The sequence below is a fragment of the Bacillus sp. HU-1818 genome (assembly GCF_022695965.1).
Taxonomy (GTDB): domain Bacteria; phylum Bacillota; class Bacilli; order Bacillales; family Bacillaceae; genus Bacillus; species Bacillus atrophaeus.
Genome location: NZ_JAAPBE010000004.1, coordinates 1 through 115,343 on the forward strand (window position 1 = coordinate 1; position 115,343 = coordinate 115,343).

Below are 115,343 nucleotides of genomic sequence, written 5' to 3' on the forward strand. Positions count from 1 at the left end.
TTGTAATGGAGCGGGTGATGAGAATCGAACTCACGACATCAGCTTGGAAGGCTGAGGTTTTACCACTAAACTACACCCGCATATAATATGAATTAAAATGGCGCGCCCGAGAGGAGTCGAACCCCTAACCTTTTGATCCGTAGTCAAACGCTCTATCCAATTGAGCTACGGGCGCTTATCAGGCGACTTAACTATCATACTATCATTTGATGTTAAAGTCAATAACTTTTTTGAAGTTTTTTTCGTAACGCAGTCGATGAAACTGAAGTCTCGCGGATTGTCCATCCGTCAATCCTCTTCGCATTTCGACTTCCTTATTATACACGTTTCTAAACATTTGTACACCCCTTGGAGAAAATTCTTTTCCGTTTCCCCAACGCTGACGAACATTTCGTTTTTTGTTGTTACGCTGTGTATCAGCGACGTTTAATAATATACCATGCTTATTTTATTTGGTCAATACTTTCTTCTGATTTTTTTAAGAAAGAATGCTGTAAGATTTTCATTACTTACTTTCTACTTATTTAATAGTTACTATGTCTCCTGTTTATGATTGACTCGATAAGCCTGTATAGAACCTTCGCTAAAGCTTGCTCCCCCTATCTTGCATTTTAGATAAGCAGGAGAAATGTTCAAGACGATTCATTAAGGAAAGAATGCAATATTGTTTTCCCTTCAATTCGTTGGAGTCTTTGCGCCTCCCGGAGGAAACGAAGCACGAGCTTGTTCTACTGTTAAATATATAGGGAACCAAGGGACCAAACAATTGAGTCAGTTAGCTTTGACCAATCGTTAAACTTGTTTAACGCCTCTAATGAAAGATTTATTACATCTAAACCTGAATACAAATCTTTAGGACGCCTGCCGGAACGTACAGGTATCTAGTTTTAAGCGCCAAAATGCGTTTCATAAAAATGCACCGCTAGTATGCCTGAACGGTATATTTAATTTCCATTCAAAAAATAACTTTATTTGGTATTGGACTGTTGACAAATATTCTGCCCTTCTACTATAGTGGTTGCATACCTAACCACTAAAGGAGAATACCATGGATGACGTTTATAAAGAACTTCAGAAGCTGGGGTTTTCCCAATATGAATGTAAAGCATACATAGGGCTTTTAAAAACCTCACCGATAACCGGCTATGAGATTAGCAAAAGGTCAGGTGTACCGCGGTCAATGATTTATGAGGTAGTGGGAAAGCTAGTCGATAAAGGCGCCGTTCACACCGTACCTTCTGATCCTGTAACATACGCACCGTTACCGGCTAAGGAGTTAATTGACCGTCTGCGGCATAACTTCGAAAACTCCTTTGATTATTTAGAAAAAAAATTAGTTGCTTTAGAAAGCGAGCAGGACGTCGATGTCATTCGAAGAATCAACAGCAATGAACATGTGATTGCTGAAATGATTGATATGATAGACAAGGCGGAAGATGAGCTGTGGCTGTCTCTTTGGGAGCCGCAAGTCGCTGCTGTTAAGAAGGACATTGACAGACGTTTAAATGAAAACCTGCCTGTCTTCTCGATTCTTTTTGGATCTCATGAAATCGAAATAGGCTCAACCACCCATCATAATTATATGTCGCCAGAAGTGGCTGAAGAGCGAATCGGCGGCCGATTAACGATTGTTGCCAGAGACAATCAAGAGGTATTAATCGCTAATTTTTCACCTAATACAAATGCATGGGCCATAAAAACGCAAGATCCTGCGCTTGTTATTGTTGCCATGGAATATATGAGACACGACCTTATGTTTTCAGAGCTTGTCAAAGAAGTTGGTTCTGAAAGAGCGGCAGCACTGTGGCAGCATAATTCCAACCTGTTTCATGTGGTTACAGGAAAACGGTTCAATTGATTTGAGCCGTCTTTTCTTTCATCTTTTTATAGTGGTTAGATTTATAACCTCTAAAAATTTATGTAAAAAGGAGAGTAAGGATCGTGGAGGCTCAATTGAAAAAAGTCGAATCTGTACAAAGGGAAGACACCTTTTTGCAGGGAGTGAAAGACTGTATCCCTACATTGTTAGGATACATGAGTATTGGATTTGCTTTTGGCATCGTTGGTATTTCCTCAAATTTGAGCATACTGGAGATCACGCTTTTATCTTTGCTGGTTTATGCCGGAGCCGCTCAATTTATTTTCTGTGCTTTACTGGCTTCGAACAGTCCTGCTTCAGCTATCATCCTGACAACGTTTATCGTAAACTTGCGCCACTTATTATTGTGCCTGACTTTAGCTCCGCATTTCACGAGATATTCGTTAATGAAAAATATCGGAATTGGATCACTTGTCACAGACGAGTCATTTGGCGTGGCCATAAACAAACTTGCAACACACGGAAAGCTCAGCGACAGGTGGATGAATGGGTTAAATATTACAGCGTATGTATGCTGGATTATTTCATGTACTCTCGGCGGTTTTTTGGGTCAATGGGTTTCTGACCCTGAAGGGCTCGGTTTAGATTTTGCTTTAACTGCTATGTTCGTGGCATTGCTGGTCTTACAATTGCAAAGTACCGCATCTGAAAAACTGAAGCACAGCCTATCACTGGTCGTGTATATGATCATCGCTATGGTTTCATTATCCTTTTTTGTTCCTTCACATGTGGCTGTCATTGCGGCGACGGTTATTGTAGCAACGATTGGGGTGGTGACGGATAAATGAGTATGAGTTTACCAATGTTTTGGCTTATTCTTGGCTGTGCGATTGTAACCGTTATCCCCCGTATCGTCCCATTTATTTTCGTGCGAAGTGTTCAGCTGCCTGAAGTTGTATTAAAATGGCTTTCCTATATCCCAATTTGTATTCTTACGGCTTTGGTGGCAGAAAACATGCTGATTGAAACTGAAAACGCCGTTGCATTAGATTGGACTGTGCTTCTCGCTATGCTTCCCACTTTGCTTATAGCGCTTTGGACGAAAAGCTTATCTGCCACAGTCATTATAGGGGTTATATCCATGGCTTTCATCAGGATGTTCTTGTAGTATATCGGCTCGCTTCTAATATTCAATATGCTCAGTATAAAAGGGATAAGCGCTAAGCTTATCCCTTTTATCTACGAATACCGTATCCGCGTTTTCTCCGCCAGACACTTATTTTGTTTTTATATGCTCAGCTTTTGCTGCCCCCATGCCGAATAGAAAAATAAGCAAAGATACGATAATCAGCATGAATAAGGGAATGGTCCAACTATGTGTGACATCATGTAACAGTCCGAACACTAAAGGGCCGATTGCTGCTAGAAGATATCCAAATGACTGAGCCATCCCCGAAAGGGCAGCGGCTTGATGTGCGTTTTGTGTGCGCAGACTAAAGAACATCATTGCTAAACTGAATGCACATCCCCCTGCTATACCAATCATCATAACCCATAATGGGATGAGTACAGCACTTCCATAGAGAACGCCAGCTATTCCGGTAACAAATAAAAAACCGGTTATAGTGACTAATATGCGCTGATTTTTCATACGACCTGCTAAAATAGGAACAATAAAAGTAATAGGCAGAATAGAAAACTGCATTAATGAAAGCATCCATCCAGCCGAACTTGAGCTGAGTCCTTTTTGTTGAAGAATCTCAGGAAGCCACGCGATGACAGTATAAAAAATAAGAGATTGCAGCCCCATAAACAAAGTGACATTCCAAGCTATCTGAGAACGCCACAAGTTAGATTTATGATGCGGTTCTGCTCCTGCTGCTTTCATTGGTTTTTCACGGCCTTTTAATAGCGGAATCCAAATTAAAACGGCAATGAGGGACAGAACGGACCAACAGCCCAGTGCCCCCTTCCACCCTAATCCTGATAAAGAGGCGACCGGAATACTGATACCGGAAGCGATTGCTCCGCATAAATTCATAGACACAGAATAAACTCCTGTCATCATTCCTAAATTCTTGGAAAACCTATGCTTAATAAAGCTTGGCAATAATACATTGCATACCGCAATGGCTAACCCCAGCAAAATTGTCCCGGCAAATAAAGAGCCAATCCCGGCAAGTGACCGCAACAAGATTCCTACAGTTAATAAGAATAATGATGACATTAATACAAGTTCGGTCCCAAACCGTCGTGACAGCATAGGAACAAAAGGCGAAAGAAATGCAAAAGCAAGCAAGGGTACCGTTGTTAATGTTCCGGCAAGTGCATTTGACATCCCTAAGTTATCGCGAATCGATGCTATCAAAGGCCCTACTGATGTTAAAGGCGCTCTGAGATTCGCTCCTATCAAGATGATGCCTATAGTAAGCAATAATATTTTTTTTCTTTGATTTGTTTTTATTTTATGTTTACCTTGTTTAAGTTCTACCTGACCTAAACTCATTTTTATTCCTCCATGTGCAATGTTTCTTTAAATTCGCTAATGTAGTGATTTACAGCATCCATTGCCTGATCTGCTCTTTTGTCAATGATTGATGTTACAAGCTGACTGTGAATATCTTCATGAAAACCTGCATCTGTTGTGAGATCAACCAAGTTTTGAACCGATATCTGCAAAGCTTCTGTCATGTGCTCGTACAGATCGCTCAGAATACTGTTATGTGCAGCTTGCACGATTGCTTTATGCAGCTGAATATCTGCTTTGGCATATTGTTGACGATCTTTATTCTCAACAGCAGCCTGGCAGGAACCTAAACAATTTCGCAGCTTTTCTACATCTTCTTCACTGCGTCTTATTGCTGCTAGCTGTGCAGCTTCCCGTTCAAGAGCATGCCGGACTTCTAATGTCTCAAGCAGATCTGCCTTTTTGATACGCCTGTAAAATGCTGCCCCGAGGATGCTGGATGAACAGACAAAAGTTCCGCTTCCTTGTTTTGTTTGCAGAAGGCCTGCATGAACCAAGGCTCGTATCGCCTCCCTCAATGTATTGCGGCTCACATCAAATTGTTTCATTAAGTCCAATTCAGGAGGGATGCGAGTACCCACCGGCCAAGTATCGGACTGAATTAATGATTCAATTTGCGATACGACTTGTTCGACAAGTGATAAACGGCTTGTTTTTGATATATCCATAAACGCCACCTCTAATTTGTAGGATGATTTGGTCATTGGTTAATTTAACACAAAAAAATGATAATGTAAATCCTTTAACAAAAAAGCAGAGTTGTGAATAATCAACCCTGCTTCAAATTCATTATTTTATTCATCTGTAAAACCATTTTTCTCGTTATCGATCTACTTTCTCTTTTCATGAACTTCAAACCGATTTTTACCTTTCACCTAATAATTATCATTTCATATGGAAAATGCCTTCAAAATATGTTATTATCTTTTGCAGAACGCGAAGAAATAATTATATTGCTATTGTATAACCTCAATAATATGGATTGAGGGTGTCTACCAGGAACCGTAAAATCCTGATTACAAAAATTGTTCATCACTTTTTTTGTAATCAGGATTTTTTTATTTGTTAAAAATTTGATATAAAGGAGTTTCGGTTATGAATTTTAAAGTTTTTCTTCTTGCAGCTTCTACTATTGCTGTAGGGTTAGTTGAATTAATTGTTGGAGGGATACTCCCGCAAATCGCAACAGATTTACACATTTCCATCGTCAGCGCCGGTCAGTTGATCAGCGTGTTTGCTCTTGGTTATGCCGTCTCCGGACCGTTGCTTTTAGCCGTCACAGCGAAGATTGAACGAAAGCGCTTGTATTTAATTGCACTATTTGTTTTCTTTCTTAGTAATTTGGTAGCTTATTTCAGCCCGAATTTCTCCGTGCTTATGGTTTCAAGGGTTTTGGCTTCCATGAGTACCGCGTTAATTGTGGTTCTTTCCCTAACAATTGCGCCTAAAATCGTCGCCCCTGAATATAGGGCCCGGGCGATTGGTATCATTTTTATGGGCTTCAGCTCCGCCATTGCGCTTGGTGTGCCGCTGGGAATATTGATTAGTGATTCTTTCGGCTGGCGTGTTCTGTTTCTTGGGATTGGGGTACTATCTCTTGTTTCCATGCTGATTATTTCTATCTTTTTTGAAAAAATACCGGCAGAGCAAATGATTCCCTTCCGTGAACAGATCAAGACGATCGCCAATGTAAAGATTGCAAGCGCGCATCTTGTTACGATGTTTACGTTAGCAGGGCACTATACCCTTTATGCGTATTTCGCGCCGTTTTTAGAAGCCACTCTGCACCTTGACTCTTTTTGGGTCAGCATTTGTTATTTCCTATTCGGAATATCAGCGGTATGCGGCGGTCCTTTTGGCGGCGCACTAGCGGATAAATTGGGGTCCTTCAAAAGTATTTTGCTTGTGACCGTTTCTTTTGCGGTTATCCTATTTTTGATTCCTTTATCCACATTTTCAATGGTTCTATTTTTGCCTGTTATGATTATTTGGGGATTGCTGAGCTGGAGCCTGGCGCCCGCCCAGCAAAGTTATTTGATTCGCATTGCCCCAGATTCTTCTGATATTCAGCAGAGCTTCAATACTTCAGCTTTGCAAGTTGGAATTGCCCTAGGGTCTGCCATCGGCGGTGTTGTCTTAGGACATACAGGTTCCGTTGTATCCACTGCTTGGTTCGGAGGATTTATAGTGGTTATCGCTGTACTATTTGCACTCATTTCTTTAACAAGACCTGCCACATTAAAAGAACAGTAAAAAAGAAATCATCCTGAATTTTTTATGTCAGGATGATTTTTTTGATATACCGCTTTCTTTATTCAAGAATTCATTTTATTAATTCTAGCTATATCTTTAAACAGATCATTATGATGTAATGGACAGCTTAATTCGTTACAACGTACAATTTTAAAATCATTTAATTCAAAGATCGCAATGACCTCTATTTCTCCGACGGCTCCGTCTTTCTTCGTCACAGTTACCGTATACCTTAGTACAGCGGTTTGTTTATCTTGATCAAAAAGAAAATCATAAAAAGGTGATAATTCAATAGATCTCACTATCTCTTTTAAGGTGATGATGTGATCTCTGAATTCATTAATATCCGTCTTCTTCCCGTCTGTAACTTGGATATATTGATCACTAAAGTAATCAGGAATTTTTTCAACATGTAAGTTAACAATGATTTCTTGGTAAACCTCTGTTAAAAAATCACGGACCTGATCTTTATTCATAGGAAACACCTCATCTGTTTTATATTCGTTTTGCCCATTCGTTCATAAATCTGATAATGACGTCAAGTTCATTTTCGGTGAACTGATGTAACAATTCGTTATACTGGCCTTTCACCTTCTCATGCAGTTCATCATGGACCTTTGCTAATCTTTCGCCATCATTTGTCAATGTGTAATAAATCGTTTTTAGATTGTCCTCTTTCTTTTCTGCTTTCACTGCTCCCCTGTCAATTAATTTTTTAATCGACTTCGTAATAGCGGGTTTAGATAGACCCAGTTGTTCTGACAGAAAACTATTATTAGAATCCGACGGGAATTCGTTTATCAATGAGACGATGTGCAGTTGTGTGATATTCCACCCTTCCTCACGATTTATCAAATTTGATATAACATCACGAGCCTTCGCTTTTTTCTCTCTTTGCAGCATAAAATGTTCAATCGCTTTAAAGGCCTCTTGTCTTTTTTGAGACTCCATTTCATCATTCCTTTCACCTTTTTGTTAACCGGTTAATTATTTTTTAGTTTACCAGTTAACAAAAATAAATGTCAAGTACATCTTTTGCATACATTTCACTAACCAAGCAGGTTCAGGTAACAAGAATGAAGAAATGTTTTTATGGAGAGAGAAAAAGGAGGAGACATCATGTTCTTGTATAAAATTGATGATGACATTTCGCTAAAATTACCTGAGTTGAAAGATGCAGAAAGAGTCTTTGAACTGACTGATCATTCAAGAGAATATCTGCGGCAATGGCTTCCTTGGCTGGATGAGACAACAAGTGTGGAAGATACAAAAGGTTTTATTCAATCTTGCCTGAAGAGTTATGCAGAAAATAAGGGTCTTACAACGTTTATCCTTTATAAAGGTTCCATTGTGGGAACGGCTGGGTATAACCAAATCAATTGGACTGATAAAACAGCTTACATTGGGTATTGGTTAGGGAAGGAATATCAAGGTTACGGAATCATGACAAAAGCGGCGAAAGCTTTGACCGATTATGCTTTTCAGGAATTGAGGCTTAATCGTGTCGATATTCGTGCTGCTGAGGGAAATAGCAAAAGCAGGGCTATTCCAGAAAGATTAGGTTTTGTATGTGAAGGGCGAATAAGACAAGCGGAATGGCTGTATGACCGTTACGCGGACCATATCGTTTATGGGATGCTGGCAGATGAATGGACACCAAAATAATAAATTATCCTTGTTAGGCTGACGGGCAGTCAGGCGCTAAACTCAGATAACTGATATTGGAAGGAATTTGTATTACTTTCTTTTGATTATCATTTCTAAAAATCAATATGGATTTAACAGGAATTTCAATGATTGATAAAGAATTTGAAGGATAAGCGCAAAAGGAGGGCAGGCAGCCTGCTTTGCCTTCAAACCAGCGCTTATATCAAAAGAAAGAGGTGTCTTTAGAATGGTTCATTATCAAAACTATCCTGATCCGTCTCTAAACGCCAAATTGCAGTCTCACCCTGAGCATTCATCTGAAATAAAACATCTCAAAGCAAGGATGCAAAATTTCATTAAGCATTCCGTTACTGAACAAAACATTGAGGTTACGGATGCAAGGGTGACGGCGGAAGGAGAGGTCACCTCACTCTTAAAAGAACGGCTCGACAAAGAATACCACAAACTTTTGTGTAAAATCACCCGGGAAGTAAATGTCGAAGATTTCGGCGCTGTCCCAGATGGAAGGGATAATACAGAAGCTTTTCGCAAAGCCATCGGGAATGGACGCGTCAAAGTGAACGTTCCTGCCGGAGAATTTCTGGTTCAGGGGATTAAGCTTCCATCCTGGACAACTATTGTCGGGCAAGGCAAAGGCATCACCGTGATTAAACTGCATGAAGACACCCCCGCACATGAATGGGTGATCACTAATGATGATTATCAAAATGGGAACCGCAATATTTTTGTCCAAGGAATGTCATTAGACTGGAATCCGGATAGACAATGCGGAGTGAGAAACCCTGGGGGACAGTTCTCCAGCTGTTTAACATTTGCCAAAGTTGAATATGGCTGGATCAAAGATGTTGAAGCCATTAATGCGGGTCTTCATGGCATTGATATTACATCGCCGACATACGATCATTCGCCTGATACCGACTGGACAAAAGACGGCTCAAAATATATTTGGATCGATAACTGTGTGGCTTATGGCGCAGGAGACGACGGCATTACCACACATTACAGCGAATACATCTTTATTTCAAACTGCCATTCCGGAAATCCGCGCGGTACAGAACACGCTGAAGGTATTTCAAACTCTAACGGAATAGAGATCGACGATGGCTCCAAGCATGTGTGGCTTTTGAATAACTTTACAAGCGGAAACATCCGCGGAGTAGAGGTCAAGGCCCATGCGATGTGGCCGGCCTCTCAAAATGTCCATATCATCGGCCATGTTTCTTATCGTGATGTCCGCGCTTTTGATCTTCGCCATATCGGCCATCACCAAGCAACAGATCCGGAAAGCACCACAGCTTACGATGTCACACTCATCGACTGCTCAGCAATTGAACCGGTTTTCAATTCGCTATATGAAGGAGTAACCCCAAGAGCACTGGTTGTTTCAGCATATAAAAACGTAAATGTAAGCGGGTTCACAGCTATTGGCGATCCCGACTATGACTATGGCGGAAATCCTGTTGTTGCCATGCAATACCGCAGTCAAAATATTGCAATTAACGGCATTAAAATTCGGGGATTTAAAAAAGCCGGCGTTGATATTAATTTATCAGGCGGAACGAATAAAACCGATTATATTAAAATTTCAAACTTTGATATTTATCATTCCGCTCCAAAAGGAATCTCTATCGGCGGCGGCCTCTATAATGTGAACATCATGAACGGAACGATGATTGCAGATAGCGGGACGGTCGGAATCCAGTCGCCCAATAATCAGGCGGTCATTCTCGGCGTGCAGGCAGAAGGATATAGTGCGGCGGTCTCCATCAAAGGCCAAACATACCAGCATGTACCGGTCAATTTAAAAGGAGGCGCACAGCTTGCAACGACCTCCGGCTTTGCGTTTAATCAAACAAGCGCCGTTATCGCGGGTACCGGTGAAATTACGGCAAAAGGAGAAAGAAATGCGGTCATCGGCGCTTCAGGAGGCTCCAGTACAGAAGGCTCCCGCGCATTAATCGCAGCTTCAAACAACGCCCATATTAAAGGAAACCATGTGTCAAGAACGATATTGTCTTCTGAAAGTATTACACTGGAAGAACCATACACCGTAGCGGGAGGCCATCAATCAATGAAATGGCTTCTTGACTCTGTAGGAGGAAACGGAACATTTGCGGGAGCGATCAGCTCTTCCCTAAGAGGATATGGAGAGTATTTTGAGAGTTCAACCGGGCAGTTAATCAATACAGGCACAATCGTGACTTTAAGAGGCGAAAAAATCGCGCCCGCCCATGTGGGAGATTATATGCTTGGAGTTATTTCGGAAACGGCAGGTCTCGTATCAGGAGCATCAAGCTTCATCTGGCAGGGCCGCTATTTGACAAACGAATTTGGCGGCTTGATTTATGAGGATGTGACTGATGAGGAAACCGGAGAACTGATTCGCATGCCGAAAAAAAATCCGGACTATGATGCGGCATTGGAAGCTGATTATCTTTCACGGTCAGCAAGAGATGAATGGCATGTTGTCGGACTTGTGGGCCAGCATTATGTGCGTATCGACGAAACGGTCAGTCAAGGAGATTATCTTACGGCCCATAATGGGATCGGGACAAGAGCATCTGAAGGAAATTGGAAGGTTATGAAAATAACCGCCTCTTACATTCCTGAAAAAGGATATGGCATCGCTCTCGCCGTGATCAGATAGCGGGCATGGGAAATGTCCTGAACCGTTTGATTCGGAAACACAATGGTTCCCGTCAATGGGATCTTCCGTTACCGGCGCTTTTTCTATTCGGCTAAAAATTCGAATGATACGGCGTCAACTTTTCTTGCTGGCTGCAAAATGAACTTATTTAGAAAAGACTTGTAAACATATTTTGAAACTGTTTTCAGGCTCATACTCCCTATAAATTCAGGGCTGATATGAGCCTGGAGATGGCTTGGTCTTTTATTGTTTCAATATACACCGGGAACACTGCCTACTTTTCCTTTGTTAGATGAATGACTTCTTGAAAGGGCTCCACTCTTTCTATTTCTTTTTTAAAAGTCGAATGTCGTCAAGTTCTATTAAGAAGTCCTTTTTCTTTTAAAAATTCTTTAGCCGCTTCTTCTGCACTTTTGCCTTCTACATTCACTTCATAATTCATTTCGCGCATCTTGTTATCCGTTATTTCACCTGAAAGTTTATTTAACGCAGCTTCTAATTCCGGATATTTTTCTAACGTTTCTTTTCTTAACAGCGGTGCACCTTGGTATGGCGGAAATACATGTTTGTCATCTTTAAGGACAGCCAATTTATATTGTTTTAATTCGCTGTCTGTTGAGTAAGCATCAACTAAAGCAATATCGCCGGTTTTGATTGCATTGTACCGCAGCTTTGGTTCCATCGTTACTACATTTGAAAATGTGATTCCATATGTTTTCTGGATGCCGCGATATCCATCTTCCCGGTCGGCAAACTCTAAAGTAAAACCGGCCTTTATGTTTTCGTGAAGACTTTTTAATTCTGATATTGTTTTCAAATTGTGTTTCTTTGCGAATTGCTGCGGTACTGCTAAGGCATATGTATTGTTATATTCCATTGGCTTAAGCAATTCCATATCGAATTTTTCATGCATCCCTTTTCTCGCTTGTTCATACACCTGTTTTTCATCCGTGCTTACAGGGGTTTCTTTTAAAAATTCAGAGATAGCCGTTCCGGTAAATTCCGGGTAAATATCTATATCACCAGATCTTAATGCATTAAACACAAATGAAGTTTTCCCCAAACCCGGTTTCAATTCGACATGTAAATCGGTCTCTTGTTCAATAAGGAGCTTATACATATTAATTAATATTTCAGGCTCTGAACCAAGTTTACCCGCGATGACAATATTTTTGTTTCCTTGTCCGGAAGAAAGCGAGAAAGCCATGATAAGCAAAGCTGCAGCTGCAGCTATTCCAATGCCGGTTATTATTTTCTTAAACGACATTTTTTCTAACCTCCGAAGCAGAACGTCAAAAAGGATAGCTAGAATTGCGGCGGGAATAGCTCCAAGCACAATGAGAGCAGTGTTGTTTCTATCAATTCCGAGCAGAATTAAGTCGCCTAAACCTCCCGCTCCGATAAGAGCAGCTAATGTTGCGGTGCCGACGATTAAAACCATGGCTGTTCGTATTCCTGCCATGATAACCGGCATCGCCAAAGGAAGCTCTACCTTTAAAAACCTTTTTCGATTGTTCATTCCCATAGCTCTGGCAGCCTCAATCAGCGAAGGATCAATCTCCTTAATACCTGTATAGGTGTTTCTTAAAATAGGAAGCAGAGCATATACAATAAGAGCTATAATCGCAGGTACTTTGCCTATACCGACGATAGGAATTAAAAGTCCGAGAAGAGCAAGCGAGGGAATGGTCTGTAAAACAGCCGTTACACCTATTATACCCTCCGATATGTTGGGCTTCCTTGTTAAGTAAATACCGAGGGGAATGGATATGATGACTGCAAAAAAGAGTGCAATAAGGGAAATTTGAATGTGTTCCAGCAAAGCGTTTACCAGCTGTCCTTTCCTTTCTATCACATCATTTAAAAAGTTATTCATTCTCCCGACCTCTCTTTTGAACATGATTAGCTAAATACTGTATAAATCCTTGTCTGGTTATCACACCTATAATCTCGCCATCACGCTCTGCGAAGATTTGGTCATGTTGTTTTAACTTATGTAGAATGTCATGTAATGAAGTTGATACAGGCATAGTTTCAGACGAATTCACCTGTACACATTCTGATTGTTGTACGATGTCTTCCAGATTGATTTTCTCATTCATGATACCTTCTTGTGCTCCGACGAACTCTTTTACAAAATCGTTAGCAGGACGATGCAAAATGTCATCAGGTGTTCCGATTTGAACAATTTCGCCATTATTCATAATGCATATCCGGTCTCCAAGCTTTAATGCCTCTTGTATATCATGGGTGACAAATACAATCGTTTTTTTAATTCTCCGCTGTAAATCCAGCATATCATCCTGCAATTTATCTTTCGTGATCGGATCGAGAGCGCTAAATGGTTCATCCATTAAGATCATTTCAGGATCTGCAGCTAAGGCCCGAATCACGCCGATTCTTTGCTGCTGGCCTCCTGAAAGTTCATGAGGCTTTCTTTCACGATATGTTTCAGGCTCTAATCCAACCATTTCTAATAGCTCATCAACACGCTGTTTAATTTTATCGCGGCTCCACTTTTTTAATTCCGGCACCACTGCTATATTTTCTTCAATATTCATATTCGGAAAAAGAGCGATTTGCTGAAGCACATACCCTATGTTCCACCGCAATTCATGAATATCATATTCACTTATTTTTTGATCGTTGATAGAAATCGTACCATCGGACAATTCTATTAAACGATTTATCATTTTAAGCATAGTGGTTTTCCCACTGCCGCTAGGTCCGATAATAACAAAAAATTCGCCTTTTTTTATAACTGCATCAAATGATTTCACAGCATAAGTACCATCTGGAAACTGTTTTGATACATTGTTGAATTGAATCATATCATCACTTCCTTATTTAATTAAAACTTGTGATTCGATACCTTACCTATTAATTCTCAGCAACATTGACTTTAATTGTATTATGTCAGATGAATTTGCTTTGACAAAGTTAAAATGTTTGTGACTTACATACAAACAAAAAAAGAGCAGGCGCTAGGACTGCTCGGGGAGTTTGCGGTGTAAGTCACAATTTTATTTTAAAACTTCCGCCTAACATCTTCTCTAATTTATTTTTTGTTATTTCCCACTCACTTTTAATGATGCTATAAAAAACTGAATTTCTATATGATCCATCTTTCCGAATCATATGATTCCTTAAAACGCCTTCTCTTATACCTCCGATTCTTTCAATTGCTTTTTGCGACCGCAAGTTTTGTTCATCCGTTTTAAATTGTACGCGAATGACATTCAATTCTTCAAAACAATATTTCAATAGTAAATACTTACATTCTGTGTTGATGATTGAGCCCCAAACAGAAGGAGTCAACCACGTCCACCCAATTTCCAAACTCCTGCTTTTATCTGAGATGTCAAGAAACCGTGTCGAGCCTATCACCTTACCAGTCTGACGAAGGAGAATAACAAAGGGACACTGCCTTCCATTTTCCTGTTCCATCAATGCTTCTTCCACAAAGGATTCCATCTCCTCTAATGTACGAATGGTTTTAGGCAAATGCGTCCACATGTTCTCATGCTTACTGATATCGTGCAATCCTTCTATATGTCTCTTCTCCATTGGTACAATTTGAACGTGGTCTCCTGTCAATTTTCCTGGTGGAATTTTCATTTTAGTTCTCCCCCTAATTGTTCCTGCGGCCTATCTCAATAGATGCTGCTCTTTCGAAATTGCTTATTTCATGCGAATGGCTTCTTCTTTTCCCCCATTTTGATAAACAACGAAACGATTAGCGTTTTGTTCTTTACCCAAAATAAATTCAACTTCCACAGGCAAAGATTGAATAAAATATCGCGTTTCCGAAAAAGGGAATAATTCAAACTGAGCTTGCCCCGTAATCTGCAAATAAAGACGATCCTGCTCAGTTGTAACTAACGCATTGGTTCCATCGTTGAATGAGTAGGTGCCAATATAGCAACTGTAGATTGCCGGATCGATATCTACCTTCTTTTTATCTGCAGGGCGCTCCGGAATAACATACGGCTGATCAAATAAGATATTCTCTGCCGCAGCAAGAATCGCTTGTTCATATTCATAGTCCTGTTCCATATTACTTAGGTAAATCAAAGTTCTATTATGATCGGTATACCGTATCATCGAAGTGAAGTAACCCGGCCAGCTCCCATCATGACTGACTATCCTCCCTTTATCAGGGCTGTCTTGAATAAGCCACCCAAATCCATAGCCCAACTTTTCCTCCTTATTCCATTGGACAGGAAAAAACGCTTGTTCTTTAGATGCTTGACTGATGATTTCTTCCGTATATAAAGCTTGATCGAAAAGATATAAATCTCTTATATTGGAGTTCACTGTTCCGTCACCTTGTATGCCATCCAGAAAGACCACATAATTTGTTTCGGCCAGCTCATCCGGCAGCACGTACTGGCCAGAGTGCACATCATACACATAGCCATAGGCATAGTTCGGAATTACTTCTTTATTCTGAAGCCGTCTGTTATAAACTCTCGTGTCCGCCATTCCAAGCGGATGGAATAAAGCTTCTCTCATAAAATCCTCAAAACGTAATCCTGACACTTTTTCGATAATAACTGCCAGTAAAACATACCCCGTATTGCTATACAGCCAGCCTTCATTTGGTGGAAAATAACTGGGCGGCTGATGCTTGATCAGCATGTTTACCACATCTTTATTGACAGCAATCTTATCTGTTTCCCAATAGTGTTGAAACAGGTCCATATAGTCTGGGATTCCTGATGTATGATTCAGCAAATGGCGAATCGTGATTCCCATATACGGAAGTGCAGGAAGCCAGCGTTCAATAAGGTCATCGTAGCTCAGCTTTCCTTGTTGTTCCAACAGAATGATGCCAAGAGCCGTAAATGGCTTCGATAATGACGCCAATTCAAACACTGACTTATTATGTAATGGACGCTTTGTTATAAAGTCCGCCAACCCAAATGAATTCTCATATAGAATTCCCCCCTTCTCCGCAACTAAAATGGCACCGTTCAATTGGTTATTCTCTCCTAAAGTCCGGAATAAATTTTCAAGATTCTGTTTTTTGCTCTTATACATTAACATACCTCCTAAACAGCAGGCAGAGCCCGCTTTCGGTTTTTAACTCCATTTGTTTATACGGTTTTTACACTATGTAGGTTACAGGAATTGTAAGAGATATTTTTTGTTTGTTTTAAAAGGTCATTTCACTAGTATTCGTTGATTTAGATGGAAGATTTAAAAATTAGCAATAAAAAAACCAAAGAGATATTAAACCCTTGGTATCATTGGCCTGCCAAGATGACTTGAATCTCGAATGATTATTCACCGACTAAAAATGCTTTTACGGTTTACTGTGATTTAATCCATTTTGGACTTCAATAATGAAGGCAGTGGTTGAGATAACATGTCTTAACTAAATAAGGCATGTACAGTTTTTCCCTGTACATGCCTCTCAGAACTATTCACCATCTTGAGGTTTATGATGATGAAGCGGCGGCGGAATGAGCCATCCTTTATTTTTCGTTAGTTTCAGTAATTTTCCGCCTAAGACTGCTTTACTCATATGAAATTGTCCAAACATCATCGCAATATCTTCGCGAATAGATTGCCCCATAATTTGACTGCATACAACAAGACCAGCGGCAATTTTTGCAGAAACTGAAGCTGCCACGTCGGCATCCTGAAAACGCGCTCCAGCCGGAATGTCATTAAGGTTAGCAGTCGGAGGCTCAGGAAGAGCGGGAGGAAGAGCCACCCCGTTTTCTTTAAGTATGGTTTCTACTTGTTTTACTTCTTCTTTGCTCTTATCAATAGACTCTTGAAGAAGTTTCTTTAAATCATCATCGCCTACGTGATTTAATAACATCTGATGATCCGCAACCATTTTATTGCCTGCCATCACAAAATTCCACAAACTAAATACTTCACCATAATGCATTGGTTCATCTTGCGGATTTCCGCTTAAAATACCCATCGTCATCCTCCTAATTATATTCATGATTGTGCCACCTTCCTTTTTGCACATTTCATAAAATGCCCAACATGTGGAATATATATGTAAATTTTTCAGCGGCAGAAAAAATCGCATTAAGAAATACCAAGGAACTTTCAACCATTGGTATCATTGTGTGATCAAGATGACTATAAGCTTAACGGGTGACCCTCTGGTTTTTAATATTTGCCCATGTAAATTCTATCTTTAAAAACGATTAATACTGGCTTAACACTTTATAAATATAATGAGGATGTCATTGAGATTCATTTATATTTTAGGAGGTTATGTAGTTGAAAATATTCCCGAAGAAGTTACTGCCTATCGCTGTTTTGTCATCTATCGCTTTTAGCAGCTTAGCCAGCGGCAGTTTACCTGAAGCAAATGCGCAGGAAAAGAAAAAGGGAAATAAAGAAGAAATTAAAAACGTCATTGTTTTGATTGGTGATGGAATGGGCGTATCTTATACTTCCGCTCATCGTTATTTGATGGATAATTCATCAACAAAGGTTGTGGAGCCTACAGCTTTTGATCAATACCTTGTCGGCCAGCAAACCACTTACCCGGAAGACCCTGAACATAATGTAACGGATTCGGCTTCTGCAGCAACGGCCATGTCTGCGGGCATTAAAACATACAACAATGCAATTGCAGTGGACAATGACGGATCAGAAGCAAAAACGGTTCTTGAAGCGGCTAAAGAGAAAGGGAAATCGACAGGACTTGTTGCAACATCAGAAATTACACACGCAACGCCCGCTTCATTTGGCTCACATGATCACAGCAGGAAAAACATGAACTCCATTGCGAATGACTATTTTGATGAAATGGTAAACGGCCAGCATAAAATCGATGTTCTGCTTGGCGGCGGTAAGAGCAATTTTGATCGTAAAGACCGCAATTTAGTAAAAGAATTCAAAAAAGCGGGATACAGCTATGTGGAGAACCGCGAAGACATGTTAAAAAACAAAAATGGCAAAGTTCTCGGCTTATTCGCTGAAGGCGGCCTTCCAAAGAAAATTGACCGTACGAAAGAAATTCCTTCATTAAAAGAAATGACCGACACGGCTCTTTCAAAATTAAGCAAAGACAAAGACGGGTTCTTCCTTATGGTGGAGGGAAGCCAGATTGACTGGGCAGGGCATGACAATGATATTGTCGGTGCGATGAGTGAAATGGATGACTTTGAACAAGCATATAAAGCAGCCATTGAATTTGCGAAAAAGGACAAGCACACATTAGTAGTCGCAACGGCTGACCACTCAACCGGCGGATATTCCATTGGTGCAGACGGCATTTACAATTGGTTCAGTGAACCGATCAAAGCAGCAAAGCGCACACCTGACTTTATGGCAGAAAAAATTGCCGACGGTGCGGATGTGAAAAAAACATTAAAGAAATATATTGATCAAAAAAAGTTAGCTTTAACTGAAGCAGAAATAAAGTCTGTTGAACAAGCAGCTAAATCAAAGAAAGTGCTTGATATCGACAATGCAATTGAGAACATTTTCAACAAACGCTCACACACCGGCTGGACAACGGGCGGCCACACAGGTGAAGATGTCCCTGTATATGCATACGGACCGTCAAGTGAGAAATTTGCCGGCCAAATCGATAATACTAAAATCGCAAAAAATGTTTTCGATGTCCTGCAATACAAAATTAAGATTAACGATAAGTAAGAGAATACAAGGTGTCCCGTTGCTTGTATGAAGTAGCGGGATCTCTATTTGAATGCAGACACCATATGGGGGAATCATTATGAAACAGACTCTTTCAATCTTACTTTTGATCATGATGCTTGCTGGCTGTTCATCGAATGCCGGTTCAGAAAACAACGAAAAAACGGTTGAAGCGAAACAACAAAAGGCTTCAGGGCAAACTGACAATAAAATGAATGAATACCAGCCTAATTCACAAGTAACGGATGACCGATCATTACAAAAGGTAAATCAAACGTTTTCAGATGACAAAGGTGAAGCTGTTTTAAAAGATATCAAAAACGTAAACAAGACCTATGATATTGGATCAATTGAATTAACAGTAAGAGAAATAAAGCTGATTCACTTACGGCCGGATTACAGCATGATTGATTATTTTCACGTGTTAACACATGATGAAGAGTTTGATTTTGTTAAAGTGTTCGTTGAAATCCATAACAAGTCTTCAGAGAAAGTAAACTTTGCCCCAATTGCATTACTGAAAACAAATACAGGCGAAACTTTTGATTGGAAAAAAGATATTTACCTTGAGGAGTTAAATGGTGAAATGGAAGGCGGTGCCACAAGATCTGGAAACCTTGGTTTTATTGTAAATGCAGCAGGCGGTCATGGGCATAATGAACAAACGAATCACAAAACCGAAAAAGACATCAAGTGGATTGAGATGACAACAAGTGACGTATTTGATAAAAACCATAAGAAAATCAGTAATTCACAAAAGATTAAAATTGAGTTTTAATGCTGACCTTCCAAGACGGAAGGTTTTTGTATATTGGAAACAGTCACCTTGTATGCCAATATGGTCATTTATTTTTTATTTGGCGCAAATGAGTCACCCTTTTAACATTCTTTTAGGCTTGACTGACCATTTTCTTATTTATCTTCAATCATTATGTTTCAGTAAATCGTTTGAATCCACACTTGTCCCTCAATCATTTCAAGTTACTATTGGTCGTATACACATCTTCTGTACACATTCCGCAGTATCTCTGCTGCCAAGAAAACTTGAACATTTGCAAGGTTAACCTGCTGACCCTTCTATAAAAGTAAAGATCAAAAAAAGCACTGTTCATTTTCGTTTTAACGAAAAAACAAGTGATATATTAAGTACTTGTAATAAAGATGAATTGAGTACTTTTGTTTGTCCATGATACAGTGCTGATTGTTAATCTAATTTTTTAATTACAATTGAAGCGTTGACGTTAGTTTGTGTCCCTCCTGCCAAAGTCTGAAGAGTCACTGCGGCAGCGGAAGTATGATTTCGAAGAGTTAGAACATCGCCGGTTGCTATGGCTATTATAGCCTGACCGTTGTTTTGCTGAGTACCGGCACCTGAACCGTAGACTGTGTTTGTAATCGGCGCACCATTTAAAAATAGTGTGAATTGGTTAGTTTCATAATATGAAAAATGATTTCGAGTGTGAATGAATGCGAAAGTATTCCTCCTGCTGCCGCTCCCAGAAAATGAGCCCTTACAAATATATAATCCTCTTGCTAGAATCTATGATACGCAAAATGACTCCGGTTATTTCCACAATATCTGTAAGACTCTATCAGTAAAAAAAGAGTGAGAACATTTTAATCTCACTCTTTTTCTTATTTCATGCGGAGGCATTTTTGCTGTTTATCTTCTCTGATCTATAAATTGATCAATCCGCTCCATTACCTCTTTCATATTCATGCAATCCTGAAAGCTTTGATTGATTTTTTGAATCCCTTCCTTATATCGGTCGTTATTCAACACTTCTTCCACTGCATGTTGTAAAGACTTCGCGGTTACATGGTCTTTAGATATTGTATAACCGGCTTGTAATTCAGTCAGCCGCTGGGCCACCATTGGCTGGTCCTTATCGTGCGGCATTACAACTAAAGGAACGTTAAAATGAATGGCTTCATTTACGCTGTTCATCCCCCCGTGAGTGATGAAAACATCTGATTGTTCCAACACTTCCAATTGAGGCACATACGAAGTAATGATAAAGTTCTCCGGCGCCTGCTTTAATCTTGTCAGATCAGCTTTTTCTCCCGAAGCTATCACGACCTTGCCCTTGAACTCAGAAAAAGCGTCTATACATAGGTTGAAAAACTCTTCAGTTTCGTCTAATACCGTCCCCATTGAAATATAGATGACTTTCTCATCTTTTAATTTCTCAATCGGGAAATCAGTTTTTTCCGCTCTCTTTGGAAAGCTTGGACCAATAAACAGAAATTCATTGCCGAAACGATGGCTTTCCGGCTGAAAATAACGGCTTGTGTACACTACATTTAATTCACCTTTATTATTCATGAATTGAACCATATTTTCAGGTGATACACCATAATTTTGTTTCATCTCTAATAATAGATCTTCACACTCTTTATCCAATTGTAAAGGCACTTCTGAATCCGGATGCAGAGGCAATATCTTTAAATGGTCTTCATCGAATAAGAAGGAAGCAGATGAGGAGATGCCCGGGATGTTGAGATAATCTCTTACTAACTCTCCCGCACCAAATTTATCATAATAAACAAAGTCAAACTGAATGCTTTTTGACAGTTCTTTCACGATATTTAATATGTCCAGAGATGTCTTTATATGAATCTTTAAAAAGGAGAGAATACCATCAGGAGAACCTGTACGAACGGGAACTGTCCTCAGCCAATCCTGGTGAAGATGAACAGTCGCGCCTACTCCTTCCAATCTGTCTTTATATTTTTCTGTAGAAATATAATGGACATGGTCCCCCCTGTCAGCAAAAGCTTTTGTCATACCTAAAGTAGGATTTACGTGGCCTTCTGCAGGAAAATTTATAAATAATACATTTTTCATTCCGCAAACTCCCGTTCATAGTGATGTAAGCTTTTTGAACAGCTTTACATACAATCTGGCCTGTTTCATCTGATGTTAGTTACCACAACAATCATAAAATAGGGCGATCAGGTCGTGCAAGAAACTAACTCTGAGCAAATTTGTTTGAAAATGAAATCGTGTGAGATACTTCTAATTACTGTTCAAGAAGGTGAAAGTAAACACTAAAACGTAATGCGGGATGGAGTAACAGGAACACTTAAAACCTCCATATTTCATAATATGGAGGTGAACGTTACACCTTTTTGATGGTGAAAAACTTTCTTAAAAGCCAGGGCCCCGGCTTAAATCCGAGTGTTAATTGCCAGGCACCTATTCCTTGTAACCCATACTCTCGAATGGTTATCATTTTTTCGCTCATACTTCTGACATCTTCAAACCACACTTCATGTGATCGCCCCTGTTGATCTCTATACCGAAAAAATGGTGATTGATATTCGGCTGAGTATTGAATCGGTGATTGGTACCTCATGGCTGTTTCAATTGAGTTTTGATTTGATATGGCTGAGGCGACTGTTCCCGGGCTGTAAGGTAATATCCAGTCATAGCCATATAAAGGGACTCCCAGTATCAATTTTCTCCGCGGCACCCTTCCGATGGCAAATTCAATTGTTCTTCTCACTTCAGTAATAGGCGCTACAGGTCCTGGCTCACTTCCTGCATGATGCCAATCATATGCCATGATAAACATAAAATCAACAACAGCTCCAATCCCGCCATAATCATACCCTCTCAACCAAGGGATTTGATCACTCGTTTTTGCCGGAACAGCTATTGTCAAAGCGTAACCTGCAGGCTTCAGCCGATCTCTTAATTGACGTAAAAAGCCGGTAAAAAGATCCCTATCTCCTGCACTTACTTGCTCAAAATCAATATTTACTCCGCCGTATCCCTTTCTAGATACTAAATAAAAAATATTATTGACGAGATTTGTTCTTGCTGTTGGATTGTTTACCACTTGATGAACAAGATCGGTACTGAAACCTCCCGGAGTCAGATTTGTAATGGTTGCGAGCGGTGTGACTCTTTTTCCCCAAGTGGCTTCAATAGCAGCTATATCATTTAATTCGTTGGCAATATCTCCATTTGGAGCAAAATGATATTCAAATATAGAAATGGAAGATGAATAAGGGGCAAAATCATAAATCAACGCACGATCGAGATCTGGATTTCGAATCACATAAAAACTCAAATTTCCCGCAAGATAGTTTTTTGATATTTGAGGAATTGTTATTTTCATGCCTGGTTGTAAAGTATTAGGGTTAACGGAGGGATTTGCTGCTCTTAGTTGTGTTAAGGGGACAAAAGCTCTTGCTGCAATGCTGGTAAGCGTGTCACCCGTCTGAACAGTATATACATATAGCGGAATAAGCAAAGCTTGGCCCGGCACAATATTCATTTCTTCTAAGCCATTAACACCGCGTATCTGATCAATCGGAGAACCATATCTTCTGCTTATTGAAAACAAAGAGTCCCCAGGCTGAACTGTATGAATAAACATTTTTAAGCCTCCATTTATTCGTTAGTTAATTCATTTAAGGCTGCATCATAAAATCATATTACATCGCTTGCCTCTATATGCCATTCTAAAATGTTTTCATTTCATGAAGGGATACCAGGCAGAAGCCATATTGATATCAAAACAAAAAAAAACACCAAGGGCTTTAAGTCCCTTGGTATTTTATGATGCTGCTGAGAAAATTCGATTTTACAATTGGTGTTTTTCTTTGTATGCTTTTGCATACTGATCAGCGGCAATGATCGCATCTGCCACGTCTTCAGCTGTCACATTAAAGCCGGCATGAATTGTTTCTTCTTCAATCGTTGCAGCCTTAGCAACTTTCATAATATCTTCTTTTGATGCATCTTTTAATTTAATGTCCTCTAATGTAACAGGCAGCCCCAGGCTGATGTAGAATTCAATATAACGTTCAATCTCTTCCAATGAGTGTTCTTCTAAAGCTAACTGAACCAGGGTTCCAAACGCCACTTTTTCCCCATGCGTTAAGTGATGAATCTCACCTTCAAGCGCGGTGAAACCGTTATGAATGGCATGTGCTGCAGCCAAGCCGCCGCTTTCAAATCCTAAACCGCTTAGTAGTGTATTGGCTTCGACAACGGCTTCCAATGCAGGAGTGACGACTTTTGCTTTTACGGATTCATAAGCAAGGTGGCCATATTGGAATAATACTTGTTCGCATTTTTCCGCAATCGCTTCACCGGCTATAGTTGTGATCCCGCCTGCCATCGTTTTACCGCCAAAGGCAATAACACTGCGCGCTTCTACCCATGTGGCCATTGCATCAGCAATTCCTGATGCCAAGAAACGCGGCGGCGCTTCTGCTACGATTTTTGTATCGACAAGAACCAAGTCCGGATTTTTGTTGTAGAACCGATAATTTTCAAAGGTTCCACTCTCGGAATAAACAACAGAAAGTCCGCTTGTCGGAGCATCCGTCGAAGCTGCCGTTGGAACGATAACAGTATAAGCGTTCACTTCATCTGACACCGCTTTTGCCGTATCAAGCGTTTTACCGCCTCCGACACCTATCACAATCGTTGCACCTGCGTTATTAGCAATTTCAGTAATTCTTTTGATCTCTTCCTTAGACGCTTCTCCGTTAAACACAACCTGTTCAGAAGAGATGTTCTCTTTCTTTAACTCATTTACAACTTTGTGCCCTGCGATATCCCACACAATTTTGTCTGCGATGACGACAGTTTGATCACCAATGCCTTTTAGGTGGTCACCAATTTTTTCGATCGCGTTTTTTCCTTGTACATACTTAGCTGGACTGATAAAGATTCTTTCCAACATAATCATCCCTTCTCTGTTGTTTCTCACTCTGTTGATAGAAAATGAATTTCTTTTCATATGATTCCTCAATTTCGCCTTAATAAAACATTCACTTGTTGCCATTAAATCAACTCACTGCTCATTTTCATAAGTTTTCATCGGACCTATGAGCAGTAATGTATTCCACTTTGGGGAACCCTTTCATCAAAAGCCACTAGGCGTCTCGGGCACTGATCTGTATATGAAAAGAAATCCATCATTCAAAACGATAAGAAATATAACATATTATTTAATGATTCCGCAAAGAACTTGCTTAAAAAAATTTAATAATAGCAAAAAAATAACATAGCTTACACCATAAGAAGCTGCCCGACGTAATAAAAAAGAACCTTGTTAAAAGGTCCGCCAATACTTGCCTGTTCACACCTCGGGAGCTTCCATAGTCTCAGACTATTCCTCTTTTGAAGGGTCATATTAGCCTCATTGTTGATGGAATTTGATGCTGAATGAAAAATAATAAAAGGTCTACAGCCTCTCGTGGCGATTTAGTTAAAACTCGCACATAAAAAAAGACCAGGGTGATAGAACCCTGGCATCAGTAAAGCAGATATGACAAACCTAATAAACAAGAGCACAATGGTGTTTATATCTTCCCTTTTTGTTGCTCTGCCTTTTGCTTTGTTAGTTTAAAAAAGGCCAGAGAACCAATAACAGAAGTTATAAACATGATGGCTCCCATCGGAATTGCTGTCGTTTCGTTAATTCCCACAAGAGGTGAGACAATGGAGCCCAGCAGTAACGGAAGCATCCCTAACATCGCACTTGCACTCCCTGCGCGGTGCCCTTGGTTTTCCATTGCGAGCGTAAAAGTGCTTGTCAGAACCATGCCTATCGTGATCATATAAATAAAAATCGATATGACCAGTGTTATCAGCGGGCCGTGAACTATTGTCATGGCCAGCAGAACGGCGGTTGCAATGAAGGCAGTAATAACTGCAATTCGAAGCAAGCTTTTTTCATGAATGATACCGCCAAAGCGCCCTATAATAAAACTCCCTGTAATAATGGCCAAGCCGTTAATGCCGAATAGAATACTAAACACTTGAGGCGATACCCCGTAAATATCCTGATATACAAAAGGCGTTCCAGATACATAAGCAAAACTTCCGCCGTGAATAAAACCGACGGTCAATGCGTAGCCAATAAAAGACCGATCCTTCATCAAACTGCCCATGGTTCTTACAGATGTTCCGATTGAGCTTGGAATCCGCTTCTCTGGCGGTAAAGTTTCTTTTAGTCTTAAAGCAATAATCAAAACGAGTATAAATCCGATTAATGTTAAAAAATGAAAAATAGTATGCCATGTTGCGAATGGTAAAAGTAAAATCGCGCCGCCTGTCATTGGCGCAACCATCGGCGCGACCGCAGTAATAACCATTAAAAGCGAGAAGAATTTCGAAAGCTCCCTTCCGGTAAAGACATCCCGCACGATGGCACGCGAGAGCACAAGCCCTGCTGAAGCAGTAAATCCCTGTAAGAATCGTGCAATCACTAATGTGGTAATGTTCGGCGAAAGCGCACAAAACAGAGATGATAACGCAAATAAAAAAATGCATATTAATAAAGGTTTCCGTCTTCCCTTCGCATCACTGACCGGCCCGACAATAATCTGGCCAATGGTAAGTCCGATCAGACAGGCTGTTAAGCTTAACTGGACAAGCGATGCACGGGCAGATAAGTCATCAGCAATTTCAGGAAAACTAGGCAAATACATATCTATATTAAGCGGTCCCAGTATGGCAAGCATACCGAGAAGAAAAGCTAATGCCAAACGCTCTTTTCCAGTTGGATTGTGCAGCATATCATATCAAAACCTTTCCTTTATGTTCTGACTTCATTTTGTGTTCTGCTATTGATAAAAGACGGCAAAACATTTGTATATTGTACCATATCTTTTTAACAGTTAAAGCTGATTAACTAACGAACATTTATTCCTGTATAATGAAGTTATATCTATCAAAGGGGGATATTGTATGAACTCAATTGATGTAATCATTTTGAACTTTCAAGAAGTCAGAAGAAGAAGCATAAAATTATGGACGTCTATTCCTGAAGAAAAGCTCCATTGGAAGCCAGATCATGAAGCAATGAGTTGTTCAGAAATGATTCGGCACGTATTGGAAAGTGAACATTATTACCATTTAGCAATTAAAAATAGAGGGAGTTTATCCGTCTTCAATTCCCCTTTCGAACACAGACCTTTCACCACTGTAACTGATGAATTGGCATTTGCGGAGCCATATCGCAATCAGTTCATCGATACGATCAAAACATTTTCCGAAAAAGACTTAGAAGATATAAAAATTGACCGAACTGATGCGGGGTACATAAGAGATTTAGGTGACATGCTGCTGCGGGTTGCCTATCATGAATCTGTTCATGCCGGTCAGTTATTGGATTATTTAAGAAGTGCAGACGTTCCAAGGGTCCGGATTTGGGACTAAGCTTATTGAGGCGTCACAATACCTTTCAAGCAATCTCCCGAAATACAAAAAAGAGTAGACACATAGTCTACTCTTTAGTCTTTTTTTCGACACCAAAACCGTCACAATAAAATTAATATAACTTATATTTCTTTAAAATATCCATTGTGATGTTTTTAGCTTCTGCACCTGTTCCATCAATATTCGTAACAAAACTATACGCTCGATTTTCTTTTTTCACAAAACCGACAAACCACCCTATGCCTGTCCCTGAACCTGTTTTTCCGTAAAGAGTAGAGTGATCTTCTTCCGCCTGAATCATCATCCGTTTTACTGTTTTCATGACATCCTTATCAAAAGGAAGCTTCTCCTTATACAATCTTTCCATAAAGTCCGTTTGTTCTATTGGAGAAATTTTGAGTGTGCTGCTTAACCAAAACTGGTCAATTCCACCGCTTATATCTTGGTTGCCATAGGAAATTTTTTCGATCCATTCCTTCATTCGGCTTTCTCCAATGTCACGGGCCATCGCTTGATAATACCAAACAACAGAATTCCTCATCCCAGACCCAAGCGTGTGATCTTGATTCCAGATGTCAATTTCCCGCTTCACGCCATCCCAATATTTAATGGAATATTCATCTTCTACAGCTCCTACTTGTAAGCCAATGAGTGCATTAGGAACTTTAAAAGTCGATTGCGGTGCAAACCTTTGATTGGCGCGTTCATGATTATAGATAAATGTTTTGTCTTTATTCATATCACGTAATATAAACGTTCCGTCATGATCGGCAAAAAATTCATCGACATCGAGCTTTTTGATATTCAGATTCTTTTCGGCAGCCCTAGCTTCGCTTATTGGCTGTGCACTTGTAGTAAATAATAGACCGGCTGCACCGATCAATGCTAAGAAAACTGCTGGCATCTTGCGTTTTTTCATATTTATTCACCTCAAATGTCTCCGCTCAGCACTAAGCAGAGAGACTTTATTTTTCAGAACTTAGAGTTTAGGTCAGAAATATAGAAGAAATACTTTTTCTGCAAACAGAGCAGATGCTTTAACCAACGATAATCATTCCGTTATTTGTATGAAAGGCAATCTGGATAACTTTCCGCGGCATACCTGAACCAACAATTTTTCCGCCTTTACTTTTGAGCGCCCACCTATTGTTCGCCACATAAAAGCCATTTTTAGACTTGAGAACTAATGAAAGGTTTTACAAGCAACAACTCCCTCCTTTTTCAATTTTCAGTATAAACAAACCCTATTGTTTTTTCCACATCTTACATTTTTCTTCACCTATAAATTTAGATGATTTCCTTTCGTCGATTGGGAATGTGGAGACGATTAAGCGAACATAGTCCTACTCTCAACAAAATATGCTCCGCGGCCTCCCTTCAATAGCGGTTTGCCATTAAAGGCCCCTTCTTCTATGATGAAAAAAGCAAAGCAACACACTTAACAGCATCCATTGAAGGAGGAACATAAACTGAGTCAGAGAAGGTTTCAAGGTCCAAAAAGGACATACATGTATTCGACAATGCTGATTTTTATCGTAATCTATATTTCTTACACTCTGCTTGAGAATTTGGTTACAGACTCGCAATCTGAAGATTTTCTAAGCCATAAAACTGTACTGCGTGATTCGTTTAATCTTCCGTTTTGGTTAAATATCATGTATGTGCATGTGATTTTTGCATGTTTCGCCATGTTAACTGGAGCAATTAATTTCTCCGGAAAAATATTAATAAGAAACCGTAAGCTCCATCGATTGAATGGTTATTTCTATTTCATTTCTGTACTTATTGTGACACTGTCATCGGGCTATATGGCACCTCACTCGACCGGAGGAAGAATCGTAAGTATAGCTTTTAATATGGTGAATATCATCTGGCCGGCGATGACGATAATCGCTATATATCAGGTTAGACGAAAGCAGTTCGACAAACATCGGAAGTGGATGATTCGAAGCTATTTATTCTGCTTTACCAATTTGTTCATTCATATGATTACTTTTATGTGCACTAACGGATTGGGCTTCATTTATGAAATCAGTTACACGATAGGAGTTTATGGGGCCATTACGCTTAACTTTGTCACAGCTGAATATATCATTCGGTTTATTTTTAAAAAGAGACTAAACACCCTGTGATCTCCAAACATGGTGAGCGCCATAATAACACTTTTGATATATAGTCAAAATAACCATTGATGCATGTAGACACACTTATATCCTAACAACCAAAAGGAAATACCAGATAAATTGGATATCTACTCCTTTACTTTAAGGACACGCCACCAATACATATTCCAACTAAGCAAAGTTGAGCAATATCAAATTGTTGTTCTGAAAAACGAAAATTATGATAAGCTTCTATTAACAATATTTTTCCAAGTGTATATTAGGAGTGATTTTTTGTGAGGAAACTAGTTTTGGTGTCTATTTTTCTAATTATTCTAGTAAGTATTCTAGTGAGTTTTTCACTATATAATGGAAAACACAATAAAGAACTAGAAGAATCTATCAATTCGGCTTTCAAGAAAAACAGTGTGGAGAAAATTGACTTAAACTCCTTAACAGACTTTGATTGGGATAAAGCTTATATATTTCCGCCTTACACCCCGCAAGAAAGCATAAATGAGCAACTCGGTATAAATTTCAAGGATCCGAGCAGCATAGATTATAGAGATGATATTTATTTAATTGTATTTGTTAATCATGAGAAGGTCGTTCATTATGCAGAAATAAGTCGTGAAAATGGAGATGTTTCAACTCCCGATGACGCACTTACCCCATCAAATGCAACCTTAAAGATTAATAGAGATGTCTTGAAAAAAGCGGAGTGATGGGGTTCCGATTTACCAAACACGGAGTAGACAAATGTCTACTCCTTTATTTTAGGTTTCTTGTCCTTTTGCTTCCGACTAGCCCAACCAATCATTTTCACCATTTCTTGGCTAAGAACGTATTGTCCCCAGAGGCTCCAATATTAAATACCTGCTGACTTCTTATTTTATATCGAAGTGCCTTGCGGGAAATTTGAAATGAATTCCAATTTACTTTTGCTTTAACAAATGAGTTTATGCTATATTGATGTTAATAACATGAGAAGGGATGATGGGTGGACGATGATTAACTAATCTTATTTTTAACGTTTGAAATTGATATTTCAAATCATACAAAATAGGATTAGTCTGCCCATTTTCTATATACGTAAGCGCTATTTCTGAAGAATAGCTTATTTGATCATGGCAAAGGCACGGCTAATCCTTCCAAAACACTTGGGAGGATTTTTTTGTTCTCCCTTAAAGCGAGGGATATAGATGAAAGAACGATTAAAACTTACAAACGTCAGCTATGAAGTGAAGGATCTTACCGTTTTTAAAAACATAAATGCCAGCGTTCAACAAGGAGATATCATTGGGATTATCGGTAAAAATGGGGCTGGAAAATCGACGCTGCTTCACCTGATCAATAAGGACCTAACTCCGTCACAGGGACAAATCCAATGGATGCAGCACGGCTTAAAAACGGTGCTGGTTGAACAGGAGACTGAATCGTATTCCTTTGAGAATCAGACACCTGCCGAAGTGAAACTGCTGGAGAAATGGAACGTGCCAGCCCGTGATTTCAGCCAGTTAAGCGGCGGAGAAAAACTGAAAGCACGGCTGGCAAAAGGACTATCAGAGGATGCAGACCTTTTCCTGTTAGATGAACCGACAAATCATCTTGATGATATAAGCTTGCAATTTCTCATTCAACAGCTGAAAAATGTTACCGGCACTGTCATTCTCGTTTCGCACGATCGGTATTTCTTAGATGAAGCTGCCACGAAAATATGGTCAATCGAGGGCCACACGCTGACTGAATACAAAGGGAATTACTCTGGTTACATGAAGTTCCGGAAAGAGAAAAGACTGACCCAGCAGCGCGAATATGAAAAGCAGCAGAAAATGATTGAACGGATTGAAGCACAAATGACAGAACTCACTTCATGGTCGAAAAAAGCCCACGCACAATCGACGAAAAAAGAAGGGTTTAAAGAATACCATCGTGTAAAAGCAAAGCGCACAGATGCCCAGATCAAATCGAAACAAAAGCGGCTTGAAAAAGAACTCGAAAAAACAAAGGCTGAACCTGTCGATCCGGAATATACTGTTCGTTTTTCAATTGATACAACTCATAAAACAGGAAAACGGTTTTTGGAGGTTCAAAACCTGACGAAGTCATTTGGCGAAAAGACACTGTTTCAAAACGCCCGCTTTACGATTCAGCACGGAGAAAAGGTTGCCATTACAGGCCCAAACGGCAGCGGAAAAACAACCTTATTGAAAGTCATTCTTGGACAGGAAACGGCAGAGGGAAAGGTATGGATATCACCATCTGCAAAAATCGGTTATTTAACACAGGAAGTATTTGATTTGCCTTTAGAACAAACACCGGAGGAGTTATTTTATCAAGACACGTTCAAGGCGAGAGGAAACGTGCAGAATATCATGACGCAATTGGGATTTACAGCTTCTCAATGGACAGAACCAATTCAACATATGAGTATGGGTGAGCGTGTAAAGTGCAAGCTGATGGCATATATCTTAGAGGAAAAAGACGTGCTGATATTAGATGAACCGACCAATCACCTCGACCTGCCGTCACGCGAACAGCTGGAAGAAACACTGTCACAATACAGCGGCACACTGATTGTGGTATCACACGACCGTTATTTTCTCGAGAAAACAACGAACAGTAAACTCGTTATCTCCAACAATCATATCCAAAAGCAACTAAACAAAGCTCCTGCCAAAAGAAATGACCAGGAGGAGCTCCGCTTACAGCTTGAGACAGAAAGACAAGAAGTGCTGGGAAAGCTCAGTTTTATGACGCCAAATGATAAAGGGTACAAGGAGCTTGATCAGGCATTCAAGGAGCTTACGAAACGAATCAATGAACTGGATCAATAGCGCTTTAGGGATACCAAGGGCTGTTCGCCCTTGGTATTTTTCAAGCCCTCGCCAAAAATTACCGAAGGAAATGTCTAAAGACCGCTCAAATGATTGTTTATTCTCGTTAACCAGATGAATGTTCAGCCGTCCCATTCAAAGAACCCGAAATTTATTTGATGAAATCGATCATGAGAATGTAAATTTCAATTCAAGTCCTAAAAAGCTGCATTAAAAAAGATGCCTGTGAATGGACGTCTTTGTGTGCCTTTTTTCATCAATTGTTGGCCGTTCAGTTCAACAGCAGGTGCAGCAGCCCCCTGTTTTCAGAGAACTCCACAGATCCAGCTGATATTCGCAATTTGTTAATCACCGCTCTTTACCTTTGCAACAGTCACCCCGTCACCAATTGGAATAAGAATGGATTCCAATTGCGAATGATTCGCACAGTCTGATTAAACGTCTTCATCACTTCAGTATGTTCCGCCTTATAACAAAAACCAAGGCTGACACCCTTGGTTTTTTAGCATATATATTCTTACTTTATGCATTTTTATTGTTGCATATTATTAATAATAATAGACAATTTATAGTTTACATGCTTATTTAAGCCTACCAAAAATTCATCTAGCAATTCGTTTGAAGGAAATCTGCATTCCAGAAGATAACAGCCATCTCCGCTGATTTTATAATTATTGATAACGTATGTCTGTTGTGTTTTTATAAAGGAAAGATAAGGCTGATGATGCGTACTTTTTGTATAGATATTAATCAAAGCATGGATACAATATCCCAATTTGTCTTGATTCACTTTAATGGTATAACCCTCAATCAATCCGTTATCTTCTAATTTGGCAACTCTAGATGCAGCAGCTTGGCCCGTCAAATGAACTTTCTCTCCTAATTCTTTCATTGTAATACGACTGTTTTTAGATAACTCTTCTATTATTCGCATATCCGTGTGATCCAACATCATATCCTATCCTTTCAAAAGCATATGAAAACATCGTATGCGCAAGGTAAATTGGCCCCCTATGTCCGAGTTCCGAAAACACATTCACTTTTTAAAACCCTCGTACTATTTTAGTTTTCTCCTGCATTCTCTCCGAACAGGATACCCTTTAGCCCGTTCGATGTTCATGTAATAGGTTCTTTCAACATTCAAGTAAAACGGCAAAAAGACTTGATTTCATCCATGTATTTGGTGATTGGTCATAGTATAAGCTATACGTATATCAAAGAAAAGGAGTTTTAACATGAACATTCAACAAATTCGTAATGCCACACTTGTTGTCGAATATGCAGGCAAAACGTTTTTAATAGATCCTATGTTAGCAGAAAAGGGCACTTACCCTCCATTCCCAAATTCACCAAGACAAGACCAAAAAAATCCTTTAGTCAGCTTGCCGACATCAGTGGATCATATGACCAACAATCTTGATGCAGTCATTGTCACTCATTTGCATTTAGACCATTTTGATGATGCAGCCAAAGACATGTTGCCAAAAGACATTAAAATGTTTGTACAAAATGAAGAAGATGCGAAAGAAGTAAGAAACGCCGGTTTTCAAAATGTCGAGATTCTCACAACAAATACAGTCTTTGAAGGTATTCAATTAATCAAAACCAAAGGCGAGCACGGCAGAGGAGACATTTTAAAACTTGCCGGTCTTGTATGCGGCGTCATGTTCAAACACCAAAGCGAGAAAACGTTATATATAGCCGGAGATACGGTTTGGTATGATGCGATCCAAGAAGAGATCGATACACACCAGCCAGAAATCATTGTAGTGAACGGCGGAAACAATCAATTCTTTGAAGGCGGCTCTCTCATTATGGGGAAAGAAGATATCTATGAAACGTATAAAGCTGCCCCTCATGCAAAAATAATTGTGAGCCATATGGAAGCTGTCAACCATTGGGCGTTATCCAGAGAAGAATTAAAAAGCTTTATTCATGAAAAAGGCATGCCATCTCATGTACTAGTGCCGGATGATGGCGAATCATATTCATTTTAAATGGAGAAAAGAGTTCGTGTGGATAAGCATAATATTCTCCGTCAGCTTGGTGCTCAAAAGACCCTTCCTTAGAAGGGTTTTTTTTAACCTGGTTTTTTAAAAAAGATGGAGTATTTGGTTGATATCTCAAATCCCAGTTTTTTTGCTAAATGAATAGATGATTTGTTGCTGGTATCACAATCCCAGCTAGGGGTGACGCCGTTTTCAAGACAATCATTTATAAACTTACTCCCAGCAATATAAGCGAACCCCATCCCTCTATATTCTTCGTGTGTATAGATATCCATTTCTGCACGATTACCGCCTAGAAATATGGAAGTGCACTCACTGACAACATGATTGTCATACAAAACAGCGAATCCAAATCCGTTTTTTAAAAAATCCGAGACTGAACTCCAATATTCCTCATAATAAGCTTTTTGAAATTCAGTGCTTCTTAAAATAATATCTTCATTTATTCTTTTTAATGTAAACCCCTTTGGAAGCTGAAAAGCCTTTATGGCAGAAATTTGTTGAAAAAACGCATATCGCATCATTTGATTCAATTCATTATGCAGTACAGTTTTTATTACGCTGTCCCATGAACGATTGGGAGAAAACAGAGTAAATCTTTTTTTGGATTCTGCTCTCTTTTTGTATAATTCAACGAAACATTCATTGACATTTTGATTCCTTTCATCCCCTGCAACATAATAAATTCCTGAGCTGGTTCCTATCAGAAACGATTGGTCATCTGCATAAACAACTCCTGGAATTGTTTGTTCTAATATTGAATAAACAAATGTCGGGCAACATGTTTCTTTATTATGGATCAATGCTTTGACATCACTATATTGTTCTTTTTTTACCTCCTGCAAACTGTATCCTCCTATCAAATACATTCTCTCTTTTTATTCTATCCATAAAAGAATTCCCCTCTTTTAAGGGATAATTCTGTATTTTTAGAACAGCCAGTAAGATGAGGAGATACCTACTCCTCTACATATTCATCTAATAATTTCTAAGAACGTATAAAAATAAAAACATACCAACATTGTTTAGTATGCTTTTTTATAGATAGGTTCTCAACATTGAATGCATATTTATTTACTTGCCAGTTCCTTAATGATCAAACTTAATTCATAAATTCCCTTTTGAAGATCTTCAAGAGATGCATAAGCATATGACAAGCGAATATAATTGCCTTTTTCCTGAGCATAGATACTGCCAAGATTGAGAAGAATCCCTTTTGTTAAGGCTTTTTTATAAAGTAATTTCATAGATATCGAAGGCAAAATTTTTAACCAGATAAAGAATCCCCCTTTTGGAATAGTCCAAACAGCTGCATTCTTCATATTGGTTTCTAAAGCGTTCGTAACAAATTGCCTTCTTTTCTTTAATTGATTTCTCACATGTTCTAAATGCCTCTGATATTGGCCAGATGTAAACCACTCTGCCGCAACTCTTTGAGATAACGAACTGGATCCGTAATCTGTCTGCATTTTAATGTCAGATAAACGTTCAATCACTGGCTCTGGTCCGACTATCCATCCAATCCTTAAGCCGGGGCTTAGCGTTTTCGATAAACTTCCTACATATAGTACATGGCCGTTTTTATCTATTGTTTTAATAGGATATGGCGGGTTTTCATCTATCCACAGCTCACGATATATATCATCTTCAATAATGGGAAGCTGTGTTTCCTCGCTTGCTGCAAGGATTTCTTTCCGCCGCTCTTCTGACATTAAGATACCAGTCGGATTATGAAAACAAGGGTTTGTATATAATATGGCTCTCCCCCGTTCTCCCTTTGTCATATGAATATGGTTTGGCAAAAGCCCCTCTTTATCCATAGGAAGTCCGGTCAGAATCATTCCGGCTGATTGAAATACATGTAATGAATAAAGATAAGATGGCTGATCAAGAAAAACAGTTGATCCTCTTTGCAAAACCCCCATTGATATAAGCTGTAAGGCTTGCAGTGCTCCTGAAACAATAAGAATGGAAGAAGATGAAGCATGAATACCAATTGTTTTTAAATAATCACTCAATGCCTCTCTTAAAGGTAAGTATCCTTTTGGTTCCTCATATCCGAACGCCTCTATGTTTTGAGATACCTTGCCCATAATCTCTTTCATAACAGACAAAGGAAAAATCTCATTTGAAAGTTCTCCTTTGCTGAGCTGTATAAGATCAGAATTTGACTCTGATTTATTTATCTCTTGAACAATTCTTCGGCTTGGCTGCTGGATTCCCGAAGTTACATATTTCTCCCAATTGGGTGCAGAATTCTTAGCCAACAGTGTCCAAGTATTGTTGATGACAACTGTCCCTTTACCCATTCTGCCTTCAATTAACCCATCTGCCATCAACTCCTCTAACGCTGTGATAACCGTGCTTCGATTTACATGAAAGTCTTTTGCAAGCGTGCGCTGGCTTGGAATCATACTTCCAATCGGCCACTCTCCATTTCCTATTTTCTCTTTTATATAATCAATGATTTGTAAGTACTTAGGAAGCTGTCTAGCCGTTTTTCCTTCTGTAAAGCTCATCAAAAGCAGTCTCCTTCTACTAAAGTGGTTGGGTCAAAAATTGCGTAACTGGTTGAAGCCATTTTATCAAATCTCTATTAGTATATAACACACTAAATAACTGGTTGGTTTTTGTAGAGAAGGAGTGAAGATCATGAAAAAGAAAACTGTTCAACTCATCATATCTTACAGTCTTATGATTGGTTTGTGGGCATCAGCTTTTCCGGGAATTCGTGTAGGTCTGGAATGTTATACACCAGAACACCTTGCTTTATTTCGTTTGTTAATCGGATCTATGGCATTGTTACTTTTTGCTGTGCTGACTAAAATGCGCTTCCCTGACATGAAAGATGTCCCTGTCATCTTATTATTAGGGTTTTTAGGTTTTGCACTATATCACATTTTGCTTAATATCGGTGAAAAAACAATTAGTGCCGGGATTGCAAGCTTACTCGTAACCACAGCACCAATCTTTTCTGCGGTTTTGTCTCGACTGTTTTTTGGTGAACATTTTGGTTTTTCTAAATGGATTGGCTCTATCATAAGTTTATTGGGTGTGTCATTTATTTCATTTGGGACAGGAGACCATACGCATTCAATGAAAGGGATTCTGTTCATCCTGCTGGCAGCTTTTGCAGAGAGTATTTATTTCGTTTTTCAAGCCGGTTATATAAAAAAGTATGGTTTTATTCCATTTGTAACATTCACGATTTGGGGTGCAACCATACCAATGCTTGTTTTTCTGCCAGGCTTATGGGGGGAGTTTGTAAATGCCTCACTGAACTCCACATTGTCTATCGTTTACTTAGGTTTATTCCCGACGGTCATCCCATACTTTGCGCTTGCATATGTAACTTTAATCGTCGGTGCTTCTGAAGCAACGATTTCACTTTATGTAACACCTGCTTTAACGTTGGTGATTTCCTGGGTGTGGATAGGGGAAATGCCTGCATTTATTTCAATGCTAGGCGGAATGGTTACTGTCAGCGGAGTGTGTTTCACCTACATAAAAGGAAGCAAAATGAAGATGTTAAAGGAGATTAGAAAGTTCTAATTTCCTTTTCTGTCAAACCGCCAATTCTCTTTGCTTTACCGCCTTGATGCACGGTATCAGTACTCTACTTCATGTCATTGCAGGAATGACGGGTTCATAAAAATATGCAGGAATAAAAAAACATACCAATATTATTTGGTATGTTTCTTTCTAATCCATATCCATAGTTAAGACATCTAGTACCTCAACAACCGTATGCAGTTCATCATCTGGATACACGGGTTTTATGAATTTAATAAGATTCATCTCTGCTCCAGCAATAATATCGTCGCCATAGAAACCCTCTTCACTTAGGTTCGTTCTCTATATCGACTTAAAAAGTAAAACTGGTCATAATGTTTTATTTTACACATTAGATACGATACACTCCGCATCCCCAGCGAGTTTGAATTCCCCAAACCCGTAAGGCAGCAACATATGATCTCCTTTTTTAAAGTCATATGTACGCTCGTCGGAGATCATCCGGCCTTCTCCTTCGATGACACTGACAAGAAGGAATGATTTTTGCTGTTTTAAACTTGCTGATCCTGTTAAATCCCACTTTTCCACTGAAAAATAAGGGCACTCAATCAATACGGCTATGCTCATATCATCTGTTTGTTCATATTGAACCGTTTGCTGATTTGGCGCAAATGGTACGTCTATCACTTCTATGCTCTTTTCCAAATGGAGCTCGCGCAAATTGCCTTCTGTATCTTTTCGACTATAATCATATAATCGGTAGGTTGTATCGGAATTCTGCTGCGTCTCTAAAATGAGAATGCCTTTCCCAATCGCATGAACGGTGCCGCTTGGCACATAGAAGAAATCCCCCGGTTTTACCTTTACGCGGCGCAGGAGCTCGTCCCATTTTCCAACTTCTATCATCGAGATCAGTTCTTCCTTTGTTTTTGCGTTGTGGCCATAAATGATTTCTGCATCTTCTTGGCAGTCTATGATATACCAGCATTCTGTTTTTCCGAGCTCCCCTTTTTCACGCGTTTTTGCATACTCATCTTTCGGATGCACCTGAACGGATAAGTCTTGATTTGCATCCAAAATTTTCGTGAGAAGAGGGAAGCGGTCCCCCTTCAGATGTCCAAATAAATGCCGATGATGTTCCCATAATTCGCTGAGCGTGAGCCCCTTGTATATCCCGTTTTGAACAATGCTTTGTCCATTTTGATGAGCTGCAAAAGCCCAGCATTCCGCCGTTCGTTCTGACGGAATATCATAGCCGAAAGCAGCCAAAGCGGTGCCGCCCCAAATCTTTTCTTTGAAAACAGGCTTGAAAAATAACGGTTCAGTCATCACGAAAATCCCCCGCTTTATATGATTTCATCTAGGAGTGTGTATGCTTCTTCTTTTGTCTGCACAGAGAGCAGCCTTTCCCTATAGCTGTCATCCATCAGTTTTCGAGATAGCATTTGCAGCAGTTTCAGATGCTGGTTCCCTCCGCTATCTTTCGGCACAGCGATCATAAAGATTAACTTTGCTTCTGATCCATCAAGACTGTTCCAATCAATGCCTGATCGTTTGATTCCAAACGCTACACTCGGCTTCTTGACGGCATCAGACTTCCCGTGCGGAATCGCGATATTCATGCCAATCGCCGTTGTCCCCTCTTGTTCGCGATTCATGATTGCTTGTTTAAAATCGCTCTCTGAATGCAGCATACCTGTGCGGGACAATTTTTGAATCATTTCATCAATAATGTCATCTCTGGTTTCGCCTGATAATGTTGGTTCAATAAGATCTATACTCATAATGTCTGTCAGCTTGTTAATATCCGTCTTCTCCATCTGTCTGCTTTCCGCTTCATTGTGCTGTTGCGGAAAGTCATTCGATGCTGCAGCTTCACTCAGCCCGGCGGGTGAAACCGTAATATCTTTTTTTAGTACATTAACTAAAAGAGCAGTGGTAAGAGATCCGGCAATCACTGCAATAAAAAACATCAATACATGATCAACGGCGCCTAGTACTGCTACTATGGGCCCGCCGTGTGCTACTCTGTCTCCGACATTGCCGATCATAGCGATCACAGAACCAGTCATAGAACCTGCCATAATCCCCGGAATGACGCGAAGCGGGTCCTGTGCCGCGAATGGAATGGCTCCTTCAGTGATGCCGAAGAGCCCCATGGTAAATGATGCTTTTCCCATTTCTCTTTCCGACTCCTGAAATTTTCTTTTTCCAAAAAACGTTGCAATCCCAAGGCCGATCGGCGGTATACAAATGGCGACGGCAATCGGTCCCATAATTTCATAGTTTCCTTCTCCGATCATGGCCGATCCAAACAGGAATGCCACCTTGTTTACAGGACCACCCATATCAAATGAAATCATTGCGCCTAAAATCAATGCCAGCAGGATGGAGCTCGAACCTTTCATACCTGCCAGCCATACCGTTAAAGATTCGAAAATTTGGGCTACAGGTGCACCGATCAAAAACACAAACGCCAAACCTACAATAAGTGAAGCGAACACTGGAATAATAATAATCGGCATAATCGGCTGAATCGCTTTTGGAACCTTTAATTTTTTGATCGAAAGGGCAGCATACCCCGCCAAAAACCCGCCGATGATGCCGCCGAGAAAACCGGCTCCGCTTGCACTGCCGTAAAAGCTTCCCGTCGCTGCGATATATCCGCCGATCATTCCTGGTACAAGCCCAGGCTTATCAGCGATGCTGTACGCGATATATCCGGCCAAAATCGGGATCATGAATGAGAATGAGGCACTTCCGATCTGTTCAATCGTTTTCCAAAAAGAATCATCCGGAATGACTAAGCCTTTCGGTGTTTTTTCACCTCCAAGCGTCAATGCAACCGCTATCAATAACCCGCCGACGACGATGAATGGAACCATAAAAGAAACACCGTTCATTAAATGACGGTAAATCGGATTTTGTTTTTTCTCCTGTTGATTGCCGGCTTCCGATTTTGAAGCTGAACGGTAGACCGGCACATCGCCGTTAAGTGCTTTTTGAATCAATTCTTCCGGTTTGCGGATACCATCCTGAACCCCGACAGACAACAGCTTTTTTCCTATAAACCGGTCTTTGTTTACCGAGCGGTCTGCAGCGATAATGATCGCGTCTGCTTCACGAATCTCCTCTTCGGTCAGCTCATTTTCCACCCCGATTCCGCCTTGGGTCTCGACTTTCATTTGGACGCCTAATCTGTCGGCAGCTTTTTGAAGATTTTCCGCCGCCATATATGTATGGGCAATTCCATTCGGACATGATGTAATCGCTAACAGTTTCATACGAGTCCTCCTTTAAAGTATGATTCATAAGGCCTGTAACAACTGTATATCAACATCATGCTGGTAAAAGCGCTGTTTTTTACCGTTAATTCCGGAAAAACTAGCATTTTTCCATATACAAAAAAAGCAGGACATCGAAGCCCCGCTTTTAGTAATCTAAATAAGATAAAAATGTCATAACATTTGTTTCTTTCGTCAGCTTATGAATAAATGCCGGCTGCTCACTAAGATATGACAGTTCATGGAACAATTGCTTTGTCATGTTTTGATCCTCGTGTTTGACAGCCAGCATAAAGACGAGCGACACTTTTTCAGCACCCCAATCAAGCGGCTCTTTTAATGTGGCAATCGCAATGGCTGATTGTTTAATAAATTTAGAGTTTGCATGAGGAATCGCAATGCCAGCCCCAATGTTTGTCGCCGACATTTTTTCTCTCATCACGGCATGAATGGCATACTCCTTTTCAACATAGCCCTTCTCGTATAAGACCATTGCCATTTGTTCAATCAGCTTATAGCGATGAACTGACTCTTGCTGCAAAAAAACTAAGAAAGGAGTCGTATTGTTCAACATCTTAAACGTTTTTTGTGTTTGGCGTTGCGATTCTTCAACCTGATCCATAAATGCACTTAGCTTCTTCTCATCAGAAGGCTCCAACAGCGGCGATACAACAATATGAGGAATCGGTACATGTTCCAGCGCTATCGTGGAAATGACAAGATCTATGTCCCCATGCTTTGTTGTGTAATCTGCTAAATCAGCTTTTGCAATACAGGCCTTCACAACGATTTGATGAAATTTCCGTTCAATTTTTGTTCGCAGCAATTGTGACATTCCAATGCCCATGTGGCAGAGAATGATTGCCTTTTTATGCTTCTCGCTGCTGTAGTGCAAACGTTCGACCGCAGCTTGAAAATGCAATGTCAGATAAGCGGCCTCTTCCTCAGGAATAGAAAGAGCAAACGTTTGATTGATGTCTTCCAGTACGTCAATGATCATATGAAACAGATAAGGGTACATTTTTTTTATGTCATTTAGCATTGGATTTGATACAGAAAGATCGTAATTCAGCCGGTTTAGCACTGTATTGAGATGGATGTACAATCCGTTGATCAAATCCTGATCACTATGAAAATCAAGCATTTTCAGTTCTGACACACGATCTATTAAATGCCGCACAACCATGGGAAGCAAGGGATTTTCCAGAACCTTTTTCTCTTCTTCCTGAGACCGAAAACGAACTTTCCCGCCGAGTATATGCAGCGTTAAATACACGGCTTCTTCTTTAGGGAAGCGGATGGCAAAAACCGCTTCCAGCCGTTTTAAACATGCAATTGACCATTGATATTCTTTCTTCTTTTCTACTGCTGCCATTTCTGTTGGCGAAATCGAGATGGGCTGCTTCATTTTGATTCGGCGTATCATCAGCAATGTATGCAATAATAAATTCTCGAACGTTTCATCTGTGAAATAGATAGAATGGTGCTTTTGCAATGTTTTGAATTCATTCGCCACAAATTCCACTTCATGACTTAAGAACTTGCTTTTAATAAATTGACTTGTAAACTCAGGATTATCAATCAAATCAGATATTCTGGCTAAAGCTTTTCTTTTATTTCTTTCATTTCCCTCGATCTTTAAACCGAGCCGCTGCTTTGACACCAATTTGAGATCAAATCGCTTCAGCCATTCTTCAATTTCATGTAAATCCCTTTTGATGGAAGATTTATTCAAAAAAAGCTGAGCGGCAACTTCTTTTGCCGAAACATGTTTTGGATGCATTAATAATTGATAAGCGATTTGCAGAATTCTTTCTTCATCGGACTGCTGCTTTGAACCAAAATGTTCAGTACCTAATTGTTGAGTTAACCGGGCCCTTTCATGTTCTTCTATATTTAAATAGACACCTAACCCTGGTTTTCGAATGAGCTGAGCAGGAGAATGTTCATGCAGATAACTTTCAATCGTTTTCAGATCATTCCTGATCGTTTTTTCAGAACACTTTACCCTGTCGGCGAAATCTTGCACGACTAAATAGTCATCAGGTTCAGATAACAACAGATACAAAATGTCTTTTTGTCTAGTATTCATGTATCTCATCTGTTTTTTCTATCCTTCCTGTGTGTTTCACTCAAATGATGTACTAATAGTATAAACATACTACATACGAAACCGCTTACATTATAAAGTGAAATAAAAGCGCTAAAAGTTTCGTTTTTTACCGAAACTTCCGGAAAAATTGGATTTTTGCTCAGAAAACGTACCTGTTCATTCATCAAAATAAGAAAGAGTGATGAACAGAAGCGCTGTCCATCACTCTCATTTGATTATTCCTTCATTTTCTTCCTCACAAACGGCCACCAGTTACCTTCTCCAAACGTAACGATAATTGCCGGAAACAGCAGCGGGAGGATGACAAGTCCGTAAAGCAGCAGCCCAATAATGACGACACTTGCCACTTGCATAAGCGTATTTACTCCTGAAGGCATCATCGCCGCGAATGTGCCTGCCAAAATGATGGCCGCCGTAATGATAACAGATCCCATTTTGCTCATTGATCTGACTACACCTTGACGAATTCCAAGGTGTACCTCTTCTTTAAAACGATCGAGTAAAAAGATCGAATAATCTATACCTAAAGCGATCAATATGACAAAACTAAAGAATGGAACTGCCCAACTGACCCCATCATTGCCCAAGAAGTTTACAAAAATTAATTCCGTAATCGATATCGAAGTGTAATACGTAAGCAATAGTGATGCCATCATATAAATCGGCATGACCATTGAACGGAACAAAATGGTTAACACTACAAACAAACCAATCATCATAATGACCATTGTTCTTGAAAAATCTGTTGTGGATAAATCTTTTAAATCCGCATTTGTACTGGACACCCCGCCGTATACAATGTTCGCATCCTCTAATGGTGTGCCGGCGGCTTCGTTTGCTACGGCTTTTTTGATCTTATTTACTGTAGTGATTGCTTGTTCTGAATAAGGGTTTGAATCCAAGACGACACTTAATTGCACACCTTTACCGTCTGCAAAGGAGTAACGATCAATTGATGTCTTAAAATCTTTATTTTTCATAACACTGTCAGGAATGAAGATACCCGTATCACGAATTGTTGAGCTTTTACTCATTTTCTCTAACATATCAGAAGATGCGGTTATGCCGTCTGAAATTTTGGTAAGGCCGTCATTTGCACTCCTTACCCCTTTGGCAAGCTGATTCAGACTTTCTGTCAGAGAGCCTGCTTGCTTTTGCTGGCCTGAAAGCTGTTGATCGGCTTGTTCAAGCCCGCTTTGAATCTGCCCCAACTGCCCGCTGATTGCTGTAAGCTGAGGCACAGCCTGCGCGGTATTGCCGGTTTGAGAAAGCTGATTGCTGACAAGCTGTAACTGTTTATTGATTTTCCCCAACCCGTCTGCTGTGTCCCCCAGTGAACCGCCAGAATCACTATTTGCAGCCGTTCCGGTTTGTCCGGCCATTTGATTTAGTCCTTCTTCTACATCTGATAAACCGCTTTGGACATCGCCTAGTCCTTTGACTGTCTTATCCAATCCGTCTGATACCGAGCCAAGTTGATTATCAATATATAAATCTTTGATTTTCTCTCCGGTTGGCTGTGTGATTGTCATGACAGAATCCACATGGTCCACTTTCTCGATGGCTTTACTTATGTTCCCGAGATATGGGATGGTTTCAGCAGTCGCTATATCTTTTTCTCCTTTAATCACCACATTCACAGGAAACGCTTTCCCTTCACCAAATCCATCTTTGATTGTTTGCAGGCCTTTTATGGATTTGTAATTGCTGCTTATTTCCGCAGTCGAATCGAATGAAATCTGATCATCATATGTCAAAATGAAAGGCAGCGTAATAATGACTGTAATAACGATAAATAGGAACGGACGCGCAACCGAATGTTTGCCAAGAAAAGTCCACAATTTATTGTCACTATGAGATAAAACTTTCTTAGACGGCCAGAATAATTTTTCACCTAGTGTCACCATAAATAGTGGCAGCAAGGTAAATAGGACGATCATTAATATTCCAACCCCAACCGCGACTCCCACAGCCGATTGGAATATGGCAAATTTCGCAAAGCCTAAAGCAGAAAACCCGATCAATACCGCAAAACCGCTGATAAATATTGTTTTCCCACCTGTACGGTAAGCGATAAGCGCAGCCTCTTTCTTGTCATGTCCGTTAGCTAATTCTTCACGGAAACGGGTGAGAAGAAGAATGCAGTAATCGGTTCCAATACCGAACAGTATTGCGACTAAAAATGTTTGAGTGAACGTGGAAATAGGAAAATCAGCATTATACACTAAGATCCCCAGTAGGGATTGACTGATTAAATAGGTGAAACCAACAATAATAATAGGGATAAAAGGTGTCACGATAGATCGGAAAACAATCAGCAGTAAACCGACAATCAAACAGACTGTGATCACTTCCGTTTTCTTTAGGCCTTCCTCTGAGCTGTGTCCGAAATCCTGATTGATAAGAGAAGCTCCTGTAATGTATGCCGTCAAATTATCTGGAACGATTTTATAAATATCGTCGGCGATTTTTTCCGCCTTTTTATCAGATCCCGTAATGGTTACAGGAATAAGAACTGTTTTCTTATCTTTAGAAATCAATTGATCTTTGACTTCTTTTTCATCTGTCAAAGGAGACGTTACCTCTTCAACACCGTCGATCTTTTTGATTTTACCGATCATTTTACGGAGCTGATCTTCTGTATCTTTCTTTAAAGCATGGTCTAATGTAAAGACAACGCTTATCGAGTTATTATTTTCCCCGGCTTGTTTTAGAATGGCATTTGCTCTTTCCGAAACCGAATCAGCAGGGAGCTGTGACTGCCCCTTTTGATTGGCCAGCTCCGTTAAGTTTGGAGAGAATAAACTCAATACGACCGTCAGCGCTAAGATGACCGCAGCTATTGCCCATTTGAATTTGATTATGAACCTCATTTTGCAAGTTCTCCTTTAAATTTTCTTTTTATGATGGTGAATATTTCGATGAAGGAATCTAAATGCTCATCATCTATATCGTCGATAAGCCCTTCGAGAGCGTTAAATACAGCTGAATCTAATTCTTCCTTTATTTTTTCTCCCTTTTCTGTGATTTTAATAAGCTTTGAGCGTTTATCACTCTTGATTTGACAGTCATCCCATTCAACCAATCCCTTTTCCAGCAGCTTCTTTAATCTGTTAGAAATAGCACTCTTATGGACATTTTGTATAATAGCCAAACTGCCCGGAGAGGATGGGCCTTTAATTTTTAATATCATTAACAGGTCAGCCTGTTCTCTTGAAATATGTTCGAATACATCCTGATTTACTTCCCGATGCACAAACTCTGTGCCTTCAAATAATACTTCTGCAAAGAGTTCTATTGCCTGACATAGCTTTTTTTCATCCAATCGTATTTCCTCCCTGCATTATGGTTGATCCCTATATACTTTATGATTGATGTCAATTAGTTTATCCCGCTAAACTATGTCCTGTCAACATGATATTTTCAACAAGGAATGTCTAAAATCAAACAATGGTTTACCTAAACAAAGGCAAAGAAAATAAAAGAACAATCTCATTTAGAGGTCATCAGTTATATTGATATATAAACAAAGAATTTATAATCATAAAACAATAACTGCAGCCTTCTTATTTGTTATAAAAAAGTTTTTGTTGTTAGGCTTTTTGTTTATAATGACAAGAGATTAAGTTTTGGGCTGTTTATCCTGATCTTTAAGATGCATTTTCCGCAGTATCGGAACTTTGTCATCAATATGTTCCCGAAGAGTGATAAACTGTTTACGAATTATTACTTTTGAAGGGGGACAACCTGAGTAAATCATAGATCAAAAACACCAAAAATAAAAAGGGCGTCTCTTCATAATTATTTTTAATCGGTGCAATCTGGTGAGACAAGATGCTGATTGTTTCCTGCATATATAAACATTTAACGGAATATTCAAAAAATAAAGGATCCATGTGAATGCAAGGTCTTAAATGAGATAAGATCCTCAGTACAAGGCATAAAAACTGATGTTCGTTTTTTCAATTTTGACTAATAAGGACAAAGGATGATATAGATGAAAAGGATTGATAAAATATACCGCCAGCTGCTGCAAAATTTTCATAAGACTGACGTACATCATCTTCTAAACGTGCAGGGAAATTCAGCAAAGGAAATTGCTCAGCAATTAAAGATAGACCGGTCCAATGTCAGTTTTGAATTAAACAATCTCGTGCGGTCCAAAAAGGTGATAAAGATTAAAACGTTTCCCGTGCGCTACATTCCGGTGGAAGTAGTGGAAAAAGCCTTCAACAAAAAATGGGATACAGAGATAATGGAAGTTAAAGAGCTGAAGCAGTTTTCTGAAAACCCAAAAAAGATACATCAAAACATTTCTATGAACCCTTTAGAACTTATGATTGGAGCAAAAGGGAGTTTGAAGAAAGCAATTTCTCAAGCAAAAGCAGCTGTTTTTTATCCTCCACACGGTCTGCACATGCTCCTCTTAGGGCCAACAGGCTCCGGTAAATCCCTTTTTGCGAACCGAATTTATCAGTTTGCGACTTATTCTGACATTTTGAAGCCTGGTTCTCCGTTCATCACATTTAATTGTGCAGATTACTATAACAATCCTCAATTATTACTCTCTCAATTATTTGGTCATAAGAAAGGAGCATATACTGGCGCGAACGAAGATAAAGCCGGTTTAGTTGAGCAGGCCGACGGGGGTATTCTGTTTATGGATGAAATCCATCGTCTTCCTCCTGAGGGACAAGAAATGCTGTTTTATTTCATTGACAGCGGATCTTATAACCGCCTTGGAGAAACTGAGCATAAACGAACATCGAAAGTATTATTTATTTGCGCAACTACCGAAAATCCTAATTCTGCCTTATTAAAAACATTTTTGCGAAGAATTCCAATGACGATTCATATTCCATCGCTGGAAGAACGATCTCTTAAAGAAAGAGTTGATCTGACAACGTTTTTATTGGGAAAAGAAGCAGAGCGTATTAAGAAGAATCTAAGTGTGCATATCGATGTATATAATGCATTGATTCATTCTGCGAAATTTGGGAATGTGGGACAGCTGAAATCAAATGTACAATTAGTTTGTGCACATGGATTTTTACATAATCTTGACAGAGATGAAGTTGTGGAACTAACCGTTCGGGATCTCCCGGATGAAATCAAGCAAGATTGGATGTCAAGCAGCAAAAACATGAAAAGAAGCAAAACGATTTCTGAATATGTCAATATCACTACCATCATATCCCCGATAGTAGAAGATGAAACAACAAAAATTGATGATGATCTATCATTTAATTTGTATCATTTGATAGAAAAAAAGGTCGAAGTGTTAAACAAAGAAGGTTTGTCCAAAAAGGAAATAAACCAATATATTTTAACGGATATTCATTTGCATGTCAGAAGCTTTTTTAACCAAAGGGCTTTTCGAAATGACAACCTGCTGACATTTGTTGAGGACGACGTGATTCAAATGACGAAGCAATTAAAAGAAGTAGCTGAAGATGAATTGAATTGCACATTTGACCGTAAATTTATTTATTTCTTAAGTATGCATATCGATTCATTTTTAAAACGCGGAAAGCAAATTGATGTTTTAAATGCGCAGGAAACAGATGAAATTCGTGATACACATGTGAAAGAGTATCAGGTGGCGCTCATATTTAAAGACAAAATTCAGGAACACTTCAGAGTAACCGTCCCGGAAATAGAAGTCATCTACTTAACGATGCTGATTCATTCCATCAAAACGTTAAAAGAAAACAAAAGAGTGGGAATTGTGGTTGCCGCACATGGAAATAGCATGGCGAGTTCAATGGTTGAAGTAGCGACGGAGCTTTTAGGGAGCACCCCAATTGCGGCCGTCGATATGCCCCTTTCTGTTTCACCTGCGGAAATCATGGAACGCTTAGCGGAGAAAATGAAGCAGGTAGATGAAGGTGAAGGTGTTTTAATGCTTGTTGACATGGGGTCACTTGCAATGCTGGAAAGCAAGCTTGAAGAAAAAACAGGCATCAAAATCAAAACAATCAGCAATGTCACGACCTCAATGGTGCTGGACGCCGTCAGAAAGGTGAACTATCTGAATTTACATTTACATGCCATATATGACTCGGTCACTAAGGATTTTATTGAGTTATGGGATCGGCAGCCTGCCGCATCACCAGGCAAAAAGAGGGCGTTGGTTTCGATCTGTACAACAGGCAGCGGAACGGCGAAAAAGCTGGAAGACATCTTAACAACAATCGTAAACAAGGCCTCTGATGCTCCTATCCACATATTGACCGTATCATCGATTAAATTGGCAAACAGGATCAAAGAAATCGAGAAAGAGTATGAGATCCTTGCGACAGTAGGAACAAAGGATCCTAAAATCAATGCTCCTCATGTATCCTTGGAGGTCTTAATTGAAGGTGAAGGAGAGAAGATGATCCAACAGGCGATCACAAAAGGCAGCATCCCGATGAGTAATGGATTATCGGGCACAAACATCATTGTACGGGAGCTTTGCGAGGATAGTTTGAAAAAGTATCTGGTTTTTTTGAACCCCCATCACATTATAGATATCTTATTAGAGTGGCTTCAAACCATTCAAGACGAGCTAGGCATCATTTTTAATAACACAGTGATGATCAAAGTGATTATGCATACGGCTTTTGCCTTTGAAAGGGTGATTAAACAGAATCCGATTGCCTTTTCCGAAGAAGATGAAATAACCGATCAGCTGAAAGAGATTTTTGAGGTGACAGAGCGAACATTAATCCCTTATGAAGAAAAATTAGGGCTGAACATAAGCGATGATGAAAAATTATATATAGCCGCCATTTTTGCTGAAGAAGTATATGGCCACATGTGTTAAAAGCTTTTTTTTAACTTAAACCTGTATTAAATGGAATGCCATTTTAATACAGGTTTATTTTTGTATCCACAAGTGTTTCAATCAGCTTTCTTCATGTGCTGCAAAATAAATGAATGCGCTTAACACAGCTTCTTTGGCACGATACTTGCATTATAAATGGGTGTTATGAAAAAGGAAAGGAGCAAACGTGTTATGATTTCAGTCATTATTAGCGGACATGGGGACTTTCCCATAGCATTAAAAGAATCTTCTGGCATGATATTCGGTGAAGAAAATCATTTGATAGCGGTGCCGTTTTTAAAAGGAGAGGGCATCCAAACGCTGCAAGAAAAATATCATCAGACGCTTCAGGATATTCCGAATGAAAATGAGGTGCTTTTTTTAGTTGATATTTTTGGAGGCACACCGTATAACGCAGCGGCATCCTTCATCGCTAAGGATCAAAGAATGGATATGGCTGCCGGCATAAACCTGCCGATACTACTGGAGGTATTAAGCCTAAGAGAACACATGAAACTCAAAGAATTGCTGAATCACTTAAAAAAAATGAGCCAGCAAAGCTTTCAAGTTTGCAGCGAACATTTAGAAAAAGTAAAAACAGTTTGCGAAGAAAAAAGAGAGGATGAACTATGATGAACATTACATTGGCAAGAATTGATGACCGCTTTATTCACGGCCAAATCCTGACAAGATGGATTAAAGTCCATGCAGCAGACCGAATCATCGTTGTGTCAGATGACGTTGCGCAGGATGAAATGAGAAAAACCCTGATCCTTTCTGTTGCTCCTTCCAATGTAAAGTCGAGTGCCGTATCAATTTCTAAAATGGCAAAGGCGTTTCATAGTCCGCGCTACGAAGGGGTAACGGCGATGCTGCTGTTTGAAAACCCATCCGATATTGTATCTCTCATAGAAGCAGGCGTCCCTATCAAAACCGTAAATGTCGGAGGTATGCGTTTTGAGAATAATCGCCGGCAAATCACCAAATCAGTCAGCGTAACTGAAGAGGATATAGAGGCGTTTGAAACATTAAATGAATTAGGCGTCACACTGGAATTGAGGCAGCTGCCTTCTGATGCCAGCGAAGACTTTATGGAGATTTTAAGAAATGTAACAAAATCATCAAGGGGATGAGATGATGTCTTCACTACAAATTATTTTGTTGTTAATCATTGCAGCCATTACAGGTATAGCAAGTGTATTGGATGAAGGACAAACACACCGTCCGCTGGTTGCCTGCACTTTGGTTGGCCTGGTGCTTGGTGATCTGAAAACAGGAATCATTTTAGGAGGAACGCTGGAGCTGATGGCGCTGGGCTGGATGAATGTCGGCCTTGCCATGGCACCGGATACAGCTATTGCCTCTGTGATTTCAACCATTTTGGTGATTACCGCTGATCAAGGCATTGGTGAAGGCATTGCCGTCGCTGTTGCTTTGGCAGCTGCAGGTCAAGCGCTTACTATTTTTGTCCGAACGATTACTGTCTTTTTCATTCACCGTGCTGATAAATATGCTAGGGAGGGGAATATCAAAGGAATTGAAATTATGCATATTACCGCTATGGTGTTTCAAGCGCTGCGTGTCATGATACCGACTTTGATTGTGGCCTTAATCAGTGTGAGCGCTGTTCAGGCGTTCTTGGGAAATATTCCGGAAGTCATTACCAAAGGGTTGCAAATAGGCGGAGGCATCATTGTTGTTGTGGGGTATGCCATGGTAATCAATATGATGAATATCCCTTATCTGAAGCCGTTTTTCTATATTGGTTTTTTGTTGGCAGCGTTTACCGATTTCAATTTAGTAGGGTTTGGCGCTCTCGGCCTTTGTCTGGCGCTTTTATATCAGCAGGTTATGCAAAAACATAGCGCACACGGAGCAGTCGCCGCAGCTGCAGACGGCAGCAATGCCGCTGTCTATGATGATGATGATCTTGATGCATAAAGAACGAGGGGGGATGAAAAATGGAGAAAGAAAAAAGATTAACGAAAAAAGACATTTTCAGTATGTTTATCCGTTCGAATTTCTTGCTCGGCTCATTTAACTTTGAACGTGTGCAGGCAATGGGATATTGCTATGTGATGATACCGGCGATCAAAAAATTGTACGGTCCGGGAGCGAAAAGAAACGCAGCATTGCAACGGCACTTGGAATGGTTTAATACACATCCGTGGCTGTCCGCACCCATATTTGGGGTGACAGCTGCCATGGAAGAAGAAATGGCGAACAATAAAGGAATTGACGAGAAAGCAATAAGCGGGATGAAAATCGGTTTAATGGGTCCGATAGCGGGTGTGGGTGACCCTATTTTCTGGGGAACCGTACGTCCCGTATTGGCTGCTTTAGGGGCTTCTCTTGCTTTAGGCGGAAACATTGCCGGTCCTCTGCTGTTCTTTTTCCTGCTGAATGCCATCAGATTAACCACAAAATATTACGGTTTAAAGTACGGCTATGTAAAAGGGATGGAGATTTTGCAGGATTTAGCAGGGAATCGTATTCAAAAACTGACAGAAGGTGCATCCATCCTCGGGTTATTTGTGATGGGGGCTTTGGTCTCCAAGTGGACCACTATCAACATCCCAATCGTTGTTTCAAGAATTAAAGATGATAACGGAAAAGTTGACGTTCAAACCGTTCAAAATATTTTAGACAGCATTATGCCGGGGGTGCTGCCTTTAGGATTGACTTTACTAGTGGCATGGATGCTGCGAAAAGGAGTAAATCCGCTCCTTATTATAGTTGGCATATTTGTGATCGGTATTCTTGGCTATTGGGCTGGATTTCTGGCATAAGCGCTAACAGGTAAAAAGGGGAGAACCTGCAGAAGTCTTTCTCATAACCTCTTCATCATTCGATACAGCTTTTATCACGGATCCACTCGTGCAGATGTCTCTCTTGAATGTTTTCAAACGTTAGAGAGGAGAGAATAAGAATGAAAAAGAAGCTTATTCAAGTCGTGATCCTGTTCACCATGCTGTTTACTATGGCACTACCAGTAGGTGCAGTCGATTCAAGCTACTATGATGAGGATTACCGTCCTCAATATCACTTCACACCAGAGGCAAACTGGATGAATGATCCAAACGGAATGGTTTATTATGCAGGGGAGTATCATTTGTTTTATCAGCATCATCCATATGGTCTGCAATGGGGGCCGATGCATTGGGGCCATGCAGTAAGCAAGGATTTAGTTCATTGGAAGCATCTCCCTATAGCGCTGTCACCGGATGAAAAAGGCACGATTTTTTCCGGAAGCGCAGTGGTTGATTGGAATAATACAAGCGGTTTTCAAACTGGAAAAGAGAAGCCGCTTGTCTCTATATATACGCAGGATCACGAAGACGGCCAAGTGCAAAGCATTGCCTATAGTAATGATAAAGGCAGAACGTGGACGAAATACTCAGGTAATCCGGTCATTCCAAACCCGGGAAAAAAAGACTTTCGCGATCCGAAAGTGTTTTGGTACGAAAAAGATAAAAAGTGGGTGATGGTCCTGGCAGCTGGTGACCGAATTCTCATTTATACATCGAAAAATCTTAAGCAGTGGACATATGCAAGTGAGTTTGGGCAAGGACAAGGCAGTCATGGAGGCGTATGGGAATGCCCGGATTTATTTGAGCTTCCTGTAGACGGCAATCCGAAACAAAAGAAATGGGTGATGCAAGTCAGTGTCGGAAACGGTGCGGTTTCAGGAGGGTCAGGCATGCAGTATTTTGTAGGAAATTTTGATGGAACAACTTTCAAGAACGAAAACCCGCCAGACAAAGTATTATGGACCGACTACGGTAAAGACTTTTATGCAGCTGTTTCTTGGTCTGATACACCATCTTCAGACGGACGGCGGCTTTGGCTAGGGTGGATGAGTAATTGGCAATATGCCAACGATGTTCCTACATCTCCATGGAGAAGTGCAATGACTATTCCAAGAGAAGTAAGATTGAAAGCGTTTTCCGAAGGGGTCAGAGTCATTCAAACACCAGTAACAGAGCTGCAATCTATCCGCGGGGCCTCACAGGAGTGGAAAAATAAGAGCATATCGCCAGAGAGCAGTAATGTATTGGCGGGCATATCTGGAGATGCTTATGAAATGAATGCAGAGTTTCAAGTGAACCCAGGTTCGGCTTCTGAATTTGGTTTTAAGGTTCGAACAGGGAGAAATCAATATACAAAAGTCGGTTACCATCAAAAGAGCGGCAAACTGTTCGTTGACCGAAGCAAATCCGGAAATGTCACCTTTAATCCAACCTTTAGCACTGGGAAACAAGCAGCTCCGCTGAAGCCGGTAAATGGAAAGATGAAAATGCGTATTTTTGTTGACCGCTCTTCAGTCGAAGTATTTGGCAATGACGGGCAGCAGGTGTTGACTGACATCATTCTTCCGGATAGATCAAGCAAAGGTCTTGAATTATATGCTGTTAATGGCCGTGTTAAGGTAAACTCCCTAACGATTCATCCTTTAAATAAAGCATGGGGAACGTCACCGTTTATATCCAATTTGACTGGCTGGACAACTGTAAACGGTACGTGGGCCGACACAATTGATGGAAAACAAGGACGATCAGACGGCGATTCCTTCATTATGTCTTCAGCATCAGAAGCAGATTTCACCTATGAATCTGAAATAACAATTAAGGATAGGAATGGAAAAGGGGCAGGAGCTCTTGTATTTCGCGCTGACAAAAATGCACAAAATGGCTACCTTGCAAATGTGGATGCGAAACATGATCTGGTGAAATTTTTTAAGTTTGAGGACGGGATTGCCACTGTTATTGCCGAACACCAAACACCAATAGATATAAATAAAAAATATCATCTTAAAACGACAGCTAACGGCACCAATTTTAAAATGTATTTGGATGATCGTCTTGTAATAGATGCTAATGATTCTACATTTTCAGAAGGTCAATTTGGTCTGAACGTTTGGGATGCTACAGCAGCCTTCCAGAATGTTAACGCAGAGACTTGGATGGCAGAAAATAAAGAGTTGAACAGATGACACTTGAATCCAAGGGACTAATGATTAGAATCTAATACTATTTTTCGATTTCGCTGGAAGAGAGATTGAATTTCTTACCCCTTCTCTATAAAAAAGGCACAGACTCAAACAGTCTGTGCCTTCAGGCTGTCGAGAAAATCTCGACAGCCTTTATTTTCCCTTAAATTGATAAATACATAGACTTCTCTTTTATCATTGAAAAGGTGAAACCTTACTATAGTGAAAACAAAGGCCGCCCCTCACTCGATCCGCTGATTTTATTCAAAATGATGTTTATCGGCTACCTCTACGGTATCCGTTCAGAAAGACAGCTTGAAAAAGAAATTTACTACAATATGGCGTACAGATGGTTTTTGGGACTGAATATCAATGACCCAGTTCCGCACCACTCCACCATCAGCTGGAACAGACGCACACGCTTTAAAGATACAACTATTTTCCAAGACATTTTTGATGAGATCGTTCTTCAGGCCATCAATCATGACATGGTGGGCGGGCGTGTCCTATTCACCGATTCAACTCACCTTAAAGCCAATGCCAACAAGCATAAATACACTAGAAAAACGATTGAACAGGATACACAAAACTATATCAAAGACTTAAATGAAGCCATCGAAGAAGATCGGGAGGAACACGGAAAAAAGCCCTTGAAAAGCAAAGAGGAGGTGAAAATAGAAAAAGAAATTCGCCAGAGCCACACTGATCCTGAAAGTGGATATCTGTATCGTGAGAATAAACCAGAAGGTTTTTTCTATTTAGATCACTGAACAACGGATATGAAATACAACATTATCACCGATGCCTATGTCACACCTGGAAATGTCCATGATTCTGTGCCTTACCTTGACCGATTAGATCACCAAATCGCACGATTTGGTTTTCAGGTGGAAGCTGTCGCTCTTGATTCCGGCTATTTAACGACTCCCATTTGTAAAGGATTATCTGACCGCCATATTTTTGGTGTCATCGCCCATAGACGCTATCACCCTACTAGAGGTTTGTTTCCAAAGTGGAAATTTCAATACGACAGTGAAACAGACAGGTACATTTGTCCGAACCAGCAAACACTTACGTACTCAACAACTGATCGAAAAGGCTACAGATCATATAAATCAAATCCTAAAACATGTTCGTCATGCCCTCTGCTTGCGAATTGCACAAAATCGAAGAACCATCAGAAGATCATCACTCGGCATGTGTGGGAAGACCATAAAGAAAAGATCAGGCAAAACCGCTTGTCTGTGTCAGGGAAAAACCTCTACAAAAAAAGAAAAGAAAAAATAGAGCGAAGCTTTGCAGACTCAAAACAACTGCACGGGCTTCGCTACTGCCGGTTGAGGGGAAAACAAAATGTGAGCGAACAAGTTCTTCTCACAGCCGCGTGCCAGAATATGAAGAAGATTGCCACATACCTAGCCAAGCAAGGCTAGGTATGTGGGAGCTCTTTTTCTGTATCTGAAATCCGATCAATATCTAAATGAAACAGCACAAAACAAAAAAGCTTGTAGAAAAAACATCGTTTTCTCTACAAGCTGAACATACCAACATCGTTAGGTATGTTTCTTTTTCATTAGAATAGGCCCTCATCACTGTTCCGATTATAATTGATAATTAAAGCAACAGACACTGGTGCCAGGTTCTTTTAAATACCAAAGCTTCATCGGAAATCACCATGATATTATTTAATTAAGTTAGATTCACTAAACGAATTTAGTACAAGTTCAACAAAAGCTTTTGCTGCTGGCAATTGCCATTTTTTCTTTTTGATTAACATATGAGAATAAAACAGGTCGAAATTCTCAGAATGACAAAGAATTTTCAGCTTACCACCTTCCACTTCTTCTTTAACTGTAATATAGGGTAAAGCTGAAAATCCAAGGCCGCTCATGACAGTTTGCTTTATCGCTTCTATACTCCATAACTCCATTGTTTGAAAGTTATTGATGTCATGCTTTACAAGATATCTTTCAAACATTGACCGATAACTGCAGCCTTCTTCATTTGTTATAAAAAAGTTTTTGTTGTTAGGTTTTTTATATTCATCAAAATGGTCTGGCCCATCAATACTGCTCACAAGGACAATTTTCTCCTCGGTTAATGAATAATGAACACATTTATCTAGATGTAATGCTGGATACACCATAAAAGCAATATCCACCCGTCCGCTTAATAAATCTATTTGGTTTTCCCCACATGTACCGTTGCTTAAGATGATTTTCACATGAGGATATTTTAAGGAGTATTCCCTGATTATTGGTCCTAGTCTAGAAATCGTTAAGGACTCTGGTGCTGCCACCTTTAATACTCCCTTGACTTCGTGAACGCTTTGCATATTCTTTATTTGATCGTGGGTAGAAAGTAAATCTTCTGCTAAAGGTATTAGTTCTGTGCCTAAATGAGTCAGCTTTAAATTCCTTTTTTCATACGTAAATAACTCACCTCCAATTTCATGCTCAAGCGCTTGGATATGAGTGGTTATAGTGGATTGAGTATAGCCTAACTTCGAAGCAGCTCCTGTATAACTTCCGGTTTCTACAATGGCCAGAAACGTAATAAGATGTCTAATTTCCATAATTTTCACCTCAAATGCTATGATGCATCGAAAAAATCAATAATGGTTTTTTATATTTCAATTTTATTTATAGATATCATTATCATACAATAAAAACTGCCCAGTATGACACTAGTAAAAGAAGGTGATTCAATGAGTATCATAGCTTTTCTTTCGTATGTGATTATGACATCCATTACGCCTGGTCCAAGTAACATCCTAATGATGAATGAAGCCCAGAGGTTTGGCTTTATAGGTTCTTGGCGTTTTAATACCGGCATATTGTCAGGTTTTGCAGTACTTGGAATTCTAAGCGGCGTATTTACAATAGGTCTATACAATTGGATTCCTGTTGTAGAGCCATACTTTAAAATGGCTGGTGCAGTATATCTGCTTTATTTGGCTTGGCAAGTCGGTTTCCCCAAAAGTTCAAAGAAGGATTCTACAAATAAACATTCTTCTTTTTTATCAGGTTTTATATTTCAAATTTTAAATATTAAGAGTATTTTGTTCTTCTTAACAGTGATGAGTGCTTTTATATTGCCATTTCATCATTCTATTAAATCGATTATTCTCTACCTCACATTAGCAATTTTCCTGGGCTGGCTAGCGTTGCTTTTATGGTCAGGGTTCGGCTCTATTTTCAAAAAACTTTTTTTGAAATATGATAAAGCATTTCGATTCATTATGTGCTTGTTGCTCATTTACTCTGCGGTAACTGTTTTTCTTTAAAACAAAGAATAGCTAAAAGCACTATAAATATATTAAACCTCATCAAGATCCTAAGAATACAATATTTCTTAGGATCTTTCTTTATAATGACTATCTATGACCTGAATTTGGTTCCATGTCATGGGATCGTCTAGGGAAAATAGAAATATTTATAAAACAAGGTATTCTCATGCAGAAAAAGTTTCTATCTCTTAAGATTCAAACCAGGTGTTACAATAAATCATATTGTGAACATCGCTACATGGTAAACAATTTTGCATAAAGATGAAATAAAGCATAAGATGTCTTCATGAAGCAACTCACTAATCGCAAGGTTGCAACTAATATTTGGATGGTGATTTCAAAATGAAAGTTGTTTATCTTCTTTCAATAGTACCTTTCATAGGTATGTTGTGCTTTCTTCCTTTCGTTAACAGAGTCGAGCCTTTTGTGTTTTCTATGCCGTTTATTATGTTTTGGGTGACTGTTTGGACAGTTCTTACCTCTGTTATTCTAGGTATCATGTATAAATTGGATCCCCGAAACAAAGAGGATGATAAAAAATGAATATTGCTCTTTTGATTATATTAGGATTTTTACTTCTGGCAGTTTTCTTAGGCATTCGATCCACAAAAGGAAAAAAGATGGACTTGGAACAATGGACAGTCGGAGGCAGGGGATTCGGTGCAATCTTGGTCTTTCTTTTGATGGCTGGGGAAATCTATACGACCTTTTCTTTCCTTGGAGGCAGCGGCTGGGCTTACGGCAAAGGAGCGCCGGCTTTATACGTTCTTATGTATATTGTCTTATCATATGTTTTATCCTATTGGCTATTGCCAGTCATATGGAAGTATGCAAAAGAGAATAACTTACTGTCGCAATCGGATTTCTTTGTGAGTAAGTATAGAAGTCCGTTTTTAGGTGTGCTTGTAGCGATGGTTGGTGTGATAGGAATGATACCTGTTATTGTCGTTCAACTGAAAGGCATGGGAATCATCGTTTCGCAAGCATCGTATGGGGCGATCCCGATGCATACAGCTGTTTGGCTGGGTGCCATAAGTCTAACCGTATACGTCATGATATCAGGAGTCCATGGATCAGCTTGGATAGCTATAATTAAAGATATTGTGATGGTCGGAGTGATAGGCTTCCTGGGAATTTATCTGCCTATACATTATTATGGCGGGTTTCAACCTATGTTCGAAGCAGTACATACAGCGAACCCTGAATTTCTGAAGTTCCCTGACCAAGGCCTTAGTGTTTCTTGGCTAATCTCCACTGTATTGCTGCTTGTGTTGGGTTTCTATATGTGGCCGCAAGTGTTCAGTTCTACATATACAGCACAAAACGAAAAGGTATTTCGTAAGAACGCTATTATTAGTCCGTTATATACCCTTATGTTATTATTTGTATTTTTCGTTGGAACCGCAGCAATTCTGAAGGTTCCGGGATTAGAAGGCGAAGAAGTGGATCTTTCTTTACTGCGTCTCTCTATCGACACTTTTGATCCCTGGGTTATTGGTGTAATAGGAGGAGCTGGGTTATTGACAGCGTTGGTACCTGGTTCATTGCTCATCATGAATACGGCAACTTTATTATCGAAAAATATATATAACGTGTTCGTACCTTCCGCGACTGATCAGACAATTGGCAGACTGGCTAAGCTTCTTGTTCCTGTAGTCTCTCTTATTGCTGTCTATTTTACCCTGAATGGGGGAGCTACTCTATCAAATATTATTCTGATGGGCTACAGCTTAATGACACAACTAGCTCCGTCACTGTTCTTTAGTTTAATGAAGAATCATTTTATTACGAAATACGGAGCAGGTGCCGGTATCATTTGCGGACTAGCCACAGTAGCATATATTACTGTTAGTCACACAACGATTGCTGATGTATTCCCGACTTTCCCGCAGTCATTGAAAGATGTAAATACCGGTATTATTGCTTTGCTCATTACTGCATGGTGATGGTGATCGTCAGTATGGTTACTCGAAAAAACAAACATGGCGCAAATGAAACAATAAGCTCGGCAAAATAAAGTATTTTTTGGTTTTACTAAATGAATAATTACCGCACCATTTATTATTTAAGGTCTCAGTTGGACTGCTTTTTTATTGGCAGTCCTTTTTATATAGACGGAATAGCACATGATAACACAGGCCTTGATGATGTGATGCTATATATTGAACCGGGGAGTAACCATTCAGCCACTCCCTTAGTTATCTCATTGATCTTCAGGATCAATGTCTAAACTTTCTGCTTCATTATTCTTCTTCACTTCTAGTCGTACTATTTTGCCTTGAATGTCTCCGGAGATACCCTCTGTATCTTTCTTATAATCATCTGCTTTTGTATATGTTTTTTTTCCATTAGATACTTGGACTGTCACATTAGCGGCAGTTTCTTCAATCAATTTTCCAATCAATTTAAAATCGCCATCATCATCTTTCTCATACACTCCATTAGAATCAGCCTTTGCCTGAGGTGTTAATTCTAAAGCTTCAGCTTCTTGTCTTTTTGAATCAATTTCGACCTTAACTAGTTTCCCTTTAACATTTTCATTCCCTATCTTCTCTTTTTTAAATGAACTGCTTTTTGGGACTTTGACCTTCTTTTGATCAATAACCAGAGTTAACTGATCGCTGGTTTCAGTATCCAATGTTCCTATTAAGTCAAAGTCTTCATCATCACTATTTTTGTCGGGATCTTTAGAATACTTTTTTAAATTCGATGTGTTTTGTTGAGTATTTTTGTGATTTTCAGTTGTATTTTCTTGTGAACCTTGTTGATTAGTACAGCCAATCAAATTTCCAACCATAAATAAGCCTATTAAAGCGATACAGAAACTTTTCATCTTATTTTTCATATAGAGATTATTCCTCCTTTTATTTAGCTATTACTTATTTTCCTTCCAAAACAAAAGATTAAACTGGAAAAATGAAATGAAAATAAGAATAACTTTTTAAAAAAAGGGGATTTGAGCCAAGTATTGAAGCACTATGTTGAAATAAACAAATACCATTTTTGATTGCATATTATACTCCATTTTCTTTTTGAAGGTAAAACTTTTTGTCTAATGTATCATACAGTGAAAGAGTTTATTTCGGAGTTTAAATAACTATCAGCCCAATAAGTGCTCCGTCAATAATGTCACTAGGATAATGAACAGCGAGCTACTAAGTAAAAACATGTCACTGGTTCAACGTTATGGGAATTAAATAAAAAAACATACCAGCATTGTATGGTATGTTTCTTTTTAAGAAGTGGTCCGCAGCACACTTATATATAAACTGAAGGAAAAGCTGAGTCTTTCTCAGCTCATTTTGTTTTTTTATTCCCCAGTTTCAGCAAACTGTTTTAATCGGTCTCCAATTTCATCACGGACTCTTTGGAAAAATGCCCATTTTTCTTCATCGGTTCCTTGCGCTTTTGCCGGATCGTCAAAGCCCCAGTGCACACGTTTTATATGCGGAGGCGTCATCGGGCATTTATCGGCTGCATCACCGCAAAGCGTCACAACTAAATCAGCGTTGTTTAAAATATCAGGATCAATAATATCTGAGGTTTGATCCGAGATATCAATGCCTACTTCTTTCATCGCTTTGACAGCATTCGGATTTAACCCATGAGCCTCGATTCCTGCGCTATACACATTCCACTTATCTCCAATATGTTTTTTAGCCCATCCTTCAGCCATTTGGCTGCGGCACGAGTTCCCGGTGCATAAAAAGTAAATCATTTTCTTTGACATGTTCATCTTCTCCTTTTAGAACTGTTAATGAATAATCAGCAGCCAAACATACAGGCCTGTAAGTGTAATAAATAGGGTTGGTATGGTTAAGATAATTCCTGTTTTAAAATAAGTGCCCCAAGAAATCTTCACACCTTTTTGTGAAAGGACATGCAGCCATAAAAGGGTAGCCAAGGAACCGATCGGTGTGATTTTCGGCCCTAAATCTGAACCAATGACATTTGCATAGATTAACGCCTCTCTCATCATTCCATGTGTATCTGTACCAGCAATGGCTAATGCATCAATCATAACAGTGGGCATGTTATTCATAACCGAAGAAAGAATCGCCGCGATAAAGCCCATTCCAATTGTTCCGGCAAACAACCCCTGATCAGCCATTGCTTGAATAACATCTGAAAGTACATCTGTTAAACCGGCATTTCGCACACCGTAAACAACAACATACATGCCTATTGAAAAGAAAACGATAGCCCATGGCGCTTCTTTTAATACTCTTTTTGTATGAATGGCTGGACTCTTTTGTGCAGCGATTAAGAAAAAGATTGCAATAATACCGGCTACCGCTGACACAGGGATAGATAAAAATTCACTTGCGAAATATCCAGCTAACAACAAACCTAAAATATACCAAGATAAGCGGAACATTTTTTGATCTTTTATTGCTTCAACAGGTTGTTTCAATTCAGTCAGATTATAACGTTTAGGTATACTTTTTCTAAAGAAAAGGTACAGTACAATGATGCTCGCTGCTAACGCGAACAAGTTAGGAACAATCATTCTGGAAGCATAATCGATAAAACTAATGTGAAAATAGTCCGCAGACACAATGTTTACCAAATTACTCACCACTAACGGCAGTGAAGTCGTATCAGCAATAAATCCACTAGCCATGATAAAAGGGAATACTAGTTTTTCATTGAAGTTTAACGCCCTGACCATAGCTAATACAATTGGTGTCAGTATAAGAGCTGCACCATCATTTGCAAATAAAGCAGCTACTATTGCACCCAGGATAGATACATAAACGAACATACGTATACCGTTTCCTTTTGCTGCCTTAGCCATATGAAGTGCCGCCCACTCAAAGAAACCGATTTTATCAAGTATGAGTGAAATGATAATGATTGCGACAAAAGCTAAAGTGGCATTCCAAACAATTCCTGTAACCGTAATTACATCTTGGAAATTTACAACGCCTACGATTAAAGCTAAAACAGCTCCTCCACAGGCTGACCATCCTATAGACAAGTTTCTCGGTTGCCATATAACCAATATTAAGGTTAATACAAATATGACTAACGCCAAAATCACTGAAGTCAATGTAAAGCCCTCCCTACTAACAAGATACTTGGGTTTCTTTTTGTTTGATGTTTTGTAACAGTTCATCCTCCTTATCGATTTGATGTAAAATATGTTGGACGGTCTCAAACTCAGGACAAGATTTATTGATTGAATAAAAACGCCACTGCCCTCTTCTGTCCTCCTTAACAAAGCCTGCGTTTTTTAATTTTCTTAAATGCTGGCTTATTGAAGGCTGACTCATCTCAAACATATCAACTAATTGACAAACACAATATTCTTTTTCAAGAAATAATTTCATCATCATAAGTCTTGTTTGATCACTAAGCGTTTTTAAACAACGCGTCATATCAGCGACTCCTATTGTTGTATCTACAGTCAAATTAGCTCCTCCTTTACATCACCTATATAATTAAACAATTATATGTCGTCTTTAGATAACTTTAAAGTTTTTATTTCGGATTGCATTATTAAAAGCCATTCCTATTTTCATCATTTCTTCGCCGAACCTTTTATTAATATCTTCATTGTTGAATAACCCCCGTTATCCCTTATATAAGTGTTCTCTTATATAAGGGATATCAAGTATTATATATAAACACATTAAACATCAATCTGAGTCACTGCCCATGCCTCCTTTATGGCATAGTTACACACAAGTCACGAGAAAAAAGTGAATCATTAAATGATGTTGCATTGCCATTATATAAGTTTGTTGTTATATAATCAATAACTTATGTTTGATTCATAAAATTAATTCGATGATGTTCTTAAAACATACCAAAGTAATCAGGACCCTTGGGGCGGCCGAGAGGACTTGAACCTCCACGGGTTATTCACCCATTAGGCCCTCACCGCCAGAGAGAACTGTTCGACAAATTCAAAAAGGACTCCTGATACTAAACTCAAAAGGAGATTAAAACCTTCTAATCTCCTTCAAAATTTACCATTTTTTCTGCAATTAATTTAAAATCTTTTGTAGATGGTTCTTTCATATTTTGCAGCTCAGAAAACTTAGTCGCCACTTGATCTTTTATCCTTGCCTGAATGGTGAGTAACAAAGTGTTTTTTCATTATAATCAAAACAAAAAGCACCCTTATATCTTCCAGGCAGCTTTCAGTTTTTTTATGCCCTCTCGTATATTGACTTCAGAAACCCCAGCAAATCCAAGTGAGACAGTTTTTGTAGGAGGTTGTTTTTTATAAGAAAGAGAAACAGGATAGATTTTTACCCCATGTTCCTTCGCTTTCTCAATTAGCTCTTTTTCACTATAGGGAACGTAAACGTCAAGTAAGATACGAAGTCCGGAGTTTTCTCCGCGAATCCTAACGTATTTTCCCAATTCACTTTGCACAGCCTCTAATATAGTTGCTCTTTTTTTTCGGTACAGCTTTCTCATTCTGTTAATGTGTTTTTGCCATTCTCCATTTTTTATAAATTCTGCTAGCGTCAGTTGGCTGTGACAGGACACAGTTTGCTTATATAAGGAAGTGATTTCATGGCCTTTTTTTAAAAGAGGCGAAGGGAGAATCATATAGCTGATACGCAGCGAAGGAAGAAGAGACTTAGAAAAAGTGCCCATATAAATGACACGGTTATGCTGGTCAAGTCCTTGCAAGGATGGGATCGGCTGTCCTGTGTATCTAAATTCCCCGTCATAATCGTCCTCTATGATGAATGCTTGATTTTCTGCCGCCCATTTAAGCAGCTGCATTCTTCTGTTAATCGTCATAATTGTTCCCAGCGTAAATTGATGAGAAGGCGTAACATATACAAGGTTTGGCTGCTGTTCTTGGATCTTCTGTATACAGATTCCTTCGTCATCAACTGGTATAGGAAGAATATTCATACGATTGGCTTCAAAAATCTCCCTTGATCTTGGATAACCTGGATCCTCATATCCTATGGAAATATTCGGTTCAAAAACTTGGCACAAGATTTGCAGAAGAACAGGGTTCCCGGCACCTATGATGACTTGTTCAGGGAGGCAATTAACGCCGCGCGATTGATACAGGTACTCTGCAATGAGTGTTCTCAGCTCAAGTTCCCCTAAAGCATTTCCTGATCGATAAAGCTCGTGACCATACTGGTCTAAACTATTGACCATGCTTTTTCGCCAAGCGGAAAAAGGGAAGTGAGAAGAATCTACATTTCCATAGTGAAAATCAATCCATTGTTTATTTTCTTGTGCTTTTCGTATTGGTGATGTGCTTGGCATTTTACTATGGACAAAATCAGAATCATTATAATCAGCAAACCATCCGCTTCTTGGCTTGCTCACGATATAGCCTTCAGCAGCAAGCTGTTCATAGGCCCGTTCTACAGTCGTTTGACTGATGGAAAGCTGACTCGCAAGCAGCCTTTTTGAAGGCAGTTTCATTCCTTTTTGAATACGCCCCTGATGCATGTTTTCTTTGAAATACTGATAAAGCTGCTGATAAAGCGGAATAACCAGATTTCTATTTAAAAAAGGCGTGATATCCATTTGCACGTTTCCCCTAACTGGTATGCATTTTTTTATGAAAACTGACTGTTTTTAAAAGGTCAATTACAGTTTATAGTCATTGTAATCCTTAAATACTGGTTTTGATAAGAGAAAAAATGATCTTGTGAGAAGAAACATATTTTGGAGTGATGGTAATGAACAAAGCAACAAATGGCTGGATGAACGGTTTTCTGGGAGTACTCATTTTCAGCGGCTCGCTGCCTGCGACTCGCTTGGCTGTGGCGGACTTCGATCCTTTGTTCCTCACCGTATGCCGCGCTGCGATAGCTGGTGTATTGGCTGGAGCGCTCCTTTTCATCTTCCGGCAGCAGCGACCTGCCAAAGGTGACATAACTGCGCTATTGGTGGTAGCGTTCGGCGTGGTGGTTGGTTTCCCGTTGCTGACAGCCTTGGCGCTTCAGTATGTCACATCCGCACATGCCATTGTTTTCATTGGACTTCTTCCGCTCGCGACGGCGATCTTCGGTGTACTGCGCGGAGGTGAACGTCCCCGGCCAGTCTTCTGGATTTTCTCAGCTGCAGGCAGTTTACTAGTAGCAGGATTTGCCCTGATCCAGGGCGGAGGATCATCCCCCCTCGGTGACGCGTACATGCTGGCTTCTATTGTCGTATGCGGGCTCGGTTATGCAGAAGGAGCCCGGCTCTCACGGCGGCTGGGAAACTGGCAAGTGATCTCTTGGGCTCTTGTTCTGTCACTTCCTCTTATGCTGCCGCTATCATTCTATTTTGCGCCGGACTCATGGTCGGGCGTCGGCGTTCCCGCACTGCTCAGTCTTGCGTATGTATCCTTATTCAGCATGCTGATCGGCTTCGTGTTCTGGTATCGGGGTCTCGCACAAGGCGGTATTGCGGCGGTTGGACAACTGCAGCTTCTCCAGCCTTTCTTTGGACTGCTGCTTGCCTCAGTGATTCTGCACGAGAAAGTGGGTTGGACACTCGTAGCAGTGAATATCGCCGTTATATTATGCGTGGCAGCCGCTCGGCGATTCGCAAAGTAAGGCAGACCATTTAAAAAAGGTTGATTTTAAATTCTAGAAATTGCAAAAAATACAAGAAGGAAAAAATTATAAATAGTCGGCTGCTTCGTCTCCGCTAAGATTTTTCATCTCTCGTTAATTCATATTATATTGACCTGTTACTTGAAGAAGCACCCGTTCTTATGTAGGTTACAATAAAATCATTAATTCCCATATAAAAAAAGAAACCTTTGGACTTTGTGATTCCGCAGGTTTCTTTTTTTATGTATCTGGTTTTTACCCGGATAACTAACAAAACACCAATTACAATCAGAATTGAACCTACCCAAAACGTTCCACCTATACTTTCTCATAACAAAAGCCATCCAAGTAATGTTCCAACTACAGGTTGAAAAAAGAAAAATAAGCCTCCGCTTGAAGCATTCAGCATTTGTAATCCGCGATTCCAAAGTATAAATGCACACGCTGTTGAAATAATCCCCAAATATAATAGACCACCCCAAATTGTCGGATGAGTCAGCTGCGAGAAATGAACTTCATCTACATTCACCCAAACAAAAGGAGTCAATATCATGATAGCAGCCAAGATTGTGTAAGTTGTCATTGGAGAATAATGATTTGGAACACGTTTTAAAAGAACAGACATCAGAGCCCATGTTAAAGCAGCAATAAACAGCGATATTCCACCAATTTGATTAGACATGTCAATTTGACCGTTTCCTGCAATCATTAAAACTCCGATGGTCGCTAAAGCCACAGATATTCCCTTTTTTACATTCAATCGTTCTTTAAGCAATAGCCTAGCGAAAATAACCATAAATGCAGGTGTGGAAGAAGTAATAATGGCTCCCCTTTGTGCCGAAGATAGGTTAGTACCAACTTCTTGCATAACAATCGAAATGGTATTACCAATTATCCCAATGGTTATAATTAATAAAATGTCACGTCTATGAATTCGCCAGGATAGTTTTTTTACCAAACCTATAATGAGTCATACAGCAAATGCGACTACATATCGCATCCACACCAGCTCTAATGGAGGTATAACCGATACTACAACCTTTACAACAACACCACCCCAAATACTGCGGCTAATGCCAAATATATGGAACCTAACAAAGTGTTTTTCATTTTTGCCCCTTCCGTTTTTAGTTTAGGTCAAATAAATGCCCCTAACGGAGAGAAGTAGTCACCTTCCTCCACTAAGGGCGGAGAAGTGCTACAGGTACATCATTTTCAAATGATGGTGTCCAAAGCATGATTATTCACCTTCGTCACAAATTAAGGTATAGTCAGTATAAAAGACGATATGCAGAAGTAAATGAGCATCACAGACTGATTACCCAACTAGTCTGCTTGGTCAGTTAAGTAAAAATCCTCTGCCCATATACATAGACCCGTATGTTCTTCATGAAAAAATAATACCAAAGGTGGTTAAACCCTTGGTATTTTTGAGAAGCGGCCGAGAGGACTTGAACCTTCACGGGTTATTCATCCACTAGGCCCTCAATAACAGTGAAAGCTCCAACAGGCTTTTCTTTAAGAAGTGGTACGATCCTGCCTGAGTTTTGCCTTTTAAGAGGAATTTGATTTCTTTTAATGGTGACCAGCCTCTTTAAACAAATTGATAACTTGAATAAGCTCCAACTGATTAGAGGAATAATATCTATACCCATTCTCTTTTTGTATTTCGGGAGAACATAGTGAAGTTTTTTTATGTTACAGAGCTTGGCAAACTCACCTGTTATGAAAAACTTTCTTTAATCATCGTGCATGAAAATCTCCTTGACTATACGGCAACCATATACATTATGATTTTATTGGACCTGAAAGAAGCTTCGATCAACGAAAGAAAGGTTAAGGCGGAACATTCTAACCTTTTCAGATCATTTCTTTCTTATTTAATCTCCGCTTGTCTTAAAAATTGTTATTGGGTGCGTTTTATTCTTTAATAGCTGAACTTAATTGAAAAAGATAAAGTGCTCCAAAACAAAAAAAATAGATGCTCTTTGGTCTGTTTTATGCAGGAAACTGATTAATTTTTAGAGGAGTTTTCAGATGAAAAAATCAATTAAAGAACAAAAAACGGTATTAATTATACTATTAAGCAACATTTTCATAGTCTTTCTTGGTATTGGTCTAATTATTCCCGTTATGCCTTCTTTTATGAATATCATGAATTTATCCGGCAGCACCATGGGTTATCTTGTTGCGGTTTTCGCCGTTTCCCAGTTAATTACTTCACCTTTTGCAGGAAGATGGGTTGACCGTTTTGGGAGAAAAAAAATGATTGTCATCGGATTACTTGTCTTCAGTATATCAGAGTTGATTTTCGGCTTAGGAACCCATGTTTCAATTTTTTATTTATCGAGGATATTGGGCGGAATAAGTGCCGCCTTTATCATGCCTGCTGTAACAGCATATGTAGCTGATATTACAACCCTGCAGGAAAGGTCAAAGGCTATGGGGTATGTTTCTGCAGCTATTAGCACTGGCTTTATTATTGGACCTGGGGCTGGAGGGTTTATTGCCGATTATGGAATTCGCATGCCATTTTTCTTCGCTGCCGCTATAGCATGCTTAGCAGCTATCTCTTCCGTTTTTATATTAAAAGAGTCATTGCCGAAAAAAGAGCGCGAACAACTCTTGGCTAATACAGAGAAATCCAATTTCTTTAAAGATTTAAAAAAATCAATTCACCCTGTTTATTTAATTGCATTTATTATAGTCTTTGTACTAGCTTTCGGCTTATCAGCCTATGAAACGGTATTCAGCTTGTTTTCTGATCATAAATTTGGCTTCACACCAAAGGATATCGCAATCATTATTACGATTAGTTCAATAGTTGCCGTGATCATTCAAGTTCTATTATTCGGGAAATTGGTCAATAAATTTGGAGAGAAAAGGGTGATTCAGCTTTGCTTAATCATCGGTGCGGTCTTAGCTTTCGTGTCTACTGTTATGTCAGGATTTTTAGCTGTTTTGCTTGTTACTTGTTTTATTTTTCTAGCGTTTGATTTGTTGCGCCCAGCCTTAACTACTTTTTTATCTAAAGTTGCCGGTAACCAGCAGGGTTTCGTAGCAGGCATGAACTCCACTTACACTAGCTTAGGGACTATATTTGGTCCAGCTCTGGGTGGTATTCTATTTGACCTTAACATTCATTATCCTTTCCTTTTTGCTGGAATAGTTATGATTATTGGTCTAAGTCTTACAATGCTATGGAAAGAAAAATCAAATGAAGTTTCATCCCTGAATTAACTGTTCTAAATAAATTCACTTAAAAGTTAACCCTAAACTAAATAATCAAGCTTAAAAATCTTGATTATACAGGTAAATCAGTTGCGAGTTATGAAGAAAACATACCAAATAATGTTGGTATGTTTTTTTTCAGTATTTAAAAGCCTCATACCCAATAAAAGCCCGTCATTTCAAGCATTTGTAGTCGGCTTGACGCCAGCATTGCAACCAAACTTTCATATACAGAAAAAAAGAGGAGTAAACACATGGTCTGCTCCTCTAACTTTGTTTCTTTTTCCTTTACTCTTCATAGTCTGGTGTTTTTTTGATAACCCGAGACAATCATTTTCGCCGTTTCCTGTATTCCAGTCATTTCTTTATACTTATCTCCGAGCTTTTCGCGGTATTAAGGAAACTGAAAATGAATAACGTATACATATAAATTTTATCTTCTTCCATTAATGCTCCATAAATCTGTTATTTTATGAATCTCCAGGAAGTTATAATTAAATATGAAACATTCATATTCTTCAAGTAAAGATTCCATGTATAATCTATCTAGAACCATCTTTTTCGTAAAATAAAATTACTAATATAAATAGGGGGATTAACATGCTACTCTCAAATACAAACCTACACACTTGGAAGCCATTTTCAACATCACCGCCACCACCGTTTGCTCCAGCTGTTGAATCAGCAGTGAATAAGCTTATATTTAAAACAGATTAAGAATCTGCGAAATATAAGCTGTTTCGCAGATTCGAAGGAGTAGACAATGAAATCTAAGATACAGTTTATATTATCAATGATCATTTTCGGCACAATGGGTTTAGTTGTAAGATACATTGATTTATCTTCGAGTGAAACAGCTTTACTAAGTAGTTCAATTGGATGTCTATTTTTAATATTCGTGTTTATGATGATGAAGAAAACCATTCCGTGGAAATTAGTAAAAGCTAATGCTTACATCTTATTTCTTTCTGGTATTGCATTAGGAGGAAATTGGATTTTCCTTTATCAATCGTACGATCATACAACACTTACTAACGCAACACTAGGGTATTACTTTGCACCTGTGTTTGTCATGATTCTCTCACCATTTGTCCTTAAGGAACAATTATCTGTCAAAAAGGTTGTTTGTATTGGTGTAGCGATCATAGGCATGTTATTGATTGTTGGAAATGGCATAAGTGCATCTGGAACAGATGATCTGCTTGGGATCTTTTTTGGGTTAGTTGCGGCTGCATTTTACGCTGCATTGATGTTACTAAATAAATTTATACACCACATGGGCAGGTTAGAGATTACAATCATCCAACTTGGAATAACAGCATTGCTGCTCTTGCCATATGTGTTTTTTACAGAAAGATTCGGCATCTTTGGAGTATCTGGATCATCCGTTCCTTATATCATCATTTTAGGGATTGTAAACACTGGGATTGGATTTTGGTTATTTTTCTCGGGTATGCAAAAATTAAAAGGACAGAGTATTGCTATGCTAAGCTATGTAGATCCATTTGTAGCTATATTAATTTCTGCAATGATCCTACAAGAACAAATGACCATTGTTCAAATGCTAGGTGGCGCACTCCTTTTAGGCTCAACATTTGTTAGCGAGAATAAATCAATCACATTTTCCAAAACGATTAAAGAAAACATCAGCTAAGTAACGTACAAAACAGCGGGAAGCATTCGTTTCCCGCTGTTTTGTTCTTTTGCAGCTTGACACAATAACATAACCAAACTAGCCTGACGATTACTGTCATTACTCTATTGTTCCTTGATTATTATATAGGGCGTATCCTGTCGGCATTTTATTAACTCCTTCTGAGTAATACGGCATTCGTTCATTTGCCTGTTCAATGTCAACCCATTCAATTTGCAATATCTCTTGAGGCTTTTTAATCGCTTCGGTTCCTCCAAAAATTCGTGCTTCAAATGTAAAAAGGATAGCGTGATGATTCCTCTTTACATATTTCGCTTCGTTAACAGCAATTAAATTCCCTATTTCTACTTCAAAACCTGTTTCTTCATGCACTTCACGTATAGCAGCTTCTATTAACGTCTCATCATGTTCAACCCTTCCACCTGGAAGTGACCAATGTCCTTCATGATTATCCACCATTAATATCTGATTACATTTACTTTTAATCAACGCATACACAACTTTTACTTCTTCCATGGACTCTCCTTTATAGAACAAATTCATCCTTCGATTGATTGTCGATTTTCTATATATTTACTATAAATGATAACTGGTGAGTTTTGATGAGCAGCTTTCTCTCATAGCTGTATTTTCTGCATAAAAAAATAATACCAAAGGCAGTTAAACCCTTGGTATTATGTGATACGGCCGAGAGGACTTGAACTTTCATGGGTTATTCATTCACTAGGCCCTCAATAAAGTGGAAACTTATCATCAATTACAAAAGCCTGTTATTTCAAACATTTGAAAATCCAATTAAAGAATGGACTATTACGAGATGCTGCAAATATGACTGTCTCCGTTCCGTTCTTTAATTCTTGTATCTGAGGGTTTAATAAAGTGGGCTTATATTTAATTTTTTAATCTCTTTTCCATCAGTTCTGCCATTTGTTTCGAATTTAGATTTCCTTCATTTCGTAATTGATCAATGATATTCATATAATCCGTTTCATTTCGGTTCTGACTTAATTTATATGAAGCCTGAATTTCTCCCACCTTCATCTTAAATCCGACAATACCTTTCATTTGACTTTCTAAGAGTTGAGGAGAAAGTTCATCCCATAAAACTGGATTCTTACGGTGTTTTTCGTATTTTTGCAGTAACATTGTCAGGTCATGTTTTAACTCTTTTTCGTTCAAAATGCTGGCTGTACCGTATACATGTACAGCTTGATAGTTCCACGTTGGGACATTTTCCTTTTCATACCAAGAGGAAGAGATGTAAGCGTGTGGTCCCTGGAACATCACCAGTACATCTTCACAGGTTTCAAATGTTCTCCATTGAGGATTCCCATAAGCAATATGCCCCGTTATATAGTAAGTATCTCCCTCTTTTATTAACTGCAATGGCAAATGGGTGGCAATTGGTTTCCCTTGTGCTGTTGTGACAATTGTGCCAAATGAGTTGTTTTGAACAAAGTCCCAAATGTCATCAACATTTGTCACCTTATAGTATTTTGGAATATACATATAAACCCGCCTTTCATAAAAAGTTATACGAGTGTTTTGATCATGATAACGTCTATTTGTTCTTCATCACCCATATAAAAAGAGTGGGTTCCAGTTTGGACAAACCCCATTTTTTCATAAAAAGCAATAGCATTTTCATTTTTTTCCCATACGCCTAGCCAGATTTTCTTTTTATTAGATTCCAGCGCAATTTCCACAGCTTTATTGAACAGATGTTTCCCAAGACCATGTTTTTGAAATTTGTTCTTGATATAAATCCTCTCGATTTCTAGCGATTCATCACCCATTTCTTCAGACTGAGCCTCATTGGTATTGACCTTTAAATATCCAGCGACTTCATGATTAAAATAAACAAAGAAGAATTGCGAAGAGATATTGGATAATTCTTTTTCTACCTGTTTAGAATGAAATGCACTGTCCAAATAAGCTTTCATATTTTCAGGTGAATTCTGATCTTTGAATGTATCATTGAATGTTTCAACACTTATTTCTTGGAGTATTTTTAAATCTTCATGGCTGCACTTTTTTAGTTTTACACTCATGTTCATATATTCTCCTTTTAATAATCTCTCTTGTTCCCCTTTTTTACATATTCCCAGTCAACTTCTATATTTTTTCTAATTCTATGAAGAAGGTGCAAAATGGTTTCTGTTTCTTTTTCAGAAAACCCCGCTAATGCGACACTATTCGAATGATCATTTTCTCCTTTTATAACGGGAAATACATCTTTCCCTTTTTCGGTTGGAAAGAGTTTTTTTATCTTTTTGTTATGTTCATCATCCATCTTTTCAATAAAACCATTCATTTCAAGTTTGGACCAATTGGCGTCGGGACTTTATTAACCGTTTGTTTAGGGGGGCTGATACTTAATTCCTTTATGACATTTACAGAACAAATATTAGACCGCTTATTAACAAATTCCAGCACATTACCAAATGATGGTCAAGATAAAAAGCATTCAATATAGAATGCTCAGTTTAAAGAGAAAGCGGGGGTTTTTGAAGACGCAGGTCAAAAAAATCATCGTTTTTTATTTTCACAGTTCCAAGACATAACATATAAGGAATTTCCTTCAGTGAAATAACCCGTGTATTGTATGAAAAGCTGCCCGAGATTTTTTAGACAGCCTTAGTAGACATCGTGTCTACTCTTCCAATATTATTCCTCTTCTTTCTTCTTACTGTAAGTTAGTGGTGAGTAACAAACATTCTTTCATAAATTAATTAGCTGTACGTAAGTTCTTTTATTTCTTATTTTATTCCATTCGATTACCCTCTAAGTTTCTGTTTCCCCTAGATGAATCCCGTTATAAAAATTCCTTTATAGCAGTTTCGTTTTTATAATCAGTTTAATGATTTCCTGAAATAACTTTAAAATAAAAGATAATATTGACACATTTCAAAAAAAGTGCAACCTTATCTATAGAGGTATTAACTTTATAAACCTTATTAAGGAGGTGAGTAGCAAATCATGGATAATGTTTCGTTGATATATAGGGAATTTGGTGATCCACTGCAAGAATTACAGCTTTATACGGGAGAGAAATTTCCACTTCAGCCAAATGAAATTCTTGTCAAAATGATTGCCAGTCCAATTAATCCATCTGATTTGATTCCAATTAGAGGGGCCTATTCTCATAGAATTAAGCTGCCTTCAGTTGCAGGTTATGATGGTGTAGGAATTGTCGTAGATCATGGTAAAGATGTCTCAGGATCGATAATTGGAAAAAGGGTCCTTCCTGTACGAGGGGAAGGAACTTGGCAACAATATGTAACCACAAAATCTTATTATGCAATAGAGGTGCCTCCATCAATAAGTGATGAAGATGCTAGTCAGCTGTATATTAATCCATTAACAGCTTGGTTCATTTGTACGGAATCATTACGTGTTCAGCCAAATGAAATGGTTTTAATGAATGGCGGAGGCACATCTATCGCAGAGCTGTTTGCGCAGATTTCTTCTATACTGGGATTCCGTTTAATTGTCATTACACGAAACAGCCGCAAAGTAAGCAAACTTCAAAAACTTGGGGCCTGGAGAGTTATCGATGCTTCCAAAGGTTTTATATCTGAACAGATTTCAGCTTATTGCGGCAGATCTGTTGACCATGCAATTGACTCTGTTGGAGGGGAAAGCGGCGAACTGTTAGCTGGGGCGTTAAAACCTCAAGGAACATTTATCAGTTTTGGTCTGTTGTCAGGTATACCAAATGATTGGAGAAAGTTTCATGATATATACCGTGTGTCACCACAATTATTCGCCTTAAGACTTTGGAATGAGAGCCATTCCGTTTCTGAATATCGCAACCGCTTTTCGGAGGTCATTAAGCTTTTTGAGAGCGGAAGAATGGTAATGAATGCTCCAGAAAAGATATATGATTTTGAAGATTTTCATGATGCATTGAAACATTATGAGCAGCCGGGTTTGAATGGGAAAATACTGCTGAACTTTGCAATGAATAAGGAGATGTAACATTTGATTGATTTTTCATTAACATAGGAACAGAAACACATTCAACATATGGCAAAGTCGTTTGCAAAGGAGCACATCCGTCCATATGCGTCACAGTATGATGAGGAGAAAACGTTTCCTTGCGTTTTCTCGTACCTAATGCAAAGATTGCTTCAGCAGGCATATAGCTGCTGGTAATAACAGTTTCTGCTTTAGTGATTATTTTTCTAGTTGAAAGGAGTAGTTCAATAAAAGTAACTATTATATTAAGATTTAACTTCTTTATTCCTATCAATTAATAAGGTTACTACAACACTAATTATGCTGACTAAAGTTCCTAAAACAGAAACAAGAATTGTCGAAAAGCCATTGGGAATAAGAAATCCAATTGGAATCATCCCCAGAAAAGTTAAAACGATAAAACACTGATATACTCCAGATATTATTCTTACAACCCAGTTACCAAAAAAGGACATGGCTAATGGTGGGATGAATAAAAATACAACGATCCCAATTGATATCATTAAGATACGAGGCTCATCAAATGAAATAACATTATCTCCAGGGGAATCTTTAGCAGCCACTAGTATAACAACTATAGACATAATCAGTGTAAGTAAAACCAGAGAAAACCTTTTTAACATTGTTATGACTCCTTTCTTTATAAATGTATCTAAATATGGTATCTTGAATTTTTTTCAATTTCCATAACTATTTTATATTATTCATGATATGCAGTCAAAATGCAGCTATAAATAATATTTATCACCACTTACTATTAAGACATAACATATACAAGAAAAAAATAACTCCTCTAATATTTTGAATTTCGCTGATTGAACACTTTTGATCACAAATCACAATTAAAAACAAAAAAATACCAAGGAGCTTAGAAGCCTTCTTGAACCTCCACGGGTTATTCACCCACTAGGCCCTCAACATGGTAAAACCATACTGGTTATGAAAGCTTTTTTTCATTACACACTCTATCTTCCATTTTCATCATTTCTATATGTTTTTCACGAATTTTATGGTTAAAAATTGGTGATTAAATTTGTCTCCATATCGATTAGCAAACATGTCATTGATGCCAAGTCATGAATTCCTAAAGGAGATTTAATAACTCATTTTCAATAAAGAACTGATCTATGTTAATTAGTCGAGGTTTCAGGATATACACGGACCAATTGACCTTTCCTTTATTGGGAATCCGACACGTTCCGTATTGTTTTGAAGTCATTTTTGCTGGATCTAATTTTTTAAAAAAAGTTATTGACACAAAAAATACGATCATGTTATTATTATATATTTGATTAAAAAATGTATATATGGTAATCTTAATAAGGTTACATTATATGGAGGTGGATTATATGTTTCAAATTGGCGATAACATTGTTTATCCAATACACGGAGCTGGTATAATTGAAGCCATAGAAGAAAAAGAATTCTTAGGGGAAAAACAACTGTATTATGTCATAAAAATGTCAATCAGTAATATGCAGGTTATGATCCCAACGCGTAAAATATTGAGTTCAAGTATACGGCCAGTTACTGATATACTTGCATTAAAACACATTATACACATTTTTCAGCATGGAGAATCAGATAGGTTACTGCCGTGGAAACAACGGTATAAAGTAAACACGAACAAAATAAAAACGGGTGATATACAAGAAGGCGCTGAAGTTGTACGTGATTTAATGCGTATGAAGAAAGAAAAAGCACTTAATTCAAGCGAAAAAAAAATGTTGGATAATGCATATGAATTTTTGATTAGTGAACTGGAAGTAATTAAAGGAATCACTGAAAAACAAATAAAAAGTTTCTGTTAGATAACGTATTGTATTCCGAAAATATTCAGAATTTTCAGATGTCATTAAATCATTTCAAAAATGTTCAACTTCTTCAACTTACTTTTAGAACATTAACCTCTTTTGTTATTCCTGCAATCTAATCCATTTTTATTATTTAAATTTCTTCAACGAACATTTGAAGTTTTATCAAAAAACTCGATAAAATAGTCACTTGTTTTTTGTAATCCTGATTCACACTGGAACGGACAAGGAGCCGTAAGGATGGAAGAGAGGCAGGGCTTTCATTGTTTTAGGTATCTCTAAGTGATTATTTCTAGAAAAAAATCAATCAATCTCCCCTCTATCTTTAAGATTTTCTTATATCCACTGCGACAGTGAATTTGTTTATCTTCTTTTCATAAAAGAGATACGCGAGTTGGTAACATATAATATATGCCATCGAAAAAACGACGAGATTTTCATAATATTTTCATGGATTACTCCTATAAATAAAAATAGCGCCAACTTCTATTTAATAGAAATCAGTACTTCGTTTAGCGTGACGCTTTTGGCGGATGGCACACGACACATTTACGTTTTGAATTTCGTAAATGTTTTTTGTTTTCTCGCTAAATAGTATTGGTCCCGACCTACGGTTACCAAGCATTTAGAAAAGGAAAAGGAAAATAAATAATTTATATACATTCCGCATATTGTCAATCCAGTATGCTATACTGTAAACAAACCTTTGAAGCTTTAAATCTTTTTCTATTACCTGTACCATCTCCCTACTCGAACGTTGAGTAGGGTTTTTTATTTAGTAATTATACAGAGAACATAAAAAAACAGGCCCTATATAAAGAGCCTGTTTGTATAAACGATTTAAGATTAAGCAGCTTTTTGAACGTTAGCAGCTTGAGCTCCACGAGCACCTTGCTCAACGTCAAACGTTACTTTTTGACCTTCGTCTAAAGATTTGAATCCGTCACTTTGGATTGCAGAGAAATGTACGAATACATCGTCGCCATTTTCACGTTCGATAAAGCCAAAACCTTTTTCTGCATTAAACCATTTAACTGTACCTTGTTCCATTTTTGTTGCCTCCTAGTGCGTTACCGCACATTGTATTACTATCCTTGCCCAAAGTATCATCAAGACGAAAAGACGATATTCATACTATCCTTTACACGAACAAAAATAATTCTTCTTTATCTTAGCACGAAACGGAAATAATTGCAAATTAATATTATTGTTTTGGCCATTTAAACGCTTGGGTACCAGTACAGAAGCGCTAAGCAAACTAGAAAATGTTAATAATCCTGCATCGAATTTATAACATGGTCTAAGAGGCCTGTTAATAACAATGGTTGAAAACCCCGCGAAAATGAATCACGAGTGTCTTCATTTTTACGGTTATTGATTGTTAAAGATTTCTTCAAAAAGATCAGCTGTTTCTTGTTCAAGTGCAAGAAGCAGGGCTTGTTCACTGGTAAAGCCTTGTTTCTGCAGATGTTTCCAAACGGTCACTCATGGTATCCCCCCATTTGCCAAGATGCTCATAAAAAAATACTACTTGACCACAAATCATCTTCCTTTTCTTCCTTACCACTTTCAAAAACCTTTTTAATTAAGAAACAATGTTTGTTCCTCAAACAATCAATGTTTACGGTCTAAATAAACCGATTCCCATAGGGGAGCAGCGAGAGAGTTTAGCCCGATAAAGAGCTGGGTATAATCTTCATACGCATTTGTATTCCGGCTGGCTCTGCTAATAAAGATTTAACTGAGCTGGAAATCAGTACCGAATTTCCAATAAATTCTCATAGAAATGGGAAAGATACTATGCTATATGACAGCTGGGACCTAAAGGCAATAAAACGTTTTCTATACTTAGACTAAGATCATCAGGGAAGGGGAAACTTTAAAAAATGAAGGAACAAAACCTAAGGACTTTGAGAAAATTGGTTACACCTTATGAAAAGTCCGATTTACAAAAAAGTATTTGTCAAATCATTAACACATTGGTGCCATTTTTCCTGTTATGGTGTTTGGCATATAAGAGCTTATCGATTTCTTACTTCCTCACATTAGCGATTTCTGTCGTTGCCGCAGGTTTTTTAGTAAGAACCTTCATCATCTTTCATGATTGCTGCCACTATTCTTTTTTTAAGAACAGAAAGGCGAATCGAATCCTTGGAACAATAACAGGAATTCTGACTCTGCATCCTTTTGATCATTGGGCACACGACCATTCTGTCCATCATGCGACAAGCAGCAATCTGGACAAACGCGGTACAGGCGATATTTGGGTACTGACCGTTGAGGAATATAAGGAAGCCTCAACAAAAACAAAAATAATGTACCGTTTGTACAGAAATCCGTTTGTTATGTTTATTGTTGGGCCGATTTACGTCTTCGGGATTACCAATCGTTTTAATCGTAAAGGAGCAAAACGCAAAGAACGGATGAATACGTATGTAACGAACCTGGGGATCGTCGCTTTGGCAGCACTTTTATGTTGGGCTATTGGCTGGCAAAACTTCCTGCTGGTTCAGGTGCCAATTTTTATGATATCAGGATCACTCGGAATTTGGATGTTTTATATTCAGCATACGTTTGAGGATTCTTATTTTGAAGAAAATGAGCATTGGGAATATGTAAAAGCAGCAGTTGAAGGAAGCTCTTTTTATAAGCTTCCAAAAGTCATGCAATGGCTAACAGGCAATATTGGTTTCCATCATGTTCATCATTTAAGCCCGAGAGTCCCAAACTATAAGCTTGAAAAAGCGCATAACAACACTGAACCATTGCAAAACGTTCCGACCATTACACTGGCAACAAGTCTTAAGTCGTTAAAATTCCGCCTATGGGATGAAGAAGGCAAAAAATTTGTTGGTTTCAGCCACATAAAAAAGGCTTCTAAAAGCCAAATATCAGCGGGGCTAAGAACGGATTAAATACACTGCCCTTCATCGATGATAAGGGCAGTGTATCTTGCAGAATAAAAGTGCAGACTCGCGCAACAGTTTTGTGCAGAGGTCAGCACTTTTTTAGTGCCAAATACATTTGTAGGCTCCACAATGCGGTACATTTGTTGCCGTATTTTCCGCAAAAAAAATGATACCAAAGGTAATTAAACCCTTGGTATTGGTATGCGGCCGAGAGGACTTGAACCTCCACGGGTTATTCACCCACTAGGCTCTCAACCTAGTAAAATCATATCTTCATTTACAAATGGCTTAATTCATAGCACTGATTTATTTCGTTTACGCTGATTTTGATGAGTTGGTATTAATTCTGGGCAGAAATTGGGCACTTCTATTAGAAGAAAAATCACTATTCCCTATGATTCAAAAATATAACCCCCTCCAACTTCATGAATGCCTCCTTAAATATAAAAAACATACCAACATAACGATATACTCATACATTATCTCAGTTAATTGATTAATATCTTTAGCTTCAGCTTTTCTAACCAACAATGATCTTCATGCTTCCCTTTTCCCTGCTAATCTGGAAGCAGCTTCATCAACTTCTTTATTTGCTTTTTGTATTACATCCTCCGGACTTAGTAAAGCTGTTCCTTGCACTCGGATAATTTGATAATCCTCAATACCGAGGAAATTGAACATTGATTTCAAGTATTTATTAGAGTATTCAACTTCTTTATACCAATCATCATTTGTGTAAATTGATCCGCTAGCTTGGATGACAAGCATTCTTCGTCCATCTTTAAGCAGACCCACTGACCCAGTGTCAGTATATTTAAATGTTTCACGTGCGATCATAATATTGTCCATATAATCTTTTAATTTTGATGGAATATTGAAATTATGCAAAGGCAAAACGATGACATACGTTTTTGCACTTTTAAATTGTTTCAATACTTCTGTCATACGTTCTGTTACTTTTTTTTCATTGCTTGTTAGTTCTTCGCCTTTTCCTGCCTTTTCCCATGCGCTTAAAACTGTTTTATCAATCATAGGCACTTCATCACTATACAAGTTAATCTGTTCAAGCTCTTCACTCTCTGGAATTAATTCTTTGTAAGTTTCCAAAAAGTGATTCATTACCTGCAAACTGTATGATGATGCATCATCTACTTTCGGATGTGCGTTAATGATAAGTGTTTTGCTCATTTGAGATTCTCCTTTTATCCTTTATTGAAGATCAACTTAATCGACGATCAAATCGATCTCCAATATAAACCCTGCATTTTATTTTGTCAAATGGAACAAATAATATACCTAAAGAAGGGTTTTATGATTGACTATCACCCAAAATACTCCTAAGATACAATGTGATAACCCTTAAAAACAAAAGCAGGTGAGTTTATATGCAGTATAGTGTTGGGGTTGAATATGCTTTACATTGCCTGGTTTATTTAATAGATGTTCCCTCCAAGGAAAGTGTCGGGATTAGGGATCTTGCAGAGTTCCAAGGGCTTTCAGAAACATTTCTTTCAAAAGTTTTCGGTAAGTTATCTAAAGCTGGTATTGTAAATTCTGTCTCTGGTGTAAAGGGAGGATATAGGTTAGCAAAATCCCCAGAAGATATTTCCTTTTGGGATGTAATAGAGGCTGTCGAAGGACCAAAACCAATTTTTCAATGTAAAAATATTGTAAGCAATGGTCTACTTTATCGAGACAAGTGCAACTCCTGTGAATCCAGCAATTCTTCTTGTACAATTAACTTGGTAATGCTTGAAGCAGAAGAACAGATGCGTAAGTATCTTCGTAATAAAACACTCGCATGGTTAAATAAAGAACTGGACGCCGTATTGCCTAAAAAAACAAGGACAGATACTCGGGAATACTTCATAAAAAAAAGCTCTGACTAAATTAATTAGTTAGAGCTTTTTTACGCTTTAAACTGGCCTTTAATTTCCCTATATCCTAACAAACAAAAAGAAATGGCGGACAAACTATAGACTGGGCACTTTTGGTCACAAAACACATTTTTTTATGAAAAAAAATACCAAGTACGTCAAAACCCTTGGTATCATTGATGCGGCCGAGAGGACTTGAAACTCCACGGGTTATTCACCCACTAGGCCCTCAACATAGTAAATCCATATCACTGGTTATGAAAGCTTGTTTTCATTACACTTACTAACTTCACTTTACATCATTTCTATAAATTTGTATGAATTATGGTTAATAATTGGCGAGCAAAAAACCCCCTTACTTCCTACTTCACTAACTCTCATTATAAGGATTGTTAATTTTCCAGGTGTGAAAATGGAGTGAGTATTCATTATAGATACTATTCGATAATCCATCTCTAGTTTTTTTAGACAAAAAAGAACCAGTCACACAAAGTAACTAGTTCAATTTTTGTTAGGGTTAGAATTTGATAACTCTATATTTATAATACTTTGATTTCCAGTCTTTTTCTAAATGTGCATATAAGTGTGCACTTGAATGTGCAGAATATCTTGGATACCCTTTATAAACATCATAGATAACTGCAGTATGCTTCCATTTTTTAGACGACTTAGAGTACATCTGAATAACGTCACCTGTCTTCACATACTTTGAAACATCCTTAGGACTTGTTAAATTGTATACTTTATGTTTTTTTGTACCGGCCCAATATGTATAAAAATCTGAAACAACAGTCCATGAAGTTGAATATGTTCTTGCCGCACTTCTAGGCACTGATTGATTATACCAACCTTTTGTGGTTTTATGGTGACCACGATTAAAGCTGAACCCCGTAGTATTCATTGGCATTCCACCAGCTAAAACTACCTGTGATGCATAGTTGGTGCAATCTCCTCCACCGCTATTTTCTCCATAGTACCCATATTGACTCGTCTTCTTATTCCAATTGTTAACCATGTATTTTTTTGCAGCCGATCTACTGTAACTAGACCCCAATTGAGTTACGAAAAAGGAATTAGAATTAGTACTTGCCATATAGTCAATTGGAATCTGACCTGATTCTTCTTTAATTTCTTCAACTTTTGCTTCAGCTTGTTTGTCTTCTTTTATATTTTCTTGTTGTACTTGTTTAACAGTTTGATTTTCAACTTGTTTAGGAAGATCAAAGTTTTCAACCTCTACTTCACCATTCTCATCCTTTTTTTCTTCTTGGGCGGCGTACTTAGCCAATTCCTCTAAATAAGTATCTGAATAGACTTCCATTAAAGAAAAGTTATAACCTGATTTTGTTATCTCATCGGCTTTTTCATTAATACCTTGAAGAAAATTAATGTAATCCTGAGAATTAATGTTATAATTCAAATGTTGTGCTTTTAAATACTTTTGGACTTCGGTTTCCCCTTGCTTGACTGTTAAGTTCTCATTTTCAGCTTCAGCTGCATGAGCATTATTAAGGAAAGTGAAACTCAAAGCTGATGTTACTATAAGACTAAGTGCAATTTTTTTCATTTGTTTCTCCTTATTTGAATTTATGATACTATCATATAGTAATTACTTTTTGAGGAAAAATCAATACATTTTTTGGAGGTTATTTATGAAAAAGGAGTATAAAAGACCTGTTTTATTTACAATTTCTGCTTTGGTGATTATTTTCCTAGTGTTTTTCTCATTAAAAATCTATAACCATTACAATCTCGAATATCCTAACTGGGAAGGTAAAAGTAAGGATCACAACTGGGAAGTAATCTTTAAAAAGAATGAAGATGCTCCAAAAGAGTTTAGTGGGGAGATTCTTTGGATTGGCGATAAAGATAAAACTGATAAAACTTATATAGAATCAATAACAATAATGAAAGATAATAAAACACTTCTTGATTCTTCAGATTTTAACAGCGATATCCCTATGAAAGATTATTCAGGTGGTACCTCTAGCGATGGATCAGCTAAAGAAAAATCATTCTCTTTTTTAGAACGTTTAGAAGAATCTGATCTAAAAGGATCTAAGATAACAGTTCAAGTGAAATGGAAACAAGATAACCAATCATTCAGTACTGAAAAGTTCGTTCTTTCAAAGAAAACTTTATTTAATCATTAATTCTTTGAGTTTACTCTAACCAGTTCTTTATCTGAACTGGTTTCTTTTTATGAAATTCTTCAGTTTAATCATTGTTCAAACAAATACAAAACTCAGCAGTATACTATTTAATTAAAAGAATGATGCTAAGGAGAACAAAGAATGGAAAAGTTAATATTGGATTCTGTTAAAAATCTTGTTGGAGACAATACTTTGCTTGGTCTAACTATAACACTTATTTTTATATTCACTATTTGGCTAAGCCGACAAATCAAATCTGTTTATGAAAAAGATAAGGAACTTCGAAAGACAGAGAGAGAAAATTCACTAAAGATTATTTCAGAGATATTAAAACAGTATCATACTATCGGAAGAGAAAGTTTGACTGATGATGAATTTTTAAAATATGTACAAACTCAACTACCATTGCTTGATTTAAAAACCTATTTGATAATAAGAGACATCTTAGAAAAAAATCTCGATGAATCTAATGGGTATAAATCAGAAAAGATAAAAAGTGAAATTTTAAAGGCTATTAAGTTAATAAAGTTCCATGATAACGTTATATATAGTGAGAGCATTATGGAAACTATAACTCGCTCACTATCTAATTTAAAAGATGTATTTATTCCTCCAATTATTTCAATAATAGTTGTATTATACTTAGTTCTAGCATTTTCCCTAGGTTATTCCCAACATCCATTCTGGAACATAACAAAATTAACAACTGGTTTATTTGGTCTATTCTTTTTAGTTGCATGTCTAGATGACATGATTGAGAGAAAATGGGTTCTAGTAAATAAACGCTCTATTTTGAACTTGATATTTTTAATTTTCATACCTTTTATTCTGATTCTCGTAACGTCATTAGAACATCCTAAACTTTTAGTTGTTTTTTTTATTTACGGCATTAGTGGGGTGATTTCCTTTCTATTAATCGGCATTCTGAAACAAAGACGGTTGAATCGCCAAAGTTAGAGCCACTTTATGGAATAAAGAGACAAGCCAGCAACAATATTTATTGTCTCTTTATTTTCCATCAGCTCTCAATAAAGTGAAACCTGTATTTCTCGTCACAAATCCTATATAGCGCCGAATTCTTTTTAATTAAGTGTATTTATTTTTAATTTCTAATTGGGAGTAAAAATGGAGCAGCAACCCGATTTAAACAATGGTTGGCTTTTATCTATTATCGTTGATAATTTCTACTAACTCCTCAACCTTGAAAGCTGGTTTTTTCTTATGCAACATAGCATGACAATTTGGACAAACTGGACGTAAATCGTTGATCGGGTCAATTTCGTACTCCTTGCCTATCTGATTTAACTCAATTATATGATGTACGTGAATAAAGCCTTTACCCAATTCTCCGAATACCTTCTCAAAATCAAACCCACAAATGACACAACTAAAACCATAATGCTCTAAACACTTTTTCCTCGCCATGGGATTTCTCTCATAAACGTTGACTGAGACCTTTTTTGTGGCTCCTTCAATATATCTTGTTGGGTTATCAATTTCCTCTGCCATTTGATTATGCCGGATTTCTTTTTCATCATTAAATTCCCAAATAATTTTGACTGGCTTAGTGTCATGAAACTCTTTTACTCTAGCATTTCCTTGGTAAGTAAACAGGGGATTATTACTATCTTCCCGTGTGAAAATATAAATATTACCTTTGGGTTTTAACATAGATTGAATAGAAGCATTTTGTAATGAATGACTATTCTTACCAAACCATTGGAGGTCATCTCCGATAAATTTATTATCGTAATCATGCCCCGTTCTTCCGGCAGAACTTATATTGACAAAGACAAATACATCATCATTAAACGAAGTATACCCCGTGTTCCAATTCCCGCCCTGTTTACCCTCTGGTACGTTAAAAATCTTGTAAATATCTTTTCTTGAGTATTGTTCTCCAATTCTCAAAGGATGTGCATCAGTGTTATGAATCAATGAAGATATTTTTTTAAATGCTTTTGGATTTAACGGCATTGATGAGGCTTGAAACCCTTCGATTAAGTACTTATCATATTCATCATTTTCAAAATCTAGATCCTCAAGTAAGATTGGTGAATGCAGCAAATTCTTAATGTATCTAACTGGTACTCTGTAATTGAAATGATCACTTTCTTCATAATAATAATTTTCATCTTTATCAGATGAATAGATGGGTTTCCCCGTTATTTCTACTACCGCATAAATACCTCGATTTAATTTTGGTTTACCATTTAACATTTTTTTATTCCGGTTATCATGACCAACTCTAATAATCCCTTGTTGACCTTCCTTAAACCACTCTTTTTGCCAACTTGTAATGGAAAATGTATCTTCTATTTGGTTTGAACTCAAAAAATCATCAATAGCCCAAACCTTTGGGTTACAGAAAAATGTCCAGAACCCTGTCGGTTTAATGGCTTGTTTTTCTATTATTTTTAGTGCAACTGATTTCCCTAAACTCACTAATAATTCCCCCATATTCTGTATCTCTTTTTATTATACAGTCTTCCTAACACTATCATCGGAATTTAAATAAGTGTTTTTGATTCCGTTTCAAAATGAAAGACAAATATTTGAATATAAACAACGTTACTTCTCCAACTCTCATTATGCTCAAATGTTCTAAAATTCGTTACCTTTCTATAAACACTTTTTTGAAACCTTCATATCTATTCCATGGTAATATTTAGATATAAAATCACTGAAAGGATTGGACAATGAAGGTATTTGAAGCAAAGTCTTTGTTATCTGAAGCTGAAAACCGAGCAAAAGATTATAAAGAATTGAAAAATCAAATGATTAAGCTAAGAAAAGCATTTAAGGCTGTTGCTGATCTGGACGACAGTGAGTTCTCTGGCAAGGGAGCAAACAATATCAAAGCATTTTATCACGACCATGTGGGTGTCACTGATCAATGGATTGATTTAATTGAAATGAAGATCGCTTTCCTTACTAGTATCTCCGGTGTTCTAGAAGAGGCCAGCTTATCTGATGCATATATCGAAGAATCCTTCTTAGAACATGAACTAGCAAACGCATATAAAAAATCAAAATCAATTATGTCTGAGCAGAAGAAAGCAATGAAAGATATTCTGAATGATATCGATGACATTCTTCCACTTGATTTATTTTCAACAGAGACTTTTAAGGATGAGCTCTCATCTGCCGAAAACAAACGGAAAAAGACTGTTGATAAAATAAGCGATGTGGACGAAAACTTAAAAACTGAATATGCAATTACTGAACCTAACGAACAATTCATTAAAGCAGACTTTCAAAAGTTACAGGAATCAACAGGTAAGGGCAAGAATGCTACACCCCTTCACTATAATGCCAAGGCATATCGTGAGAGCGATATACATAAGAAAAAAAACGATATCGAGAAGCAATCTGAAGCATATTTGAAGATCAAAAAAGAAGAAGCTGAAAAACGCGAAATAAAAGATTTAAAAAAACAGCTTGTAAAGGTAACAGATCCAGACGAGTATTTAAAAATTGCGAAGAAAATAGGATACGAGAATTTGAAACCTGACCAGCAAGTTTATTTCCGCCAACTCGAAGAACTTCAACAAAAAGCCGAAATCGGAAAAGGTATTGCAGTTGGAATGTATGAAGCCGGTAAAGATACAGTGATGGGTCTCTATCAACTCGCAATGCACCCTATCGAAACGCTTTCTGGAACGGTGAACGCAGTCTTACATCCAATCGATACTTATAAGATCATAGCAAAAGACATAGAAGACACTTTCCAACGTGATATGATTAATGGAGATAGCTACAGCAGAGCAAAATGGGTTTCCTATGTAGGCAGTACAGTTGTTCTTGCAATAGTTGGTCCGAAGGGTATTGATAAAGTATCCAAAGTTGCAAAAGCCGGTTCAAAAGTTGCTGCAATTAAGACGCTCGAAGTTTCAAAAGCAGGAATAAAAAAAGGTATTGAATATGTTAAAATACCAAATGTTTTTGAACAACAGTACGCAATGGCTGGTGGTTCAGGGACTTTTCCTTTCAACGTGATTGATGGAGAGAATTATAAAAACTCTGCACTTGAAATATTCAAGACCTCGTCTACTGTACAAGGATTAAAGAAAGCTAAGCCGCATGAAGTTGTAAACGGATTAAAAACTTTTCAAAGCAGAAAATACATTTTTGGAGGACAATCATTCCTCATAGACAAGCGAGGAATGAAGCATATTTTAGAGCGCCATCATCCTGATTTATGGGATGGTTCAATTAAGTCTCAGCAATCTTTTCTCAATAAAGAGATGACTGTTAACGATGTTGCAGATGCGATAGAATCAATCATGAAACAAAACCGTGAAGAGTTAATGAAAAAAGGAACTAAATTTAGTTATCAAATCAGAGGAACATATGAGGGTCAACAATATGTTGTAGGCTTTCAAAAAGGAAGAGTAGGACAATTCTATCCGGAAAAATAGGAGAGGTAAAATGTTTTATATTCAATCATTAATTCTTAGGCCAAATAAGAAGATAAACGATCTTTCAATCTTAAAAAATAATATTGACGATTACTTTATTCCACTTAGCAATATAGAGGGACTAAAGAACATAAAACCACAGTTAGACTCTTACTATTTATCTGGGGCGATTATTTTAAAATATGGTGAACAAGATTTGCTTGATGTCACTATGTGGGACTTGGTTGACCAATTGTGGGCTTATTTTTTAAATCTGATTGAAGAAGCTATTGAAACAGGAAAAAGCGAAACTTATTTTCCAGATCAACCCCTTCTATTGAAAATGAAATCAATATCGAATGATATGTTGTTATTTGAAATTGACCAAAAACAAAAAGTATTACTACCGAAACTTGATTTTTTTGAATCACTCTTAAAGAATGCGAGAAGTTTCTTTGAAACTATGAATTTTGTTTTAGAAGAAAACTGTGATTATGAGTATGAACTTAATAAGATCGATGAATTGCAAACCAAAATCAAATGTATGTGAGGTTAAATGTGAATTACTCTAGAGTGAAAAAATTCTTTGATGAGAATAAAGAATATTCAATTCTTACTGGAGGCGTCACTGACAAACATATTAAAGAGATAGAAAAAGATCTCAAAGTAACCCTACCAGACAGTTATAAGTGGTTTTTAACTGAGTATGGTACAGGAGGCGCGTTCGGGACTATGATACTCGGTTATGACTCTCATGGAGCTGAAGTTGTAGAGCAAACAAAAGAATACAGAACGTTCTACAATCTTATACCAGGTCTTGTTGTTATTGAGTATATAGATGAATTCTCTTATTGTCTTGATACAAATAAAATGGTAGATGGAGAATGTCCTGTTATTCTTTGGGATAACCATGAAGGATATGGTTATACTGCAGCACATAGTTTTCTTGAATTTCTTCTTCAGCAACTTAAAAAAGGTAAAGAGGATTTTGATAAGGATAAGAAAGATTAATCTTTAGGTTTTCCAATTTAGATGTGCTAAATAATAGAATAATTACAAACCATACCAAGGTTTTTTGGTATGGTTTTCTAAGATAGCCCCTCAATAATGTGAAGCTTATCAACATTTTCTAAAGCCTGTTATTTCAAGGTTTGAAGTCATTCATTACACTCAGATAAGATAATCAACATATTATCCAATTTCAACAATGTCTCCGACATAACAATTCTCGTATTATTTTTTTCTCCCCTCGTAAATATTGCCTATTACCTCAAAATGTGCCGGATTATAATCATATGAAGTAGGGATAGCACTTTCATTATTTATAGTCCATGGCCATAAGGGATTCGTTTTTTCTTTGTCCTTTAATTCCTCATAAAAGAATCCTATAATCTTTTCGGGTATATCACATATTTTAAAGAAATCTTTTTTTAGATATCTATGATAGAATTTTGTATCGATAATAGATTTTTGATGTATAATTTCGTGTCTAAGCTTTTCAAATTCAAGAAACTCGCTCCAAATTTTCTTATTCTTAATACTATCTGTTTCATAAATGTCTACTAAAATATCTGAAATTTTCATTTTTAATGTAACCCATCTCTCGATCGCACTCTTATCATAAATTTCGATTATTCCCTTATTATTGTCTGCCTCATATTTAAACTCTTGAGGTATACTTAGATTTGCAAAAGCTTCTAAAGCTGTATAACCAAAAACAATTCCAACCTGCACAGTTTCAATAAAGTCATACATTATCTTCGATTTCATAATAATTGATTCTTCCCGACTCATGTTACTATAGTTTTCAAAATGATCTACAACATCTGGATTGATTTTTTCTTTAAAAATCTTCTTGGCACTTTCTATTGACTTGTTTGCTATCGATAAAAGAATCCCCACATTATTGGGAGCAAAATAATCAATCTCATTATTTTTACCTTTTATCTTGGTTGAAAATTCAATATTTTCAATTTCTTGGAGCACCATAGACGATGTTTCTCCCTTTATAGGGTCACCTTTATAACAGATTGGTTTGTTCGCTCTTATATCAAAAGGTCTATAATCTTCTGGATATTTTGTTATTACTAGAAAATCTTTTCCCTTCTTTTTTTGTTGCTGAGAATTTTTTTTTGTTTTTTTCCGTTTAGACAATTAAGTTTCCTCCTTCTATTCTCACAGAAAATTTACATAATTTATTCTAGTTTTTCTCGAGAGAGACACCCACCCTAAAATAATATAGTTATATCGGCTATAGAACTATTAACTAATAATAATAAACGTACAACACTTTGAAGAAGAATTCTGCCCTTTCCATCTCATCCTCAACCTGATATAACTTAGTTTCAGCTATCCTATAAGCACTTATAGCACTTGTTAACTCTTTTCGTCTAAATTCGTACATACCCAAGAAAAAGAAATAATAATATTCAAGCATTCCTGTCAATTGCCCCTGCTCTTCTATTTCCTTTATTGTTTCATAAGCACTATTTAGATCATCTATTTCTTTCGATTCCATATAAGATAACATTATCTCATGCCTGAATTCTAACAACTGATAATATAACAAAGCGTCTTGGTTCTCTTCCATATTTACTAAATCAGCTTCTACTTCTTTTTTTATTCTTTCAGCTTTTTCAACTTGATCATTCTTTATCAAAGTGTACCAAGCATTTAATTTTTTCGTAACTAGATCATACGGAATTTTAGTTTTATCTAAAAGAATCGGACGCAAGAAATACTCCCCGATCTTACATAAATTAAGAGAATTTTTACATTAATTGTATTATGTCAGATTTAAATTAAGTATACAAAGATGAATTGCAAAAAGGTACATTATATCTACTCCTTTGCGGTTTTTTGCGGTCATAGCAATTCTTTTGCGACATGACAAGCAACGCTTTCCAAAATAAAAAAGTAGACTTTTACGTCTACTTCTTAAAAAGTTCATTTTATTCTTTAATTGAGAAAGCACGAACCTGAATAAGCCTAAAAGATTTGAATGATTACTCTAAGACAGAATGTACGTAGGTTTCAAATTTTCAATCTTAATCTTCCTTCAATAACTCATGATGTTCTAATTCATATGTATTCTCTAGTATGCTCTCTACAATATTGATTATCTGTTTTAAAACTAACTTATCAGGTTCAACAATTTCATGAATTGCGCCATTTCCAACGTACAATATTTTTTGTAAAATAAGCGCATGGTTAAACAATATATATCCATCATCATAAAGACCAAAAAATTTCCCCTCTAAACTCTCTCTTTTTTTAGGGTCTCTCTCTCCATCTTTTTTAATTATTTGTTTATTTTTATTATAAATAAACCCTTTTTTCACATTTAAATCTTTACAAATACCTTCTAATAAAATCCTTAAACCCGAAGCACACAATATATTAAGATTCTCATTATAAGATTGAATAATTTGCTCATACAAATTATAAAGAGTTGAAGGTACATGACTAAACTGTTTTACTTTCAGCCAGTATCGCTTTTTGAATTCTTGTTCTATTCTATACTCTTGTGTATCTTCAATTGGTTTTTCTGGATAAACCCGATATACATCACGATAAATCTTTTCTCCACTATCATATTCCCATGTATCTTCATCACCATATTGATTAACAAAAGAGATATTTTGACAACCTGCACACTCTACAATATGAAATGCTTCTTGCCAGTGAAAATCAGGCTCAATTTCTTGAAATGAACCTCTTCTATGACTTTTTATTATTGAATGTTTAGTCTCATTTTTACATCTAGAACAGTAAACATTTTTCTCTAGTGTATGCTCAAATTCTTTTCTCATTTTATCCCCCCTTCCTATAAATTATAACTGTTTCGCATTCGCTTGCTAACAATAATCAACTTTGCAAACAGAAAAAAAGAGGAGCAAACACATGGTTTACTCCTCTAACTTTGTTTCTTTATCTTTGGCTTCTTCATAGTCAGGTGTTTTCTTTGATAAGCCAAGACGATCATTTTCACCATTTCCAGGCATGTCGCTCATTTCTTTATACTCGTCTCCAAGTTTTTCATAGTATTTAAAAGTAGTTAATTCACGAGAAGAATCATCAGACATATAATCTTATACATTTGCTGTCCATTCGTGAAAAATCCGTTCAGCATGACTGATAATATTGACGTATACGGACATTTATATCCTAACAAACAAAAAGAAATGGCGGACAAATTAGAAAACTTGCCTCAAGTTAGTGGACATTTTTGGTCACAAAACACATTTTCTTTAAAGACATAAAAAATACCAAGGGCGTCAAAACCCTTGGTATCATTGATGCGGCCGAGAGGACTTGAACCTCCACGGGTTATTCACCCCACTAGGCCCTCAACCTAGTGAAAACGTATCATGAGTTACAAAAGCTTTTATTCAAAGCATCTGTTTATTTTATTTATACTTATTTTCATCATTTTTCATTAATTCTGGGCATAAATTGGGCACCTATTAGAGACCAAGGAACTCTACATTTCATCACGAAATATGTACTCATTGCCCTGCTGTCATTAATTTTAAGCCCTCGCTCTATGCCCCCCCTGCATCAGTATTCGATGTAACTTTGAAATAAAGTTTGATTAAAATCTCTCACAAACCCTTATTTTCACAACACATAATTTGTTTCAGCTTCCCTCGCGAATACCGGATCAATGCTCAGCTTTAAGATAGTCAACCAATTTCTCCGCACTGTTCTTAACATCTTCTTTTGAAAGGTGAAGTGTCCCATATTGTGTAAACGCAGGAAGAAAACGCATTCCTATATAGTTAGCAGTGACTTGAAACGGTCTGATAAGCTCGCTGATCGTGATATTATAGTCTCCGCCTGCTTGATAATCAGCTTCCTGTGCGCCTAGGGAGATAGCTAAGAGTAGTTCTTTTCCATGCAATTTCGTTCCTCCAGTTCCAAAAGCCCAGCCATGTGTTAACACATCATCTTCCCATTGTTTGAGTAACGCGGGACTGCTGTACCAATACATTGGGAACTGAAAAACGATACGCTCATGATCTAACAGGAGCTGCTGCTCTTTTTCTACATCAATGTTAAAATTAGGGTATTCACCGTACAGGTCATGAACCGTAATGTCATTCTCTTGCTTTAAACGATTCATCCAGGTTTTGTTGACAACAGACGTTTCCAAATTAGGGTGTATAACGATAACTAATGTTTTCATTTGACTGATCATCCTTTCTTCGCCGATTAGTTATTATTGCTTTTACGATAATGAATTGATTCTAATTTTAAAATAGCAACTTTAAAAAAGATTAAGCCTTTTTAGTACCCTCATGCGCCTACCCTATCTGCAGCCACTCTGACTTCTGTACTATGATCACTTTGTAAATAAGTTATTGAAAATATACTACTTAAAATCACTGCTGCCAATAGAATCCGGCTGATTTTCATTAATAATCTCACCTTTTTTAATTTTTCGTCTTGCTTCAATACTCATACGATAATATTCAGTAGAGAGCATTAAATTTCCTTGTTCATGAAAATAATCAGCGACTTCAATCGACAAATTTTCAACATCAGCAAACATCTTCCTCGAAGCCAAATATGAAAATGCATTCTCTATTAATTGAGTCTCTCCATCAGAAAAAAATAACCCTTCTAATATTTTGAATTTCGCTGAGTATTCCTTATCATCACTTTTATCGGCAATAAATCGCCCTTTCCTAAAGTATGTCAAAGCAACATCATAATTTTGTTGTTTTGCTTCAACATAGGTTAAAGTGATTAAAGTCTTTGTTAGGACACTATGTTTTGATTTTTCAAAAATTTCTAACGCCAAGATTAAATGTTGTGAAGCCTTTTTATATTCCTTCAATTCATCATAACAAATTCCAATATTCATGTGTGACATTGCAATTAAATGATCTATGTTACTTTCCTTGGCAACTTCTTAAGAATTCAAAAATTGTTCCAAGGCTCTTTCATATTCTAAAGAATCGATCAGGTTTCCTGCTACAATAAATTGACAACGCACAGTCTGGACAGCATACTCTTCATACTCTCTAAATATTTTGAGTGCACGATTTGCATAATTCATGGAGAAATACGTTTGTTTCATATAATAATATACATAGGACACTTTGAAAAAACTCTGCTTTTTCTATTTCATCCTCAACTTAGTGTGGGCAGTAGACAATTTAAAAATATGCACAAAAAAATACCAAGGGCGTCAAAACCCTTGGTATTATTGGGATGCGGCCGAGAGGACTTGAACCTCCACGGGTTATTCACCCACTAGGCCCTCAACCTAGCGCGTCTGCCATTCCGCCACGACCGCTCGTTATTTAATTAAAAGAGAAATGCGGGTGAAGGGACTTGAACCCCCACGTCATAAGACACTAGATCCTAAGTCTAGCGCGTCTGCCAATTCCGCCACACCCGCGAAAAACAATGGTGAGCCATGAAGGACTCGAACCTTCGACCCTCTGATTAAAAGTCAGATGCTCTACCAACTGAGCTAATGGCTCTCTGTATGATATGAATAAAAATGGCTGGGCTAGCTGGATTCGAACCAACGCATGACGGAGTCAAAGTCCGTTGCCTTACCGCTTGGCTATAGCCCAACAGAAAGTGAATGACCCGTACGGGATTCGAACCCGTGTTACCGCCGTGAAAGGGCGGTGTCTTAACCGCTTGACCAACGGGCCGTCTGGTTGAGAACTTTTCATCTTTTTCAAAAGATATAATGGCGGAGAAGGAGGGATTTGAACCCTCGCGCCGCTTACACGACCTACACCCTTAGCAGGGGCGCCTCTTCAGCCACTTGAGTACTTCTCCGTATGGCTCCACAGGCAGGACTCGAACCTGCGACCGATCGGTTAACAGCCGATAGCTCTACCACTGAGCTACTGTGGAATAATCAGACTTCTTTATTATAAAAGGATCGACATGAAGTGTCAAGAAGCAACATTTCATTTATTCCCTCTTCCGTCTAATGCGACGGCTTTTATAATTTAACATAGAATCATGAAGTGAGTCAACCCTTTTTAATAAATTCTTTTATTTTCCCACCGCACTTTCCGCAGGCATATTTTTTAGGGTTCATCGCACGCTTCTTTACATACTGTTGGCCGCAAGCCGTACATATATACGTATATGTTTTTCTGCTTTGCGTTTTCTTTTGTAAAGGAGTGCAAAACCTTGGCGCGTCTACTTTCTGAAGGAGTTCTCTGAAATCTCTGTCTCTATGCTTGTACCCTTTTCCTTCAAGATGAAGATGGTAATGGCAGAGCTCGTGCCTAATAATTCCCTCAAGTTCCTCCCGGCCATGTTCTATTAACGATTTTCTGTTGATTTCGATGTTGTGCGATGTTAAAAGGTACCTTCCACCGGTTGTTTTGAGCCTGTCATTAAAAACAGCCTGGTGGCGGAAGGGTTTTTCAAAACAGGTTTTAGATATGTCCTCTGTAAGCTTTTGGAGCTCTTTGTTATCCATTGTGCACCTCTCTTTAAAAACATTGAACGGGACAATTCTCCGCTCGCATACAATGTGTAAAACCCGCCCTTCTTTTAAAAAAAGCTGAGGAGGAATGAGCCATGCCTAATTGGCTGAAAAAACAAATGCAAAAAGCATTTTTAGAAAAGGATAATTATCAAATCAAACTGCTGAATCAATGCTGGTACTTTTATAGAAAAAAACACTGCTCGTAAGCAGTGCTTTTATTTTACCATAGACAGTGATACCCTGCCTTTTTGGGCGTCTACTCCTTCCACCCACACGGTCACAATATCTCCGACTGATACAACGTCGAGAGGATGTTTGACGAATTGATGGCTGAGTTTTGAAATGTGCACAAGCCCGTCCTGCTTCACTCCGATATCAACGAATGCTCCAAAGTCTACTACGTTGCGGACAGTGCCTTGCAATTCCATTCCTTCCTTTAGATCTTCAAGCTGAAGTACATCCGTTTTAAGCAAAGGCTTAGGCACCTCATCGCGAGGATCCCGTTCCGGCCTGGTCAGCTGTTCACAAATGTCTTTCAGCGTAATCTCTCCGATTTCAAGTTCTCTTGCAGTTTCAGACAGGTTCAGCTTGCTGATTTTTTCTTTTAATTCAGCCGTCCCAATTTGTTCTGTCGTCAGCTGAAGCTTTTTCAGAAGCGTTTTTGTTTCTTTATAGCTTTCCGGGTGAATTCCGGTTCTGTCCAAAGGTTCTGTCCCATCCGGCACTCTTAAAAATCCGATGCATTGTTCGTAGGTTTTAGCGCCGAGCCTTGGGATGCCTTTTAATTCTTTGCGGGTTGAGAATTTGCCGAGTTCGTCACGTTTTTTCACAACATTGCCGGCAACAGACTTAGATAATCCCGCTACATATTGAAGAAGAGCGGCCGAGGCTGTATTAACGTTTACTCCGACTTGGTTTACGACGGTTTCGACGACAAACCGCAGCGAGTCATTTAGATTCTTCTGGCTGACATCATGCTGATATTGGCCTACCCCCACTGATTTAGGGTCAATTTTGACAAGTTCGGCAAGCGGGTCCTGCAGTCTGCGCGCGATTGACACCGCGCTGCGTTCTTCCACCTGAAGGTCGGGGAATTCTTCTCTCGCCAGCTCAGATGCTGAATAGACGCTTGCCCCAGCTTCGTTAACGATTAAATAATAAATGTCTCTAGGCGTATCCTTCAGTACATCAACGATAAATTGTTCTGTTTCTCTGGAAGCTGTTCCGTTTCCTATTGCCACGACTTCAACTTGATAGTCCTCCAGAATCGCTTTCACTTTGTCCTGCGCTTCCTTTGTCTTTTTAACCGGAGCATGAGGATAAATGACATCGATCTTCAGAACTTTTCCGGTTTCGTCTGCTACTGCCAGTTTACAGCCTGTTCGGAATGCCGGATCGACCCCAAGCACGACCTTCCCTTTCATCGGCGGCTGCAAAAGAAGCTTCCGAAGGTTTTCTGAAAAAATATGAATGGCCTGCGCATCTGCTTTTTCTGACAGCTCTTTTCTGATTTCACGTTCAATAGCAGGCTGAATCAGTCTTTTGTAGCTGTCCTCGATCGTATCAAGCAAAATGTCTTTGACAGGCGTTGTTCGCTGTTTGATGATTTGCTTTTCTAAATAGGCTTTAATCACATCAGCCGGCGGTTCAATGGATACCTTCAAGATGTCTTCTTTTTCACCGCGGTTGACCGCCAGCACTCTGTGGGGAACGACTTTCGGAATTGGCTCCTCATATTCGTAATACATTTCGTATACATTTTTTTCATCCGCATCTGCCGATTTGCCGGCAGTTGATTTCAGAGTGCCTTTTTTGAAGGTTTCCTGGCGAATCCATTTTCTGAAACTCGGTTCGTCTGACAGCTGTTCAGCAATGATATGTTTTGCGCCTTCAATCGCGTCTTCTCTGGAAAGCACTTCTTTTTCTTCGCTTATGTATTGATCTGCTATTTCTGCGATACGATCGTCTTTCGGAAGGGTAAGGATATATTCAGCAAGCGGTTCAAGCCCTTTGCTTTTTGCGACAGTCGCCTTTGTTTTCCGTTTTTGTTTATAGGGGCGGTAAAGGTCTTCTACTTCCTGGAGCTTTACCGATTGTTCAATTTTTTGCCGCAGTTCATCTGTCAGCTTGTCTTGCTCCGCTATCAGTCTGATCACTTCTTCTTTTCGCTGATTCAGATTTTGAATATACTGCCAGCGCTCTGAGATGGTTTGAATTTGGACCTCGTCCATTGAACCGGTCTGTTCTTTTCTGTACCTAGCGATAAACGGAACGGTATTGCCATCCTCAAGGAGTTGAATAACACTTTCGACATTCTTCTGTGACAGTGCGGTCTCTTTCGCAATTTGTTTCTTTAAAAGGGCTAACGTTTCCATGTAACCAAAGCCTCCATTTATTCATTCTTTCTCTAGTGTAACAAAATCAGAAAAAAACACCTAAAAAAAGCAGCTTATTATAAAAGCTGCCCTAAAATATAGGTTAAGTCGTCATTTCTGGATGTGGTGTATATTTTAAGAGAATTCGATATTTCTTCGATTGACTGCCCTTTTTTTAAATACGAGCGAATATCGGGAACGTTTAATCCATCTGTATGAATGATAAATTTTGATCCCTTTTCATATGAAAAAGTGTGAGTTTTATATTTCTGCGGCTTGCCTGATAAATAACCTAACACAGGCAGAGGATAAAAGCATTCACCTGATGGGGAGTATAGAATAAAACGCACGTTTCCGACAGAGCAGTACGTAAATTGCCTTGCTGCGAAATCAACTTTTAAAATAGAGGCCGTAGCTCCTCGTTTGTTCTTCATCGCTTGATTGCAGCGTTCGATGATGCTTGCGACATCTTCATCCGCATGGCTTTCAGCAAGATCTCTGATGGCTGATGAAGATTCATTCGCAAGTGTTCCGCTCCCAAGGCCGTCAGCTACCGCACACACTAATTCCTGATCATCCGCTTTGATGTAAAAACTGTCCCCGCAAATGGATTTGCCTTCTTTATTTAATTGATATACAAGGGTATGGATATGTTGGTTTTCTTCAACCTGAATCATTACATTAGCTCCATAGAGGGATCTTCAATCAAGGCCTCTCTGAGTTTCTTTACTGCTTTGCGCTGCAGACGCGAGACGTGCATTTGAGATATACCGAGAATGTCCCCTGTTTCTTTTTGGCTTTTATTTTGAATATACGTTAAATCGATAATCTGTTTTTCACGATCAGAAAGAACATGGAGCACACTTTTCAGCATCATTTGCTGATTGACGCGTTCATATCCGTCTTCCTGTGAGCCGACGATATCGAGAATGGTTACAGTGCTTCCGTCCGCATCCGCTTCAATGCTGTGGTCCACAGACAATGCCTGATAGCTTTTTCCCATTTCCATTGTTTCCAGTACTTCTTCCTCGGAAACATCGAGATATTCGGCAATCTCTTCGACCTTTGGCGACCTTTGCGTTTCTGTGGTCAGTGTGTCTACCGCCATTTTAATTCTGGGTCCGAGTTCCTTGATCCGTCTTGGAACGTGCACACTCCACGTCTTATCTCTGAGGAAACGTTTAATCTCTCCGATAATCGTCGGAATCGCGAAAGCTTCAAATGATTTGCCGACCACCGGATCATACCTTTTGATCGCGCCGAGAAGACCGATCATGCCTACTTGGCGAAGATCTTCATGAAAGCTTTTGCCTTTTGAATATTTCTTCGCCAGCACTTCGACAAGATTCGTATAGACTTGGACAAGCGTTTCCTGCGCCGAATCATCCTGATTGGTTTGGTACTCGTTTATAAGCCGATCAACTTCATCCTTAGTTAGTTTCGTAGTTTTCGATGGTTGTGCCATGATCAACTCGCTCCCCGTTTAAATACTTTGTCATCGCCACGGTTACGCCTGAGTTACTCTGCACTCTGACTTCATCCATCAGCGTTTCCATTAAATAAAGGCCGAGTCCTCCTTCTGATAGTTGTTCTACGGTATGTGAAGGTGTGTAAGGACCTAGATTCTGCTGCTTCTGATCAAAATCAAAGCTGTCTCCTTCATCTGCGACAATGACCTCTAAGCGATCTTCATATACACCGAATCTCACGGACACTTCTCCGTTTTTATCCTCTTTATACGCATGCTGAACCGCGTTTGTACAGGCTTCACTTACTGCGATTTTAAGGTCTTCGATGTCATCGTACGTATAGCCCATTCTGCTCGCCACACCCGACAGCGTAAGTCTGACAATTCCCACGTATTCCGGTTCAGCCGGTATTTTCATCTCTATATAATCTACTGTATTCTTCATTGTACCCCACCTTCTGACTTTGCAGAAATATCAATAATGTCCTTCAGACCCGTGATCTCAAACAGGCGGATCAGCCGGTCAGAAAGGTGTTCAAGCTTTAGCGAGCCGCCTTCTTTTTTGACTGTCTTAAACACGCCGACAAATACGCCAAGGCCCGTGCTGTCCATGTAGCTGACATCCTTCAGGCAGATGTGTATGTCTGCTCCCTGTTCTGCCAGGGGCGCCAGCTTTTCACGAAGTGACGGAGCTGAATACACATCAATTTCTCCTGCGATTTGTACTTGTATATCATTATCATTTTGTTTAACATTGACCGTTAAATTCATTTTTATCACCTCAAAAGTGTCCTTTTTACTAATAGTCTAATACCCAGGTTTTTTATCCTTTAAACCTTTCTTGTTAAAACAATTAACGTAAAATCATCATGAAGCTGAAAATCCTGCAATTTAAGAAGGCTTTCGTAAATATTTTGCACCATCTCTTGTGCAGAACAACACATATGTTCCTCTATCAGCTTCTGTATATCAAGACGCTCCAAGAAACCGTCTTCTGACCGGCATTCTGTCACGCCGTCGGAAAATAAAACGATCATATCTCCTTCATCCAGATGCTGTTCATATTCTTCGTAATCGAAATCCTGCGAGATGCCGAGAACCAAACCTTTGGCTGTTAAATCATAGAATTTATTTTCTTTTTTACAATAATAAAAACCAGGTTCATGCCCCGCTGAAGCATATGTGAATTTATGGCTTTTCATATTGTAATTCGCGTAAAACATTGTAATAAACATACTCGGATCAACATTTTGCTCAACTACGCGATTGAGATTTTTCAGCACTTGTGAAGGGTGGATGCCGGTTTCAGGCAAAGAATCCATTGCATACTTAATCATCGACATACATAAAGCGGCCGGTATGCCTTTCCCGATGACATCGGCAATTGCAATGTTAATAGATTCCTTATCTCTGACAAAATGATAATAATCCCCGCTCATTTGTTTAGCAGGAACACTGATTGCGCCAATGTCCAGAGCTTCTTCTTGCGGGATTTTTGTTTCGAGAAGAGTTTGCTGCACGTTCGCAGCGATTTCTATTTCCGATTTGATTTCCTGCTGTATTCCTCTGAGGGTTTGATGCTCCTGGTATGCGAGCCCGTAACCTATCATCACTTCTATTAAAAAATCCAGCGAATGAAAAACATCTCCAGGCAGATCTGGATACAGTTCCTTTAACACTTTGCGGTGAATACTGATAATTTCTTCCGGAGGAACTTGATGCTCGATTGTTTTTCGGCTGAATTTTTGAGCTTGATATAAAGATGTTTCTGTTAATTCGGCTATATATCGGCTAAGCAGCTGATGATACCGCTGCTCAATAACCTCCTTGAAATCCACTTTCTTACCTCCTACCGAAGCCATTTGATGGCTTGTATCTCCGTACCTTGCCCCGCAACGGAATTTAAGCTGAAATCATCCATCAGCCTCTTTACGCCCGGAAGCCCCGCTCCAAGCCCGCCTGATGTTGAAAAGCCGTCTTCCATTACTTTGCGGATATCGGCTATTCCGGGTCCTGTGTCCTCCGCTATAATTTTAAGTCCTTTTTTGCCTCTGTCCGCTACCTGCTCAATGCAGACTTGACCTTTACCGGCGTATAAATAGATGTTCCTTGCTAATTCTGAAATAGCCGTCGTGATTCTTGCCTGGTCAACCGTTCCGAAGCCTAATTCTTTCGCAACGTTTCGCCCAAGCTGTCTCGCGGCCACGATGTCCCATTCTGTCATGATCTTTACACAGGATTGGTCGTTCATAGCTATTCCCCCAATTCCCGCTTCAATGTCTCAAGCCCTTGCTCTAAATCGAGCGCTGTTTCAATTTCTTCAAGCGCTATGCCGAGTTCAATCAGCGTAACGGCTACAGCAGGCTGAATTCCTGTTAAGACAACTTTGGCACCCATTAATTTTGACATTGTAATCACATCACCCAGTACTTTCGCGATAAACGAATCAATCATGTCAACTGAGGTAAGATCAATAACGACTCCGTTTGCACCTGTTTCATAGATTTTATTTAATAGATCCTCTTGAAAGTGAAGTGCGGTTTGATCGTCAAGTTCCCATTGAATGGAGACTAATAAGCAATTGTATAGTTTCAGGATCGGGATTTTCGGATGTCTCAAAATGTTATTCCCCCAATGAAACGATTTTTCGATTTGTCATTTCCAATGCTGTTTGAATTCCTTTTTGAAGGGTATTCTTAGTAATAATCTGTGATAAATCTATTCCCAGATTGACGATGGTTTGAGCGATTTCCGGGCGAATTCCCGCCAGCAGGCATTTTGCTCCGACAAGCCTTACCGCTTCTGATGCCTGAATAATATGGTGGGCAACCATTGTATCGACAACCGGAACTCCCGTAATGTCGATTAAAACAACCTGTGAGCGATGTTTCACCACGCCATTCAGCAGGTTTTCCATAATTCTTTTCGCGCGTTCGGTATCAATCGTTCCGACAAGCGGCATAACGGTGATATGTTCAAACACCGGAATAAGCGGCGCAGAAAGCTCTTGAAGCGCGATTTTTTGAAGGGAGACGGTTTTTTCCCATGAGATTGAATATTGGTTTAAGATTTCCGTGTTGATCGGATTGAAAAAACTTTCAATCTGCCAGATTAACTCCGTACTTTCTTGATCTGTTAAAGTACCGTCGTTCATTTCCTTGTAAAGATGTTTCCAGAATTCCAAAAGGCCTGTAGCTAAAAACTTTAAGGACAGACCGATTTGAACGGCTCTGAGCGCCAGTTCGCTTACTTGTTCCTCAGCAATGGTTTCTGTTGAAGAGGAAAGAAGAATCTCTATATAATCTTTGCATATATTTTTGTACACTTGATCAGTCAGCTGATATGATTCTTGATCACTTAGTTTCTTTAACGTGTTTGTCCACTGTTCGAGCAGTTCATTCTGATTCTCTGAAATGAACCCATGTATCGTCTGATTCGGCATTTCATTGTACCTCCCGACAAAAAGCAACATTTTATATCTTTATTTACCTATTATAGCGTTAATTTTTTTCGAAAACAAAAAAAGTTGCTCCTTATGAGCAACCAAGAAAATATTACTAAAAATCAATGAGTGCCAAACTAATTTGTAAGGCTTCATCAACCTTATCCATCATTTCATCATCCAGATGAGTAATCTTATCCGTTAATCTTTGCTTGTCAATCGTCCGAATTTGCTCCAGCAAAATAACGGAGTCTCTTTCAAAACCGTAGCGTTTCGCATCAATTTCGACGTGGGTTGGTAATTTCGCTTTCTGTATTTGGGCTGTTATGGCTGCAACAATAGCAGTTGGGCTAAAGCGATTTCCGATATCATTTTGAATCACCAAAACCGGGCGCACTCCGCCTTGCTCTGAGCCAACAACAGGAGATAAATCAGCAAAATAAACATCGCCGCGTTTAACAATCAAATGATTATCCTCCGCTGACTAAGCGCTCAACGGTCGTTTCTGCTTCGCACTCAGCAAAATGAGCTTCAGAAGAAATATTCAGGTTGATTTTCGCCATTTCCATATATCCGCGTCTCATCAAATCACGGTTGTGACGAGTTGTGCGTTCGCTGACATAGGCTCTCACTGCTTGTGATATTAGTTCGTTTCTGCTTCGTTTCTCCCGCATCGCTACACCATCCAATTCAGCTACTAGTGCTTCCGGCAAGCTAATCATCATTTCGGTTGTTGCGCTGGATTCAGACAAAAAACATACACCTCCACCAAACTTACGGATACGACTCGTTTATCCATCCAGTGATAATCATACCATTATTCACACATCAAGCAAAGCTGTTTTATAGATTCTCTTTTTGTAACAGAGGCTATTTGCTTGCATTTTCCTGCAATAAAGGATTTCTTACTTCCATTATACTCCCATTTTCCAAAAACATACGGGGAACGCGGGAACTTATTGTACATGTCACTTCATAGTTAATCGTTTCCAGCCGGCTGGCGATTTCATCAACGGTTATGCAGTCGTCCTTTTGTCTGCCGATTAAAGTGACTCTGGTTCCCGGGGGATACTCTTTGTCCAGTTCAACCATAAATTGATCCATGCAGATTCTTCCTGCAATTTTGAGCCTTTTGCCGTTTATGAGAACCTCAGTGCCTTGCAGTTTTCGCAGCCAGCCGTCCGCGTAACCGACCGGCACTGTGCCGATCCATTGGTCTTTCTCAGCCGTATATGTTGCGCCGTAGCTGACACTCTCCCCTTTGCGTATTTTTTTCACATGGGACAAAGTGGAGTTCAACGAGAATGCCTGGTGCAGCCGGAACGGAATCTCGTTTGTTATTTCAGCGGACGGACGAAGCCCGTACATGCCGACTCCGAATCGGACCGCGTTAAAAAAGCCTTTTTTCAGACGCAGACCGGCGGCGCTATTTGCGCAGTGAACCATGAGCTGCTTCCACGGAAGCGGAGCAATCAGCTCTTTAAATCGTTCAAACTGCATGAGAAAATAGCTTTTGTCTTTTTCATCAGCTGTTGCAAAATGAGTAAAAACGCCTTTGCATAGTAAGCCGGGATTGCGTTCCAGAATTTTCATCACGTTTTGCACTTCTTCTTCTGTTTTGACGCCGAGTCTGTTCATTCCCGTATCTACTTTAAGATGAAAGTGGACGGGGGTCTCTTTTATGTGGCGGGCAGCTTCCTGTATCCATTCGACAGAGTAGCCTGTCAGCGTAACGTCATATTCAGCCGCTATCTCCACATACTCCGGCGGAACGGCTCCAAGCACTAAAATAGGCGCAGTCAGGCCGCGTTTTCGCAATGATATCGCTTCATCCAAAATGGCAACAGCAAGGCATGAAGCACCTGCGGACAATGCCGCTTCCGCCACTTCCGCATCACCATGGCCGTAGGCGTTTGCCTTCACTACCGCCATTAGGTCAACGCGGTCACCGATATGCTTTTTCATATTGCTTACATTTTCTTCTATCGCAGACAAGTTAATTTCTGCCCACGTATCTCTGTAAAACGGTTTTATGTTCATCAGGACACTTCCTAGTGTTTATTCACTTCATATCATACTAAAAACAAAGGACAAAGTGAAACTCCCTTCTTAAGGAATTTTTTTACTGAGGAGCATCCGTCCATTCCAGCGGCTTGCTGTTAGTATTTACAAAAAAGAGGCCAAAGATGAATTGGCCTCTTGGTGTTTATTTTGAAGATTGCCCTTGCATGCTTTTCGCAACTGTCACCATCTCTTCTTGGGTCAGGTCTTTCGATGACAGTAGATAATCGACTCCTTCATGTGTCCAAGATAAGGACGTATCTGATAAAGCTCCGATTGTCATCCCCAGATTAACAGGCTCTCCGTTCAATGTAACGGATGTAGAAGCTTTAGCGACTTGAGCTTTTTCCTGAATTAAGGTGAATGATTTTTCTCCGCCGTAGGTCATGACAATCCGGCGCCCTTCTTCAGTTGTAATATCTTTTTCTTCAAGCTTCTTCACGCCCAGAGGCAGTTCCAGCGGCGTTTTTACAGCAAATGTGTCTGAAGGCTTCGCGCTTGTTGCAACATCCATTTGGGAAAGGGTCATATTTTTCTTTTCGTCAAATGATTCTTTGTCAAATTGTTTATTGAATTCGAAGTTGCTGAATTCAACCTTCACCATGACTTTGCGGTCTGTGTCCATCACTTTTACGGATGATGGGCTCATATCCTTTTTGTTGAATGTGATTTCTTGTGTCGGCAGCATTTTGTTGTGCTGATAGTTTGTTTTTGTTTCAAACACGTATTTTGATTCCTTTGAAGAGAAAACAGCGTCCGAATCATTTTGAACATCCTTCACAAGTGATTCAAATAAGTAAACCTGGCTGCTGTTGTTCGGCCAGTCGCTTTGGAACCGGAAGCTCTTATTTAAAGACGGCGTGAGAACAAATACTCCGTTGTCATTTCGTAAAATGACCTGATTTTGATCTTTCTTCGGATTTTCTAAATAAACCCGGTATAAAGAAGGTTTTTTGTGCCAAATCTCCACGTTGTATACCTGCGGTTCACTTCCTGTCTCGATGGTCATTTTTGCTTTTGCTTTGTATGAGGTGTATTCCTTCGCCTTTTTGTCTAATCCAGTTACGACATCTTCCTGTGACTTTTGTCCGCAGGCAGAAAGAATAAGGACAGCAAGCAGTCCCGTTAAAAGCAAAACAAAGCTTTTTCTCACCTTTTTCAACCCCTTCTTCTCAATTGATGTAAAAGGAAGAAACCGCTTGTTTGACTTTAACGGTACGCTTGGAACACTCTTTTAGACAGAACGGCTGCGTACCATAAAAGCCTCAAACAACTTGTCTCCCTTAATGCATTATCAAATATATGAGAGGGGCCGTACGAATATGCAGACTAGCTTGACAACCTTTCAATCAAAACCTGCGCTGCCGCATATTCCTTCGTATGTGTGATGGATACGTGAACATTGTCCTGACTGAGTTTCGCGCATACGATAGAGGGTTTGCCATGGGTATCTTTTTTCACTTCGATATCTTGAAAGCTGAGATGCTTGCCTATTCCTGTTCCAAATGCTTTTGAGAATGCTTCTTTCGCGGCGAATCTGCCAGCGAGAAATTCAATTCTCCTCTTTGCTGAGAGTGATTCATATTGGGCTTGTTCTGATTCAGTCAGAATCCGTTCAGCGAATCTTTCCTGCCGGCGGCACAAGGAAGCGATTCGATCAAGCTCAACGATGTCTATACCAATACCGTGAATCATATGGGATGATCCCTCCTGAAAGTCTGTACTATTTAAATGGTTTATCTCATAAACGTGTTACTATATAAATACCAAAAATGATGGCAAAGGGGCTCATGATGTTTATACGAACTGAAAATTTCCAAACATTTATCAGGCTTTATCCCGCCGTTGCTTGTATATTAGCCATTCAATCAGTTTTGTGGATTTTTTTCAAATTGCCCATTCATTCGGTCATATTATGGGGAGATGCCGTAACAGGCTATAACCTCGGGGTGGCTAACGGAGAATGGTGGCGGCTGATTACACCTATTTTCCTGCATGCCGGATTTGCCCACCTTCTTTTTAATTCGATGTCCATCTTTTTATTTGCTCCCGCTTTAGAACGGCTGCTTGGAAAAGCCCGTTTTCTTCTTGTCTATGTCGGATCAGGCGTAATCGGAAATATCGGGACCTACTTCACTGAATCGCTTGATTACGTGCATGTGGGCGCTTCAGGCGCGATATTCGGCTTGTTCGGTGTCTATCTGTATATGGTTCTTTACCGAAAAGAACTGATTGATCAGGAAAATTCCAAAATGATTGTCACACTGCTTGTTGTGGCCGTTCTCATGACGTTTATCAATTCAAATATTAATGTTATGGCCCACCTGTTCGGGCTTGTCGGCGGGTTTGTTCTTTCATTCTTATGTGTCCAAAAAAAAGAGCGGCGGTTTTAACCGTCCGCTTTTTCGTACGAATACCATCGAAAAATGTGCTGCGCGTCCTCCGCTTCAATATCCTTTACCGTTAACTCTTCCATATTGCTTGATGATTTAACAGAAGTTGAGATGGTAGAGAGCTGTTTTTTTGTCTGGAAATAGGATTGGCTGACTTTATAAATCTGCATTCTTCTTCTGAGAATAATTGCCGTATTTTTTCCGACAAATCTTGTGGTGAGCTGTAGCTTTTCCCCGCTGATGTGCCAAGAGGAGTCCTTATACGCTAAATAGCCAAAGACTAATTCGATCGGCAGCAAGATAAGAGAAAAATATCCCCATGGCCGGAAAAAGATACATAACGGAATGATCAGCACGATTGAAAATATAGTTGAACGGAAGAGATATCGTCTTAATGCCCGCTTCGGCAGATGATGGCTTTTTGCTTCAAATGTATACTCCGGCGTAAACGTTCTTAGTATGCCCGCCAGCTTTTTTTTCTGGATGACGGGAAACAGTATGGTCGAAGCGCCTTCTTTTTCATTATCGCCGCCGCCCGCGCTGACAATCGTGACCGTCACAAAGCCCAAAAGCTCTCTGATAATATTTTCTTTGATTTTAATCGCTTGGATTTTGCGGAGCGGTATCGTCACTTGATGCTTTTCGATAATCCCCCGCGAAATGACCAGCTCATGCTCTTTTTTTTCGATTTGGAAGTTGGCGTATTTTATCATCATCCCCGCAATACTGAGGAGCCATGCGATAAATAAGCAGATAAAAACGAGAACCGCATACATGCCTATACTGGCACTTTTCAGGAAAGAGAATTTATCATAGAGCCAATCCATCGGCAGAAATTCATCAATTTGCGAAAGAAGCGCAATGACGGCTGAAATAATGACACCGATTCCGCCAGAAGTCGAAGCTGCAGCGAGCAGCTCTTTTACACCCATCTGGTAGCGGGCATGGATTTTTTCGGCTTCAGGCGCCTCGTCTTCCTTCATTACAGGGCCTTCTTCCCCCATGTCCTTGATCTTTTCTTTTTGGGTAAAGACTGCTCTTTTGATTCTTTCTGCTTCTTCTAAAGAGATGGCCGATAATACGGCTTCCGCGTCTTTTCCTCCGCCGGCCGTTTCAATTTGCAGCTTCACCAATTTGAATATTTGCTGTATCAGGCCCGCGCTCGTATTCATAGATTGAATCCGTTCCATGGATATGTATCTCTTTTTCGTAAAAAACAAACCTTCTTCTATTCTAACTTCATCCGCTTCAATTCTGTAGGTGAATTTTCTCCATTTGATGATGCTGGCCGCTATGAGCCAAATAAACAAAATACCAAGCGCGATGCCTCCGTAAAAACGAATCGCATGGTTAGAGTTGACGACGAACACGAAAAAGAATGGAAGAATGATGTTTTTTATCGTTTGAACGATGATATGAAATAAATTTAAGATCATCGCCGCCGGGTGAAGGCGTTTCGGTTCAGACATCATCTTCAGTCACCCTTGCCAAACGCGAAATTGAATCTCTTAACCGGTCGGCTTCTTCCATTTCGAGTGCGGGAATGGAATGAATGGTGGCGGCTGTGGAGATTTTGACTGTGGCCAGATTATACTTCCTCAAAAGCGGTCCTTGTGAGGTATCCACATGCTGCACCCTGACCATCGGCACAATGACACGCGTGACCACAAAGATGCCTGACTGTATATCAATTTCATTTTCATGAACTTCATAACGCCACACTCTGTGCCGGATTTTCGGAATAAACACAATGGTGAGCACTGATTCCAGAACCAACAAAACAGCGAGCACCCCGGTTATCCAATATGGCCAGTGAAAGTAATAGCTTAGTACGGCAACCGCTATGACGATAAGTAAACAAACAGCGGATACAATGATTTCTTGAAATCTCCAAACTTTTAATCCGTTTGGACTGATTTGATTTTTGGGCTGCCCTCTCAAAATACCAACCTCCCGTTTTCTTTATCATACATACAAATACGTTTTTATCAAAGAAAAGTTTCATTTTGCGGCATACAAAAAAGCGAATCCATTAAATGGATTCGCTTCTTTTTTTATTAAAATGATTTTTTCTGGCGTCTTTCCCCTGAAGGACGACGGTCGTTAGACGAACGTTTTTTATCATAGGAAGAACGGCTGTTGCTTTTTGATTTTCCGCGATAGCCGCCGCCTTGTCCGCCGCCGCCATCTCTTCTTTTTGAAGAGCGGTGGTTTCTATTGCGTTTGCCTACCATCGGTGCTTCGTCTGTAAGGCGAACCGGTGTATCATCAGGCTCTTTCGTGGACATTTTAATTGCCGCTGCCACAACTGTCACTGCGTCATGATCTTCTAACAGCTCTGCTGCAGCAGTCATGTAGAAGTTCAAGTTGTTTTCACTGATGATCGTGCGAAGGCGGTCAACAGTAACTTGCTGCTGTCCTTCAATTGCTTCATCAAGTGTAGGCTCTTTCATGCGGTCCATTTTACGCTTCGTTGTTTGCTCAATTGCACGAAGCATGTCTTTTTCACGCGGTGTGATAAATGTCATCGCCATACCTGTTTTTCCTGCACGGCCTGTTCTTCCGATACGGTGAACATAGCTTTCAGGATCTTGAGGCACGTCAAAGTTATATACGTGAGTTACACCTGAGATATCAAGTCCGCGGGCAGCTACGTCAGTCGCCACAAGAACTTCAATCGCACCTTGTTTAAACTTACGGAGCGCAACCATACGTTTAGCTTGCGTCAAGTCGCCGTGAATTCCTTCAGCCATGTATCCGCGAAGGTTCAAAGCTTCAGTCAATTCGTCAACGCGGCGTTTTGTGCGGCCGAAAACGATCGCAAGTTCAGGAGACTGGATGTCAAGCAAACGAGTCAACGTATCGAATTTTTTACGTTCATGCACTTCCAAGTAGAACTGCTGGATGTTTGAAACCGTCATTTCTTTTGCTTTTACTTTTACATGCTCCGGATTTGTCATGAAGCGTTCTGCGATCCGTTTGATCGGCGCAGGCATTGTAGCAGAGAAAAGCAGCGTTTGATGCTCGCTAGGAACATTAGATAGAATAGATTCGATATCCTCGATGAATCCCATGTTAAGCATTTCATCCGCTTCATCCATAACAACTGTGTTTACGTTGTTCAGACGCAGTGTGCGGCGGTTGATGTGGTCAAGAAGACGCCCCGGCGTACCGACAATGATATGCGGGTTTTTCTTTAACGCACGGATTTGTCGTCCAATATCCTGTCCGCCGTAAATAGGAAGAACTTTCGCACGTTTATCTTGTCCGATTTTATATAATTCTTCAGATACTTGAATAGCTAATTCACGTGTTGGCGCGATTACAATTGCTTGGATATTAGGAGACTCGGGGTTAATTTTCTCAACAAGGGGTATACCAAACGCAGCTGTCTTACCTGTACCTGTTTGCGCTTGTCCAATGACATCTTTATGCTGAAGTCCGAGCGGAATCGTTTCTGCCTGAATCGGTGTTGCTTCTTCGAATCCCAAGCGATTTATAGCTTTCATGAGATCAGAACTTAATTGAAAATCTTGAAACGTTATAGTCAAATTATTCAAACTCCTTCTAATTGCTGTTTCAGTAATGTCGTGATTTACCACTAAAAACTGCCCTTCATACTAAAGGACAGGATCCATACGTATACAAAGCCCGAATTACTTTACGTTTTATCTTACCATTACACTATGTGTTTTTCAATAAGGGGAGAAATGGATCAGCTTTCGATTTCTTCGACAACGGAGCTGCCTTTGCTCTTTTGTCCGTCCATCATCTGCCATTCTTCATGAAGGCGGACCCTGCCGTCTTCACCCAACCGCGGAGATGAAACACATTCACCGCTTTCCAGTTTGCCCCCAGCATTTACATGATGGTATCTGAAATGCAGCGTGTCATCTTTTTTCACAGTTCCTACAAGAACTCCTGAAATAATGCCGCCCCCGGCGTAAGTCCCCGACAAAATAATGCCGTCCTGCTTGTAGTGGAAGACAGTTTCGCCGGACACTTCACCGTCTTCAGAAACATGAACACCAATAAAAATGCGCCCATCATAATTTATCAATTCCATCCCGCCTTTTCATAAATTGTATCACAGCCGCAGATGGTCTGACAGGTTTATTTCAAGTGAACCATTATTAGTTTCTGCACTTTTATTTTATTTTATGAAGCGTGCGGCGTTTTTTCTTTTAAAGTTTCAGGAAATTCTCTGGTTTTTATAATACCCAAGTTGAGAACGGTTAAACCTTTTTCAGCCCTTCATTAAATCTTTAACGATTTCTTCAAGCTTCATACCTCTGGACGCTTTAAACAGGATTAAATCTCCTTTTTCAGCCTTTTCGGCAACGGCTTGCAACAATTTTGTTTTATCACTGAAATGACTGACGCGCTCTTGGTCAAAATGCCGGTGCGCTCCCGCTGCGATGAAGGCGCCAAGCTTTCCGTATGTAAAAACATAGTCAATCGCCGCCGGATTAATCACGGCGCCGCACTCTGTATGGAATTCTTGTTCAAGATCGCCGAGTTCAAGCATATCTCCAAGCACGAGCATTTTTTTGCCATAGCCTTTCATGCTTTCTATCAGCTCAATTGCAGCCTTCATAGAGGTCGGACTTGCGTTATAGGCATCATTAATGATGGAAATGCCGCCCTCGCTTTTCAGCAGTTCCAGCCTCATTCCGGTTACTTTCAGCCCGCTTAATCCTTTCGCAGCGTTTTCAAGCGTGATTCCAAAGTGAATACCCGCGGCAAAGGCAGCAATTGCATTTAACACATTGTGCTTTCCGAGTACCGGGATAAAGAATGTCTTGTCTATCCCTTTTATACTGAAATGTGTGCCGTCTTCCGTTTGTTTTACGTCCTCCAGCTGATAATCATTTCCTTCATCCGCCCCGAAGGTTTTCGTACGGCAGCTGTAGCTTCTCTTGTTTAAGAGCGGTTCATCCCCGATATAAATAAGGATGCCGTCTTTTTTGAGGCCATTGGTAATTTCTAGCTTCGCTTCCGCAATGCCTTCCCTCGATCCTAAATCTTGCATATGCGATTCGCCGATGTTGGTTATCACCGCAGCTTCCGGATTAGCAAGACGAGTGAGGAGGTCGATTTCTCCTTTTCCGCTCATTCCCATTTCAAGGACCGCAACTTCAGTATCTTCCGGCATAGAAAGAACGGTCAGCGGCAGGCCGATATGGTTGTTAAAGTTTCCTTCTGTTTTATGAACACGGAATTGCGTTTGCAGCACAGCGTGGAGCATATCCTTTGTCGTTGTTTTACCGTTGCTGCCTGTTACGCCGATGACACGTGTGCCGAGCTCTTGTAAGTACGCTTTTGAGAGCTCCTGAAGCGCTGCCAGCGTATCATCCACAAGAATGACAGCCTGATCTTGAGGCGGATTCGGTTCAGATTTATTCCAAAGCACAGCGGATACGCCATTCTCAAATGCCTGCCCGACAAATGTATGCCCGTTGAAATTCTCCCCTGTCAGCGGAACGAAGAGCTGGTTTTCTTCAAGCTTTCTCGTGTCAGTTGCTACTCCTTGAATCACTATATTTTCATATGCGGGATCTATCAGTGTGCCTTTGACCATTTCTGCGATTTTCTTTACTGTTCGCTTAATCAAATGAGGCACCTCTCTTTCTTTAATATTTTTCTTCAGTACGGGAAAAGACACTGCCTTATGACCGGCAGTGTCCTTGGTGCATTAACATGTATGTTTAATCAATTGTTTTTCTGCATGCCGTTCCTTTGCCAGATCAACAAGCTGTTCAATTAAGTCGGCGTATTCAATGCCTGCTTCTTTCCAGAGAAGCGGGAACATGCTGAATGGCGTGAAGCCCGGCATCGTGTTTACTTCATTGATCAGCACTTCGCCGTCAGCTGTCAGGAAAAAGTCCGCTCTGACAAGGCCTGATCCGTCAATTGCTTTGAAAGCTTTGATCGCCATGTCACTGATTTTTTCGTATTGGTCATCCGTCACTTCCGCCGGAATAATAAGATCAGTGTCTCCGTCTTCGTATTTCGCTTTATAATCATAGAAATCAGTTTTAGGTGCGATTTCTCCGACTACGGAGCATTTCGGTTCATCATTTCCGAGAACGCCGATTTCAATTTCCCGGCCGATGACGCCTTCTTCCACCACTACTTTGCGGTCATATTGGAACGCAAGCTCAAACGCTTTTTCCAATTCTTCACGGTTGCGGCACTTGCTGATTCCGACGCTTGAACCCAGGTTCGCCGGTTTCACAAAGCATGGATAGCCCAGTTCCTTTTCAACTTGTTCACAGCATTCCTCAGAAGAACGGCTCCAGTCTTTTTTAAGGAAAGCCGCATACTTAGCCTGAGAAAGGCCTGCTTGGGCAAATAAGTGTTTCATCACAACTTTATCCATACCCGCAGAAGAAGCAAGCACTCCGTTACCGACATAAGGAATATTTAATAGTTCAAGCAGCCCTTGGATTGTGCCGTCTTCTCCATTTGGACCGTGCAATAGCGGAAACACGACATCAATCGCTTCGTTTTCTTTCGAAGAATCTCCCGGGAACATTTCTTTGTTCAAAGCTGCCGGGGAAAAAGAGCTCCCGTTTTGTTCGAGCTGGAGCATTTTCACATTAGAGACCGGCTCAGTTAAGCGCGCCCCTCTTTGCCACTCGCCTTCTTCAGTAATATAAATCGGATGTATATCAAACTTCTCAGTATTTAGCGCTTTTGTTACAGCCAAAGCTGTCTGCAGCGAAACGTTATGCTCGGCTGACTTGCCGCCGTACACCAATCCTAGACTTGTTTTCAATGGATATTCCCCCCACTACAATTCATCTTTACTATCTTATCATTTTCATAAGAAAATGATCTAATTATTTTTGGGCCGATACGAAGGTAAAAGCATTTGTATGTAATTCCTTTTTATTTTATATTAAAATGGCATTGAAAAGGAGATGTGACATATGAAAAAAATCACAACAAAAGAACAATTTAATGAACTTATTCAATCTGATAAAGAAATCATTATCAAATTTTACGCTGACTGGTGCCCTGATTGCACGCGCATGAATATGTTCATCGGCGACATTTTGGAAGCCTATAATCAAAATGATTGGTATGAACTGAATAAAGACGAGCTTCCTGAGCTTGCCGAAACATATCAGGTCATGGGTATTCCAAGCCTGCTAGTTTTCAAAAACGGAGAAAAAACAGGCCACCTTCACAGCGCAAATGCGAAATCACCAGAAGAAGTAACTGAGTTCTTATCTGAACATATAAGCTAATTCGGTAAACAGGCTTATTTTATGTCGTCGGGCTCTACATGAACATGAACATGAGTGACATCATGTTCATTTTTTATTGCATTTTCTACTTCATCAGCCACATTATGTCCTTCTTCCACAGACAACTTCGGATCAACTGTAATCACCATTTCAATATGAACCGCGCTGCCGAGATACCTCGCTCTTACATCCTTTAAACGGTTCACGGTTTTCACTTTGCTGACGGTCAGTTTGTAAGGCTCTAGATCCTTCAGATAAAATCCGTCGGTTAATGAGTGGGATGCCTCTTTGAATATATCCCATGCGGTCTTGCAGATGATGATCCCGATAATAAATGCCGTCACAGGATCAATCCACGGCAGATGCAGCTGGGCGGATATGACACCTACAAATGCTCCTGCACTTACGAAAGCGTCTGATCTGCTGTCTTTTGCCGCCGCCAAAAGCGCTTGGCTTTTAATACTGGCGGCCAGCCTTTTATTGTACATATACATGCTGTACATCACCGCAGCCCCTCCCAAAGCAGTCCATGCGGCTATCATGCTCGGTGTTTCGGTCGTCCCGCTTACAATTGACTTTCCTCCCCCAATAAGGACTTCAATTCCGACAGCCATCATAATAAAAGACGCAATA

Annotated in this window: 102 protein-coding genes, 9 tRNA genes, 12 pseudogenes and 1 riboswitch (1 of these 124 running past the window's edge); of the genes and pseudogenes, 41 read left to right on the forward strand and 82 right to left on the reverse strand. The window is 39.1% G+C overall.

Annotated elements, in window-relative coordinates; translation table 11 throughout:
• Nucleotides 1–6: 6 nt before the first annotated feature.
• A tRNA-Gly gene (locus tag GXP75_RS15035) sits at nucleotides 7–80 on the reverse strand.
• Nucleotides 81–98: 18 nt separating this feature from the next.
• Nucleotides 99–175: transfer RNA gene (locus tag GXP75_RS15040), tRNA-Arg, on the reverse strand.
• Nucleotides 176–1,048: 873 nt separating this feature from the next.
• Here GXP75_RS15040 and GXP75_RS15045 point away from each other — a divergent pair.
• The 3 genes from GXP75_RS15045 to GXP75_RS15055 all read left to right on the forward strand — a co-directional run bounded on the left by GXP75_RS15045 (nucleotide 1,049) and on the right by GXP75_RS15055 (nucleotide 2,987).
• The gene (locus GXP75_RS15045) at nucleotides 1,049–1,858 is read left to right on the forward strand and encodes a TrmB family transcriptional regulator (RefSeq protein WP_106045806.1); all 810 of its coding nucleotides are present in this window, start codon (nucleotides 1,049–1,051) and stop codon (nucleotides 1,856–1,858) included.
• Between the two features lie 83 nt (nucleotides 1,859–1,941).
• Complete coding sequence (locus GXP75_RS15050) at nucleotides 1,942–2,667, forward strand: AzlC family ABC transporter permease (protein ID WP_396022474.1); 726 nt, start codon at nucleotides 1,942–1,944, stop codon at nucleotides 2,665–2,667.
• A complete protein-coding gene (locus GXP75_RS15055) occupies nucleotides 2,664–2,987 on the forward strand; it encodes an AzlD domain-containing protein (RefSeq protein ID WP_061570476.1) in 324 nt (107 codons plus the stop codon). Before GXP75_RS15050 ends, GXP75_RS15055 begins: the two co-directional genes overlap by 4 nt.
• Before the next feature lie 108 nt (nucleotides 2,988–3,095).
• On the opposite strand, the gene GXP75_RS15060 is transcribed toward GXP75_RS15055, so the two are convergent.
• Both GXP75_RS15060 and GXP75_RS15065 read right to left on the reverse strand, forming a co-directional pair.
• Complete coding sequence (locus GXP75_RS15060; RefSeq protein ID WP_242557171.1) at nucleotides 3,096–4,325, reverse strand: CynX/NimT family MFS transporter; 1,230 nt, start codon at nucleotides 4,323–4,325, stop codon at nucleotides 3,096–3,098.
• Between the two features lie 2 nt (nucleotides 4,326–4,327).
• Nucleotides 4,328–5,014: a FadR/GntR family transcriptional regulator gene (locus GXP75_RS15065; protein ID WP_242557172.1), complete on the reverse strand. Its 687-nt coding sequence runs from the start codon at nucleotides 5,012–5,014 to the stop codon at nucleotides 4,328–4,330.
• 271 nt (nucleotides 5,015–5,285) lie between these two features.
• Nucleotides 5,286–5,385: riboswitch (purine riboswitch) on the forward strand.
• A gap of 56 nt (nucleotides 5,386–5,441) precedes the next feature.
• On the opposite strand from GXP75_RS15065, the gene GXP75_RS15070 reads away from it, so the two are divergent.
• Complete coding sequence (locus GXP75_RS15070) at nucleotides 5,442–6,599, forward strand: MFS transporter (protein WP_242557173.1); 1,158 nt, start codon at nucleotides 5,442–5,444, stop codon at nucleotides 6,597–6,599.
• A 62-nt stretch (nucleotides 6,600–6,661) separates the two neighbouring features.
• On the opposite strand, the gene GXP75_RS15075 is transcribed toward GXP75_RS15070, so the two are convergent.
• Both GXP75_RS15075 and GXP75_RS15080 read right to left on the reverse strand, forming a co-directional pair.
• The gene (locus GXP75_RS15075; RefSeq protein ID WP_242557174.1) at nucleotides 6,662–7,075 is read right to left on the reverse strand and encodes a nuclear transport factor 2 family protein; all 414 of its coding nucleotides are present in this window, start codon (nucleotides 7,073–7,075) and stop codon (nucleotides 6,662–6,664) included.
• A gap of 19 nt (nucleotides 7,076–7,094) precedes the next feature.
• Complete coding sequence (locus GXP75_RS15080) at nucleotides 7,095–7,550, reverse strand: MarR family transcriptional regulator (RefSeq protein ID WP_242557175.1); 456 nt, start codon at nucleotides 7,548–7,550, stop codon at nucleotides 7,095–7,097.
• Between the two features lie 168 nt (nucleotides 7,551–7,718).
• On the opposite strand from GXP75_RS15080, the gene GXP75_RS15085 reads away from it, so the two are divergent.
• A complete protein-coding gene (locus GXP75_RS15085; protein ID WP_242557176.1) occupies nucleotides 7,719–8,264 on the forward strand; it encodes a GNAT family N-acetyltransferase in 546 nt (181 codons plus the stop codon).
• A 229-nt stretch (nucleotides 8,265–8,493) separates the two neighbouring features.
• Entirely contained in the window at nucleotides 8,494–10,914 is a 2,421-nt protein-coding gene (locus tag GXP75_RS15090) for a peptidase G2 autoproteolytic cleavage domain-containing protein (RefSeq protein ID WP_242557177.1), read from the forward strand.
• A gap of 352 nt (nucleotides 10,915–11,266) precedes the next feature.
• Here GXP75_RS15090 and opuFB read toward each other — a convergent pair whose 3' ends face one another.
• From opuFB to GXP75_RS15115, 5 genes are all read right to left on the reverse strand, one after another.
• Nucleotides 11,267–12,790, reverse strand: a complete 1,524-nt coding sequence (gene opuFB / locus GXP75_RS15095; RefSeq protein WP_242557178.1) for an osmoprotectant update ABC transporter permease/substrate-binding subunit OpuFB — start codon at nucleotides 12,788–12,790, stop codon at nucleotides 11,267–11,269.
• Nucleotides 12,783–13,745 (reverse strand): ABC transporter ATP-binding protein, encoded by a 963-nt coding sequence (locus GXP75_RS15100; RefSeq protein WP_242557179.1) that lies wholly within the window; start codon nucleotides 13,743–13,745, stop codon nucleotides 12,783–12,785. The genes opuFB and GXP75_RS15100 overlap by 8 nt, the downstream gene beginning before the upstream one ends.
• 184 nt (nucleotides 13,746–13,929) lie before the next feature.
• Nucleotides 13,930–14,532 carry a GNAT family N-acetyltransferase gene (locus GXP75_RS15105; protein ID WP_242557180.1) on the reverse strand — a complete coding sequence of 201 codons (603 nt, stop codon included), beginning with the start codon at nucleotides 14,530–14,532 and terminating at the stop codon, nucleotides 13,930–13,932.
• A 63-nt stretch (nucleotides 14,533–14,595) separates the two neighbouring features.
• Nucleotides 14,596–15,957, reverse strand: coding sequence for a serine hydrolase (locus GXP75_RS15110; protein ID WP_242557181.1), 1,362 nt, complete (start codon nucleotides 15,955–15,957; stop codon nucleotides 14,596–14,598).
• Nucleotides 15,958–16,339: 382 nt separating this feature from the next.
• A complete protein-coding gene (locus tag GXP75_RS15115) occupies nucleotides 16,340–16,855 on the reverse strand; it encodes a DUF3231 family protein (RefSeq protein WP_061669686.1) in 516 nt (171 codons plus the stop codon).
• A gap of 311 nt (nucleotides 16,856–17,166) precedes the next feature.
• Here GXP75_RS15115 and GXP75_RS15120 point away from each other — a divergent pair, with 311 nt between their 5' ends.
• Nucleotides 17,167–18,555: an alkaline phosphatase family protein gene (locus GXP75_RS15120; RefSeq protein WP_242557182.1), complete on the forward strand. Its 1,389-nt coding sequence runs from the start codon at nucleotides 17,167–17,169 to the stop codon at nucleotides 18,553–18,555.
• A gap of 79 nt (nucleotides 18,556–18,634) precedes the next feature.
• Nucleotides 18,635–19,333, forward strand: a complete 699-nt coding sequence (locus GXP75_RS15125) for a hypothetical protein (RefSeq protein WP_242557183.1) — start codon at nucleotides 18,635–18,637, stop codon at nucleotides 19,331–19,333.
• Between the two features lie 426 nt (nucleotides 19,334–19,759).
• Here GXP75_RS15125 and GXP75_RS15130 read toward each other — a convergent pair.
• The 5 genes and pseudogenes from GXP75_RS15130 to GXP75_RS15150 all read right to left on the reverse strand — a co-directional run.
• Nucleotides 19,760–19,990, reverse strand: a pseudogene (locus GXP75_RS15130) (collagen-like protein); the annotation flags it as partial.
• A gap of 228 nt (nucleotides 19,991–20,218) precedes the next feature.
• Nucleotides 20,219–21,403 (reverse strand): macrolide family glycosyltransferase, encoded by a 1,185-nt coding sequence (locus GXP75_RS15135; protein ID WP_242557184.1) that lies wholly within the window; start codon nucleotides 21,401–21,403, stop codon nucleotides 20,219–20,221.
• Nucleotides 21,404–21,677: 274 nt separating this feature from the next.
• Nucleotides 21,678–22,943, reverse strand: coding sequence for a glycoside hydrolase family 18 protein (locus tag GXP75_RS15140; RefSeq protein ID WP_214919406.1), 1,266 nt, complete (start codon nucleotides 22,941–22,943; stop codon nucleotides 21,678–21,680).
• A 207-nt stretch (nucleotides 22,944–23,150) separates the two neighbouring features.
• A complete protein-coding gene (locus GXP75_RS15145; RefSeq protein WP_206699496.1) occupies nucleotides 23,151–24,260 on the reverse strand; it encodes a glycerol dehydrogenase in 1,110 nt (369 codons plus the stop codon).
• 622 nt (nucleotides 24,261–24,882) lie between these two features.
• Nucleotides 24,883–26,100, reverse strand: a complete 1,218-nt coding sequence (locus GXP75_RS15150; protein WP_106045789.1) for a Bcr/CflA family efflux MFS transporter — start codon at nucleotides 26,098–26,100, stop codon at nucleotides 24,883–24,885.
• Between the two features lie 172 nt (nucleotides 26,101–26,272).
• Here GXP75_RS15150 and GXP75_RS15155 point away from each other — a divergent pair, with 172 nt between their 5' ends.
• Entirely contained in the window at nucleotides 26,273–26,743 is a 471-nt protein-coding gene (locus GXP75_RS15155; RefSeq protein ID WP_061572254.1) for a DinB family protein, read from the forward strand.
• Between the two features lie 112 nt (nucleotides 26,744–26,855).
• On the opposite strand, the gene blaOXA is transcribed toward GXP75_RS15155, so the two are convergent.
• Nucleotides 26,856–27,662 (reverse strand): class D beta-lactamase, encoded by an 807-nt coding sequence (gene blaOXA / locus GXP75_RS15160; RefSeq protein ID WP_242557185.1) that lies wholly within the window; start codon nucleotides 27,660–27,662, stop codon nucleotides 26,856–26,858.
• A 601-nt stretch (nucleotides 27,663–28,263) separates the two neighbouring features.
• On the opposite strand from blaOXA, the gene GXP75_RS15165 reads away from it, so the two are divergent.
• The 3 genes from GXP75_RS15165 to abc-f all read left to right on the forward strand — a co-directional run bounded on the left by GXP75_RS15165 (nucleotide 28,264) and on the right by abc-f (nucleotide 31,682).
• Entirely contained in the window at nucleotides 28,264–28,875 is a 612-nt protein-coding gene (locus GXP75_RS15165) for a DUF2306 domain-containing protein (protein ID WP_242557374.1), read from the forward strand.
• Between the two features lie 266 nt (nucleotides 28,876–29,141).
• Entirely contained in the window at nucleotides 29,142–29,570 is a 429-nt protein-coding gene (locus GXP75_RS15170) for a hypothetical protein (protein ID WP_214919409.1), read from the forward strand.
• A 477-nt stretch (nucleotides 29,571–30,047) separates the two neighbouring features.
• Complete coding sequence (gene abc-f / locus GXP75_RS15175) at nucleotides 30,048–31,682, forward strand: ribosomal protection-like ABC-F family protein (protein ID WP_242557186.1); 1,635 nt, start codon at nucleotides 30,048–30,050, stop codon at nucleotides 31,680–31,682.
• 39 nt (nucleotides 31,683–31,721) lie between these two features.
• Here abc-f and GXP75_RS21515 read toward each other — a convergent pair.
• From GXP75_RS21515 to GXP75_RS15185, 3 genes and pseudogenes are all read right to left on the reverse strand, one after another.
• Nucleotides 31,722–31,808: pseudogene (locus GXP75_RS21515) on the reverse strand (TetR/AcrR family transcriptional regulator); the annotation flags it as partial.
• A 218-nt stretch (nucleotides 31,809–32,026) separates the two neighbouring features.
• Nucleotides 32,027–32,142, reverse strand: a pseudogene (locus GXP75_RS15180) (methyltransferase); the annotation flags it as partial.
• A gap of 72 nt (nucleotides 32,143–32,214) precedes the next feature.
• Complete coding sequence (locus tag GXP75_RS15185; protein ID WP_242557187.1) at nucleotides 32,215–32,634, reverse strand: Lrp/AsnC family transcriptional regulator; 420 nt, start codon at nucleotides 32,632–32,634, stop codon at nucleotides 32,215–32,217.
• Between the two features lie 283 nt (nucleotides 32,635–32,917).
• On the opposite strand from GXP75_RS15185, the gene GXP75_RS15190 reads away from it, so the two are divergent.
• Nucleotides 32,918–33,679 carry an MBL fold metallo-hydrolase gene (locus tag GXP75_RS15190; RefSeq protein ID WP_214919413.1) on the forward strand — a complete coding sequence of 254 codons (762 nt, stop codon included), beginning with the start codon at nucleotides 32,918–32,920 and terminating at the stop codon, nucleotides 33,677–33,679.
• Between the two features lie 83 nt (nucleotides 33,680–33,762).
• Here GXP75_RS15190 and GXP75_RS15195 read toward each other — a convergent pair whose 3' ends face one another.
• Nucleotides 33,763–34,536: a GNAT family N-acetyltransferase gene (locus GXP75_RS15195; RefSeq protein WP_242557188.1), complete on the reverse strand. Its 774-nt coding sequence runs from the start codon at nucleotides 34,534–34,536 to the stop codon at nucleotides 33,763–33,765.
• A 225-nt stretch (nucleotides 34,537–34,761) separates the two neighbouring features.
• Complete coding sequence (locus GXP75_RS15200) at nucleotides 34,762–36,210, reverse strand: aminotransferase-like domain-containing protein (protein ID WP_242557189.1); 1,449 nt, start codon at nucleotides 36,208–36,210, stop codon at nucleotides 34,762–34,764.
• Between the two features lie 133 nt (nucleotides 36,211–36,343).
• Here GXP75_RS15200 and GXP75_RS15205 point away from each other — a divergent pair, with 133 nt between their 5' ends.
• Entirely contained in the window at nucleotides 36,344–37,243 is a 900-nt protein-coding gene (locus GXP75_RS15205) for a DMT family transporter (RefSeq protein WP_242557190.1), read from the forward strand.
• 174 nt (nucleotides 37,244–37,417) lie between these two features.
• Here the strand turns inward: GXP75_RS15205 and GXP75_RS15210 are convergent.
• The 6 genes and pseudogenes from GXP75_RS15210 to GXP75_RS15235 all read right to left on the reverse strand — a co-directional run.
• Nucleotides 37,418–37,531 (reverse strand): annotated as a pseudogene (locus GXP75_RS15210) (hypothetical protein); the annotation flags it as partial.
• A 57-nt stretch (nucleotides 37,532–37,588) separates the two neighbouring features.
• Entirely contained in the window at nucleotides 37,589–38,536 is a 948-nt protein-coding gene (manA, locus tag GXP75_RS15215) for a mannose-6-phosphate isomerase, class I (protein WP_214919373.1), read from the reverse strand.
• Nucleotides 38,537–38,550: 14 nt separating this feature from the next.
• On the reverse strand, nucleotides 38,551–40,488 hold the full coding sequence (locus GXP75_RS15220; RefSeq protein ID WP_242557191.1) for a PTS fructose transporter subunit IIABC: 1,938 nt from the start codon (nucleotides 40,486–40,488) through the stop codon (nucleotides 38,551–38,553).
• Between the two features lie 148 nt (nucleotides 40,489–40,636).
• A complete protein-coding gene (manR, locus tag GXP75_RS15225) occupies nucleotides 40,637–42,589 on the reverse strand; it encodes a mannose transport/utilization transcriptional regulator ManR (RefSeq protein WP_242557192.1) in 1,953 nt (650 codons plus the stop codon).
• 227 nt (nucleotides 42,590–42,816) lie between these two features.
• Nucleotides 42,817–45,474 (reverse strand): MMPL family transporter, encoded by a 2,658-nt coding sequence (locus GXP75_RS15230; protein WP_242557193.1) that lies wholly within the window; start codon nucleotides 45,472–45,474, stop codon nucleotides 42,817–42,819.
• Nucleotides 45,471–45,926: a MarR family transcriptional regulator gene (locus tag GXP75_RS15235; RefSeq protein WP_214919379.1), complete on the reverse strand. Its 456-nt coding sequence runs from the start codon at nucleotides 45,924–45,926 to the stop codon at nucleotides 45,471–45,473. Before GXP75_RS15235 ends, GXP75_RS15230 begins: the two co-directional genes overlap by 4 nt.
• 672 nt (nucleotides 45,927–46,598) lie before the next feature.
• Here GXP75_RS15235 and GXP75_RS15240 point away from each other — a divergent pair.
• From GXP75_RS15240 to GXP75_RS15270, 7 genes and pseudogenes are all read left to right on the forward strand, one after another.
• Nucleotides 46,599–49,409, forward strand: a complete 2,811-nt coding sequence (locus tag GXP75_RS15240) for a sigma-54-dependent transcriptional regulator (protein WP_242557194.1) — start codon at nucleotides 46,599–46,601, stop codon at nucleotides 49,407–49,409.
• 192 nt (nucleotides 49,410–49,601) lie between these two features.
• Nucleotides 49,602–50,042, forward strand: a complete 441-nt coding sequence (levD, locus tag GXP75_RS15245) for a PTS fructose transporter subunit IIA (protein ID WP_242557195.1) — start codon at nucleotides 49,602–49,604, stop codon at nucleotides 50,040–50,042.
• Nucleotides 50,042–50,542 (forward strand): PTS sugar transporter subunit IIB, encoded by a 501-nt coding sequence (locus GXP75_RS15250; RefSeq protein WP_242557196.1) that lies wholly within the window; start codon nucleotides 50,042–50,044, stop codon nucleotides 50,540–50,542. Before levD ends, GXP75_RS15250 begins: the two co-directional genes overlap by 1 nt.
• Nucleotides 50,543–50,546: 4 nt before the next feature.
• Nucleotides 50,547–51,350: a PTS fructose transporter subunit IIC gene (gene levF / locus GXP75_RS15255; RefSeq protein ID WP_061572274.1), complete on the forward strand. Its 804-nt coding sequence runs from the start codon at nucleotides 50,547–50,549 to the stop codon at nucleotides 51,348–51,350.
• A gap of 20 nt (nucleotides 51,351–51,370) precedes the next feature.
• Nucleotides 51,371–52,198: a PTS fructose transporter subunit IID gene (gene levG, locus GXP75_RS15260; RefSeq protein WP_214919385.1), complete on the forward strand. Its 828-nt coding sequence runs from the start codon at nucleotides 51,371–51,373 to the stop codon at nucleotides 52,196–52,198.
• A gap of 140 nt (nucleotides 52,199–52,338) precedes the next feature.
• Entirely contained in the window at nucleotides 52,339–54,402 is a 2,064-nt protein-coding gene (locus GXP75_RS15265) for a glycoside hydrolase family 32 protein (protein WP_242557197.1), read from the forward strand.
• 164 nt (nucleotides 54,403–54,566) lie between these two features.
• Nucleotides 54,567–55,832, forward strand: a pseudogene (locus tag GXP75_RS15270) (IS1182 family transposase); the annotation flags it as partial.
• Between the two features lie 248 nt (nucleotides 55,833–56,080).
• Here the strand turns inward: GXP75_RS15270 and GXP75_RS15275 are convergent.
• Complete coding sequence (locus tag GXP75_RS15275; RefSeq protein WP_242557198.1) at nucleotides 56,081–56,974, reverse strand: LysR family transcriptional regulator; 894 nt, start codon at nucleotides 56,972–56,974, stop codon at nucleotides 56,081–56,083.
• Between the two features lie 132 nt (nucleotides 56,975–57,106).
• Here GXP75_RS15275 and GXP75_RS15280 point away from each other — a divergent pair, with 132 nt between their 5' ends.
• The 3 genes and pseudogenes from GXP75_RS15280 to GXP75_RS15290 all read left to right on the forward strand — a co-directional run bounded on the left by GXP75_RS15280 (nucleotide 57,107) and on the right by GXP75_RS15290 (nucleotide 59,705).
• Complete coding sequence (locus GXP75_RS15280) at nucleotides 57,107–57,685, forward strand: LysE family translocator (RefSeq protein ID WP_214918361.1); 579 nt, start codon at nucleotides 57,107–57,109, stop codon at nucleotides 57,683–57,685.
• A gap of 345 nt (nucleotides 57,686–58,030) precedes the next feature.
• Entirely contained in the window at nucleotides 58,031–58,231 is a 201-nt protein-coding gene (locus GXP75_RS15285) for a DUF3311 domain-containing protein (protein ID WP_061572276.1), read from the forward strand.
• Nucleotides 58,228–59,705 (forward strand): annotated as a pseudogene (locus GXP75_RS15290) (sodium:solute symporter family protein). Before GXP75_RS15285 ends, GXP75_RS15290 begins: the two are co-directional and overlap by 4 nt.
• A 186-nt stretch (nucleotides 59,706–59,891) precedes the next feature.
• On the opposite strand, the gene GXP75_RS15295 reads toward GXP75_RS15290, so the two are convergent.
• The 5 genes from GXP75_RS15295 to pdxR all read right to left on the reverse strand — a co-directional run bounded on the left by GXP75_RS15295 (nucleotide 59,892) and on the right by pdxR (nucleotide 65,206).
• Nucleotides 59,892–60,533, reverse strand: a complete 642-nt coding sequence (locus tag GXP75_RS15295; protein WP_242557199.1) for a hypothetical protein — start codon at nucleotides 60,531–60,533, stop codon at nucleotides 59,892–59,894.
• A 465-nt stretch (nucleotides 60,534–60,998) separates the two neighbouring features.
• Nucleotides 60,999–61,418 (reverse strand): arsenate reductase (thioredoxin), encoded by a 420-nt coding sequence (arsC, locus tag GXP75_RS15300; RefSeq protein WP_242557200.1) that lies wholly within the window; start codon nucleotides 61,416–61,418, stop codon nucleotides 60,999–61,001.
• A 24-nt stretch (nucleotides 61,419–61,442) separates the two neighbouring features.
• Nucleotides 61,443–62,741, reverse strand: a complete 1,299-nt coding sequence (locus GXP75_RS15305) for an arsenic transporter (protein ID WP_214918352.1) — start codon at nucleotides 62,739–62,741, stop codon at nucleotides 61,443–61,445.
• 16 nt (nucleotides 62,742–62,757) lie between these two features.
• Complete coding sequence (locus GXP75_RS15310) at nucleotides 62,758–63,069, reverse strand: metal-responsive transcriptional regulator AseR (protein ID WP_242557375.1); 312 nt, start codon at nucleotides 63,067–63,069, stop codon at nucleotides 62,758–62,760.
• A gap of 748 nt (nucleotides 63,070–63,817) precedes the next feature.
• A complete protein-coding gene (gene pdxR / locus GXP75_RS15315) occupies nucleotides 63,818–65,206 on the reverse strand; it encodes a MocR-like pyridoxine biosynthesis transcription factor PdxR (RefSeq protein ID WP_242557201.1) in 1,389 nt (462 codons plus the stop codon).
• A 155-nt stretch (nucleotides 65,207–65,361) separates the two neighbouring features.
• On the opposite strand from pdxR, the gene GXP75_RS15320 reads away from it, so the two are divergent.
• Nucleotides 65,362–66,225 (forward strand): DMT family transporter, encoded by an 864-nt coding sequence (locus GXP75_RS15320; RefSeq protein ID WP_242557202.1) that lies wholly within the window; start codon nucleotides 65,362–65,364, stop codon nucleotides 66,223–66,225.
• 250 nt (nucleotides 66,226–66,475) lie between these two features.
• On the opposite strand, the pseudogene GXP75_RS15325 reads toward GXP75_RS15320, so the two are convergent.
• Together GXP75_RS15325 and GXP75_RS21645 are read right to left on the reverse strand one after the other, a co-directional pair.
• Nucleotides 66,476–67,335 (reverse strand): annotated as a pseudogene (locus GXP75_RS15325) (DMT family transporter); the annotation flags it as partial.
• 465 nt (nucleotides 67,336–67,800) lie between these two features.
• Entirely contained in the window at nucleotides 67,801–67,893 is a 93-nt protein-coding gene (locus GXP75_RS21645; RefSeq protein WP_396022481.1) for a MerR family transcriptional regulator, read from the reverse strand.
• Between the two features lie 369 nt (nucleotides 67,894–68,262).
• Between GXP75_RS21645 and GXP75_RS15335 the strand changes: the two genes are divergently transcribed.
• Nucleotides 68,263–69,465 (forward strand): MFS transporter, encoded by a 1,203-nt coding sequence (locus GXP75_RS15335; protein ID WP_214918344.1) that lies wholly within the window; start codon nucleotides 68,263–68,265, stop codon nucleotides 69,463–69,465.
• A gap of 754 nt (nucleotides 69,466–70,219) precedes the next feature.
• On the forward strand, nucleotides 70,220–71,110 hold the full coding sequence (locus GXP75_RS15340) for a DMT family transporter (protein ID WP_242557203.1): 891 nt from the start codon (nucleotides 70,220–70,222) through the stop codon (nucleotides 71,108–71,110).
• Nucleotides 71,111–71,209: 99 nt separating this feature from the next.
• On the opposite strand, the gene GXP75_RS15345 is transcribed toward GXP75_RS15340, so the two are convergent.
• From GXP75_RS15345 to GXP75_RS15360, 4 genes and pseudogenes are all read right to left on the reverse strand, one after another.
• Nucleotides 71,210–71,626 carry an NUDIX hydrolase gene (locus tag GXP75_RS15345; RefSeq protein WP_242557204.1) on the reverse strand — a complete coding sequence of 139 codons (417 nt, stop codon included), beginning with the start codon at nucleotides 71,624–71,626 and terminating at the stop codon, nucleotides 71,210–71,212.
• 375 nt (nucleotides 71,627–72,001) lie between these two features.
• Nucleotides 72,002–72,619 carry an FMN-binding negative transcriptional regulator gene (locus GXP75_RS15350; RefSeq protein WP_214918340.1) on the reverse strand — a complete coding sequence of 206 codons (618 nt, stop codon included), beginning with the start codon at nucleotides 72,617–72,619 and terminating at the stop codon, nucleotides 72,002–72,004.
• 23 nt (nucleotides 72,620–72,642) lie between these two features.
• Nucleotides 72,643–73,161 (reverse strand): spermidine/spermine N(1)-acetyltransferase, encoded by a 519-nt coding sequence (gene paiA / locus GXP75_RS15355; protein ID WP_242557205.1) that lies wholly within the window; start codon nucleotides 73,159–73,161, stop codon nucleotides 72,643–72,645.
• Between the two features lie 17 nt (nucleotides 73,162–73,178).
• Nucleotides 73,179–73,433, reverse strand: a pseudogene (locus GXP75_RS15360) (MarR family winged helix-turn-helix transcriptional regulator); the annotation flags it as partial.
• A gap of 656 nt (nucleotides 73,434–74,089) precedes the next feature.
• Between GXP75_RS15360 and GXP75_RS15370 the strand changes: the two are divergent.
• Together GXP75_RS15370 and GXP75_RS21650 are read left to right on the forward strand one after the other, a co-directional pair.
• Nucleotides 74,090–75,091, forward strand: a complete 1,002-nt coding sequence (locus GXP75_RS15370; protein WP_214918331.1) for a zinc-dependent alcohol dehydrogenase family protein — start codon at nucleotides 74,090–74,092, stop codon at nucleotides 75,089–75,091.
• Between the two features lie 39 nt (nucleotides 75,092–75,130).
• The gene (locus GXP75_RS21650) at nucleotides 75,131–75,268 is read left to right on the forward strand and encodes a hypothetical protein (RefSeq protein ID WP_396022482.1); all 138 of its coding nucleotides are present in this window, start codon (nucleotides 75,131–75,133) and stop codon (nucleotides 75,266–75,268) included.
• Nucleotides 75,269–75,336: 68 nt separating this feature from the next.
• On the opposite strand, the gene GXP75_RS15375 is transcribed toward GXP75_RS21650, so the two are convergent.
• A complete protein-coding gene (locus GXP75_RS15375) occupies nucleotides 75,337–75,714 on the reverse strand; it encodes a hypothetical protein (RefSeq protein WP_242557206.1) in 378 nt (125 codons plus the stop codon).
• Nucleotides 75,715–76,440: 726 nt separating this feature from the next.
• Between GXP75_RS15375 and GXP75_RS15380 the strand changes: the two genes are divergently transcribed.
• Complete coding sequence (locus GXP75_RS15380) at nucleotides 76,441–76,902, forward strand: CarD family transcriptional regulator (protein WP_214918327.1); 462 nt, start codon at nucleotides 76,441–76,443, stop codon at nucleotides 76,900–76,902.
• 849 nt (nucleotides 76,903–77,751) lie between these two features.
• Here the strand turns inward: GXP75_RS15380 and cspC are convergent.
• Nucleotides 77,752–77,955, reverse strand: a complete 204-nt coding sequence (cspC, locus tag GXP75_RS15385) for a cold shock protein CspC (protein ID WP_003328189.1) — start codon at nucleotides 77,953–77,955, stop codon at nucleotides 77,752–77,754.
• 564 nt (nucleotides 77,956–78,519) lie between these two features.
• Nucleotides 78,520–78,642, reverse strand: a complete 123-nt coding sequence (locus GXP75_RS21655; protein ID WP_214918364.1) for a molecular chaperone TorD family protein — start codon at nucleotides 78,640–78,642, stop codon at nucleotides 78,520–78,522.
• Between the two features lie 149 nt (nucleotides 78,643–78,791).
• On the opposite strand from GXP75_RS21655, the gene desA reads away from it, so the two are divergent.
• Complete coding sequence (desA, locus tag GXP75_RS15390; RefSeq protein ID WP_242557207.1) at nucleotides 78,792–79,820, forward strand: Delta(5) desaturase DesA; 1,029 nt, start codon at nucleotides 78,792–78,794, stop codon at nucleotides 79,818–79,820.
• A gap of 531 nt (nucleotides 79,821–80,351) precedes the next feature.
• Here the strand turns inward: desA and GXP75_RS15395 are convergent.
• On the reverse strand, nucleotides 80,352–81,002 hold the full coding sequence (locus GXP75_RS15395; protein ID WP_242557208.1) for an FMN-dependent NADH-azoreductase: 651 nt from the start codon (nucleotides 81,000–81,002) through the stop codon (nucleotides 80,352–80,354).
• A 197-nt stretch (nucleotides 81,003–81,199) separates the two neighbouring features.
• Here GXP75_RS15395 and GXP75_RS15400 point away from each other — a divergent pair, with 197 nt between their 5' ends.
• Nucleotides 81,200–81,703: an RrF2 family transcriptional regulator gene (locus GXP75_RS15400; protein ID WP_106272948.1), complete on the forward strand. Its 504-nt coding sequence runs from the start codon at nucleotides 81,200–81,202 to the stop codon at nucleotides 81,701–81,703.
• A gap of 505 nt (nucleotides 81,704–82,208) precedes the next feature.
• On the opposite strand, the gene GXP75_RS15405 is transcribed toward GXP75_RS15400, so the two are convergent.
• Complete coding sequence (locus GXP75_RS15405) at nucleotides 82,209–83,258, reverse strand: amidase domain-containing protein (protein WP_239814913.1); 1,050 nt, start codon at nucleotides 83,256–83,258, stop codon at nucleotides 82,209–82,211.
• 85 nt (nucleotides 83,259–83,343) lie between these two features.
• On the opposite strand from GXP75_RS15405, the gene GXP75_RS15410 reads away from it, so the two are divergent.
• Together GXP75_RS15410 and GXP75_RS15415 are read left to right on the forward strand one after the other, a co-directional pair.
• Nucleotides 83,344–83,844 (forward strand): DUF4944 domain-containing protein, encoded by a 501-nt coding sequence (locus tag GXP75_RS15410; protein ID WP_239814914.1) that lies wholly within the window; start codon nucleotides 83,344–83,346, stop codon nucleotides 83,842–83,844.
• Nucleotides 83,845–83,985: 141 nt separating this feature from the next.
• Nucleotides 83,986–84,801: a hypothetical protein gene (locus GXP75_RS15415; RefSeq protein WP_239814915.1), complete on the forward strand. Its 816-nt coding sequence runs from the start codon at nucleotides 83,986–83,988 to the stop codon at nucleotides 84,799–84,801.
• A gap of 204 nt (nucleotides 84,802–85,005) precedes the next feature.
• Here GXP75_RS15415 and GXP75_RS15420 read toward each other — a convergent pair whose 3' ends face one another.
• The gene (locus GXP75_RS15420) at nucleotides 85,006–86,304 is read right to left on the reverse strand and encodes a DUF3427 domain-containing protein (RefSeq protein WP_242557209.1); all 1,299 of its coding nucleotides are present in this window, start codon (nucleotides 86,302–86,304) and stop codon (nucleotides 85,006–85,008) included.
• Between the two features lie 239 nt (nucleotides 86,305–86,543).
• On the opposite strand from GXP75_RS15420, the gene GXP75_RS15425 reads away from it, so the two are divergent.
• The 3 genes from GXP75_RS15425 to GXP75_RS15435 are packed head-to-tail and all read left to right on the forward strand — an operon-like array spanning nucleotide 86,544 to nucleotide 89,255.
• Nucleotides 86,544–88,265, forward strand: coding sequence for a ribonuclease YeeF family protein (locus tag GXP75_RS15425; RefSeq protein ID WP_242557210.1), 1,722 nt, complete (start codon nucleotides 86,544–86,546; stop codon nucleotides 88,263–88,265).
• Nucleotides 88,266–88,275: 10 nt separating this feature from the next.
• On the forward strand, nucleotides 88,276–88,794 hold the full coding sequence (locus tag GXP75_RS15430; RefSeq protein ID WP_242557211.1) for a hypothetical protein: 519 nt from the start codon (nucleotides 88,276–88,278) through the stop codon (nucleotides 88,792–88,794).
• 8 nt (nucleotides 88,795–88,802) lie between these two features.
• Complete coding sequence (locus tag GXP75_RS15435; protein WP_242557212.1) at nucleotides 88,803–89,255, forward strand: SMI1/KNR4 family protein; 453 nt, start codon at nucleotides 88,803–88,805, stop codon at nucleotides 89,253–89,255.
• 222 nt (nucleotides 89,256–89,477) lie between these two features.
• On the opposite strand, the gene GXP75_RS15440 is transcribed toward GXP75_RS15435, so the two are convergent.
• From GXP75_RS15440 to GXP75_RS15455, 4 genes and pseudogenes are all read right to left on the reverse strand, one after another.
• Nucleotides 89,478–90,398, reverse strand: a complete 921-nt coding sequence (locus GXP75_RS15440) for a hypothetical protein (RefSeq protein ID WP_242557213.1) — start codon at nucleotides 90,396–90,398, stop codon at nucleotides 89,478–89,480.
• A gap of 115 nt (nucleotides 90,399–90,513) precedes the next feature.
• A pseudogene (locus GXP75_RS15445) lies at nucleotides 90,514–90,978 on the reverse strand (response regulator aspartate phosphatase); the annotation flags it as partial.
• 313 nt (nucleotides 90,979–91,291) lie between these two features.
• Entirely contained in the window at nucleotides 91,292–92,056 is a 765-nt protein-coding gene (locus GXP75_RS15450) for a hypothetical protein (protein ID WP_239814921.1), read from the reverse strand.
• A 96-nt stretch (nucleotides 92,057–92,152) separates the two neighbouring features.
• A pseudogene (locus GXP75_RS15455) lies at nucleotides 92,153–92,332 on the reverse strand (cystatin-like fold lipoprotein); the annotation flags it as partial.
• Nucleotides 92,333–92,371: 39 nt separating this feature from the next.
• Here GXP75_RS15455 and GXP75_RS15460 point away from each other — a divergent pair.
• Nucleotides 92,372–92,506: pseudogene (locus GXP75_RS15460) on the forward strand (hypothetical protein); the annotation flags it as partial.
• 401 nt (nucleotides 92,507–92,907) lie between these two features.
• Here GXP75_RS15460 and GXP75_RS15465 read toward each other — a convergent pair.
• The 11 genes and pseudogenes from GXP75_RS15465 to GXP75_RS15515 form a co-directional block, all read right to left on the reverse strand.
• A complete protein-coding gene (locus tag GXP75_RS15465; RefSeq protein WP_242557214.1) occupies nucleotides 92,908–93,432 on the reverse strand; it encodes an NAD(P)H-dependent oxidoreductase in 525 nt (174 codons plus the stop codon).
• Between the two features lie 110 nt (nucleotides 93,433–93,542).
• Nucleotides 93,543–93,662, reverse strand: a complete 120-nt coding sequence (locus GXP75_RS15470) for a phosphatase (protein ID WP_242557215.1) — start codon at nucleotides 93,660–93,662, stop codon at nucleotides 93,543–93,545.
• Nucleotides 93,619–94,387 (reverse strand): annotated as a pseudogene (locus tag GXP75_RS15475) (tetratricopeptide repeat protein); the annotation flags it as partial. The pseudogene GXP75_RS15475 and the gene GXP75_RS15470, both read right to left, overlap by 44 nt.
• A 77-nt stretch (nucleotides 94,388–94,464) precedes the next feature.
• A tRNA-Leu gene (locus GXP75_RS15480) sits at nucleotides 94,465–94,548 on the reverse strand.
• A 23-nt stretch (nucleotides 94,549–94,571) separates the two neighbouring features.
• Nucleotides 94,572–94,653: transfer RNA gene (locus tag GXP75_RS15485), tRNA-Leu, on the reverse strand.
• Nucleotides 94,654–94,662: 9 nt separating this feature from the next.
• Nucleotides 94,663–94,738: transfer RNA gene (locus GXP75_RS15490), tRNA-Lys, on the reverse strand.
• Between the two features lie 21 nt (nucleotides 94,739–94,759).
• Nucleotides 94,760–94,834 (reverse strand) — tRNA-Gln (locus tag GXP75_RS15495).
• A gap of 12 nt (nucleotides 94,835–94,846) precedes the next feature.
• A tRNA-Glu gene (locus GXP75_RS15500) sits at nucleotides 94,847–94,918 on the reverse strand.
• Between the two features lie 39 nt (nucleotides 94,919–94,957).
• A tRNA-Ser gene (locus GXP75_RS15505) sits at nucleotides 94,958–95,048 on the reverse strand.
• 3 nt (nucleotides 95,049–95,051) lie between these two features.
• A tRNA-Asn gene (locus GXP75_RS15510) sits at nucleotides 95,052–95,126 on the reverse strand.
• Nucleotides 95,127–95,247: 121 nt separating this feature from the next.
• Complete coding sequence (locus GXP75_RS15515) at nucleotides 95,248–95,706, reverse strand: SprT family protein (RefSeq protein ID WP_061572299.1); 459 nt, start codon at nucleotides 95,704–95,706, stop codon at nucleotides 95,248–95,250.
• Between the two features lie 101 nt (nucleotides 95,707–95,807).
• On the opposite strand from GXP75_RS15515, the gene cmpA reads away from it, so the two are divergent.
• On the forward strand, nucleotides 95,808–95,921 hold the full coding sequence (cmpA, locus tag GXP75_RS15520) for a cortex morphogenetic protein CmpA (protein ID WP_003225207.1): 114 nt from the start codon (nucleotides 95,808–95,810) through the stop codon (nucleotides 95,919–95,921).
• A gap of 9 nt (nucleotides 95,922–95,930) precedes the next feature.
• Here cmpA and GXP75_RS15525 read toward each other — a convergent pair whose 3' ends face one another.
• The 14 genes from GXP75_RS15525 to acpS form a co-directional block, all read right to left on the reverse strand.
• Nucleotides 95,931–98,090, reverse strand: coding sequence for a Tex family protein (locus tag GXP75_RS15525; protein WP_242557216.1), 2,160 nt, complete (start codon nucleotides 98,088–98,090; stop codon nucleotides 95,931–95,933).
• Nucleotides 98,091–98,167: 77 nt separating this feature from the next.
• Nucleotides 98,168–98,767, reverse strand: coding sequence for a phosphoserine phosphatase RsbX (gene rsbX, locus GXP75_RS15530; RefSeq protein WP_003328150.1), 600 nt, complete (start codon nucleotides 98,765–98,767; stop codon nucleotides 98,168–98,170).
• Nucleotides 98,767–99,555, reverse strand: coding sequence for an RNA polymerase sigma factor SigB (sigB, locus tag GXP75_RS15535; RefSeq protein ID WP_061572301.1), 789 nt, complete (start codon nucleotides 99,553–99,555; stop codon nucleotides 98,767–98,769). Before sigB ends, rsbX begins: the two co-directional genes overlap by 1 nt.
• The gene (rsbW, locus tag GXP75_RS15540; RefSeq protein WP_242557217.1) at nucleotides 99,521–100,003 is read right to left on the reverse strand and encodes an anti-sigma B factor RsbW; all 483 of its coding nucleotides are present in this window, start codon (nucleotides 100,001–100,003) and stop codon (nucleotides 99,521–99,523) included. The genes sigB and rsbW overlap by 35 nt, the downstream gene beginning before the upstream one ends.
• Complete coding sequence (gene rsbV / locus GXP75_RS15545) at nucleotides 100,000–100,329, reverse strand: anti-sigma factor antagonist RsbV (RefSeq protein WP_242557218.1); 330 nt, start codon at nucleotides 100,327–100,329, stop codon at nucleotides 100,000–100,002. The genes rsbW and rsbV overlap by 4 nt, the downstream gene beginning before the upstream one ends.
• Before the next feature lie 59 nt (nucleotides 100,330–100,388).
• Nucleotides 100,389–101,396 carry a PP2C family protein-serine/threonine phosphatase gene (locus tag GXP75_RS15550; protein ID WP_242557219.1) on the reverse strand — a complete coding sequence of 336 codons (1,008 nt, stop codon included), beginning with the start codon at nucleotides 101,394–101,396 and terminating at the stop codon, nucleotides 100,389–100,391.
• A gap of 11 nt (nucleotides 101,397–101,407) precedes the next feature.
• Nucleotides 101,408–101,809: a serine/threonine-protein kinase RsbT gene (rsbT, locus tag GXP75_RS15555; protein WP_003328144.1), complete on the reverse strand. Its 402-nt coding sequence runs from the start codon at nucleotides 101,807–101,809 to the stop codon at nucleotides 101,408–101,410.
• 2 nt (nucleotides 101,810–101,811) lie between these two features.
• Nucleotides 101,812–102,177: an RsbT antagonist protein RsbS gene (gene rsbS / locus GXP75_RS15560; RefSeq protein ID WP_010789626.1), complete on the reverse strand. Its 366-nt coding sequence runs from the start codon at nucleotides 102,175–102,177 to the stop codon at nucleotides 101,812–101,814.
• A gap of 4 nt (nucleotides 102,178–102,181) precedes the next feature.
• A complete protein-coding gene (locus tag GXP75_RS15565; RefSeq protein ID WP_242557220.1) occupies nucleotides 102,182–103,000 on the reverse strand; it encodes an RsbT co-antagonist protein RsbRA in 819 nt (272 codons plus the stop codon).
• A 115-nt stretch (nucleotides 103,001–103,115) separates the two neighbouring features.
• Nucleotides 103,116–103,466: a type II toxin-antitoxin system endoribonuclease NdoA gene (gene ndoA, locus GXP75_RS15570; protein WP_003156187.1), complete on the reverse strand. Its 351-nt coding sequence runs from the start codon at nucleotides 103,464–103,466 to the stop codon at nucleotides 103,116–103,118.
• Nucleotides 103,467–103,470: 4 nt separating this feature from the next.
• Nucleotides 103,471–103,752: a type II toxin-antitoxin system antitoxin EndoAI gene (endB, locus tag GXP75_RS15575; protein WP_003328141.1), complete on the reverse strand. Its 282-nt coding sequence runs from the start codon at nucleotides 103,750–103,752 to the stop codon at nucleotides 103,471–103,473.
• Nucleotides 103,753–103,870: 118 nt separating this feature from the next.
• A complete protein-coding gene (alr, locus tag GXP75_RS15580) occupies nucleotides 103,871–105,040 on the reverse strand; it encodes an alanine racemase (protein ID WP_214917189.1) in 1,170 nt (389 codons plus the stop codon).
• Between the two features lie 166 nt (nucleotides 105,041–105,206).
• The gene (locus GXP75_RS15585; protein ID WP_094231401.1) at nucleotides 105,207–106,223 is read right to left on the reverse strand and encodes a LolA family protein; all 1,017 of its coding nucleotides are present in this window, start codon (nucleotides 106,221–106,223) and stop codon (nucleotides 105,207–105,209) included.
• Nucleotides 106,224–106,390: 167 nt separating this feature from the next.
• Nucleotides 106,391–106,756 carry a holo-ACP synthase gene (gene acpS / locus GXP75_RS15590; protein WP_150224451.1) on the reverse strand — a complete coding sequence of 122 codons (366 nt, stop codon included), beginning with the start codon at nucleotides 106,754–106,756 and terminating at the stop codon, nucleotides 106,391–106,393.
• A 98-nt stretch (nucleotides 106,757–106,854) separates the two neighbouring features.
• Between acpS and GXP75_RS15595 the strand changes: the two genes are divergently transcribed.
• Nucleotides 106,855–107,454, forward strand: a complete 600-nt coding sequence (locus GXP75_RS15595) for a rhomboid family intramembrane serine protease (RefSeq protein WP_242557221.1) — start codon at nucleotides 106,855–106,857, stop codon at nucleotides 107,452–107,454.
• On the opposite strand, the gene GXP75_RS15600 is transcribed toward GXP75_RS15595, so the two are convergent.
• The 6 genes from GXP75_RS15600 to GXP75_RS15625 all read right to left on the reverse strand — a co-directional run bounded on the left by GXP75_RS15600 (nucleotide 107,451) and on the right by GXP75_RS15625 (nucleotide 114,235).
• On the reverse strand, nucleotides 107,451–108,926 hold the full coding sequence (locus GXP75_RS15600; protein WP_242557222.1) for a PH domain-containing protein: 1,476 nt from the start codon (nucleotides 108,924–108,926) through the stop codon (nucleotides 107,451–107,453). The two genes, GXP75_RS15595 and GXP75_RS15600, sit on opposite strands and share 4 nt — an antisense overlap.
• Nucleotides 108,916–109,395 carry a PH domain-containing protein gene (locus GXP75_RS15605; RefSeq protein ID WP_061572309.1) on the reverse strand — a complete coding sequence of 160 codons (480 nt, stop codon included), beginning with the start codon at nucleotides 109,393–109,395 and terminating at the stop codon, nucleotides 108,916–108,918. Before GXP75_RS15605 ends, GXP75_RS15600 begins: the two co-directional genes overlap by 11 nt.
• A 116-nt stretch (nucleotides 109,396–109,511) precedes the next feature.
• Complete coding sequence (gene cshA, locus GXP75_RS15610) at nucleotides 109,512–111,005, reverse strand: degradosome RNA helicase CshA (protein WP_214917196.1); 1,494 nt, start codon at nucleotides 111,003–111,005, stop codon at nucleotides 109,512–109,514.
• Nucleotides 111,006–111,169: 164 nt separating this feature from the next.
• Complete coding sequence (locus GXP75_RS15615; protein WP_396022475.1) at nucleotides 111,170–111,520, reverse strand: avidin-fold protein; 351 nt, start codon at nucleotides 111,518–111,520, stop codon at nucleotides 111,170–111,172.
• A 180-nt stretch (nucleotides 111,521–111,700) separates the two neighbouring features.
• The gene (locus GXP75_RS15620) at nucleotides 111,701–113,068 is read right to left on the reverse strand and encodes a UDP-N-acetylmuramoyl-tripeptide--D-alanyl-D-alanine ligase (RefSeq protein WP_242557224.1); all 1,368 of its coding nucleotides are present in this window, start codon (nucleotides 113,066–113,068) and stop codon (nucleotides 111,701–111,703) included.
• Nucleotides 113,069–113,149: 81 nt separating this feature from the next.
• Nucleotides 113,150–114,235, reverse strand: a complete 1,086-nt coding sequence (locus GXP75_RS15625; protein ID WP_242557225.1) for a D-alanine--D-alanine ligase — start codon at nucleotides 114,233–114,235, stop codon at nucleotides 113,150–113,152.
• A gap of 154 nt (nucleotides 114,236–114,389) precedes the next feature.
• Here GXP75_RS15625 and GXP75_RS15630 point away from each other — a divergent pair, with 154 nt between their 5' ends.
• Complete coding sequence (locus tag GXP75_RS15630; protein WP_003328128.1) at nucleotides 114,390–114,710, forward strand: thioredoxin family protein; 321 nt, start codon at nucleotides 114,390–114,392, stop codon at nucleotides 114,708–114,710.
• A gap of 14 nt (nucleotides 114,711–114,724) precedes the next feature.
• On the opposite strand, the gene GXP75_RS15635 is transcribed toward GXP75_RS15630, so the two are convergent.
• A protein-coding gene (locus GXP75_RS15635) for a cation diffusion facilitator family transporter (RefSeq protein WP_003328127.1) crosses the window boundary here: on the reverse strand, nucleotides 114,725–115,343 show its 3' portion. 254 nt of this gene lie beyond the right edge of the window; the window shows 619 of its 873 coding nt (coding positions 255–873); its start codon lies off the right edge, out of view — the gene reads right to left on this strand; it ends in the stop codon at nucleotides 114,725–114,727.

What these genes read in the sequence shown, in the direction of transcription:
- GXP75_RS15045 (WP_106045806.1), top strand. Translation starts at nt 1,049, where the DNA reads ATGGATGACGTTTATAAAGAACTTCAGAAGCTGGGGTTTTCCCAATAT.
- GXP75_RS15055 (WP_061570476.1), top strand. Translation starts at nt 2,664, where the DNA reads ATGAGTATGAGTTTACCAATGTTTTGGCTTATTCTTGGCTGTGCGATT.
- GXP75_RS15060 (WP_242557171.1), bottom strand. Translation starts at nt 4,325, where the DNA reads ATGAGTTTAGGTCAGGTAGAACTTAAACAAGGTAAACATAAAATAAAA.
- GXP75_RS15065 (WP_242557172.1), bottom strand. Translation starts at nt 5,014, where the DNA reads ATGGATATATCAAAAACAAGCCGTTTATCACTTGTCGAACAAGTCGTA.
- GXP75_RS15070 (WP_242557173.1), top strand. Translation starts at nt 5,442, where the DNA reads ATGAATTTTAAAGTTTTTCTTCTTGCAGCTTCTACTATTGCTGTAGGG.
- GXP75_RS15075 (WP_242557174.1), bottom strand. Translation starts at nt 7,075, where the DNA reads ATGAATAAAGATCAGGTCCGTGATTTTTTAACAGAGGTTTACCAAGAA.
- GXP75_RS15080 (WP_242557175.1), bottom strand. Translation starts at nt 7,550, where the DNA reads ATGGAGTCTCAAAAAAGACAAGAGGCCTTTAAAGCGATTGAACATTTT.
- GXP75_RS15085 (WP_242557176.1), top strand. Translation starts at nt 7,719, where the DNA reads ATGTTCTTGTATAAAATTGATGATGACATTTCGCTAAAATTACCTGAG.
- GXP75_RS15090 (WP_242557177.1), top strand. Translation starts at nt 8,494, where the DNA reads ATGGTTCATTATCAAAACTATCCTGATCCGTCTCTAAACGCCAAATTG.
- opuFB (WP_242557178.1), bottom strand. Translation starts at nt 12,790, where the DNA reads ATGAATAACTTTTTAAATGATGTGATAGAAAGGAAAGGACAGCTGGTA.
- GXP75_RS15100 (WP_242557179.1), bottom strand. Translation starts at nt 13,745, where the DNA reads ATGATTCAATTCAACAATGTATCAAAACAGTTTCCAGATGGTACTTAT.
- GXP75_RS15105 (WP_242557180.1), bottom strand. Translation starts at nt 14,532, where the DNA reads ATGAAAATTCCACCAGGAAAATTGACAGGAGACCACGTTCAAATTGTA.
- GXP75_RS15110 (WP_242557181.1), bottom strand. Translation starts at nt 15,957, where the DNA reads ATGTATAAGAGCAAAAAACAGAATCTTGAAAATTTATTCCGGACTTTA.
- GXP75_RS15115 (WP_061669686.1), bottom strand. Translation starts at nt 16,855, where the DNA reads ATGGGTATTTTAAGCGGAAATCCGCAAGATGAACCAATGCATTATGGT.
- GXP75_RS15125 (WP_242557183.1), top strand. Translation starts at nt 18,635, where the DNA reads ATGAAACAGACTCTTTCAATCTTACTTTTGATCATGATGCTTGCTGGC.
- GXP75_RS15135 (WP_242557184.1), bottom strand. Translation starts at nt 21,403, where the DNA reads ATGAAAAATGTATTATTTATAAATTTTCCTGCAGAAGGCCACGTAAAT.
- GXP75_RS15140 (WP_214919406.1), bottom strand. Translation starts at nt 22,943, where the DNA reads ATGTTTATTCATACAGTTCAGCCTGGGGACTCTTTGTTTTCAATAAGC.
- GXP75_RS15145 (WP_206699496.1), bottom strand. Translation starts at nt 24,260, where the DNA reads ATGTTGGAAAGAATCTTTATCAGTCCAGCTAAGTATGTACAAGGAAAA.
- GXP75_RS15150 (WP_106045789.1), bottom strand. Translation starts at nt 26,100, where the DNA reads ATGCTGCACAATCCAACTGGAAAAGAGCGTTTGGCATTAGCTTTTCTT.
- GXP75_RS15155 (WP_061572254.1), top strand. Translation starts at nt 26,273, where the DNA reads ATGAACTCAATTGATGTAATCATTTTGAACTTTCAAGAAGTCAGAAGA.
- blaOXA (WP_242557185.1), bottom strand. Translation starts at nt 27,662, where the DNA reads ATGAAAAAACGCAAGATGCCAGCAGTTTTCTTAGCATTGATCGGTGCA.
- GXP75_RS15165 (WP_242557374.1), top strand. Translation starts at nt 28,264, where the DNA reads ATGCTGATTTTTATCGTAATCTATATTTCTTACACTCTGCTTGAGAAT.
- abc-f (WP_242557186.1), top strand. Translation starts at nt 30,048, where the DNA reads ATGAAAGAACGATTAAAACTTACAAACGTCAGCTATGAAGTGAAGGAT.
- GXP75_RS15185 (WP_242557187.1), bottom strand. Translation starts at nt 32,634, where the DNA reads ATGTTGGATCACACGGATATGCGAATAATAGAAGAGTTATCTAAAAAC.
- GXP75_RS15190 (WP_214919413.1), top strand. Translation starts at nt 32,918, where the DNA reads ATGAACATTCAACAAATTCGTAATGCCACACTTGTTGTCGAATATGCA.
- GXP75_RS15200 (WP_242557189.1), bottom strand. Translation starts at nt 36,210, where the DNA reads ATGAGCTTTACAGAAGGAAAAACGGCTAGACAGCTTCCTAAGTACTTA.
- GXP75_RS15205 (WP_242557190.1), top strand. Translation starts at nt 36,344, where the DNA reads ATGAAAAAGAAAACTGTTCAACTCATCATATCTTACAGTCTTATGATT.
- GXP75_RS15220 (WP_242557191.1), bottom strand. Translation starts at nt 40,488, where the DNA reads ATGAAACTGTTAGCGATTACATCATGTCCGAATGGAATTGCCCATACA.
- manR (WP_242557192.1), bottom strand. Translation starts at nt 42,589, where the DNA reads ATGAGATACATGAATACTAGACAAAAAGACATTTTGTATCTGTTGTTA.
- GXP75_RS15230 (WP_242557193.1), bottom strand. Translation starts at nt 45,474, where the DNA reads ATGAGGTTCATAATCAAATTCAAATGGGCAATAGCTGCGGTCATCTTA.
- GXP75_RS15240 (WP_242557194.1), top strand. Translation starts at nt 46,599, where the DNA reads ATGAAAAGGATTGATAAAATATACCGCCAGCTGCTGCAAAATTTTCAT.
- levD (WP_242557195.1), top strand. Translation starts at nt 49,602, where the DNA reads ATGATTTCAGTCATTATTAGCGGACATGGGGACTTTCCCATAGCATTA.
- GXP75_RS15250 (WP_242557196.1), top strand. Translation starts at nt 50,042, where the DNA reads ATGAACATTACATTGGCAAGAATTGATGACCGCTTTATTCACGGCCAA.
- levF (WP_061572274.1), top strand. Translation starts at nt 50,547, where the DNA reads ATGTCTTCACTACAAATTATTTTGTTGTTAATCATTGCAGCCATTACA.
- levG (WP_214919385.1), top strand. Translation starts at nt 51,371, where the DNA reads ATGGAGAAAGAAAAAAGATTAACGAAAAAAGACATTTTCAGTATGTTT.
- GXP75_RS15265 (WP_242557197.1), top strand. Translation starts at nt 52,339, where the DNA reads ATGAAAAAGAAGCTTATTCAAGTCGTGATCCTGTTCACCATGCTGTTT.
- GXP75_RS15275 (WP_242557198.1), bottom strand. Translation starts at nt 56,974, where the DNA reads ATGGAAATTAGACATCTTATTACGTTTCTGGCCATTGTAGAAACCGGA.
- GXP75_RS15280 (WP_214918361.1), top strand. Translation starts at nt 57,107, where the DNA reads ATGAGTATCATAGCTTTTCTTTCGTATGTGATTATGACATCCATTACG.
- GXP75_RS15285 (WP_061572276.1), top strand. Translation starts at nt 58,031, where the DNA reads ATGAAAGTTGTTTATCTTCTTTCAATAGTACCTTTCATAGGTATGTTG.
- GXP75_RS15295 (WP_242557199.1), bottom strand. Translation starts at nt 60,533, where the DNA reads ATGAAAAATAAGATGAAAAGTTTCTGTATCGCTTTAATAGGCTTATTT.
- arsC (WP_242557200.1), bottom strand. Translation starts at nt 61,418, where the DNA reads ATGTCAAAGAAAATGATTTACTTTTTATGCACCGGGAACTCGTGCCGC.
- GXP75_RS15310 (WP_242557375.1), bottom strand. Translation starts at nt 63,069, where the DNA reads ATGACGCGTTGTTTAAAAACGCTTAGTGATCAAACAAGACTTATGATG.
- pdxR (WP_242557201.1), bottom strand. Translation starts at nt 65,206, where the DNA reads ATGGATATCACGCCTTTTTTAAATAGAAATCTGGTTATTCCGCTTTAT.
- GXP75_RS15320 (WP_242557202.1), top strand. Translation starts at nt 65,362, where the DNA reads ATGAACAAAGCAACAAATGGCTGGATGAACGGTTTTCTGGGAGTACTC.
- GXP75_RS15335 (WP_214918344.1), top strand. Translation starts at nt 68,263, where the DNA reads ATGAAAAAATCAATTAAAGAACAAAAAACGGTATTAATTATACTATTA.
- GXP75_RS15340 (WP_242557203.1), top strand. Translation starts at nt 70,220, where the DNA reads ATGAAATCTAAGATACAGTTTATATTATCAATGATCATTTTCGGCACA.
- GXP75_RS15345 (WP_242557204.1), bottom strand. Translation starts at nt 71,626, where the DNA reads ATGGAAGAAGTAAAAGTTGTGTATGCGTTGATTAAAAGTAAATGTAAT.
- GXP75_RS15350 (WP_214918340.1), bottom strand. Translation starts at nt 72,619, where the DNA reads ATGTATATTCCAAAATACTATAAGGTGACAAATGTTGATGACATTTGG.
- paiA (WP_242557205.1), bottom strand. Translation starts at nt 73,161, where the DNA reads ATGAGTGTAAAACTAAAAAAGTGCAGCCATGAAGATTTAAAAATACTC.
- GXP75_RS15370 (WP_214918331.1), top strand. Translation starts at nt 74,090, where the DNA reads ATGGATAATGTTTCGTTGATATATAGGGAATTTGGTGATCCACTGCAA.
- GXP75_RS15375 (WP_242557206.1), bottom strand. Translation starts at nt 75,714, where the DNA reads ATGTTAAAAAGGTTTTCTCTGGTTTTACTTACACTGATTATGTCTATA.
- GXP75_RS15380 (WP_214918327.1), top strand. Translation starts at nt 76,441, where the DNA reads ATGTTTCAAATTGGCGATAACATTGTTTATCCAATACACGGAGCTGGT.
- cspC (WP_003328189.1), bottom strand. Translation starts at nt 77,955, where the DNA reads ATGGAACAAGGTACAGTTAAATGGTTTAATGCAGAAAAAGGTTTTGGC.
- desA (WP_242557207.1), top strand. Translation starts at nt 78,792, where the DNA reads ATGAAGGAACAAAACCTAAGGACTTTGAGAAAATTGGTTACACCTTAT.
- GXP75_RS15395 (WP_242557208.1), bottom strand. Translation starts at nt 81,002, where the DNA reads ATGAGCAAAACACTTATCATTAACGCACATCCGAAAGTAGATGATGCA.
- GXP75_RS15400 (WP_106272948.1), top strand. Translation starts at nt 81,200, where the DNA reads ATGCAGTATAGTGTTGGGGTTGAATATGCTTTACATTGCCTGGTTTAT.
- GXP75_RS15405 (WP_239814913.1), bottom strand. Translation starts at nt 83,258, where the DNA reads ATGAAAAAAATTGCACTTAGTCTTATAGTAACATCAGCTTTGAGTTTC.
- GXP75_RS15410 (WP_239814914.1), top strand. Translation starts at nt 83,344, where the DNA reads ATGAAAAAGGAGTATAAAAGACCTGTTTTATTTACAATTTCTGCTTTG.
- GXP75_RS15415 (WP_239814915.1), top strand. Translation starts at nt 83,986, where the DNA reads ATGGAAAAGTTAATATTGGATTCTGTTAAAAATCTTGTTGGAGACAAT.
- GXP75_RS15420 (WP_242557209.1), bottom strand. Translation starts at nt 86,304, where the DNA reads ATGGGGGAATTATTAGTGAGTTTAGGGAAATCAGTTGCACTAAAAATA.
- GXP75_RS15425 (WP_242557210.1), top strand. Translation starts at nt 86,544, where the DNA reads ATGAAGGTATTTGAAGCAAAGTCTTTGTTATCTGAAGCTGAAAACCGA.
- GXP75_RS15430 (WP_242557211.1), top strand. Translation starts at nt 88,276, where the DNA reads ATGTTTTATATTCAATCATTAATTCTTAGGCCAAATAAGAAGATAAAC.
- GXP75_RS15450 (WP_239814921.1), bottom strand. Translation starts at nt 92,056, where the DNA reads ATGAGAAAAGAATTTGAGCATACACTAGAGAAAAATGTTTACTGTTCT.
- GXP75_RS15465 (WP_242557214.1), bottom strand. Translation starts at nt 93,432, where the DNA reads ATGAAAACATTAGTTATCGTTATACACCCTAATTTGGAAACGTCTGTT.
- GXP75_RS15470 (WP_242557215.1), bottom strand. Translation starts at nt 93,662, where the DNA reads ATGAAAATCAGCCGGATTCTATTGGCAGCAGTGATTTTAAGTAGTATA.
- GXP75_RS15515 (WP_061572299.1), bottom strand. Translation starts at nt 95,706, where the DNA reads ATGGATAACAAAGAGCTCCAAAAGCTTACAGAGGACATATCTAAAACC.
- cmpA (WP_003225207.1), top strand. Translation starts at nt 95,808, where the DNA reads ATGCCTAATTGGCTGAAAAAACAAATGCAAAAAGCATTTTTAGAAAAG.
- GXP75_RS15525 (WP_242557216.1), bottom strand. Translation starts at nt 98,090, where the DNA reads ATGGAAACGTTAGCCCTTTTAAAGAAACAAATTGCGAAAGAGACCGCA.
- rsbX (WP_003328150.1), bottom strand. Translation starts at nt 98,767, where the DNA reads ATGATTCAGGTTGAAGAAAACCAACATATCCATACCCTTGTATATCAA.
- sigB (WP_061572301.1), bottom strand. Translation starts at nt 99,555, where the DNA reads ATGGCACAACCATCGAAAACTACGAAACTAACTAAGGATGAAGTTGAT.
- rsbW (WP_242557217.1), bottom strand. Translation starts at nt 100,003, where the DNA reads ATGAAGAATACAGTAGATTATATAGAGATGAAAATACCGGCTGAACCG.
- rsbV (WP_242557218.1), bottom strand. Translation starts at nt 100,329, where the DNA reads ATGAATTTAACGGTCAATGTTAAACAAAATGATAATGATATACAAGTA.
- rsbT (WP_003328144.1), bottom strand. Translation starts at nt 101,809, where the DNA reads ATGAACGACCAATCCTGTGTAAAGATCATGACAGAATGGGACATCGTG.
- GXP75_RS15565 (WP_242557220.1), bottom strand. Translation starts at nt 103,000, where the DNA reads ATGCCGAATCAGACGATACATGGGTTCATTTCAGAGAATCAGAATGAA.
- alr (WP_214917189.1), bottom strand. Translation starts at nt 105,040, where the DNA reads ATGAACATAAAACCGTTTTACAGAGATACGTGGGCAGAAATTAACTTG.
- acpS (WP_150224451.1), bottom strand. Translation starts at nt 106,756, where the DNA reads ATGATTCACGGTATTGGTATAGACATCGTTGAGCTTGATCGAATCGCT.
- GXP75_RS15595 (WP_242557221.1), top strand. Translation starts at nt 106,855, where the DNA reads ATGTTTATACGAACTGAAAATTTCCAAACATTTATCAGGCTTTATCCC.
- GXP75_RS15600 (WP_242557222.1), bottom strand. Translation starts at nt 108,926, where the DNA reads ATGATGTCTGAACCGAAACGCCTTCACCCGGCGGCGATGATCTTAAAT.
- GXP75_RS15615 (WP_396022475.1), bottom strand. Translation starts at nt 111,520, where the DNA reads ATGGAATTGATAAATTATGATGGGCGCATTTTTATTGGTGTTCATGTT.
- GXP75_RS15630 (WP_003328128.1), top strand. Translation starts at nt 114,390, where the DNA reads ATGAAAAAAATCACAACAAAAGAACAATTTAATGAACTTATTCAATCT.